Genomic DNA, 112,549 nt, shown 5'->3' with positions numbered 1-112,549 from the left:
CTTTGCTTTTAACACTCAAGCCCGCCGGGAGGCCGCTGTGCTCTTGCTTTTGATTTTGATCTGACTGCCCCAATAAGTCCGAGGCCGAACGCAGGTATTGCGGAGCGGCGGCCCGCGGAGCAATGCCGTTTGGTGGACTTTGCCGCTTTTGCAAAGTGACTCGCTGTAAGAGCGAAACCATACGCCGCCGTTACCCAAATAACGGATATGTACCCAATCACTGAGCTGGCTTGCAGGCCATGGCATCAGGTTTTTGCAGCCAACTCCCGCAGCACCTTGAGCAATGTGGTCTCACCCTTAACCACGTCCGCCTGCTCAAAGCAGATCCAACCTTCGTTAAACCCATCAATCATGCGCATGCGCGGCATTGGATTCTGCGCGCCTTGCTCACGAAACATCGGCTCCCACGCATCGCGAGGCACCACCTGTGCTGTCACACCACGACCAAGCACTTCGGTCAACGTGCGAGCGATGTCGTTCGGGCTGACCCATTGGCCTTCCAGCTCAACTACCCGACGCCCGCTCCAGTGTTGCTGCAACAATTGCGCAGCGAGGCGGCCGACGTCGGCGGTGGCGATCATCGGTACGGTCTTATCCAGCGGTTGCAGGAAGCTGTGGATCACTCCGTGTTCACGGGCCGTGATTACGTCGTAGGCGGTATTTTCCATGAACCAGCCCGGACGCAAAAAGGTCACCGGCACGTTCAACGCGCTCAGCGCCTGTTCCATCAAGGTGCGTTGGGTCAGCAGGTTCAGGTGTTCGGCCTGGGCGCCGATGGTCGACAGGCAAACAACTTTCTGCGGGGCCGCAGCTTCAATGGCCTGAGCGACGGCGGCAATCACCTTGCGCGCCTCGGGAAAACCCGGCTCCGGGTCGAAATCCGAAGGCGGCAGGATGAACACGCCGGTGGCGCCCTTGAATGCTTCGGTGAGGGCCGCAGCGTCGTCCATATTGGCGATGGCGACCTCGCAACCAAGGGCGGCCCATACGGCGCCTTTGCCGGCATCGCGAATGACTGCGCGCACGGGTTGACGATCGTTGAGGAGAAAGCGCGCGAGGGCGCCGCCGACTTTGCCTGTGATTCCGGTGATGACATACATGGTGTTTACGCCTGTTGTTCCAATGTGTGGATCAAGCATAAACACCGCCCTGGATTGACAGAATAGCGATCCCGTCACTGCATCAGTGACTCAGAATCATGAATCACTCAGTGGTGGCAATCGGCGTTTTACCGGGGTTTTCTTGACGATGGCGGTGTTGGTTTCGGCGTAAGCGTTGAGCTTATCCAGCAGTGTGTCGAGTTGGTCCATGGTGCGCACATGCAGGCGTGCGATGAAGCAGTCATCGCCGGTCACCTTGTCGCACTCGGTGAACTCGGGGATCGCCTGGATCTGGCGCTCCACCTCCTGCAGTTTCCCGGGCAAAGGGCGAATGCGCACGATGGCTTGCAGCAGATAGCCAAAATGCTTGGGGTCAATGTCCACGGTGTAGTTCTTCAACACGCCACGCTCTTCCAGCCGTCGCAACCGCTCGCCGACGCTGGGGGAGGACAGGCCGGTGATACCCGCCAAGGCCTTGAGGGACAGGCGCGAATCGTCCATCAATGCGGCGATCAGTTGCTGGTCAATGCTGTCAATCATGGTCGCTCCGAAAGCGATTGCTCAGGTTTGCCTAATAAGAATAGGCGAAATGCAAGGTTCGCCTTATTTAGAATCTGGAGTCGCTACAGGCCAGATTGCCATAATTGAGCCTCACTTGAGGAGCTCAATCATGGACAAATCCATACGTCGCGGTTCATGGGAAATGGTCGCCGCCATGCTCATATCCGGCACCATCGGCTGGTTCGTGCTGGTGTCGGGAGTGCCGGTGGTCGAAGTGGTGTTCTGGCGCTGCGTGATCGGCGCGCTGACGTTGCTGGTGGTGTGCTGGCTGCTCGGCTATCTGCGCCTGGACTTGCTGGACTACCGCAAACTCGGGCTGGCGATGCTCAGCGGCGTGGCGATCGTGGGCAATTGGTTGCTGCTGTTCGAGTCCTACGCCAGGGCATCCATTTCCATCAGTACAGCGGTGTATAACGTGCAGCCGTTCATGCTGGTTATGCTGGCGGCAGTGTTCCTGGGCGAGAAAATCACCGTGCAGAAGCTCGCCTGGCTGAGCGTGGCGTTCGTGGGAATGCTGGCGATTGTCACTGCCCATGGCGATCAGTCAAATACCGGGGACGACTATCTGGTGGGCGTGGCATTGGCGCTGGGCGCGGCGCTTTTGTACGCGATTGCCGCCCTGATCATCAAGCGCTTGAAAGAGGTGCCGCCGCATTTGATGGCTTTGATCCAGGTGACCACGGGCGCCTTGCTGCTGGCACCGCTGATGCAGTGGCACAGCCTGTCTGCATCGATGGATGCTTGGGCGGCATTGCTGACCCTGGGCGTTGTGCATACCGGCTTGATGTACGTGCTGCTGTATGGCGCGATCCAGAAGTTGCCGACGGCAATCACCGGGGCGCTGTCGTTTATCTACCCGATTGCGGCAATCTTTGTCGACTGGATTGCCTTTGGGCATCGCCTGGGCTGGTTGCAATGGCTGGGCGTGGCGGCGATTTTGCTCGCGGCGGCGGGGTTGCAGTGGGGTTGGTGGTGGCGCTCGAAAACAGCGGTGAACGTCACGCCGTAGCATGACGCTCACCCGCGACTCAATGTGCGCCGCGCGGGATGGTCTTGAGCAGGTCATCCGGGCTGATATAACCCACCACGCTGCCCGGTTGCGGCAGGCCGAGGATGTGGCCCTTGATCTTGCCGATCACGTGCATCTCGCAAGGCTTGCAGTCGAACTTCAGCGTCAGTACTTCGTCGCCGTGGATCAACTGCATCGGCGCAACCTTGGTCTTCACCCCCGTCACACCCTTGGCCTGTTTGGGGCAGAGGTTGAACGAGAACCGCAGGCAGTGCTTGGTGATCATCACCGGCACTTCGCCAGTTTCTTCGTGGGCTTCATACGCCGCATCGATCAGTTGCACACCATGGCGGTGATAGAAGTCGCGGGCCTTCTGGTTGTAGACGTTGGCCAGGAACGACAGGTGCGATTCCGGGTACACCGGCGGCGGCGTGGTTTCCGCCTTGCGGCCGCCCCGTGGATGAGCCTGGATACGCGCCTCGGTCAGCGCCTCGATCACTTCACGGCGCAGGGCCTTGAGCTGCGAATTCGGGATGAAGAACGCCTGCGGCGCATCCAGCTCGATCGCAGTGGCGTGGTACTGCGTGGTGCCCAGTTGGCCCAGCAGGTCGCGCAGGGTTTCCAGGGCCTGTTCCGGCTTGTTGGCCACGCCAAACGGGCCGGGCAGGGCAACGCTGGCGCTGATGCCTTCTTCGCTGGTGACGGTCAGTTCCAGGTGATCTTCCTGCAGGCGAGCCGCCCATGACACGCCGATCCGGCGTTCGGCGGAAGTCTTCAGCAAAGCCTGCTGCCAGTTATGGTCCAGGTTGCGGTTCAACGGATGGTTCGGGCGCAGTTGGTGCAAGCCTGCCGGCATTTCATTGGGTTCGACGCGGTAGCGATAGCGCTTCTCGCCGTCTTCTTCGAACTCGCCTTTTGGCTCGGCAATGTTGGCGCGGAAACCCACCACTTCACGCTTGATCAGCACATTGAGGCCGTCGCCGTTGGACAGCGGCTCATGGGTGACCACTTGCAAGTCACGCTTGCCGGCTTTTTCCACCACCCCCACCGGCAGGCCGGTAAAGGTTGGGGTGTCGAAGGCGCCAATGTCGACCTTGCGGTCGGTGACGAAGTAGTCGGTGCTGCCACGGTGGAAGGTCTTTTCCGGGTCCGGCAGGAAGAAATGCGCGGTGCGGCCGCTGGAGGCGCGAGCCAGGTCCGGGCGGTCTTCAAGAATCTCGTCCAGGCGCTGGCGGTAATAGGCGGTGATGTTCTTCACATAACCCATGTCCTTGTAGCGGCCTTCGATCTTGAACGAACGCACGCCGGCATCCACCAGGGCGCGCAGGTTGGCGCTCTGGTTGTTGTCTTTCATCGACAACAGGTGCTTTTCAAAGGCAACCACACGGCCCTGGTCATCCTTCAGGGTGTAGGGCAGGCGGCAGGCCTGGGAGCAATCGCCACGGTTGGCGCTGCGGCCATTCTGGGCGTGGGAGATGTTGCACTGGCCGGAGAAGGCCACGCACAAGGCACCGTGGATAAAGAACTCGATGGCGGCATCGGTTTCATCGGCAATCGCACGGATTTCCTGCAGGTTCAGCTCACGGGCCAACACCAGCTGCGAAAAACCGGCCTGGTCGAGGAACTTGGCCCGGCCCAGGGTGCGGATGTCGGTCTGGGTGCTGGCATGCAGTTCGATGGGCGGGATATCCAGCTCCATCACCCCCAGGTCCTGGACGATCAGCGCGTCGACGCCGGCATCGTAGAGCTGGTGGATCAGCTTGCGCGCCGGCTCCAGCTCGTTGTCGTGCAGGATCGTGTTGATGGTGGTGAACACCCGCGCGTGGTAGCGCCGGGCGAACTCCACCAACTGCGCGATATCGCTCACGTCGTTGCAGGCGTTATGGCGCGCGCCGAAACTCGGGCCGCCGATGTACACGGCGTCGGCGCCATGCAGGATGGCCTCGCGGGCGATGGCAACATCGCGCGCAGGGCTGAGCAATTCCAGGTGATGCTTGGGCAAGGACATAGTTTTTTTAGTCAGGCTTGTCACGGAGGCGGGCATTGTAGCTGCGAAATGCGCTATCGACATCTATCAAGCCCCAGGTGTGCTCCCAAATTGGAATGCACTCAACGGTGGGAGCCGGGCTTGCCCGCGATGCAGACACCGCGGTGTATCAGTGACACCGCGGCGATCCCATCGCAGCCTCGCTGGGGCTCGACAGCTCCCACATCTGATCATCGTTGGTTGATATAGAGCGTTTGGCTCAGCCCTTGGCGGCCATCGCCGTGACTTCAACCCGCATGCCTTCGACGGCCAGGGCGGCAACACCAACCGCCGCACGCACCGGCCAAGGCTTGGCGAAGTAGCGCTTGTAGACTTCATTGAAAGCGGCGCGGTCGGCCATGTCGGTCAGGTAGATGGTCAGGTGCATGACCCGGTCAATCGAACTGCCGGCACGTTCGAGCGCAACCTTGAGGGCTTGCAGGGTGCATTCGCTTTGCAGGGTGATGTCGCCAAGCTCCAGGCTGCCGTCGGCGCGGGTAGGGATTTGCGTGGAGACGAGGATGCCGTTGAAGCCGATAACGTCGGAAGAGATGGAGTCCGGGTCGAGATCGGGGGTGAAGGCGAGGTCGTGGTTGGCCATGGGATTCCCTTGGGTGACATCAGAAAGAAGGCCGATATGGTCCTCGAAAAAAAGGCCCGGGGCAAACCCGGGCCTTTTCGGCGAAGCAGCAAGGTAAAACGGAAGTCCACGATCAACCGTGTTTGTTTAACTAGCCTGTTGTTTCGTGGATAGTTTAATTGCCAATAGTTGCGTGCGCAGGTGCACTGCCGATTAAACTCGATTAATTAAAATTCACTGTGCATATGCGCACGCTGCTGTAGTTTTAACCCTGTCTTAGCCGCTCTGCTTCGACAACATCCTTTGGTTTGCCGCCGCAGTCTCTGCGGCGGATTTTTTATGGGCGCTGATGTATATATATTTAACTTATTTATAAAGTGGCACTTTGATAGTTGGTTGAATCAAACTATCAGTACACCAAGAGAGGCTTGTGCCTGCCCCATTTCGCACAACTGCTATGCAAGATGAGGGATTAATCCACCGCCGCTGAATGCCTATAGTTCTTTCACCGCCGCAGCGCCCCACGGGGCATGCGAAATCCAGCCGTAGATTGAGGTGATCATAATGAATAGCGAATTCAAGCCTGACGTGGCCGATACCCAACCGCAGCACCTGCTCGATGCCGAATACTTTGAATACAGCAAGGCCGCCAATCCCATCAGCGCCAACCTGATCACGCGCATTCCCTATCACAGCTTCCCGGCCTCGCTGTACGACAGTGGGCCCTCTCGGGTAGTGCCGCTGGACCTCAGCGATGCCTTGGGTTGCGAAGGTCCGGCCACCGGTCCGGGGCTGTGTGCGAACTTCATTCGCCTGAACGCCGGCGATACGCTGGAACTGCACCCCAACGCCACCTCACAGGTGTTTTATGTCATCGCAGGGCAGGGCAGTGTGGTTCAGGGCGCGCACCGCATCGACTGGACCAAAGGCTGCTTCATTGCGCTGCCAGGTCTGCAGCAAGCGCAGTTCAGCGCATCAGAGGATGCGCGCCTGTATTACGTCCACGATGAGCCGCTGTTGCGTTACCTGGGCGTGACCCGCAGTGCCGATCGCTTCGTGCCGACGCTGTATCCCGCGGAGCTGGCCAACGCAAAACTGCGGGAAGCGGCCGATGATCCCCGCGCCCAGGACCGTAGCCGTATCAGCATCCTGCTGGGCAATCGCAACTTCCCGCAGACCCGTACCGTGACCCATGTGCTGTGGGCGATGTACGGCATCCTGCCGCCAGGGTCGATTCAGAAGCCCCACCGACACCAGTCGATTGCGCTGGATTTCATCATTGATTGCCCCAAGGGCTGCTATTCGCTCGTGGGCACCGAACTGGACGCCGATGGGCAGATCCGCAACCCGGTGCGGGTCGACTGGTCGCCGGGCCTGGCGTTCGTGACGCCGCCAGGTTACTGGCATGCCCACTTCAACGAGTCCGACACGGAAGCCTTCCTGATTCCGATCCAGGATGCGGGGCTGCAAACCTATCTGCGGTCGCTGGATATCCGCTTCAGCTGAGACGTTTCCAGTGCGGTGTTTCGCCCAGTTGCTCGACGATAAAGTCGATGAAGCACCGCACTTTGGAAGACACGATGCGCTTGGGTGGATACACGAACCACACCGCCGATTCACGGCCTGCGATGCGGATATCCCACTCAGGCAACCACACCAGCAACTCGCCGGTTTCAATGGGTTTGGCTACCAGCCAGTCGGGGAGCAAGGCAAATCCCAGCCCTTGTTGTGCGGCGATCAATTGTGCGTCCAGGTCGTTGATCCGGATGCTGTCTTTATGCACCAGCGGTGGCACCTCATGCCCGTTGGCAAATGCGCTGTCAGCCGCCCCCAGAATCGCCGGCATGGCAGCCAGGTCGGCAGCGTTGACCGGCGCCGGATACTCCCGGCAAAACCCCGGGCTGGCCACCAGCCGGTAGCGCTCATCGCAGATCTTGCGTGCCTTCAACGTGGAATCCGCCAGGGTTCCAATACGGATCGCCAAGTCCGCACCGGCATGAATCAGATTGACGTGGCTGTCGTCCAGCACCAGTTCCAGCTTGATCTGCGGGTAGCGGGCCAGGAAGGCATTCAAGGTGGGAAGGACATGGTGGCGGGCAAAGGCGGGCGGCAGGTTGAGCTTGAGCACGCCCCGTGGCTGTTCGTTCAGTGCGGAGGTGGCGGCCTTGGCTTGTTCGAGTTCATCCAGTACCCGGCGTGCGTGCATCAGAAACGTCTGGCCACCCTCAGTCAGGTGCAGCGTGCGCGTAGAGCGGTTGAACAAGGCGATGCCGAGGTCCTGTTCAAGGTCCTTCACGTAGCGGGAAACCGTGGAGGCCTTGATGCCAAGCCGGTCGGCGGCGCGGGAGAAATTATTGCCCTCGGCGGCTTCGACAAAGGCGGTTAACGCAGCGAAGTAATCCAAGGGCGGCCTCGATCTTGACGGTGGGTTGCCTGGCCTACAGCGGCGTCAGCACATTCATCACGGTGTCCAGCGCCACCCGGGTATCGTCCAGTTGCACCAGGGAGGCATGCCGCGCGCCGAGGGCGTCACGGTTCTTGATCGCGGTGAGGATCGCTTTGTGCCGGGGCAGGCTGAGGCCCTGGATGTCGGGGCGGCGGTTGGTGATGTTGATGGACTCGCGAAGTGGCAGCGACAGCATGTTGCACATGTAGGCCAGCAAGTCGTTGCGGGTCGCATCGGCAATCGCCCGGTGGAAGTCCAGGTCGGCCTGCAGCAACGTTTCGTGGGTATTGGCGGTTTCCATGCCGAGGTAGGCTTTTTCGATGGTGGCGATGTCGGCGTCGGTGGCGGTGGTCGCGGCCATCGCGGCGATTTCCGGCTCGAGGATCCGGCGTACACCGGCCAGGGTGTTGAAAAACTCGCTGTGGGGTGTCGACTGCATCAGCCAGGTCAGCACGTCCGGGTCCAGCAAGTGCCACTGCACCCGAGGGCGCACCACAGCGCCGACCTTGGGCTTGGAAATCACCAGGCCCTTGGCGCTCAGCACCCGAGTCGCCTCACGCAATACCGAGCGGCTGACCTTGTACTCCTCGCACAAGGTGGCCTCCATGGGCAACCGTTCTTCCGGCTTGAAGCGCCCGGAAACGATGTGCATGCCCAAGTCCTGGACGATTTGGGCGTGCATGCTCTTGCGCGGCTTGGTCGGCTGCTGATCCATAACAGGGAGGCTACTCTGGCGAAATACGCGGCATCATAACATTGCTCCCGTCCCAATTAGTGGGAATGACGCGGCACTTCGGCGCCACGGCAGCCCACCAGGAAGTCGAAGTCGCAGCCCTGGTCTGCCTGTAATACGTGGTCGATGTACAGCTGCCGGTAGCCTCCGACAATCAGTTGCTCGGGCGGTGCAAGGTCGGCCATGCGGGCCGCCAGTTCGGCGTCCGGGATGTCCAGGTGCAGGCGGCCATTGGCGCAATCGAGTTCGATCCAGTCGCCTTCCTTGACCGTGGCCAACGGGCCGCCGGCCGCCGCTTCCGGCGCCACGTGCAACACCACGGTGCCGTAGGCCGTGCCGCTCATGCGCGCATCGGAAATCCGCACCATGTCGGTCACGCCCTGGGCCAGCAGTTTGGCCGGCAAGCCCATGTTGCCGACTTCCGCCATGCCCGGATAACCCTTGGGCCCGCAGTTTTTCATCACCAGGATCGAGTTGGCATCCACGTCCAGTTCCGGGTCGTTGATCCGTGCCTTGTAGATGTCGAAGTTCTCGAACACCACGGCACGCCCGCGATGCTGCATCAGTTCGGCACTGGCAGCCGAGGGCTTGAGGACTGCACCCAGTGGTGCGAGGTTGCCCCGCAGCACACAAATGCCGCCGTCGGCGCGGATCGGGTTGTCGAGGGTGCGGATCACTTCGTCCTGGCCGTAGATCGGCGCTTCCCGTGTGTTTTCGCCGAGGGACTTGCCGTTGACGGTCAAGGCATTCGGGTGCGGGATCAGGTTGGCCTCACCGAGGCGGCGCAGCACCGCCGGCAGGCCGCCAGCGTAGTAGAACTCCTCCATCAGGAAGCGCCCGGACGGCTGCAGGTCGACGATGGTCGGCATGCCACGGCCCATGCGGGTCCAGTCGTCCAGGTCGAGCTCGACGCCGATGCGTCCGGCGATGGCTTTCAGGTGAATCACCGCGTTGGTCGAGCCGCCGATGGCTGCGTTGACGCGAATCGCGTTTTCGAAAGCCTCCTTGGTCAGGATCTTCGACAGCTTCAGGTCTTCACGCACCATCTCCACCGCACGCATGCCGGACATGTGCGCCAGTACATAACGCCGCGCATCCACCGCGGGAATCGCCGCGTTGTGGGGCAGGGAAGTGCCGAGTGCTTCGGCCATGCAGGCCATGGTCGAGGCGGTGCCCATGGTGTTGCAGGTGCCCGCCGAGCGGGACATGCCGCCTTCGGCCGCGAGGAAATCGTCGAGGGTAATGGTGCCCGCCTTGACCTGTTCGCTGAGCTGCCACACCACGGTGCCCGAGCCGATGTCCTGGCCCTTGTGCTTGCCGTTGAGCATCGGCCCGCCGGTGACGACGATCGCCGGCACGTCGCAACTGGCGGCGCCCATCAGCAGCGCCGGGGTGGTCTTGTCACAGCCGGTCAGCAGCACCACGCCGTCGATGGGGTTGCCGCGAATGGCTTCCTCCACGTCCATGCTGGCCAGGTTACGGGTGAGCATCGCGGTGGGGCGCAGGTTCGATTCGCCGTTGGAGAACACCGGAAATTCCACCGGAAAGCCACCGGCTTCGATCACGCCGCGTTTCACATGCTCGGCAATCTGGCGGAAGTGCGCGTTGCAGGGCGTCAGCTCCGACCAGGTATTGCAGATCCCGATGATCGGTTTGCCGTGGAACTGATGATCGGCAATCCCCTGATTTTTCATCCAGCTGCGGTACATGAAGCCGTTTTTATCGGCGGTACCAAACCAGCTGGCGGAGCGCAGGACGGGCTTTTTCTCGGACATGGCTGACTCTCTTATTGTAAGACTATATTGATCCATTCTCGGCTTAACATAGGCGTAAATTCGGGTGTTTGGAAGTGTTGTTGATTAAATAGTATTACTATATAGTCCGATTTAACGAGGCCTGGCCCTGGCGGTTTTCCGCGAGAGGCGACCCGAAACGCTCTATAAAAATAACAATCGGAGACCGCTCACATGAGCCAGGAACAGCGGCTGATACGTCGCATCACGCTGAAACTGATTCCCTTCCTGATCTTGCTGTACCTGATTGCCTACGTGGATCGCTCGGCCGTGGGCTTCGCCAAATTGCACATGGGCGCGGATGTCGGCATCGGCGATGCGGCGTATGGACTGGGAGCAGGGCTGTTCTTTATTGGCTACTTCCTGCTGGAAATCCCCAGCAACCTGATGCTCGACCGTTTCGGCGCGCGGCGCTGGTTCGCACGAATCATGGTGACCTGGGGCGCGATTACCATCGGCATGGCATTCGTCCAGGGCCCCCACAGTTTCTATGTGATGCGCTTTCTGCTGGGCGCCGCCGAAGCCGGGTTCTTCCCGGGTGTCCTCTACTACATCACCCAATGGTTCCCGGTGAGGCACCGCGGCAAGATCCTCGGGCTGTTCATCCTGTCCCAACCCATCGCCATGATGATCACCGGCCCCGTGGCGGGCGGCTTGCTCGGCATGGACGGGATACTCGGCCTGCACGGCTGGCAGTGGTTGTTCATCGTCATCGGCACCCCGGCGATCCTGCTGACCTGGCCGGTGCTGCGCTACCTGCCGGATGGGCCGCAACAGGTGAAATGGATGGACCAGGCGGAGAAGGCCTGGCTCACCGGCGAGCTGGCCAAAGACCTGCAAGCCTACGGCCAGACCCGGCACGGCAACCCGCTGCATGCGCTGAAGGACAAACGCGTGCTGCTGCTGGCGCTGTTCTACTTGCCGGTGACCTTGAGCATTTATGGGCTGGGCCTGTGGCTGCCGACCTTGATCAAGCAGTTTGGCGGCAGCGACCTGACCACCGGGTTTGTGTCGGCAGTGCCCTACATCTTCGGGATCATCGGTTTGCTGATCGTCCCGCGCAGTTCCGATCGCCTGAATGATCGCTACGGTCATCTTGCCGTGCTCTACGTGTTGGGCGCCATCGGCCTGTTCCTCAGCGCCTGGCTGACAGTGCCGCTGTGGCAACTGGCAGCGCTGTGCCTGGTGGCGTTTGCGCTGTTCTCTTGCACGGCGGTGTTCTGGACCTTGCCGGGACGTTTCTTTGCCGGCGCGAGTGCAGCGGCGGGCATCGCCTTGATCAACTCGGTGGGCAACCTCGGCGGCTACATCGGGCCGTTCGTGATCGGCGCCCTCAAGGAGTACACCGGCAACCTTGCGTCGGGCTTGTACTTCCTGGCGTGCGTGATGCTGTTCGGGGTGGTGTTGACCGGGGTGGTCTATCGGTTGCTGGAGCGCAGGCACGTGCTGCCGCCCGACCAGTTCGCCGCCAGCGCCCGTGGCGCCACGCGTACTTAATTGGCAATCAGGAGAACACTCATGGGGTTAGTGCAGTTTGAATTGAACAACGGCGAACGCCGAGTGGGCGTGGTCGACGGCGATCAGGTACGCGAGGTGCGGGCCGCCCGCACGGTACGCGACCTGGCACTCGCCGCCATCGAGGCTGGCGTCACCTTGCAACAGCACATAGACCACCTCGGCCTGGCCGAGAGCCACGACTACGCCAGACTGCTGGCCGCGCAGAAGATCTTGCCACCGCTGGATCACCCGGACCCGGCCCACACGCTGGTCAGCGGTACCGGCCTGACCCACCTGGGCAGTGCGTCGGCGCGGGACAAGATGCACCAGAACGCCAGTGACGAAAGCGCGATGACCGACAGCATGCGCATCTTCAAATGGGGCGTGGAGGGCGGCAAACCGGCTGCTGGCCAGGCCGGTGTGCAGCCCGAATGGTTCTACAAGGGCGACGGCAGCATCGTGGTGCGTCCGGGCCAGCCATTCCCGTGGCCAGCGTTTGCCGAAGACGCCGGCGAAGAGCCGGAAATCGCCGGGCTGTATGTGATTGGTCACGACGGCAAGCCGTATCGCCTGGGCTACGCGGTGGGCAACGAGTTTTCCGACCACGTGATGGAGCGCAAGAATTACCTGTACCTGGCCCACTCCAAGCTGCGCAGTTGCAGCTACGGTCCCGAGTTGCGCCTGGGTGAACTGCCCCGGCACCTGGCGGGCACCAGCCGTATCGTGCGCAATGGCGAGGTGTTGTGGCAGCACGAATTCCTCAGTGGCGAAGCCAACATGTGCCACAGCCTCGAAAACCTTGAATACCACCATTTCAAATACACCCAGTTCCTGCGCCCGGGTGACGTGCATATCCATTTCTTCGGCACCGCCACCTTGTCGTTTGCCGACGGCATTCGTACCCAGCCAGGCGATGTGTTTGAAATCAGCCAAGCCGAATTCGGCGCGCCATTGATCAACGGCATTGCCGTGGCCAACAGCGGCGTGGCACCTGGCGGCATAGGCACCCTTTGAAGGAGACAGGCATGACCCGGATTTGTGGCCACAACTACATCGGCGACCAGCGCAGCGCTGCCGGCAGCATCACCCTGCAGAGCATCGACGCCACCAGTGGCGAGGCATTGCCCTTTGATTTCTACCAGGCCACCGCGCAGGAGGTCGACGCCGCGGCCAACGCCGCCGCTCAGGCTTACCCGGCTTATCGCAGCCTGAGCGCGCAGCATCGTGCGTCGTTCCTGGAGGCGATAGCCGATGAACTGGACGCCCTGGGCGATGACTTTGTCGCCCTGGTCTGCCGCGAAACGGCGTTGCCCGCCGGGCGTATCCAGGGTGAGCGCGGTCGTACCAGCGGCCAGATGCGGTTGTTCGCCAAGGTACTGCGGCGCGGTAATTTCTACGGGGCGCGGATCGACCAGGCGCTGCCGGATCGTCAGCCCTTGCCGCGCCCGGATCTGCGCCAATACCGCATCGGCCTGGGGCCGGTCGCGGTGTTTGGGGCGAGCAATTTCCCCCTGGCCTTTTCCACTGCCGGTGGCGACACCGCCGCCGCGCTGGCGGCCGGTTGCCCGGTGGTGTTCAAGGCCCACAGCGGCCACATGGCCACCGCCGAGCGGGTCGCCGATGCGATCATGCGGGCGGCCGAGCGCACAGGTATGCCCGGCGGCGTGTTCAACATGATCTTTGGCGGCGGTGTGGGGGAAGCGCTGGTCAAGCACCCAGCGATCCAGGCCGTGGGTTTCACCGGCTCGCTCAAGGGCGGCCGGGCGTTGTGCGATATGGCGGCGGCACGCCCGCAACCGATCCCGGTGTTCGCCGAGATGTCCAGCATCAACCCGGTGATCGTCTTGCCCCAGGCCCTGCAAACCCGGGCAGACACCATCGCCCGCGACCTGGTCGCCTCGGTGGTGCAGGGGTGCGGCCAGTTCTGCACGAACCCGGGCCTGGTGATCGGGATTGCCTCGCCAGCGTTCACAGGCTTCACCCAACAGGTCGCCCAACTGATCGGCGGCCAGCCCGCGCAAACCATGCTCAATGCCGGCACCTTGAACAGCTACGGCAAAGGCCTGCACACGCTGCTGGCCCATCCTGGCATCGAGCACCTGGCGGGCCAGACGCAAACCGGCAATCAGGCGCAGCCACAGCTGTTCAAAGCGGACGCCAGCCTGCTGATCAACGGCGATGAAGTGCTGCAGGAGGAAGTGTTCGGCCCCACCACGGTGTTCGTGGAAGTCGCCGACCAGGTCCAACTCACTGCGGCGTTGCACGGCCTGCACGGCCAATTGACCGCGACGATCATCGGCGAGCCGGCGGATTTCACCCAGTTCGGCGAGTTGACGCCGCTGCTGGAGCAAAAGGTTGGCCGCATCCTGCTCAACGGCTACCCCACGGGCGTCGAGGTGTGTGACGCGATGGTCCATGGCGGGCCGTATCCGGCGACTTCGGATGCCCGTGGCACTTCCGTGGGCACCCTGGCGATCGAGCGTTTCCTGCGACCTGTGTGCTTTCAGAATTACCCTGATAGCCTGCTCCCCGACGCGCTGAAGAATGCCAACCCATTGCGCATTCAGCGTCTGGTAGATGGGCAGCCGTCGCGCGACGCGCTGTAACCGGTACCACCTGAAAACAACAAGAAAGCAGGAGGTTTCATGTCGTGGACCGCAGTCACACCGCACCGGGCTCGGCTGGGCGAAGGGCCGTTCTGGGATGTACCGGGCCAGGCCTTGTATTGGGTGGACATCATCGGCCAGCAGGCCTTGCGCCTGCAGGGCGGGCAATTGCACACCTGGCAATTGCCTGAGCCGGTCTCGGCGTTTATCCCGTGCGCCAGCGGCGATGCACTGGTGACCCTGAGCAGCGGCGTGTATCGCCTCGACCTCGATTCGACGCCGAGCGATCCACGCCTGACCTTGCTTTGCGTCGCCGATCCGCAACCGGGCAACCGTGCCAACGAAGCCCGCTGCGATGCCCAGGGCCGGCTGTGGCTGGGCACCATGCAGAACAACATCGGCGAGCACGGTGAAGACTTGCCGGTGCTGCGACGTTCCGGCGGCCTGTTCCGGGTCGATACCGACGGGCAGGTCACGCCGTTGCTGCAAGGCCTAGGGATTCCCAACACCTTGCTGTGGAACGACGCCGCCACCCACGTGCATTTCGGCGACAGCCTGGACGGCACGCTCTATCGATACCCGATGACTGAACAGGGCCAGCTCGCACCTGCGCAAGTCTGGTTCGGGCCTCACTCCCGGGGTGGCCCGGACGGCTCCGCCATGGACGCCGAAGGCTATATCTGGAACGCGCGCTGGGACGGCAGCTGCCTGCTGCGGCTGACGCCGGACGGTGAAGTTGACCGGGTCATCGAATTGCCGGTCAGCCGTCCCACCAGTTGCGTGTTCGCAGGCCCCGACCTCAAGACCTTGTACATCACCAGTGCCGCCAGCCCGCTGGATCACCCGCTGGACGGTGCGGTGCTGGCCATTGAGGTCGATGTGCCGGGGAAAGTCTGCCACCGCTTTGCAGGATAACCAACAGGCTGTTTAACGCACTCAAAAACAACAACAAGGAGTCACCCTATGAATCGTCGTCGTGGTATCCGTTCCCTGTGCTGCGCCGCTGTGGCGGTGTCCGCCGTCGGCCTGAGCAGCCTGTTGCTGGCGGCCGAGCCGGTGAAGATCGGCTTTCTGGTCAAGCAGGCGGAAGAGCCCTGGTTCCAGACCGAATGGGCCTTCGCCGAAAAGGCCGGCAAGGACAAGGGCTTCGAGGTGATCAAGATCGCCGTGCCCGACGGCGAGAAAACCCTCTCGGCCATCGACAGCCTGGCGGCCAACGGTGCCAAGGGTTTTGTGATTTGCCCGCCGGACGTGTCCCTCGGCCCGGCGATCATGGCCAAGGCCAAAGCCAACGGCTTGAAAGTGATCGCCGTGGATGACCGTTTTGTGGACGCCAAGGGCAACTTCATGGAAGACGTGCCTTACCTGGGCATGGCCGCGTTTGAAGTGGGCGAGAAGCAGGGCAGTGCCATGGCCACTGAAGCGAAAAAACGTGGCTGGGACTGGAAGGACACCTATGCGGTGATCAACACCTACAACGAACTCGATACCGGTAAAAAGCGCACTGATGGCTCGGTCAAATCCCTGAAGGCTGCGGGTATTCCGGATGACCACATCCTGTACGCAGCCCTCAAGACCCTCGACGTCCCCGGCAGCATGGACGCCACCAACTCGGCGCTGGTCAAGCTGCCCGGCGGCGCGAAAAACCTGATCATCGGCGGCATGAATGACAACACCGTGCTTGGCGGCGTGCGCGCCACCGAAAGCGCCGGGTTTGCGGCGGCGAATGTCATCGGCATCGGCATCAACGGCACCGATGCCATTGGCGAATTGAAGAAAGCCAACAGCGGCTTCTTCGGCTCGATGCTGCCCAGCCCGCACATCGAGGGCTACAACACCGCGAGCATGATGTTCGAGTGGGTCACTACGGGTAAGGAGCCGCCGAAGTACACGGCCATGGATGAGGTGACGCTGATCACCCGCGAGAACTTCAAGCAGGAGCTGGAAAAGATCGGTTTGTGGAACTGATGGCCGCTGACGTTTCCCGGCAGCCCTGCTAACACCGGTACTGTGGGAGCTGTCGAGCTTCAGCGAGGCTGCGATAGCGGTGGGTCAGGCACCTTGGATATTGATAGTGCCGACGTCATCGCAGCCTCGCCAAAGCTCGACAGCTCCCACAGGTTTAGTCAGCAGAGAATTTCAGCACGGTATTCTGCGTGTAGGTCTGGCCAGGATCGAGACGGGTAGAGGGGAAGCTCGGCTGGTTGGGGCCGTCGGGAAAATGCTGGGTTTCCAGGGTGAACGCACTCCAGTGGGCGTAAGGCTTGCCACCCTTGCCCTTGATCGTCCCGTCGAGGAAGTTGCCGGTATAGAACTGCACGCCAGGCTCGCTGGTATACAGCTGCAAGCGGCGACCGGACTGCGGGTCACGAACGTCGGCGGCCAGTTTGCCGATATCACCCTTGGCATCCAGCACCCAGTTGAAGTCAAAGCCACCTTGTTTAGGTTCGGCGAATTTCAGCTGGGGATGATCGTCCTTGATGTGCTGGCCGATGGCAGTGGGCTTGAGAAAGTCCATCGGCGTACCGGCGACCGGGGCCAGTTCGCCGATGGGAATCAGGGTGCTGTTGACCGGGGTGTAATGGCTGGCATGCAGGGTGGCGACTTGCTTGAGCACATCACCGCTGCCGGCGCCGGCGAGGTTGAAGTAACTGTGGTTGGTGAGGTTGAGCACCGTGGGTTTGTCGGTGGTGGCCTTGTAGTCGATGTGCAGTTCGTTCTTGTCGTTGAGGCTATAGGTGACATCGACTTTCAGGTTGCCGGGGAAACCCATCTCGCCGTCCTTGGACAGGTAGCTCAGGGTCACGCCCACCGAATCGTCCTGCTTGACCGGCTGGGCTTTCCACACATGCTTGTCGAAACCTTGCGGGCCGCCGTGCAGCGAGTTCGGCCCGTCGTTGAGGGGCACTTGATAGCGTTTGCCGTCCAGTTCAAAGCTGCCCTTGTCCAGGCGGTTGCCAAAACGGCCGATGGTCGCGCCGAAGAACGCAGTACCGGCCTGGTAGCCCTGGACGTCATCGAAGCCCAGCACCACGTCGGCGAACTGGCCGTGTTTGTCGGGTACTTTCAGCGACTGCAAGACCGCGCCATAGGTGATGACCGTGGCTTGTACGCCATGACTGTTACGCAATACATACTGCTCGACGGCGGTGCCGTCATTGGTTTTGCCGAAGGGTTTGTGTTCGCTGGACAAGCCAGCCGCCTGAGCGCCCAGGCTGGCCACCGCCAGGGAGAGGCCAAGGCCGGTAAGCAGGAATCGGGATTGCCGCATGACTGAGCTACCTTTATTGTTGTTAATTAAATAGTTCTACTATTTATTCGGCTGCAGGGCTGATTTATAGCCAATATCGCAAAACATGCAATATAAAATAAGACTAAATACAGCGGAGTGACTGCCCCATGAACACTGAAAAACAGCCCGGCGCGCAGGCGATGTACCCGGACCTGCGGGATAAAACCGTGCTGATCTCCGGCGGTGCTTCCGGGATAGGCGAGGCCATGGTGCGTGCCTTCGCACGCCAGGGGGCCAAGGTAGCCTTCGTGGACCGGGCGCAAGGGCAGGGCGACCGATTGGCGGCGATATTGTCGGCCGAGGGCCATGCCGTCGAATTCGCCCATTGCGATATCACCGACGAGATCGCGTACAAGGCCGCGATAGCGTGCCTGGCGCAGAGCCTTGGACCGATCGACGTGCTGGTGAACAATGCCGCCAACGACGTTCGGCACACCCTGGATGAAATCGACTCGGAGCGGTTCGACCAACTGATTTCGGTCAACCTGAAGCACGGGTTTTTCGCGGCCCGGGCCGTGGTGCCGATGATGAAGGCCGCAGGCGGCGGGTCGATCATCAACCTGGGTTCCATCGGCTGGATGATGGCTTCCAGCGGCTACCCGGTATACGCCGCCAGCAAAGCCGCCGCCCACGGCATGACCCGGGCCCTGGCGCGGGAGCTTGGGCCCAGCCGTATCAGGGTCAATACGCTGGTGCCGGGCTGGGTGATGACCGAGAAACAACTGGCGATGTGGGTGGATGACGCGGCCCGGGAATTGATCGCCCGCAGCCAGTGCCTGCCGGGCAGTGTGGAGCCGGAACATATCGCCAATATGGCGCTGTTCCTGGCCTCTGATGTATCGGCGATGTGTACCGCACAGAACTTCATTGTGGACGGCGGCTGGGTCTAGGCCGGGGAAGGGTCGCCATCCCGGATGCAACGAATCGCCGCCCGGGGCCTCATACAGTAACGAACGGTGGTTCATATGCAGCCACCGCAACCGACTACTTCATGGGTGCAGGTGATTGATTTATGACGGACGCCGATAAGAAACATGTGGCCTGGCTGGTGGAACAATCGATGCTGCATGCCGCCAAGCAGCGCGCCAGGCTTTATTCGGGGCAAGGCCGGTTGTGGCAACAGCCATATGCCCATACACGGCCCCGTGATGCTTCAGCCCTGGCATCGGTGTGGTTCACGGCCTATCCGGCGTCCATCGTCACCCGCGAGAACGGCAGCGTACTGGAGGCCCTGGGGGATGAAACCTTGTGGCACGCGCTGTCAAAAATCGGCATCCAGGGCATTCACAACGGTCCATTGAAACGCTCGGGCGGTCTTTCCGGCACCGAGCACACCCCCACCATTGACGGCAATTTTGACCGCATCAGCTTCGACATCGACCCGCAACTGGGCACCGAAGCCCAGCTTCAGGCGCTGGCTCGCATGGCCGCCGCGCACAACGCAGTGATCATCGACGATGTGATCCCGTCCCACACCGGCAAGGGCGCGGACTTCCGCCTGGCCGAGATGGCCTACGAAGACTATCCCGGGCTCTACCACATGGTGGAGATCCGCGAAGAAGACTGGCCGCTGCTGCCCGACATCAGCGAGGGCCGCGATGCGCAGAACCTCAGCCCGCAGCAGGTCGACGTGCTCAGGGACAAGCACTACATCGTCGGCCAGTTGCAACGGGTGATCTTCTTCGAACCCGGGGTCAAGGAAACCGACTGGAGCGCGACCGATGTGGTCATCGGCGTGGACGGCAAGCCCCGCCGCTGGGTGTACCTGCATTACTTCAAGGAAGGGCAGCCGTCGCTGAACTGGCTGGACCCGACCTTCGCCGCGCAGCAGATGATCATCGGCGACGCCCTGCACGCCATCGACGTGATGGGGGCGAAGATCCTGCGCCTTGACGCCAACGGTTTCCTTGGCGTGGAACGAAAACTGGAAGGTAACGCCTGGTCTGAAAGCCATCCGCTGTCCATCACCGGCAACCAGATCCTGGGCGGCGCAATTCGCAAGGCGGGCGGTTTCAGCTTCCAGGAACTGAACCTGACGGTGGACGACATCGCCGCCATGTCCCACGGCGGCGCAGACCTGTCCTACGACTTCATCACGCGCCCGGCTTACCAGCACGCGTTATTGATGGGCGACACCGAATTCCTGCGCCTGATGCTGCGGGAGATGCACACCCTGGGCATCGACCCCGGCTCGCTGATCCACGCCTTGCAGAACCATGACGAGCTGACCCTGGAACTGGTGCACTTCTGGACGTTGCACGCCCATGACACCTACCTCTATCAGGGGCAGACCTTTCCCGGCGGCATCCTGCGCGAGCATATCCGTGAGCAGATGTACGAACGCCTGGCTGGCGAACACGCGCCGTATAACCTGAAGTTCGTGACCAACGGCGTGTCCTGCACCACCGCCAGCATCATTACGGCGGCGCTGGGCATTCGCGACCTTGAGGCGATTACCCCGGCGGATATCCAGCAGATCCGCCAGATTCACCTGCTGCTGGTGATGTACAACGCGATGCAACCGGGGGTGTTTGCACTGTCCGGCTGGGACCTGGTGGGCGCATTGCCGTTGCCGGCGCAGGAGGTGGCCCACTTGATGCTGGATGGCGACACACGCTGGATCCATCGCGGCGCCTATGACCTGGTGGACCTGAATCCGGATGCGGAGCAATCCGCCGGGCAGATGCCGCGCCCGAAAACCTTGTATGGCAGCCTGATCAGCCAGTTGGCCGACCCGGATTCATTTGCCTCGCAACTGCAAAGAATCCTCGCGGTGCGCCGAGCCTACGACATCGCCGCCAGCCGCCAGATCCTGGTGCCGGATGTGCAGCACCCGGGGCTGTTGATCATGGTGCACGAGCTGCCGGCGGGCAAAGGTACCCAGATCACGGCGCTGAACTTCGGCTCGACGCCGATTACTGAAACCCTGCACCTGCCCGATATTGCGCCCGGGCCGGTGGTGGACATCATCAATGAGCGGGTGGAGGGCGACCTGACACCCGAGGGTGATTTCACCATCACCTTGGATGCGTATGAAGGCTTGGCGCTGCGGGTAGTGATCTGACCCACTGATCCACTGCAGGAGCGAGCCAGCTCGCTCCTAAACGGGGACCGGCTGTTCCGCCTCCTGATGGTGCGTGGAGCCAATGAACATATACATCGCCGGCACCATGAACAGCGTCAGCACGGTACCGATCGACAACCCGGCAAAGATCACCAGGCCCATGTCATGCCGTCCCGCAGCCCCGGCACCGGAGGCCCACACCAGCGGCACCACGCCCAGCACCATGGCGGCGGTGGTCATCAGGATCGGCCGCAGACGCACGCCGGCGGCTTCTTCTATGGCCTCGCGCTTGCTGTGACCGGCGCGCTGCAACTCGTTGGCAAACTGCACGATCAGGATCCCGTGCTTGGTGATCAACCCCAGCAACGTCACCAGGCCCACCTGGGTGTACACGTTGATCGAGGCAAACCCCATGGTGATAAACGCCAGCGCGCCGAAGAGTGCAGGGGGCACCGAGAACAGGATCACCACCGGGTCGCGGAAACTCTCGAACTGAAACGCCAGGGCCAGGTACACGATCAGGATCGAGAACATCAGCAAGCCGAAGAACCCGCCGGATTCCTGCATGAACTGGCGAGATTCGCCGGAGAAGTCCGAGGTGTAACCCGACGGCGCAATATTGGTCAGAATGGTGTTCAGTTTCGCCAGCAGCTCGCCCTGGGCCACGCCGCTGACGCCCGACAGGGTCGCCGAGTTGAGTTGCTGGAAGTGGTTGATGGATTCCGGCTGGGTCGAGGTTTCGATATGCGCCACGGTGCGCGCCTGGATCATGCTGCCGGATGGCGTGCGGATGTAGTAATCGAGAATCTGGTCCGGGTTGAGGCGATCAACCTGCAACACCTGGGGAATCACTTTGTACGAGCGCCCGGCAGTGGAGAAGTAGTTCACGTAGTTGCCGCCCAGTGCCGCGGACAGCGCCGCACCGACGTCGGCCTGGGTCATGCCCAGTGCGGCGATTTTTTCCCGGTCCACCACCAGCTTGGCTTGTGGCTTGTCGAGTTTCAGGTCCATGTCGGAGAAATAGAACAGCTGTTGTTTTTGGGCCTCGGCCACCACGGCCTGGGCGACTTCATTGAGGTTTTCCACCGAGTCGGTGGTGGTGATCACGAACTGCACCGGCAAGCCCTGGGCGCCCGGCAGCGACGGCAGGGGGAAGGCGGCGATGGTGGCGCCCGGCACCTGGTTCCATTTCTGCTGGAGTTCCAATATCAGTTGGGCTTGGGAGCGCGTGCGGTCGCCCCAGTTTTTCAGCAGTACACCGCCCAGGCCCTGGTTGAGGATAGGCAACCCGGTCAGCTGGAACATCTGCGCGTATTCCGGCTCTTTGTTGGCGATCTGGAAGGCCTGGTCGGCGATGCGCTCCATCTGCTGCGGCGAGGCGGTGGGCGGGCCCTTGATCTGCATGAACACCAGCCCCTGGTCCTCGGTGGGCGACAGTTCGCTTTTGGCGGTCATGCCGCTGGCGGCCACCAGCAGGAACAGCACAAAACCAAACGTCACCAGCACCGGCCATACGTTCAGGCCGCCCGAGAGTACGCGGTGGTAACGGCCCCGCAACCAGTCGAAGTACTGATCGAGCTTGCGGGCAAACCGGCCTTCTTCCTGCCCGGACTTGAACAGCCGGGAGGTCATCATCGGCGAGAGCGTCAACGCCACCACGGCCGACACGGTCACGGCACCCGCCAGTGAGAAGCAGAACTCCTTGAACAGCGCACCGGTAAGGCCGCTGCGCAGCCCGATGGGCACGTAGGCGGCGATCAGCACCACGGTCATCGCGATGATCGGCCCACCCAGTTCCCGCGCGGCAACCAGCGCAGCTTCCAGCACGCCTTTGCCTTCTTCCTTGATATGCCGGTCGACGTTCTCCACCACGATAATCGCGTCGTCCACCACCAGGCCGATCGCCAATACCAGGGCAAGCAGGGTCAGCAGGTTTATCGAGTACCCCAGCAGGTACATGATGAAGAAGGTCCCGACCAGCGACAGCGGGATCGCCACCAGCGGCACGATCACCGCGCGGAACGAGCCGAGGAACAGGTAGATCACCACCGACACAATGATCATCGCCTCGACCAGGGTCTTCACCACCTCATAGATCGAGGTGTTGATGAACTCCGTGGAGTCATACACGATCTCGCCGCGTACCCCGGTGGGCAACTGGGATTGCAGCTCGGGGAAGGCCTCGCGCACGCTGTCGGCCACCGTCAGGATATTGGCAGTCGGCGCCGTCTTGATGCCGATGAACACCGAACGCTTGCCGGAAAACGCCACGCTGCTGTCGTAGCTTTCGGCGCCGAGGGTGACGGTGGCCACGTCCTCCAGGTACACCAGGGCATCGCCTTTCTGCTTGACCACCAGCCGCTTGAATTCATCCACCGTGTGCAAGTCGGTCCCGGCCGTCAGGTCGACTGTCACCGTTTGCCCGCGGGTGGAACCGACGGCAGACAGGTAGTTGTTGTTGGCCAGGGCGGTGGACACGTCCTGGGCGGTCACGTTATGCGCCGCCAGTTTGTTCGGGTCCATCCAGGCGCGCAGGGCGAACTGGCGCCCGCCGAGGATTTCTGCGGTTTGCACGCCCTGGATCGAGTCCAGCTTGGGCTTGACCACCCGCACCAGGTAGTCGGTGATGTTGTTGGTGGGCAGGGTGTCGCTGTAGAAACCCAGGTACATGGCGTCTGTGGTCTGCCCGACCGCCACCGTCAGCACCGGTTCCTGGGACTGCGCCGGCAGTTGGTTCTTGACCGAGTTGACCTGGGTGTTGATCTCGGTGAGGGCCTTGCTCGCGTCGTAATTCAGCCGCAGCGTGGCGGTAATCGTCGAGACACCGGTGATGCTCGTTGATGACAGGTAGTCGATGCCCTGGGCCTGGGCGATGGCCGATTCAAGCGGCTGGGTGATAAAGCCGGCAACGGTGGAGGCGTCCGCGCCGTAGTAGGCGGTGGTGATGGTGACCACGGTATTTTCGGTGCGTGGCCATTGGTTCACCGGCAATTCGAAGATCGAGCGCAGCCCCAGGATCAGGATGAACAGCGAGACGACAATCGCCCAGACCGGCCGCTGAATAAAGGTATCGGTAAGCTTCATGGGACACCTTTAGTGTTCTTGGGGAGTCGGCGCAGGATCGTTCAGCGGCGCGGCGCTGTTATCGACCTTCACCGGCGAGCCATTCTTGAGCTTCATCTGGCCGCTGGTGATCAGCAGGTCGCCTTCCTTCACGCCCGACAGGATCGCCACCTGATCGCCCCGGGTCGGTCCGGTCTTGATAAAGGTCTGTTGCGCGGTGAGGACTTCCTCACCCTTGTCGTTCTTGCTCGATGTGGCAATGAATACTGTGGTGCCGTAAGGGTTGTAGGTCACCGATGTCTGCGGAACGGTGAGGTAGCGCTGCGTCGCACCGGAGTTGACCACGGCGCGGGCAAACATCCCGGGCACCAGGTTCTGTTTGGGGTTGTCGACGGTGGCTTCCACGGTGACATTGCGCGTGGTGGCGTCGAACTGGGTGTCGATGGTGCTGATCTTGCCGGTGAAGGTTTGATTCGACAGTCCGTCGGCCGTTACCGAAACCCCTTGGCCGATGGCGATGGCCTCCATTTGAGTCTGGGGCACCGTGAAGTCGATGTAGATCGGATCGAAGGTTTGCAGCGTGGCGATCTTGTCGCCGGGGTTGAGGTATTGGCCAGGGTTGACGCTGGTGATGCCGATGCGCCCGGCAAACGGTGCGCGGATGGTTTTTTTCGCCACCAGCGCGCGCTGTTGTTCGGCGGCGGCGAGCTTGGCTTTGAGGTCGGCGGTGTCAGTGTCCACTTGTGCCTGGGAGATGGCGTTAACCGCCAGTTGCGCCTTGTCACGCTTGAGGACGATCACCGCCAGGTCAGCCGTGGCCTCAAGGGAATGCAGTTGCGCGATGTCCGAGTCGGCATTCAGTTGGACGAGCAGCGCCTGGGCCGCCACTTCTTGCCCGGGCGTGAAGCCGATGGTGCGCACGATGCCGCCCACTTCAGTGGTCACATCCACCCCCCTGACCGCTTTCATTGAGCCCACGGCGCTGACATTCGGTTGCCAGTCGCTGAACGGCACCTTCATGGCCGTGACCACGGAGGCGGGCAGGGGCATTTTCGACTGGGCGATCAGCGCCGAAATCTGCACGAACTTCACCCCGGCAATGATCGCCACAATCACCAGCACCACCACGATCATGATGATCATCGGCCGCCACAGTCGGCGCTTGCGCGGTGCGCCGGGCTCGGTGGACAGGGGAGAGGCGGTTATGACGTCAGCCATGGATGTTCTCGCTGTTTCAAGAGTTCAGTTCAGTTGAACCGTGCCGAATCGGCAGGCGCTGCCTCGTTCCTGGCCGGCATGATCTCGTTCCACGAAGGCAGGCCGAACCGATCAGGCCGGCCCTTGGTGGCAGGGTCCACATCGGTACGGTTCCACCATCCGCCACCCAATGCCTGGAAGAGCGCGGTGGTGTCGCTGTAGCGGGAGGCCTGCGCCCTGACCCGGGCCAGCACGGTGTTCTGGTAGGTTTGCTGGGCCGTGAGCAGGTTGATGTACGCCACGGCACCGAGTTTGAACTGCGCCTGCACCAGGTCCAGGTTGGCTTGGGCAGAGCGCTCGGCCACCACCTGCTGGTTGAGCGCATCGGCATCCGCCTCCAGCGCCCGCAGTGCGTTGGCCACGTCCTGGAACGCGCCGATCACCGTGCCACGGTAGCGGGCTGCCGACTCGTCATAGGCGGCCACGGCAGCGCGTTTGCGATGTTCGAGTGCGCCGGCATCGAAGATCGGTTGGGTGATCGACCCGGCTAGGCTCCAGACCCCACTGCCCGCCGAAAACAATTTGGTCCCGCTGGCCACCGTGGAGCCAACCGACCCGGTAATGCTGAACTGGGGCAACTGATTGGCGACGGCCACGCCGATATTGGCACTGGCCTGATGCAGTTGCGCCTGCGCGGAACGCACATCGGGCCGCTGGCCAACGATGGCCGAAGGCAGGCTGAGCGGCAGTTCTTCGGGCAGGTGCAGGGAGGCGAGGTTGAAGCGCTCGTCCCGGTCCTGGTTGGGAAACCGGCCGAGGTAGGCCATCAACTGGTTGCGGGTCTGGGCGAACTGCTTTTGCAGGGGCGGCAAGGTGGCACGGGTTTGCGCCAGCGCGGTCTGCTGTGTGAGCACGTCGGAGTCGCCGATAGCACCCAGCCGGCGCTGCGCCTGCAGGACGTCGAGCTGATCACTCTGTAGCCGAATGATGGTTTCGGTGGCGGCGATCTGGTCGCGTATAGAGGCCAGGCTGACTGCGGTGTTCACCACATTGGAGGTCAAGGTGAGGTAGGTCGCCTCCAGCTGGAAGCGTTCGTACTCGGCCTGGGCCGAGGTGGATTCAATTTGCCGGCGCGTGCCGCCGAACACATCCGGGGCGTAGGACACGCTCAGCGACGCCGAACTCACCGTGAGAATCGGCGACTCCGGCAGGCCCGAGGTGACGCCCGATACTTTCTCGCGGGCCTTCTGCACGTTGGCGCTCACCGAGGGAAACAGCGACGCCTGGTCGGCATAGACCAGCTCGTTGGCCTGGCGCAATGCCGCCTGCGCGGCGGTGACATCCGGGTTGGCGCGCAAGGCTTCCTCCACCAGCGCGTTCAGTTCCGGTGAGCGGAACAGCGTCCACCATTGCCCGGGAATATCCATCCCGGCGATCAACCGCTGCGCCGCACCGCCGGTGTCGATATCGGCCTTGGTGGTGGAGGTGAGTTTTTCTCGTGAATAATCGGCGTTCGCCGGCACCTCAGGGCGCGCGAAATCGGGCCCGACGGTACATCCGGCGAGGGCGATGCACAGCAGGCTCAAGGGAGCCAGAAGGTGTGGTGGTCGAAAAAGGGCGCGGCTGTGCGCCACTGGTTGCGGTGCCGATGCAAGCTGCCGAGGCTGCTCTTTCATATTTACTCTGATTAATCAGTTGGTTAACTGCTTTATTTGTTGAGCAATGAGTGCGCGGGCATCGGGCCATACGGCTGAAAAAATGGCGCGAGAGTCGCCGAATTCAAATCAGTGTAGGTGGTGCAGGCGGGTACGCAATGTCCGTGCGCGCCGACCACCCACAAAAATGCATTTAACGCATTAATATCGAATTAGGTTATGCGTTATAAGTATTTTACATGCAGCCGTCAGCCCCTCATCGTAGCCCTCCCTACGAACACTGCCGAGACCGCACGCGCGGATCGACTTTCAATGCTTGAGAAGGCATCTGGAGACGAACGTGCGTTACCTGACAAAACTGGCGGCCGGGTTGGCCGCCACGCTGCTGTGCCTGACCGCGAACGCGCAAACGCTGGTGGTCGGAGACCAAAGCTACAACGCCCAGGCCGTGATGGAAGCGGCGGGGGTGCTGGATGATCTGCCCTACACCCTTGAATGGAAGCAATTCACCGCCGGGTCTCCGGTGGCGGAAGCCCTCAATACCAACAGCCTCGACATCGGCCTGCTCGGCGATGCGCCCGTGCTGTTCCTCGGTGCACTCGGCGCACCGATCAAGGTGATTGCCATCAGCCGGCAAAACCTCGAGGGCGTGGCCATCCTGGTGAAAAAGGATTCCTCGATCCACAGCCTTGCGGACCTCAAAGGCAAGCGCGCCGCCATCTGGAAAGGCTCCTGGAGCCAGCAACTGCTGCTGACCGCACTGGATAAGGCCGGCGTGCCGAAAGACGCCCTGGAGTTGCGTTACCTCAGTGCACTGGATGCTTCCCACGCACTGGAAGGCGGTTCGGTCGACGTCATCGCCACCTGGGAACCCTACGTCACCCAACAGGAACGCCAGGGTGCACGGGTATTGGCGACCGCAGACGGGCTGATCCCGGCCCAGAGCTTCGTTGCCGCCAGCACCAGAGCCGTCGATAACAAGCGTGCGCAAATCAGCGATTTTCTCCAGCGCCTGAAGAAAGCCCGTGACTGGACGCGCCAAAGCCCGGCCAACGCCGACGCGTATGCAGATGCCTGGGCCAAGCGCACCCGCGCAGATGCCGACATTGCCCGCGCCTGGTTTGCCCGGGCACGCACGACGGTCGAACCGGTGACAGCCCAGTCGCCTGTAGAAGCACAAAAGACCGTGGACTTTTTCGCAAGCCAGGGACTGGTCAAGTCTTACCCGGCAGCCAAGCTGTTCGACGACTCCTTCGCGGCGTCCTTGCAACCAGCCGTCGCCAGAACCCAGCCCTGAACGTTTCCAGGAATACGTTGGACATGACTAAAAGACAGCTCAAACTCGGTGCCCTGACCATGGGCTGCGGCGGGCCCGGCCGCCACAATCTATGGCTCGACCCGCAATTGCCGGCCGATGCCAGCGTCAACGTCGACTGGTACATCGACATTGCACGCCAGGCCGAGGCGGCATTGTTCGACTTGATGTTCATCGTCGACAGCCAATTCATCACACCGGGTTCGCCATCCCACTACCTGAACCGGCTGGAGCCGCTGACGCTGTTATCGGCACTTGCCGTAAGCACCCGGCACCTGGGCCTGGTCGGTACGCTGACGACCTCTTACAACTCGCCCTATAACGTCGCGCGGCGCCTGGCCTCACTCGACCTGATCAGCAAAGGCCGCGCCGGCTGGAACGTGGTCACCAGCGGCGACGCCGGTACCGCCGGCAACTACAGCCGCGACGAACATTATGACTACGACACCCGCTATGGCCGGGCGGCCGAACACGTCCAGGTCGTGCAGGGCCTGTGGAACTCCTATGAGGAAGATGCCTTCGTGCGTGACCGCGCCACCGGCCGGTTTCTCGACCCCGACAAACTCCACAGCCTGAATCACAAGGGCGAGCACTTTTCCGTGGTCGGGCCGCTGAATATCCAGCGCTCCCCCCAGGGCCAACCGGTGATCTTCCAGGCTGGCGATTCGGAACAAGGCCGCGACCTCGGCGCGGCCACGGCCGATGTGATCTTTACCCATGCGGCCAGCATCGAGCAGGGCCAGGCTTTTTATCGGGATATCAAGGGCAGGGCGCTGCAGCATGGCCGTGACCCGGAGCAATTGCTGGTGATGCCCGGCGCCGAGATTTATGTGGGCGATACCGATGAACAGGCGCGTGAAATCGAGCGGCACTACCATCAGGCCGACCACAGTTTCGAGCTGGCGCTGAAGGAGTTCGGACGCAATTTCGGCTGGCATGATTTCAGCCAGTACGACCTTGATGCGCCGTTCCCGCAGGAAAGCCTGGAGGCGGCACGCAGCAGCTTTTTTACCGCGGCCAAACGCATTGCCGATCAGGCACGGGAGAAAGGTTTTACATTGCGCCAGGCGGTGGAGTTTGGGCGGCAACTGCGCCCGGGGGCGTTTGTCGGATCGGCGGATACCGTCGCTCGGAAAATGGCTGACTGGCTTGAAGCCCGCGCGGTGGACGGTTTCAATATCTACATCGGCCATCCGGAGCAGTTCAAGCGCTTCACGCACGAGGTCATCCCGTTGTTGCAGGAGCGCGGCGTGTATCGCACGGCTTATGAAGGTACGACCTTGCGGGAAAGCCTGGGATTGAAGATTCCACGGTTTGCGCGCAACGGCGGCGATTGACTCAAAAAACTGTTCAGATGAATAAATTGGTGGGCCGGGGATTTTTTTAGACATACTGAGGGCTCAAGCCACTCATTTGTCCCGAGACTTTCCTGATGCCATCCCCACCTGCACAAGGGCCTTTCAATCAGGACGACCGGTATCGACTGCTCGTCGACGCAGTGGTCGACTATGCCATCTATATGCTTGATACGAACGGGTTGATTCGCAGTTGGAACTCCGGGGCGAGGAAGATCAAGCAGTACGAACAGAGTGAAGTGCTGGGCAGGCATTTTTCGCTGTTCTACACCCCGGAAGACCTGGCCTCGGACTTGCCGGGCCGGGCACTCAAGAGCGCCGAGCAGTCAGGGCGCTTCGAGGGCGAAGGTTGGCGCATCCGCAAGGATGGGACTCGTCTCTGGGCACTGGTGATCATCGACCCGATACGCGCCGACGACGGCACGTTGATTGGCTTCGCCAAGGTCACACGGGACCTGACCGAGCGTAAGGCCGCGGAGCAGGCGTTGCGCCAGAGCGAGCAGCAATTCAGCCTGCTGGTGCAAGGCGTCACCGACTACGCGCTGTATATGCTGGCCCCCAACGGCGTGATCACCACCTGGAACGCCGGCGCCCAGCGCATCAAGGGTTATCAGCCGGCAGAAGTCATCGGCAGGCATTACTCCATGTTCTTCCAGCGTGAGGACGTAGACCACAACGTCCCGCAGCGCGCCCTTGAAACGGTGCTCAGGGAAGGTCGTTACGAAGGGCAGGGCTGGCGCCTGCGCAAGGACGGCACGGGATTCCTCGCCCATGTGGTTATCGACCCGATCAAGAATGAACTGGGTGAGCTGGTGGGGTTTGCGAAGATCACCCGGGACGTTACCGAAAGCGTCCAGGCTCAACAGGAGATCAAGGAAACCCGAGAGGCGTTATTCCAATCCCAGAAAATGGAGTCCCTGGGCCAGCTCACCGGCGGCATCGCCCATGACTTCAACAACCTCCTGATGGTGATTCTGGGGAGTCTTGAACTCGCCAAGAAGCGTGTCCCGCAGGACTCGAGAACCTGCGCCTTACTGAATAATGCCATCGCGGGCGCCCAGCGGGGCGCAACGCTGACTCAGCGCATGCTGGCCTTTGCCCGTCGCCAGGAGCTTGATCCTCAGCCTGTGGATGTGGGCGATCTGATCCGCAACATGTCAGACCTGCTGTCCCGCATGTTGGGCGCAGGCATCAACGTCGACACACAGTTCCCCTTGATCCTGCGGCCGGTATTGGTCGACATGAGCCAACTGGAAATGGCTGTGATGAACCTGGTGATCAACGCTCGGGACGCAATGGAAGGTCGGGGCAGGATCCTGATTTCAGCGCGGGAGGATGCGTTTCCCGACGGGGCGAATGACTCGCAAAGGCTGATTTGCATCTCTGTCATCGACACCGGCCCCGGGATGAATGACGCGACCTTGCAACGGGCCATGGAGCCGTTCTTCACCACCAAGGGAGCGGGAAAAGGCACCGGGCTTGGGCTTTCGATGGTGCATGGCCTGGCGGCACAGTCACAGGGCCACTTTGTGCTGAAGAGCCGGGTAGGAGAGGGCACAACCGCAGAGCTCTGGTTACCGGTGGCGGTGACCGACACCACACAGTCTGCGGCGCTGGCATCAACTGCAGATACACCCGATGCAGCCCATCAGCAAAGCCTCGAGATTCTGCTGGTAGATGACGACCCGCTGGTGCTGATCAGCACCGGGGCGATGCTTGAAGACCTGGGCCATCATGTTGTGTCGGCAGGAGACGGGCATGCTGCGTTGGCGTTCCTGGCGCAAGGCGCGTGCTTTGACCTGGTCGTGACAGACATGGCAATGCCGGACATGACCGGGATCGAGCTTGCCGGCAACATCGAGTCGTTGTATCCCAACCTTCCCATCATTCTTTCCTCGGGCTTTGCGGAAATCTCCCTGGACCTCAAGACCACATTGACGCGCTTACCCAAGCCATTTGATCAATCTGCACTGGCCAGGGTGATCGCCGAAACCATGCGCAGCCGGATCGACAAGCCGTGTTGAGCCAGGCGGCTGGCCGTCCGTTGTTTGTTTCCATGGATGGGCCCAAGGGCACCGGCAAAACCACATTGCTGGAGGCCGTTACAAAAGCACTGAGGGCTGACAACAGAATGGTGATCCGGCTTTGCGAGAGAAAAAGCGATCCCTTCAGAAGTGAAACAATGACCCTCGTTAACAGACTCGCCAGGCATCCCGGCCTGGATCTGGAGTGGGAGGTTTGTGAACGCTTCGCTGATAGCCGCGCGTGGATTTCCCGGCACGTGCTGGCTAGACAGCCACCAGGCAGCATCGTCCTGATCGACCGCTGGTACCCGTCTGATGCCGCGTTTCGCCGGGAAGTCCCGCTGGCAGAAATCCTGCAGTTGAACATTGATCGAAACGTGCAAGTGCCGGACCTGCATGTCGGGGTCGTCACTGACCCTGATATTTCATGGGCACGGGCCGCGGCACGCCGGCGTGGGCTGAGCAGTACCGTGATCCACACGCTGGCAGAACATGTCGCCTGTACCCGGGCGTTCGAGCGAGCGGTTGCGGATCACGGCTGGGTGTTATGCCGGAATGAAGGAACCATTGAGGGCGCGACACGGCAGGTGGTTGCCGAAATTTATAACGTCCTTGAGTCCTTCCAGTGTGATTGACCCCGCCGATACGGTCGGCTATCGAGCCCTGTTCAGGCACTTGCCCCGTTGAACATGCTGACCAGGCTATAGGGTGCATCGTCACCAAACAGCAACTCGTGCAGTTCATTCCCCTCGGCAGCCATTTGCGCGCTGCGCGGGAACATGGCCTGTTCGTATTCGCCCAGGGCGGCTTCGACGTCATCAGGGTATGAGGCGATGGCCTTGCCGAGTTCGGCACCATCGTACATGGCCAGGTTGGCACCTTCGCCATTCGGGGCCGCAAGGTGTGCGGCATCACCGATCAGCGTTACGCCCGGCACCCGGTCCCAGCGGTGCTCAACCGGCAGCATAAAGAGCGGGCGCCATACCAGTTCGGTGTCGCTGTCGGTGATCAATGCCGTGAGGGCAGGGGACCAGCCAGCGAATTCCTGCGCGATCCGTGCCGCCGCCGTTGGCGTGTCGGTGAAATCGATGGCGGCAAACCAGCTTTGGGATTCGGTGAGCACTACGTAGGTGTGCAGCGTGGCGCCCGTCTCACGGTGCGCCTGGATCCCTTTTCCCGGTTGAAGTGCGAACATCGCACCGCCACCTACCGCCCTGGAGGTGGCCGGGTGCCGGGCGTCGCTGTCATACAGGTAGGTTTCGATCAACGAGCGGCCCATGTACTCGGGGGCAGCGTCGCTGACCAGCGGCCGGACCTTTGACCAGGCTCCGTCCGCGCCAACCAGCAGGTGGGTGGCAACGCAAGTACCGTCGGCGAAGGTCACTTCGTGGCGACCCTCGCCGAGGGCGCGCACGCTCTTGACCTTGTGGCCCCAGCGCACAGTACCGGCGGGCAGTGAATCGAGGAGCATCTTGCGCAGTTCGCCACGCATGACCTCGGGACGGCCGCCTGTGCCGTCGTCGGTTTGGTCCAACAGAGTGGCACCCTGCCAATCAAGCACCCGAGTCGCCTCGCGACCTTTCAGGATAAGCGCGCGGAACTCGTCCGTCAGGCCCGCTGCCTGCAAGGCCAGTTGGCCGTTGTAGTCGTGGATATCGAGCATCCCGCCTTGGGCGCGTGCGGTTGCCGACGGCTCTGCTTCATAGACGGTGGCGGCAATACCGTGGACGTACAGCACGCGGGCCAGGGTGAGACCGGCCAGGCCAGCACCGATGATTGTGACGGGGGTGTGCATAGGTTACCTGTTGAATGTGAGAAATCTTCCGGACTGTTTTTACGCTATTTTGTGGAAAAAATGGCCTGGTTCAAGGGCTTTACTTTCCGCAGACGATTGAATATAAAGTTTGCTTCGGCGCACAACCGTTGTTGCGCCCCATGATGTTGACAGGAGGAAGCTATGTCACCGTTAAACGTGATGAAGTTCTAAACGATCAAACCGTCACCCCCTCGCTTGAAAACCTCGAAACACGCTGGTCTCAGCATTGGCAGCTCGAAGGCACGTATGCCTTTGACCACAGCGCCCAACGCGACGCTGTATTCTCCATCGACACGCCGCCACCGACAGCCTCAGGTTCGTTGCATGTTGGCCATGTCTTCAGCTACACCCACACCGATATCATCGCCCGGTTCCAGCGGATGCGCGGCAAGGCTGTGTTCTACCCCATGGGTTGGGACGACAATGGCTTGCCGACCGAACGCAGGGTCGAGAATTTCTACGGCGTACGTTGCGACTCGTTGGCCGCTTACCAGCCTGGCTTCAAACCCTCCGAGTCAATTCCATTAAAACGGGCTGACTTTGCCGTCATCAGTCGGCGCAACTTTATCGAGTTGTGCCATGAGCTGACGGCCATCGATGAGCAAGCGTTCCGTGCACTGTTCGTGCAACTGGGCTTGTCCGTTGATTGGAGTCTTTCATACGCCACCATTGATGAACGCTCCCAACGAGCCAGTCAGCGCGCGTTACTGCGTAACTACCAGCGTGGCGAACTGTATAGCCAGGAGGCTCCGTGCCTCTGGGATGTGACGTTCCAGACGGCCGTAGCCCAGGCAGAGCTTGAGGAGCGCGAGGTTGCGGGTGCGTATCACGAACTCGGCTTCGACGCGGCTGATGGTGCCGAACTGAAGATTGCTACGACTCGACCTGAGTTGCTGATGGCATGCGTGGCGCTGGTGGCTCACCCGGACGACGCTCGTTATCAGGCGAGGTTCGGGCAGACCGTGCGTGCGCCGATTTTTGACCTGGACGTTCCGCTGCTGGCCCACCCTTTGGGTGACCCCGGCAAGGGCACCGGGTTGGCGATGGTCTGCACCTTTGGCGATCTAACCGATGTGATTTGGTGGCGGGAGTTGCAGCTGCCCACACGGTCAGTCCTGGGAAAGGACGGGCGCCTGTTACTTGAGACGCCCTCCTGGTTGACGACTCCGCGCAGCCAACAGGCCTACGCAGGCCTGGCCGGCCGTACCCTGTCCCAGGTTCGTACGCAGCTCGTTTCGATGTTGCGTGACTGCGGCGCCATGCGAGATGAACCACGACCGATTACCCACGCGGTAAAGTTCTTCGAGAAAGGCGACCGGCCTTTGGAAATTCTCGCGACGCGGCAATGGTACTTGCGCAATGGCGGACGCGACGCGAACCTGAGGGACGTGTTGCTCGACGCTGGCCAGGCGTTGGACTGGCATCCGCCGCACATGCTCAGGCGTTACGAGCATTGGGTAGGGGGGTTGAATGGAGACTGGCTAATCAGTCGCCAACGTACGTTCGGCGTGCCGATTCCGTTCTGGTATCGCCTGGACGCGCAAGGCGAAGCCGAGCATGGCGCTCCGATTATCGCCAGTGAGGCAAGCCTGCCTGTTGATCCGGGCCTGGATACACCGCCTGGGTATCGACCCGAACAACGTGGTCAACCCAACGGGTTTATCGGCGAACAAGACATCATGGACACCTGGGCCACCAGTTCCCTGACGCCTCAGATTGCCGGCGGCTGGGGAGAGGACGATGGGTTGTTTGCCAAAATATACCCGATGGACCTCAGGCCCCAAGGTCACGACATAATCCGAACCTGGCTGTTCTCGACACTGGTACGCAGCCATTTTGAACACGGTTGCGCGCCATGGCGCAACGTCGCGCTTTCCGGGTGGATCCTTGATCCTGATCGCAAGAAAATGTCCAAGTCCAAGGGGAATGTGGTCACCCCTCAAGCCTTGCTCGACCAGTATGGAAGTGACGGCGTGCGCTATTGGGCTGCCTCGGCGCGGCTCGGCAGTGACACAGCCTTTGAAGAGCAGCAGATGAAAATCGGCCGCCGCCTGGCCGTCAAGCTGTTCAATCTTTCGAGGTTGGTTCAAGGCTTTGCGAAGGATGACACCGGGGATATCGACCAACCGCTGGATCAAGCCATGCTTGAACGCTTGGGTGGCGTAGTCCAGGACGCTACCGTCGCGCTGGAGGCCTATGACTACAGCGGGGCGTTGTCGCGTATCGAAGGATTCTTCTGGTGGTTTTGCGATGACTACGTCGAATTGGTCAAGCGTCGTGCCTATCGACCCGACGGCTACTCGGCGCGTAATGCATTGGCACATGCGCTGAGCGTGCAGCAGCGACTGTTTGCGCCATTTCTGCCCTTTGTGTGTGAGGAGGTCTGGCAATCCTGGAATTGCGGCTCAGTGCACAAGGCGCCCTGGCCGCAAGGGGGCGCTTGCCCTGACGCGGCTGTTGAACAGTTATTGATGAGCCTGAGCAGCGTGCTGTCTGCGATTCGCAAAGCAAAGTCTGACGCCAGCCAATCCATGAAGGCTCCGGTAGCACGTGTTGAGCTGGTCGATAGCGCCGCGCAGCTTGAATTGATAAAAGGCGTCAGCCAAGACCTGATAGAGGCGGGGCAGGTCGAGGCCTTGGTGTTTATAGAGGGCGCGGAGCGGCAGGTGGATGTCTGGCTGACGTAACGTGGAGTGGTGCCGACCGCCTCAGTGACACCCACTGTGGCGGGCCGGACCACGCATCAGCCTGCGTCAATCGAGCCACATCGGGACAATTGAGCGTATGAGCAGAAGCGAATAGGAATAGGCAAGCCTCATAGATGATCCGGCATAGGTCGCGAGCGGTTGCTTGGCTACCATTAGCACTCAGTAACCGAGAGGAATTTCCATGAGCACTCGCAAAACCCTGTTCATCACCGGCATCAGCAGCGGCTTTGGCAAGGCCCTCGCGACCGTGGCACTGGCTGCAGGCCACCGTGTCATTGGTACCGTTCGCAACGAAGCCGCGCTGCAAACGTTCGAGGCATTATCAGCGGAGCGTGCTCATGGCGTGATCCTGGATGTCACCGACTTTGAGCGGATCGACAGCGTCGTTGCCGAGATCGAGACCCGCTACGGCCCGGTGGATGTCCTGGTGAACAACGCAGGTTACGGCCATGAGGGCATTTTCGAAGAGTCGCCGCTGGAAGAAATGCGTCGTCAGTTCGACGTCAACGTGTTCGGCGCCGTTGCCGTGACCAAGGCGTTCGTGCCGTACTTCCGCCAGCGCCGCAGCGGACACATCATCAACATCACGTCCATGGGCGGCACCATCACGATGCCGGGTATCGCCTACTACTGCGCCAGCAAGTTCGCGCTGGAAGGCATCTCCGACACCCTGAGCAAAGAACTCAAGCCATTCAACATTTTTGTCACCGCTGTGGCGCCAGGCTCATTTCGCACCGATTGGGCCGGCCGCTCGATGCAGCGTACGCCCCGCAGCATCGCCGACTACGATGCCAGCTTTGATCCGGTACGCCAGGCGCGCGAAGCGAAAAGCGGCCACCAGTTGGGGGACCCGCAAAAAGCTGCGCAAGCCATGCTGCAGTTGATCGCCAGCGACAACCCACCGGCCCACCTGCTGCTCGGCAGCGATGCGATAGGCTTTGTGCGCGAAAAGCTGACGCAATCCCTGCGTGACATCGACCAATGGGAAGCACTGACACGCTCTACGGATGGTCACGCTTCGTGAAACCGCAAGAGGGGCCTATGAATCATTTTGCCGCGCGAACCCGGCGCATGGTCCAACTGATGGAGCAGTTGGCCCCCCTGGAGGGCTACAACCTGAGCGCACTGGAAGACATACGCTTCCTGCGCTCCAATCGCCCGCTGACCAGCACGCCAGTGCTCTACGAGCCTGGCATCGTCATCCTGTGCCAGGGGCGCAAGCTCGGCTATCTGGGCGACGAGGTCTACCTTTACGACGCCCAGCACTACCTGGTGGTGTCTGTGCCAGTGCCTTTCACCATGGAAACCGACGCCAGCGAAGAGGAACCGATGCTGGCGGTATACATGCGCCTGGATTTCAAACTCGCTGGCGAACTGATCCTGGAAATTGACGAAACATCCGGTCCGGCCCACGAACGTCCCAAAGGCATGTATTCCTCGCCGATGGACGAGATGTTGCGCGAGTCCACACTGCGCTTTCTCGAAGCGATGAGCCATCCGGTCGATGGCCCGATCCTCGGCCCCTCGCTGGTGCGCGAGATTTACTACCGGATCATCGCAGGTGAACAAGGAGGGTCCATGCGGGCGGCCCTTGGCAAGCAAGGCCATTTCGCAAAGGTGACCCGCGCCATTCGCAAGATACACAGCTGTTACCAGGAGCGGCTGGACGTCGAGTGCCTGGCCCAGGAGGCAAGTATGAGCGTACCCAGCTTTCATCTGCACTTTCGAACAGTCACCGACTCCTCACCCATGCAGTACCTGAAATCGACTCGTCTGCACCAGGCAAGGTTGTTGATGCTCCGCGACGACATGTCGGCCTCATCTGCGGCTTTTAACGTGGGCTATGAAAGCGCATCGCAGTTCAGCCGAGAGTTCAAGCGCTACTTCGGCCGCACACCCCATGCTGAAGTCGAATGGATGAAAGCAACCTATTCGCTGCCCGCGCCGGCGCAGCCTTCTGTCTATGTGTCTTCGCACTGACCTGACAGCCAGGGCGCTGGCCCGTATCTGATTTTTCTGCATATGCCAATTTGACAGGCTGCTGTTATTTTTTATTCTTTCCTAACCTATGCTCCCCTCATGCAAAGTCCGCCTCCAGCGATGGCTTTCCATTGCTCATCAACCGCCAGGCTGAATGGCCTTTATTCGCATGGAGCATGCAATGGGTGTAAATCAGAACCCACATTTCGGTCTGATTGGGCAGATGTTCAAAAGTGACTACAGTTGGCTTTGCACGCGGGTAAGCCGGGCCATGGGGTGCGCCCATGGGGCTCAGGACATTGCATCGGAGACCTTCCTGCGGGTACTGGCATTGCCCGACCCTTCGCAAATCCGCGAGCCGCGGGCGTTGCTGACCACCATCGCGCGGCGCCTGATGTATGAGGGCTGGCGTCGCCAGGACCTGGAACGTGCCTACCTGGAAGCATTGGCCCAGGCGCCGATGATGGTGCACCCGTCGCCCGAGGAGCGTTTGCTGTTGATCGAGACGCTGCTGGAAGTCGACCGCTTGCTCGACGGTTTGTCGGCCAAGGCCAAGGCGGCGTTTTTGTATCACCAGCTGGACGGTTTGACCTATGCGCAGATTGCCGAGCGCCTGCAGGTCTCGGTCAGCCGGGTTCAGCAATACATGGCCGATGCGTTCAAGCGCTGTTACCTGGCGATGACACAGCCATGAGCCACAGCGCGCCGGATGAGGCGATCATCGACGAGGCGGCGCAGTGGATGGCGTTGCTGCAATCCGGGCACGCCAGCGCTCAGGAGCACCAGGCGTTCCGTCGCTGGAGTGAGGGCGACCCACGGCGTGCCGAAATCTTCAACATGATGGGCGGCGTTCCGGCCGTGCTGAACAATGACGAACTGCGCCGCATGCCCCGCGACAGCCTGTTGCACACCCTCAACGCACCGTCGGGCCGCCGGCGCTTTTTGCGCAATACCCTGGCGCTGGTTGGCGTTGTGTCGTTTGGAAGTCTGATCACGCGGCTGTCCGACAGCTGGTTGCCGTTGGGCGCTTTGCGCACCGGTACGGGCGAGCGCCTGAATCTCACGCTGGAGGATGGCAGTGCATTGACCCTGGATGCGCGCAGCAAGGTGCTGACGTATTTCGATGCTCGGCAACGGCTGTTGCAGTTGCTCGACGGCAAGCTGTTGGTCGACGTTTTCAAAGACAGTCTCAGACCGTTTATCGTCGAGACCGAACACGGCCGCATGCGCGCCTTGGGTACGCGGTTTCTGGTACAGCAGGGCGAGGATCGAACCCAAATCACGATGCTGCATTCCCAAGTGGAAATCACCACGCGCGACGGCGCTGTGCAGGTGATCAGTGCCGGCCAGAAAGCCACGTTCAATGCCCACGGCATCCTCGCCCTGGAAACCGCCAGCGGCGGCGAGGCCTCGTGGACTCAAGGCTTGCTGGAAGTGCGTGACCGCTCATTGGGTGAAGTGGTGCAAGCCCTGCGTGACTACCGGCGCGGCATCATCCGCGTCAGCCCTGAGGCGGCCAGCCTCAGGCTGAGCGGGATTTTCCCGTTGGACGACAGCCAGGGCGCCCTGCAATTGCTGGCCAAATCCTTGCCGGTGCAGATCGATTATCACAGCCCTTATTGGGTCAGTATCGAGCGCCGATAAAAATAATTTTCCCAGCCCTATAAAACCCCCGCCACTGTTGCACAACCCAATACAGGCCAGGGTGTATCTGCCCGGGAGTGTTGTTTCGGACCGTTATAAACCCATGCTTTTTTAGCCTAACGACCGCCTATAAAAACCCCCGATCTGTTGTTCAACCCATCAACGGCATATCAATGATGGGAACCTCAACCATGCAACTCAAACCTCTCAGTCGCGCATCTCTGGCGGCACTGTCTCTGACGATTGGCCTGACTTTGGCGGGACATGGCACGGCGGTGCTGGCACAGCCGCTGTCTGCGATATCGACCGCCCAGACTTTTGATTTTGATATCGCCAGCGGCCCCCTCGACCAAGCGCTGTTGACCCTGTCGCGCAGCAGCGGGCAGATCATTTCCTTCCAGCAAGACCTTGTGCAAGGCCTGACCAGCGCGCCGGTGCGGGGCACCTTCACCACCGAGCAAGCGCTGCGACAGGCACTGCGCGGTGCAGCCCTTGACGCCGTGCCGAGTGGCGACGGCGGTTGGACCCTGCGCCGGGCGGCCAAGCCACCTGCAGCGGCGGTCAAGGCTGCGCCCACGGCGGCGAAAGTCCCGGGTGATGTAGCGTTGGAAAAGGTCGTGGTCACGGGGTCACGCATTGCCCGTGCCCAGGTTGAAGGGCCGTCGCCGGTCACGGTCATCACCGCTGACGAAGTCACCCGCAGGGGCTACAAAAACGTCTACGACGCCATCGCCTCGCAAACCCAGAACACCGGCATGACCCAGGGCGAAGACTACGGCAACACCTTCCAGCCGGCCGCCAGTGCCCTCAACCTGCGAGGGCTGGGGCCGAACCACACGCTGGTGCTGATCAACGGCAGGCGCGTGGCCGACTACCCCACGGCGTATGACGGCGCGGTCAACTTCACCAACCTTGCGAACATCCCGGCGGTGATGATCGAGCGTATCGAGATCCTCAGCAGCGGCGCCTCGGCGGTGTATGGCTCCGACGCGATTGCCGGGGTGGTGAACATCATCCTCAAAGACAAAATCAGCGGCGTGGACGTCAATCTGCGTGGTGGCGCCGCCGAGCGTGGCGGCGGCGACAACCAGCGCCTGCAGATCAGCGGTGGCGACACCTGGGGCGATTTTGACGGGGTATTCGGCCTGGAGCTGACCCAGCGCCAACCGATCTGGGCCAACCAGCGCGGCTTTATGAGCGACGGCCCGGCCAAGGATGTGGGCTACCGCCGTAACCTCGACAGCGGCGCCTACCTCGGCCCCGGCTGCGGTGCCTACGGCGGTATCTACAACGGCAAGCTCGGTGGCAGCAGCACCCGCTGCACCACCAACCAGTACTACAACGACTACTGGACCTTGCAGGCGCAAAAGGAAAACTATGACGGCTACACGCGCGGCACTTGGCACTTCAGCGACACCGGCAAAGTGTTCGCCGACTTGATGTTTGGCTTTGATCACACGCAGAACAACACGCGCGGCCCAAGCTTCACCTCGCCGGACTTTATCAACCGCAACACCGGTAACCTGGAGCGCTGGTCACGCAACTTTTCCAGCGAGGAAATCGGTGGCAAGACCAGCAACAACAGCAAATGGCGCGAAGTGTCCTGGACCGGCACCCTGGGCCTGGAAGACAAGTTCACCAACAGTGATTGGGGTTATCAGATTGCGGCGAACCGCTCCGAGTACACCAGCGACCGCACCACCCGCTACACGCCTTTGAGCGGCATCCGCGATTACTACCTCGGGCCGCAACTGGGCACACAGGACGGGCACCCGGTCTTCGCGCCAGACCCTTCGCGGCTGGACCAGCCGCTGACTCCGGAGCAGTGGGATCAGTTTCGCGGCAACCTGGTGCAGAAGAGTAAATCGGTTTCCCAAACCTTCAGCGCCAACATCAACGGCGACCTGTTCGAGCTGCCCGCCGGGCCGGTGGGCTTTGCCGGTGTGACCGAAGTGGGGCGGCAATCCTACAGCGTCGATGTCGACGACCAACTCAATGACGGCACGTTTTACAACACCACGCCGGCCTCCAATTCAGGCGGTTCGCGTGACCGCTACGCCGCGGGTGGCGAGCTGAGCATTCCCGTTACCGACACCTTGCTCGCCTCGGCGGCCGGGCGCTGGGACCAATACAAATTCAGTGGCCGCACCGAGCAACAAAAAACCTACAACCTGGGCCTGGAATGGCGCCCGGTGACCAGCCTGCTGTTTCGTGGTAGCTACGGCACCAGCTTTCGCGCACCCGACCTCAACTACCTCTACCAGGCCGCGACCAATGGCTACACGCCTGACCAGATCGACTATTACGGTTGCAGCAAGGGCGTAGAGGGGGCGTGTGACCGAGGCCGCGTGGATTACACCCAGACCGGTAATTCGGACCTCGCCTCCGAGCGTGGCAAGTCCTGGACGTATGGCTTTGTCTGGTCGCCCTCGCATCAGTTTGATTTCTCCGCCGACTTCTGGCGCGTCGAAATCAAGGACCTGTTGACCACCGTCGACATCAACCGCTTGCTGCAACAGGAAAACCAGTGCCGCAACGGCCAGCTTGATGCGACCACTTGCGCCGACGTCCTGGCACGCATCCAGCGCAATGCCAGCACGGCGGCAGTGGACCCGAACGTGCTGCAACGGGTGCAGGTCAATGCGATCAACGCCGCCAGCGAGCGGGTCAGCGGCCTGGACCTCAAGAGTAATATTCGCTGGGGCGCAGGCCAGTACGGCGCGTTCAGTTCGGCGATTGGCTACAGCCTGGTGCTGTCCCACTACCTCAAGGAATCGGACGATGCGCAAACCCAGAACCTGCGCTCCAGCACCGACAACCACGACTGGCGCAGCAAGGTCAACGCGAGCCTGACCTGGGACTACCAGCACCTCACCACCACGCTGACCGGCATTCGCTACGGCAGCGTGACCAATGGCGCCGGCGATGGGCGCCTGTCGCCCTGGACCACCTTCAACGCCAGCGCCCGTTACCAGGTGAACGAGCAGGCGAGTGTCGGCCTGACCGTCAACAACCTGCTCAATCAGGTCAAGCACGATGACTCCGCCGGCTGGCCGTATTACCCCAGCGGCAACTACGACCCCTATGGCCGCCAGGTCTGGCTGGACGTGAGTTACCACTTCGGCAAGTAGCGCATAAGCACATGCGCTAACGGTCTAACCGGTGCTCTATAAAAACCCTGGCGTCGACGCACAACCCTGCATAAGTGAGCCTTCAGTGTTTTTGGAAAAGGAGTTGAGTTTGTGAGCCTGTTTCGCTTCATGGTGTGGGCACTGCTGACGGGCCTTTGGGCGCCGTCACTGCTCGCTCAACCGACGCACGCTTTGACGGTATACGGCGAAGCGCCCAAGTACCCGGCCAACTTCAAACACCTGGATTACGTCAACCCGAACGCGCCCAAGGGCGGCAGTTTTCGTCGCTCGTCCATGGAAGGCGGGGCGTTTGATCACCTGATCCCGTATGTCGACAAAGGCACCGGCATCACCCAGATCCAGGGTTGGCTCTACAGCCCGTTGGCGTACCGTTCGCAGGATGAGCCGTACACCGTGTACGGGTTGGTCGCGCAAGGCATGGAGCTGGCAGATGACCATTCATGGCTGCGTTTCTACCTCAATCCCAAGGCGCGTTTTGCCGATGGCACGCCCATCACCGCGCAGGACGTGGCCTACACCTTCAAGCTGTTCACCACCGAAGGCAGCCTGGCGTATCGCCAAAGCTTTGCCGATGTGGACCAGGTGCTGGTGGAATCGCCGACCCAAGTGCGGTTCACCTTCAAAAGCGCCGACAATCGCACCTTGCCCCTGGACCTCGCTTCACTGCCGGTGCTGCCGGAACATTGGTGGCAGGGGCGCAATTTCGCCAACGGTGGCGGCTTTGAACCGCCGGTGGGCAGCGGCCCGTACCGTATCAGCAGCGTGGACAACGGCCGCAGTGTCACCTTCGAGCGGGTCAAGGACTGGTGGGGGCGAGACCTGCCGGTGACGCAGGGGCAGTACAACTTCGACACCCTGCGGCTTGAATTTTTTGCCGACGGCGACGTGTCGCGCCAGATCCTGCAAGCCCAGGGTTACGACTTCAATCGCGAATTTTCCGCCACCAGTTATTCGGTGGGCTACGACGGCGAGGCTTTGCGCGACGGTCGTCTGCAACGTGAACAACTGGCGCCGAATGCCGTGCAGGGCACCCAGGGTTTTGTGTTCAACCTGCAAAAACCGCAGTTCCAGGACCGCCGCGTGCGCGAGGCGCTGAGCCTGTTGTGGGATTTCGACTGGAGCAACCGGCAGATGATGCACAGCCTGTACCTGCGCCAGCGCAGCTTCTTTTCCCGCAGCGCATTGGCGGCCACCCAGCTGCCGGATGCCCAGGAGCTGGCCATTCTGGAACCCTGGCGCGGGCAAGTGCCGGAGGAGGTGTTCACCCAGGTCTACCAGCCGCCGCGCACCGATGGCAGCGGGCGCATTCGGCCGCAGCAGGCGCAAGCGCTGAAGTTACTGGCCGAGGCGGGCTGGACCCCGCGCGGAGACCAGTTGGTTAACGCCGAGGGCACGCCGTTGCAGTTCACCTTCCTGAATGCCCAGAAAGGCTTCGAGCGTTTGCTGCTGCCCTACAAACGCAACCTGGCGCAGATCGGCATCGGCTTCACGATCCGCATGATCGACTCGGCCCAATACGCCAACCGCGTGCGCGCACGGGACTACGACATGATCGTCAACGGCTACCCAGTCAGCCCATCGCCGGGCCGCGAGCTGACCAACTACTTCGGTTCCGAGAGTGCCGATGACCCTGGCTCCAACAATTACATGGCACTGCGCAACCCGGCGGTGGACGCCTTGATCGATGGCCTTGTCCGCGCCAACGACCGCCCGAACATGGTGCGCTACGCCCATGCCCTCGACCGCGTGTTGCAGTGGGGCTTCTACTGGATTCCCAACTATTACCCGCCGGGCTCGTCCTCGCTGTGGTGGAACCGTTTTGGTCGGCCCCGCACAGCGCCGCTCAATGACGTGGGCATCGACACCTGGTGGGAAGTGAGCCCGACACCGCTGACCACCGCACAGATGCGTCAACTGACTGAGGCTTCCCAACATGCTGGCCTATAGCGCGCGCCGTTTATTGCTGATCGTGCCGACGCTGGTGTGCATCCTGCTGGTCAACTTTTTTATCGTGCAAGCCGCCCCGGGTGGCCCGGTTGAGCAAGCCATCGCGCGCTTGCAAGGCATCGGCAGCCAAGCGTCGGTGGCCGGCACACGGGTGGAAACCGGCAGCAATGAATCGCGCACAACTCGTGGCCTGGACCCCGCGCTGGTGGCCGATATCGAGCGCCAATACGGCTTCGACAAGCCCCTTGGCGCGCGGCTGTGGTTGATGCTCAGCAGCTACGCGCGGCTGGATTTTGGCGATAGCTTCTTTCGCGGCGCCAAGGTCACCGACCTGATCCTGCAAAAACTGCCGGTGACTTTGTCCCTGGGCTTCTGGGCCACGCTGATCAGTTACCTGGTGTCGATCCCGCTGGGCATCCGCAAGGCCGTGCGCCATGGCAGCCGCTTCGATGTGTGGAGCAGTGCGGCGGTCATTATCGGCCACGCCATGCCGGCGTTCCTGTTCGCCTTGCTGCTGATCGTGGTATTCGGCGGCGGTAGCCTGTTGAACTGGTTTCCGGTGCGCGGCCTGGTCTCGGAGAACTTTGCCAGCCTGTCATGGGCGGGCAAGGTCGTGGACTACTTCTGGCACCTTGTCTTGCCGGTATCGGCGCTGGTGATTGGCGGCTTTGCCACACTGACCATCCTCACCAAAAACAGCTTCCTCGACGAGATCAGCCGCCAGTACGTAGTGACCGCGCGGGCCAAGGGTTTCAGCGAAAAACAGGTGCTGTACAAACACGTGTTTCGCAACGCCATGCTGCTGATCGTGGTTGGCCTACCCCAGGCGCTCACCGCGATGTTGTTCGGCGGCTCGTTGCTGATTGAAGTGATTTTCTCCCTCGACGGCCTCGGTCGCCTGAGCTACGAAGCGGCAGTGGCACGGGACTATCCCGTGGTCTTCGGCACGCTGTTTATCTTTACCCTGGTCGGGTTGGTCATCAAGTTGCTGGGCGACCTGTGCTACCGCCTGCTGGACCCCCGGCTGGATTTTTCCGCGAGGTCGCATTGATGCCGGTTTTTACTCCGATCACTCGTCGCCGCTGGCTGCACTTCAAGCGCAATCGCCGCGGCTGGTGGTCGCTGTGGATGTTCCTGGCGCTGTTCGCCGTATGTCTGGGTGCCGAACTGCTGGCCAACGACAAGCCACTGGTGATGGCGTACCAGGGCTCACTGTATTTCCCGGCCTTCGAGCGCTACACCGAGCAGGATTTCGGCGGCACGTTGCCGTTTCAGCCGGATTACCGTGACCCTTACGTGCATGAACTGATTGAAGGGCAGGGCGGCTGGATGCTGTTTGCGCCTATTCCGTTCAGCTACGACACGGTCAACTACGACCTCACGACCCCTTCGCCGGCGCCGCCCAGCGCGAGCAACTGGCTGGGCACCGATGATCAAGCCCGGGATGTATTGGCGCGGGTGATTTTCGGCACCCGGGTATCGCTGTTATTTGCCTTGGCGCTGTCCGTGGTGAGCACTTTGATCGGGGTCGCCGCCGGCGCGCTGCAAGGCTATTACGCCGGTTGGGTCGACCTGTTGGGGCAGCGCCTGATCGAGATCTGGTCGGGGCTACCGGTCCTGTACTTGCTGATCATCTTGTCCGGGTTTGTCGAACCGGGTTTCTGGTGGCTGCTGGGGATCATGGCGCTGTTTTCCTGGCTGACCCTGGTGGATGTGGTGCGCGCCGAGTTCCTGCGCGGGCGCAACCTGGAGTACGTGAAGGCCGCGCGAGCCCTGGGTGTGGGCGATGTTCAGGTGATGTTGCGGCACATTCTGCCCAACGCGCTGACTGCCACCTTGACCTACTTGCCGTTCATTTTGACCGGGGCCATTTCGACCCTCACCGCCCTGGATTTTCTTGGCTTCGGCATGCCCACGGGCAGTGCGTCCCTGGGTGAGTTGATCGGCCAGGGAAAAAACAACCTGCAAGCCCCGTGGCTGGCGCTGACCGCGTTTTTTACGTTGGCGTTGATCCTGTCCCTGTTGGTGTTTATCGGCGAAGCCTGCCGCGACGCCTTCGACCCCCGATCCTGATAAGCGAGCTGTGCCGTGACTGACGCGTTGATTGAAATTCGTAACCTGAAAGTGGCGTTCGACGGGCACAAAGCGGTGCGTGGCATCGACCTGGATATTCACCCGGGCGAGTGCCTGGCGCTGGTGGGCGAGTCGGGCTCCGGCAAATCGGTGACCGCCCACTCGATCCTGCAATTGCTGCCGCCCCACACCACGCGTACCCAGGGCAGTATTCGCTACCAGGGCGAAGAGCTGCTCGGCGCGCGGCCGGAGCGTTTAAGGCAGATTCGCGGCGATCGCATCGCGATGATCTTTCAGGAGCCGATGACCTCGCTCAACCCGCTGTACAGCGTGGAACGGCAGCTGTCCGAAACCCTGCTGCTGCACAAAGGCCTGGGCGGTGCGGCGGCGCGTGAGCGCGTGTTGGAGTTGCTCGAACTGGTGGGCATCCAGCAGCCGCGCCAGCGCCTGGCAGCGTACCCGCATCAGCTCTCCGGCGGGCAGCGCCAGCGGGTGATGATCGCCATGGCGCTGGCTTGCGAACCGCTGCTGTTGATTGCCGACGAGCCCACCACGGCCCTGGACGTGACCGTGCAGCGACGCATTCTTGCGCTGCTAAAAGACCTGCAGCAACGCCTGGGCATGGCGCTGCTGTTGATCAGCCACGACCTCAACGTGGTGCGCAGCATCGCCCAGCGCGTGGCGGTGATGCGCGCCGGCCAGATCGTCGAACAGGCCGACTGCCAGGCACTGTTTGCCGCGCCGCAGCACGCCTACAGCCGGCAGTTGCTCGAAGCCGAGCCAGAGGGCAGGGCGGTGGTGCGTGAAACGGCGGACAACCTGCTGGAGGTGGACAACCTCAAGGTCTGGTTCCCGCAAGGCGGCCTGCTGCGGCGCAAACCGCCGATCAAGGCGGTGGACGGCATCGACCTGCGCCTGCAACGTGGCAAAACCTTGGGCATTGTTGGCGAATCCGGCTCGGGCAAATCCACCCTTGGCCAGGCGATCCTGCGGTTGATCGACGCCCAAGGCAGCATTCGCTTCCAGGGCCAGGCCCTCGACGCACTCAAAGGCAAGGCCCTGCGTCCGTGGCGGCGCAAACTACAGGTGGTGTTTCAAGACCCGTTCGGCAGCCTCAGTCCGCGCATGAGCGTGCAGCAAATCATCGAAGAAGGCCTGCGCGTACACACGGACCTCAATGCTTGCGCGCGCGAAGCTCAAGTGATTGCCGTGTTGCGCGACGTCGGACTCGGCCCCGATACGCGCCATCGCTTCCCCCACGAATTCTCCGGCGGCCAGCGCCAACGAATCGCGATCGCCCGCGCACTGGTGATCAAGCCGGATTTGATATTGCTCGACGAACCCACCTCAGCTCTCGACCGCACTGTGCAAAAGCAGGTGGTGAGTTTGCTGCGCAGGTTGCAGGAGGAGCATGGGCTGACCTACTTGTTTATCAGCCACGACCTGGCGGTGGTAAGGGCGTTGGCTCACGACTTGATCGTGGTGAAGGATGGCGTGGTCGTGGAGGCGGGGAGTACCGAGCAATTGTTCGACGCACCGGAGCATGCCTATACGCGGGATTTGCTGGTAGCGTCGTCGTTGAGGAATCGCGAGTAGTACAGCCTAGTGGGCGCTCATCTCACGCTTTACCGTCTGCAGTGCTTCTGCCAACAACCAGTCCCGGAACGTCGTCAGTTTGGGCAGGCTGGCGCACTCAGGCCGATAAATGACGTAGTAGGCCAGATCCGAGTGTTCGGCGTAATGGCGGTCGGGTCTTTTTCGTCGGGTGGGCTGCTGTCGGCTTATGGCTGGAATACAGTGCTGTGGGTTTCGCTTTTACCGCTGGTGTTGGCTGTCGTCGCGCTGGCACTGACTGTCCCCAAGTACATGGCCGGTCGGTTTGATCTGAAAGGGCAAGGTGCGTTAGCCACTCGAGCGCATTTCCTGCTCAAGCAAATCCCGGGCGCTATACGTCATTTAACATAATATACATTATGCGTAATCATATGATCCGTTATTAGGGTCAGTGTCAGCCAGATTTCAACCAGTGCACCACGCTCCTCATCGACCAAACCCAGCCTGTCTCGATTTGGTCGATGAGCCTGGATCACACCTGAGCGAAACCGCCATCCACGAACATCTCGCTGCCCGTCATGAAGCTGCTCTCATCCGATGCCAGGAACAATGCCGCATTCGCCACTTCATCTGGCTGCCCCATACGACCCAGCGGTACACGCGTAACCATCGAATCGACAATCGCATCCTTCTGGCCGGTACCTGATAGCGCTCTGTCCAAACCTGGTGTCGTTGTCGGCCCAGGTGAAAGCACGTTCACGCGAATACCTGTGCCTTGCAGATCCAGCGCCCAGCTTCTCGCGAAGTTTCGCAGTGCGCCTTTCGACGCGCTGTAGACGCTGAACGCTGCGGTGCCCATCGAGGCCGTCGTCGAACCTGTCAGCACAATCGAGCCACCGGCGCTCATCAATGGCAACGCGTTCTGTACGGTGAACAACGTGCCTTTCACGTTCACGCCAAAGGTGCGATCAAACGATTCCTCCGTGATCGCACCAATGGGCTCCAGATCCCCAAGGCCCGCATTGGCGAACAACACATCAACACGACCTTTGTCAGCCTTGATCTGCGCGAATACCCGCTCAAGATCACGCAGGTTTGAAATGTCGCCCTGGATCGCGATCGCGTCATGCCCGATCAGGACCAAGGCTTTGTCCAGTTCATCCTGGCGGCGTCCCACGATAACGACCTGTGCACCTTCGGCCGCAAAGCGTATGGCGCTGGCCAAGCCGATCCCGCTGTTGCCACCGGTGACGACGGCGATTTTCCCGTTGAGCCTGCTCATGAGTGTTTCCCTCAAATGTTGAGGCCCAAGCGTAGATCTGCGCTATTGTTTTGAATAGTATGCACCTTTTGGTAAGTACCCAGCCTGAGGGCAAAAACATGTCAAACAGCACCTTTAACTGCGGGCTCGACGCCGCCCTGGCGGTGATTGGCGGGAAATGGAAACCGTTGGTCCTGTATCACCTGGCCCATGAAGTTCACCGTTATGGCGAACTGCGGCGCGCCGTTGGCGGCGTGACGGACAAGGTGCTGATCCAGCAATTGAAGGAGCTGGAACGCGATGAGATCATCAAGCGTATTGACTACAAGGAGATACCGCCAAAGGTCGAATACTCCCTGACTCCCTTCGGACGCTCGCTGGCCCAGGCATTGGGGCCGCTTTGCCAATGGGGCACCGACCATATGCTGGCGGTTGAACGCATCAGTGAGCGCCGAACGACCGCCCTCGCCCAGCCTTAAATTCGCGAAATATCCAACTCGACTAAATGGATATTTAGTTGAGTTAAATCAGTACGTTACGTCTATCTCCCGTATCCATTGCCTATTCACGACACCCTGCCGTTGGTGACTCTGTAGCGAGTCTGTAAACACCGGCTTGTATGCGCCGAGGGCGATCACTAAGCTGGCCCCTCTTTTTTACCGCCGCCCGGAACCACCATGTCTCGAAGTATCGCCCACCTCGCCCTGCTGCTGGGGTTGATCACCGCCGTCGGCCCGTTTGCCATCGACAGCTACCTGCCGGCGTTGCCGACACTCGGCGCCAGCCTGCATGCCTCGCCTGCCGCGGTGCAGATGAGCCTGACGGTGTTCTTCATGATCATCGGTGTGTGCCAGCTGTTCTACGGCCCGATCAGCGATGTGTTCGGGCGTAAGCCGCCGATCTATGCCGGCCTGGCGATTTTCATCGTGGCCAGCATTGGTTGCGCCCTCGCCCCCTCCATCGAGGTGCTGATCGGCTTCCGGGCGTTGCAGGCCTTTGGCGCCTGCGCCGGGATGGTGATTCCGCGGGCGATTGTGCGTGACTTGTACACCGGCCATGAAGCCGCGCGCCTGATGGCGTTGCTGATGCTGGTGGTGAGCATTTCACCGATTCTCGCACCGCTGGCCGGCAGCGTGATCATTGCCGTGTGGAGCTGGCGCGAAGTGTTTTGGGTACTGGGTGTGGCCGCAGTGCTGTGCCTGATCATGACCGCCGTGCAATTGCCGGAAACCCACCCCGCCGAACGCCGCCTGGGCAAGACCCTGGGCAATGCGTTCGGCAGCTACGGCGCGTTGCTGCGTGATCCGGTGTTTACCGGGTTGTCGGTGGTGGGCGGTTTTGGCCTGGCGACGTTCTTCGTGTTCATCGGCAGCGCGCCATTCGTTTACATCGAGTACTACGGGCTCACGCCAACGCAATTCAGCCTGTGCTTTGCCCTCAACGCGGCGTCGTTTTTTGCCCTGAGCCAGTTGACCGCGCGCTTGAGTGCACGCTTCGGCCTCGCGCCGTTGATTCGCTGGTCGGTGGCGGGCGTGGCGACCGTCATGACCTTGCTGGCACTTACCACACTGTGGGGCAACAGCCTGCCGTTAATGATGGCACTGCTGTTTATTGGCTTTGGTTTTCTCGGCTTGCTGTTGCCGGCGGCCGGCGTGTTGTCCCTGGAAGATCACGGTGCCGTGGCCGGTTCGGCCTCGGCGCTGTTGGGCGCGATCCAGATGATCACCGCCGCCGTAGCCATGTCCCTGGCCGGCCTGTTCGCAGACCACACACCGGCGCCGATGTTGATCGGCATCGCCCTCAGCGCCGTGGCAGCGATGCTGACGGTGTGGTGGACGCTGCGCCGCCTGCCGGCACACCTGCAACCTCAGTCGCGCACCTGACCAGCGGAGATTGGCGCCCCGGTCTGGAGCCCCATTGCTGCCAAATAAGCCCACGGGTAAATCCCCCGCTGGTGCCCATCGCTGAAAATCAACTGCACGCCATACCCCTGGGGATGGACCTCCAGCACCCGGACACGGTCCGACACCAGCGGCGGCGTGCCTCTCAACCGAAAGGCCCGGCACTGCGAGCACGGGCATTCACGGCGCAGGCGAGCGTGGTCGATCCATTGCACGCCGTCGCGCCATTCCAGCCTCAAGCGCCCATCATCATCGCGGCCAATGCCGTTCGGTGCACTCTGTTCATTGCAGTTGTGCCAGGGCAATGCGCACCGCCTTGCGTACTTCCGGGTCGCCATCGTCGGCCGCGTCACGCAGCGGGCCAAGGGCCTGTCGGTCGCCCAACTCGCCCAGCGCCAGGGCGGCTTCCTTGCGCAGGTTGCTGATGCTGTGGCCCAACGTCAGGAGCAGCGCCGGCAACGCCGGTGCATACCGCAGGCGCCCAAGGCTGCGGGTGGCGCGCAGGCGGACTTGCCAGTAGTCATCGGCCAGCGCCGTGATCAAGGCGTCGCCCGCGCGGGTGCTACCGACTTTGCCCAAGGTGGTCGTGGCCTCTTCCCGTACTTGCCAGGTGGCGTCCTGCAACGCTTCATACAGCGCCGGCAGTACCCGCTCATCACTGGCCAAACCGAGGGCGCCGGTGGCGGCACGCCGGACTTCGGTGTCCGGATCGCTGCTGGCCAACCTCGCCAGGGCGTCCAATGCCGGCAGGTGCTTGAGCCAGCCGAGCACACCGACCGCTTCGCGGCGCACCCCCGCATCGGTATCGCTCAGCGCCAGCATTGCCGACGGCGCCGCCGCTTCAAGGCGCAACTCGCGCAGGGCACGGAAGATTGCCGTGCGCACGCTGACGTCGGCGTGGGTGGCCCATGGCAATAACAGCCGGCCCGCCTGCGTCGACTTGAGTACGCTCAAGCTCTGGGCGGCGGCATCACGTACCGACGCTTCAGTGTCGGTCAGCGCCTGGCACAGCGCCTCGACCACTGCGTCTTCTTCCCACGCCTCCAGCAGGCTGGCAGCCTGGGCGCGCACGTCGGTGGCCGGGTCGTGGCGCAGGCTGTCCACCAGCCACACCAGGCCGTCGGGGTCTTCCAGGTCAGCCAGGTCAATCAGGGCGATCCGGCGCATGCCGGCATCCGGCGCTTGCAGCCGCGGGCGCAGGGCTTGGATGTCGGAGTTTTCGGTTTCATAGGTCATATGGCAAATCGCGGTCTTGGGTGATCGTTGGGTAGCCCGAGCGGGTTCAGCCGTGGTAACTGGCGACCATCTTCGTGGTGCAGCAGCTCCAGGCAATGGCGCTTGAGGTGGGTAAATTCCGGCGAGGTCATCAGTTCGGTGCTGCGCGGCCTTGGAAAAGTCAGCTGGAAATCCTCGATGATGCGCCCGGGGCGCGTGCTCATCACCAGGATGCGGTCGGCCAGGAACAGCGCTTCGTCGATGTCATGGGTGACAAACACCACGGTGGTGCGGATGCGCGTCCAGATGTCCAGCAGCAAGGCCTGCATCTTCATGCGGGTCAGGGCATCCAGCGCGCCGAACGGTTCATCCATCAACAGCAGGCCGGGACGATTGATCAACACCCGGGCAATTTCCACCCGCTGCTGCATGCCACCCGACAGCTGGTTGGGCCAGCGCTCGGCAAAACCTTCCAGGCCCACCAGGTGAAGGATCTCATCGGCGGCGGCCAGGCGCTCGGCCTTGCCTACGCCGCGCATCTTCAGGCCGAAGGCGACGTTTTCGCGTACCGAACGCCAAGGGAACAGTGTGTGTTGCTGAAACACCATGCCCCGTTGCTGGGACGGGCCGGCAATCGGCCGGCCATCCATTTCCAGCGTGCCCTGGCTTGGCGTGAGATGCCCGGCCAGCGCGCCGAGCAAGGTTGACTTGCCACACCCGGACGGGCCGAGGATGCATACGAACTGCCCCGGCTCGATCCTGCAATCCAGGGCTTTCACCGCCTCGAATGCCTGCTGCTGTTCGCCCAATACAATGGATAAGCCGCGTATGTCGACACGGCCCTCAAGATGACTCATCAGGCTTTACCTCGTGGTCGATGCCAGGGAGTGAACAGTGCGCCGAGACGCTTTACCAACAGGCTGCTGCCCATGCCCAGCACGCCGATCAACAGCATGCCAACGACAATGTCGGCATAGTTCTGGATGGTGTAGGACTCCCAGGTGTAATAGCCGATACCGTACTGGCCGGAGATCATTTCCGCCGTCACCAGGCAGAACCACGAAGTGCCCATGCCAATCGCCAGGCCGGTGATGATGCTCGGCGCGGCGCCCGGCAGAATCACCTCCAGCAGGATCGCCCGGCGCCCTGCCCCCAGGCTGCGCGCCGAGGCGATCAGCCGAGGATCGACGCCTTCCACGCCATGCACCGTATTGAGCAGCACCGGAAACAGCGCGCCGGTGAAGGTGATGAAGATCATCGACAGCTCCGACGACGGGAACATCAGGATCGCCAGCGGGATCCAGGCTACCGCCGGGATCGGCCGGATCACCTCCAGCAGCGGCAACAGCAGGTCTTCCGCCCACTTCCAGCGGCCAATCGCGATGCCCAGGCCGATCCCCACCAGCGCGGCCGCCAGGTAGCCCTCGAACACCCGGGTCAGGCTTGCGCTCAAGTGCCGCACAAGCTTGCCCGAGTCCGCCAGCCCCAGGGCCGCCTGCAGCACGGAGCCCGGCGTGGGCACATTGGCAAACGTCACCAGCCACAGGTTCCAGTGCTGGCTGGCCGCCAACTGCCAGAACAGCAGGCACAACAGCAAGGAAGCGGCCTTGGGCAGCCAGCGCCATGGGGTGCTTGTCATGAACACGCTCCCTCAGCGACCGGCAACGGCCTGCGCGCCGGCGTCGGTGAAATTGAACACCTTGCCGCCCTGGGCCTGGGCAAATTGCTGCGCCTGGCCCTTGAGCAGGAATGCACTGAGTTGGCCGTGCTGATTGGTGGCAAACCAGGCCTGGCTCGCCAGCAGCTTGATGCCGCTGTCTTCGGCCTGGGCATACACGGCGCGCACCGCCTTGCCTTGTTTGTTCAGGCTGTCCAGCGCGGTGAACGCCGCCTCGGCCGACGCGTAATCGCGCACCTTGGGCTCACCCTTGACCCAGATTTGCGCGACGTGCTTCCAGTCGGTGATCGGCGCGCCGCTCAGGGCGTCGTTGGCCTTCAGCGGGGCCTGGGCGTAGTTGCCCAATTGCGCCGCATAGTCCAGGCCCGAGGCCTTGAACGCGGCACGGATGTACTGGTCATCGATAAAGGTATTGAGGTCCAGGCCACGGTCGGCCTTTTTCAGCAGCTTGAGGGTGTCGATCGCGGTGCCCACGGCCTGGCGGTATTCGGGTTTCCAGCTCAAGTCGCGGGTCTGCACGCCCAGCGGGCCATGGAACAGGTAGTTGACCTCGGCTTCGACGCCGGTGACTTTTTCGATCAGCTCGCTGTACTTCTCCGGCTCTGCGGCCAGCAACTGATTGGCCTCGATACTCGCGCGCAGGTAGGCGACGACCACTTCCGGGTACTGTTTGGCATAACTTTCGTCCACCAGCGCGCCGTGGAACGTCGGGGTGTTGGATTGCGAGCCGTCGTAGATCTTGCGGGCGAAACCACGGTTGGGGAACAGTTCGCCGAACGGCACAAAGTCGGCATGGGCGTCGATCTTGTTGGCCTGCAACGCCGAGCCTGCCACTTCGGGCGCCTGGGCAATGATGTTGACGTCCTTGAGCGGGTCCCAGCCCTGGGCCGCAACAGCGCGCAGCAACATTCCATGGGCCGTGGAGGCGAACGGCACGGAAATCGTCTTGCCTTTGAGGTCCGCCAGGGACTGGGCGCTGGAAGCGACCGGCACCACAATGCCGTTGCCGCTGCCCTTGATGTTGCCCGACAACACGCTGATGAACAGGCTGTGCTTGCCCGCCGCCTCGAACGCTACGCCGTTGAAGGCACCGGGGAAGTCGGCCATTGCGCCAAAGTCCAGTTTGCCGGCGACCATTTCATTGGTCAGCGGCGCGCCACTGGTGAAGTTTTTCCACTGCACGTCGTAGGTCGCGTCCTTGTACTTGCCGTCGTGCGGCAGGTATTTGTCCAGCAGCCCCAGCTCGCGGATCAGCAAGCCGCCCGCGGCACAGTTGATGGTGGTGTCCTGGGTGCCGATGGCCACCCGGATCGTTTGTGCCTGGGCCGACAGGCTCAAGCAAGCCAGCACCAGGCCGGCCAGGGTTGCGCGCAATAACATTGGGTAGTTCCCCTCGAATCATGGTTGAAGGAATCGTCTCCGCCACGGTCTGGCGCGGTGGGAAACGAGGGGGTGTGGCTAGGGCTGCGTCCGGGGTTGGCGGATGGCGTTTGCGGCAGGTCTCAGCGCAACAGGTACGGAATCTCGACCTTGACTGCGCCGGTGGGGCAATCTTTTTCACAGGGCATGCAATACCAGCATTCATCAAACGCCATGTACGCCTTCTGCGTTGCCGGGTTGATCGCCAACAGGTCCATCGGGCACACGTCGACGCAGACCGTGCAGCCTTTTTCGGCGATGCACTTGTCCTCGTCCACCGTTACCGGGGCGTTGGAGCGAAAGAATATTTCCTGGGGCTGATAGGCCATTTCACGGTGTCCTGTGGTGAGCGAGCTTGGGGGGCACATTCAGGCGGCGTCAGCCCCTACGCGCAGGCGGTCGTAAGCCTGCATCTCTTCGGCATCCAGCGGGATCACATAGGGCTCGACGGGTTTCTTGAAGCTGACCATCTGCCCGTCCTCGCCCTTTTTCAGGTGGCAATGGCAGAACCAGTCGGCGTCGTTGCGTTGCGGGTGATCGACCCGGTAGTGGTACAGGCCCCAGCGGCTTTCGGCGCGGTACAGCGAGGCGCGGGCAGCCATTTCGGCGCAGTCGCGGATCACGCTGGTTTCCATGGCGCGCATCAATTCATGGGGGTTGTGCGCCTTCATCTGGTCCAGGTCGCGCTCGATATCGGCGAAGCGTTGCAAGCCGATTTCCATCTTGCGGGTGACCTTGGGCGGCTGCAGGTAATCGTTGACGAAGCGCCGCAGCTTGTACTCGACCTGGGCCGGCGGCAGACCGGTTTCGCGGTCCAGTGGCGCATAGACCCGAGCCTGCTCGGCGGCCACTTGCCGGGCATCCACCGCGCTGAATTCGCGCCCGGCCACAAAGCTTGCCGCGTTAGTGCCGGCAAACCAGCCATAGGTGAACGCGCCGAGCATGTAGTTATGTGGCACCGCCGCCATGTCGCCCGCTGAATACAGGCCCTTGACCGAGGTTTCCGCGCGCTCGTTAACCCACACGCCCGACGCCGAATGCCCGCTGCAAAAGCCGATCTCGGAGATATGCATCTCGACCATCTGGCTGCGGTAGTCGGTGCCCCGGTTGGCGTGGAACTGGCCACGGCTGGGGCGCTCGTTGCTGTGCAGGATCTGCTCGATGTTCTGGATGGTTTCCTCCGCCAGGTGATCGAGCTTGAGGAACACCGGGCCGTTGCCGCTTTCCAGTTCCTGGTGGAACTCCCACATCATCTGCCCGCTCCAGTAGTCGCACTCGATGAAGCGTTCACCCTTGTTGTTGGCGGTATAGCCGCCCAAGGGGCCGGTGACATAGGCGCACGCCGGGCCGTTGTAATCCTTGATCAGCGGGTTGATCTGGAAGCACTCCAGGTTCGCCAGTTCGGCTCCGGCGTGGTAGGCCATGGCGTAGCCGTCGCCGGCATTGGTCGGGTTTTCATAGGTGCCCATCAGGTAACCCGAGGACGGCAAGCCCAGGCGGCCGGCCGCGCCGCAGCAGAGGATCACCGCCTTGGCCTTGATCACCTGGAAGTCCGCAGTGCGGCAGTCAAAACCCATCACGCCATTCACCGCGCCTTCGCTGTCGGTCAGCAAGCGGGTGCACACCAGGCGGTTGGTGATACTGACCCGGGCGCGCTTGAGCTGGCGATACAGCACCTTCTTGATGTCGTGCCCTTCAGGCATCGGCAACACGTAGGCGCCCATGTGATGGACTTTTTTCACCGCGTAATCGCCGGTTTCGTCCTTCTCGAACTTCACGCCCCAGCGGTCCAACTGCTCGATGGTTTCAAAACTGTGGGTCGCGTAGGCGTACACCGCCGCCTGATTGACGATGCCGTCGTTGGCAATCGTGATTTCCTTGGTGTACTGCTCCGGCGTGGAGTGGCCGGGAATGATCGCGTTGTTGAGGCCGTCCATGCCCATGCTGATGGCGCCGCTGCGCTTGACGTTGGCCTTGTCGATCAGCAATACGCGCAGATCGCGGTTGGCCTCCTTGGCCTTGATCGCCGCCATGGGGCCGGCTGTACCGCCGCCGATCACCACGATGTCGTATTCCAGTTCCAGGGTTTGGCGGCTCACGGGCGGCTACCTCGCTGACGGTCGATGCGCAGGCGATACTGAAACGCGTCGCCACGGTAATACAGGTGTTCGAAGTCCACGGGCTGACCGTCTGCGGTGTGGGTCAGGCGTTCGATGCGCATGATCGGCGAGCCGGCCTCGACGTTCAGCGCCTGGGTCAGCTCGCTGTCGGCGAGTACCGCGTCAATCGCCACGTCGGCGTGACCCAGTTGCAAGCCGCAGTCGTTCTCCAGGATCAGGAAGATGTCGCGGGTCACCAGGTCGGCGTTTTCCAGGCGTTCGCCCAGGGCCTGGCTGAGGTAGGTGATTTCCAGCGACACCGGTTCGCGGTTGATCAGCCGTACCCGCTTGATCTGCGCGACAGTGCTGCCCTCCTCCACGCCCAGGCGCTCGGCCACCAGCTTGTCGGCGGGCACGAAGCGGTAGCTGCGCAGGCGGTTGATCACTTCATAGCCGCGCTCGGTCATGGACTCGCCCAACCCCTGCAGGGTGCTGACGTTCTGATAAGCCTTGGGTTTGGAAACAAAGGTGCCTTTGCCGTGGATCTTGTAGATCAGGCCTTCCTTTTGCAGATCACCCAGGGCCTGGCGCACGGTGATGCGGCTGACTTTGAAGCGCGTGCCCAGTTCGCTCTCGGAAGGCATCTGGGTGTTCGGCGCGTACTCACCATCAAGGATGCGGCTGCGCAGCAGGTCCCGCAGTTGGGCATGCAGCGGAACGCTGGACAGAGGGGATAAGGCGACGGTTGATTCGTTCATCAGGGCCACTTGTCATAACGAGTTATGACGTGATCATAAGGAGTCTTATGAAAAGCCTGGAAATACCGTTTTGGAATAAGGTTATGGACCGGCGAATCCCGCTGCACCTACGGGATGGGTGCAGTGGATCCGCCTGTTTTTATAGAGCAGTGTCTGGACCTGATGAACAATCAGAAGTTATAGCTGACCCGGGTATAGAGGATGCGGCCAAACGGGTCGGCGTATTTCGGGTCGTACCCGCTCTGGAACGCATAGGTCTGGTTGCTGAACGGCGGCGCGCGGTCAAACAGGTTTTTCGCGCCCAGCGTGACGGCCAGGGACTTGCTCCAGTTGTAGGTACCCGCCAGGTCCCAGACGTTGTAGGAGCCTACGGAGTCGTGGGTGTCGGGGTCCGAGTCGTGATAGCCACTGGTGTAGCGGTTGGTCAGGCTGACGCCCAGCGGTCCGCGGGCCCAGGTGCCGGTCAGGCTGTGGCGCCAGCGTGCAACGGCGCCCGCGGTGGAGAACTCGCCGCCACGAAAATCACCGAGTTTGTCGATGTAGTCGCCCTTGAGCTCCTGCTGGTATTTGTATTCGTTGACGTAGGTGCCTTGCAGGCCGATGCCGAAGTCACCGATGGCGGTGCTCGGGAAGCGGTAGTCGAAACTCACATCCACGCCGTTGGTCTTGGTCTTACCCAGGTTGGCAAGGCCGGTAACGATGTGATCGATGGAGCCATCCGCCTTGCGGATCAAGCGGTCGCCGTAGGCATCCGGGTCATCGAATACCGACGACTCAGGAAACTCGGCAATCTGGTTGGCGATGGTGATCCACCAGAAATCCAGGCCGGCACTGAGGCGCTCAATCGGTTGGAACACGAAACCAAAGGTCACGTTACGTGCGGTTTCCGGGCTCAAGCTGCCGTTGCCCCCGCTTTGCCGGCGGAACTGCTGGGCGCAGTCGCGGTTGCCGATCCCGCCATTGGCCGGGGTGCCGCCCGGGCACAGGCGCGGGTCGTTGTAGTTGGCCACGGTGTAGCTGGTGTAGGTCGGGTTGTACAACTCGTACAGCGACGGCGCACGGAAGCCTTCACTGTAGGCACCGCGCACCACCAGTTCCTTGAACGGCTGGAAGCGGAACGAGTATTTCGGGTTGGTGGTGCTGCCAAAGTCGCTGTATTTGTCATGACGCACGGCGGCAGACAGTTCCAGGCTTTCGAGCACCGGCACGTTGACCTCGGCGTACTCGGCCGACACGCTGCGATTGCCGCGCACCGCGCCATTGGGGTCTACGCCCAGGCTCTGCACGGTCTCGGCAAACTGGGCGAAATCCTGGTGGAAATCCTCCTTGCGATATTCACCGCCCAGCGCCAGGCCCGTCGGCCCCGCACCGAACCAGTCGCCGATTTCACGGCTTACGCGCCCGTCGATACTTTTCACTCGGCCCACGGCGGTGGCGTAATCGCCATCCACGCGGCTGGAGGCGAGCAACGCCCTGCCCGCTTCACTCTGCGGCCCGAACGGGTTGATCACACCGTTGGCAATCCCCTGGCTGATGGTCTGGTCGTTTACGTAGCCGTCAAGAATGGTTTGCACCACTTTGTTCTGGTTGTAGGACGCGCCGACGTTGTAGTCCCAGTTCGCCACATTGCCTTCGAAACTCAGCAGCAGCCGCTGGCTGGTGTTGTCATCTTCGTGCTTGCGCGCGCCGGCATCGGTTTCACGCCAGTTCACGTCTACCGGCTGTGTCGGGTCCAGGGCGAAACCCGTGGGGCCCGGGGTGATGCCGTTGCCCGGATAGAAAGGCGTACCCGGATTGACCTGGGCGCCCATCAGGGTGCCTGGGCCAATCTGCGTACGGTTTTCGTTGCGCGCCCAGAAGTATTCGAGGCTGACGGTATGGTCATCGGCCAGCTTGCCGGTGGCTTTGGCAAAGGCCGAGGTTTTTTCGGTTTCCGGCACCAGGTCCAGGTAACTCCACAGGCTTTGACGGCAGATGCCATTGCGTGACAGCAGCCCGGGGGAATTGCAACCGGAGCCGGCCAGCGGGTTGGTCGCGTTGCTGCCCTGGCTCCAGTTGGCCGGCGCGGCGGTGCCGGAGGTGAAATCCAGGCCGCGACCGGGCTGGTAGTTGTAGGTGAAGTCACGGTCCTTGGCCGCCAGGCGCGTCTGCTTGTCGTAGCTGACCACGCCGAACACGTTGAAGCGGTCCTCTTCAAGGTCGCCGAAACCGTAGCTGCCACTGAAGTTATGGCTGTCGCCACCCCCGGAGCGCGTCGGTGAATCGTAGTTGGTGGAAAGTTGCCCACCGGTGAGGCTGGTCTTGGTAATGAAGTTGATCACCCCGCCAATCGCGTCGGTGCCATACAGCGCCGAGGCGCCATCGCGCAGGACTTCCACGCGGTCGATGGCGGCAAACGGGATGGTGTTCAAGTCCACCCCGGAACCGTTGGTGGTGTTGACGGCGTTGTTGCTCAGGCGCCGGCCATTGAGCAGCACCAGGGTTTTGTTCGCGCCAATCCCGCGCAAGTCGGCATACGCCGCACCGCCGCTGCTGGAACCCACCGAACGCCCGGAGCCAACGGCAGACTGGTTGGCCGAAATGCGGTTGATCAACTCCTCGGTGGTGCTCACACCCTGCTCGCGCAATTGCTCGACCCGCAGGATGGTTACCGGCACTGCCGTTTCCGCGTCCACCCGGCGAATCGCCGAGCCGGTCACCGTGACTTTTTCCAGGCGGTAATCAGTACTTTTGCCCTCGGCCGGTGCGCCGCTGGTGGACGTCACGGGTGCTGGATGCACCGTCAGCCCCTGTTCGCTGTCGCTCACTTGCAGGCCACTGCCCTGCAATGCCTTGTCCACCGCTTGCAGGCTGCCCAAATCGCCGCGGATGGCGGCACTGCGCTTGCCCTGCACCCACTGTTGATTGAACGAAATCATCACCCCGGTCTGCCGGGAGATATCCAGCAGCACCGTATCAAGCGGGCCGCCAGCGATATCGAAGGTGAACACCTGGCCGGCCACTTCCTGGGCCATCACCGATGTCGTGCACACTCCCATCGCCAGCGCCGCCGCCAGCGTCAGCCTTGGTAGTTGTTGTTTGAATAAAAACATCGAGGAGCTCCCTGTTGTATGTGTCTACAGGGATGAGCAGCGGCAGACGGATATTTATAGGGCTGCGTTTAGGCGAAGATGCTATGAGTTTATAACCGGTTATAAGAGGCTTGCTGCATCGATTTGGCTGATGTCTTCTATTGGCCCGCAAGCGTTCATCCCCGCGCCAGGCGCTTTGTAGAATGAACCCCACAGTCAAGCCACCACCTTCGTGGTGTCGGAGGTTCTCATGCGTTATCTGCTTATCGCCGTGCTGGGCCTGTTCAGCACACTTGCCTTCGCCCAGGGCGAAACCCCGGCACCCACTGTGAGTGCCAACGCCCCCGCCAGCGAGGCGTACGACTATTCCCAGGACCTGGACATCGCCAAGGTGGTGCGCGTCAGTACCGAATCCTCCACCGAATGCGGGCCGGTCAAGGGTCACATGGTCTACATCGACAGCCACGGCGTGCGTCATGAACTGGACTACATGCGCCTGGGCGATGCCTGCCAGCACGGTTGAGCGCAAACCATTCGTCGGGCTCGGCCGGCATCGATTACAACTATCCGGCAGCTGAAAATCACTAATCCATAGAACCCGTTGTGATCTATGGAGATTGAGATGACTGACTACCCACGCCCACCTTTCGCCAGCCAGGCCCAATCCGTTCCCGGTTCGCAGAAGAAGATGGACCCCTATCCCGACTGCGGCGAGAAGAGCTACACCGGCTCCGGCCGCCTGGCCAACAAGATCGCCCTGATCACCGGCGCCGACAGCGGTATCGGCCGCGCCGTGGCGATTGCCTTTGCCCGCGAAGGTGCCGATGTGGCTATCGCCTATCTGGACGAACACGAGGACGCGAAGGAAACCGCACGCTGGGTGGAAGAAGCCGGCCGCCAATGCCTGTTGCTGCCCGGCGACCTCGCGCAAAAAGCCAACTGCCAGGCGATTGTCGACCAGACCGTCGAGCAGTTCGGGCGGATCGACGTGCTGGTCAATAACGCCGCATTCCAGATGACCCACGAGACCCTCGAAGAGATACCCGACGAGGAATGGGTCAAGACCTTCGATATCAACATCACCGCGATGTTTCGCATCTGCAAGGCGGCGCTGCCGCATATGAAGGCCGGCGGGTCGATCATCAATACCAGCTCGGTGAATTCCGATATGCCCAAGCCAACGTTGCTGGCATACGCCGCCACCAAGGGCGCGATTGCGAACTTTACCGGTGGCCTGGCACAACTGCTGGGCAGCAAGGGCATCCGCGTGAACAGCGTGGCGCCGGGGCCGATCTGGACGCCGTTGATTGTCTCGACGATGCCGGACGAAGACGTGAACAGCTTTGGCAGCGAAACACCGCTGGGCCGCCCCGGCCAGCCGGTGGAAGTGGCGCCGATCTATGTGTTGCTGGCGTCGGATGAGGCGAGTTACATCTCGGGCTCGCGGTATGCGGTGACGGGTGGCAAGCCGATTCTCTAGGGTCGAATGCAAATCCAGTGTGGGAGCGGGCTTGCTCGCGAAGGCGGAGTGTCAGGCAATGCATGTGTAACTGAACCACCGCCTTCGCGAGCAAGCCCGCTCCCACATTGGGTGCTCGGTCAGCCCGGAGATCGTGTCGGGTCAGCCTTGCGCGGATAGGTTCTTTCCTCCTGAATACGCCCATCCATGCTGTGAATCCTCAGCGACGCCGTCTTGTCGCTGAGAAACTCTTTCGCCAACTCAACGATCGCCTCCTTGGTCTCTGCCGTTTTCGACGGCCGTGCCGAGCCCTGCTTGGTCAACGCCCAACCGGTGCCGGTCTTGTTGATGTTGTAGGTATCCATGGTCTGCTCCTTCGACTGAATAAACACGGCACGCGGCAAAACCCGCGCCCTACTATTGCGAGCGCGGCTGCCGGGCAGAGTTCAAGGCAGTTGGCGGGCCAGGTTACGGGCGGCCCTACAGGTCAAACCGATCCACGGCCCTGCGCCGCTCATTGTCGTCGCGCACATCGTAGGTGGCGGTGGTCTGGATATTGGTGTGGTGCGCCAGCTTCTGGGCGATCGACAGGTCGTACTCTTCAATGACCCGCGTGATGAACGAACGGCGGAAATCATGGGGCATGATTTTCACGCCGACCTGCTCCCCACGCTGGCGGGCGATGTAGTAAATCGCGTGTTTGGTGATGCGCTCGCGGGTAATATGGCTGCCCCGGCGAATCCGGTTGAACAGGAAACCATCGTCCTGCTCACCCGGTTTCAACTGGCTGCGGCGAAACGCCAGCCACGCCTCCAGCTTGGCAAAGGCCCAGGCCGGTGCGTACTTGATCAATTGCTTGTTGCCCTTGCCGGTAACCTGCAGGCTGCGCTCGTCAAAATTGACCTGGCCCAGCTCGATGTTCACCGATTCCGACTTGCGCATGCCCGAGCCATACAGGATCCCGATCACCGCCGCATCCCGCAGGCCCTGCGGGCGCGGATCGGCGGCGCAGACTTCCATCAACTCACGAATCAGCGTACGCCGCAGGTTGCGGCCCTGGCTCAGGCGGGTGCCGGCCATGGCCTTGACCGAGCGCATCTTCAGCAGGTGGTCCTGGCTGATCAGGCTCATGCGCCAGGCTTCGTTCATCACCCCGCGCACGGCGTTGACGTACAGCGATGAGGTATTCGGCGCATACCCGTCTTCCCGCAGCACCGCCACCAGGGCCATGACGTGTTCGGGCTGCAGCAGGTGCCAGTCGATGTCTTCGAGGTTGATGTCTTCAAAACCCAGGCGGTCGGCGGCGTCCTGCAGCACGTAGCGCATGGTCAGCTGGCTGGAGGGCGCCAGGCGGGTGAGATAGAGGGTCAGCGGGTTGCGGGTAGACTCAGTCAAGGTAGATCAGCCTTTGGATTAAATATATCGACTAACCATCTGTTTAATCGACATATTTAGTGAATTGGCGAGCGCCGAGTCTAGCGCAGGTCAATCCCCGGGGCTATTCCTGATCGTCTTCCGCCGGGGCTGGCGTCTGCTGCTGGCTCCAGTCGGTGTCCTGCTTCTGCATCAAGGCAAACCAGTGCTGGCGCATGAACTCCAGGTACGGTTTGGGCGCCTTGGCAAAATCTTCTTCGTCGCCGTAACAGCCAGGAAGCGGCAGCTCGGTACCCTGCTCCTTGTACTGGCTGACCAGCGCCTGTTGGGCGGCGATGCTGCAATCCTTGGGCAACGGCATGCCTTGCAGGGCGCCGGCGTCTTCATCCCACCAGCTGGCGCCATAGCGGTCGATGCCACGCAGGCGGTACTTCTGCGACTTGCCGATGTGCATGATCAGCTTGAAATCATTGGGGCTGACGTCACTGGTGCAGGTGCGGCTATACCCCACGGTGACCTGGCTGATGCCATCGCCCAGCAGGTCGGTGACCCGGGTGGCGTCGCTGTTGAAGTGCGCGCCGGCATCGAACTCGCAATGCTGCACGTCGTCGTAGAGCATCCACAGGCGCTTGGGCCGGTCACCGTCGAGCAGGTACTGGGCGGCGTAGACAAAGGCCGACTGCGCACCGTCGTCGTCGCGTTCGCTGACTTGCTCTGCGAGTACCAACAGGTTCTTGCCCTGTTTGTCGCTCCAGACGAAGGCGCCGACCTGTTTACCCCGCACTTCTACGCCATCGGGCACCTGGTCGATGGACGTCAGTGCCACGCCGTCATCGGCCCGCACACTCGTGGCCCAGGCCACCGTCATCAACAACACCATCAACATTGGCCGTAAACGCTGCACGCTATTCATCCGACTGCCCTGGCAAGAGATGGCTTACTTTACCGGCACTTGCGCGGCATTGCAGAGAAGATTCTTCAGGAACCAGCCCGCGCGCGGAAAAAGCCTACCGGCCCTTCTCCCCTCATCGGCACGGCGTTGTCCGTGCTTCTGCTGTTTACCTGAACCCTAGCTGTCTACCTGCCAAAAAAACGACTTTTTCATCTGCGTTTCATATTCGTTGAACATTTTTGCGCTTAATCTTGGCGGCACGACTTGAGAACGAACCGTACTTTGCAGGTTAACTCGTTGATTCCGCTTTACCTTTGAGCATTTTAGTCTTTACTCACGTAAGCCATGGAAGAACCACTGTGACCTGTCAGGACTGTCGAATGAATGCCACAAATCAACGCTATCTTTGATCGGATGCCCGGCATCCGAGGCTGACGATAACTGCTGTCTTTACGCTCCAAGTTGCTCTAACCCCCGAGGTAATGAATCTTTGAAACCCTATCCAATTCATTGCGTGTCGATCGTTATCCCGGTCTACAACGAACAAGAAAGCCTGCCTGAACTGCTGCGCCGCACCATGGCGGCCTGCAAACAACTGGCTTACGAATACGAAATCATCCTGGTGGACGACGGCAGCCGCGACAACTCCGCGCAATTGCTGGAAGACGCCGCCGCGCTCGAAGGCAGCAATGTGGTGGCGGTGATCCTCAACCGCAACTACGGCCAGCACGCCGCGATCATGGCCGGCTTCGAGCATTGCCGGGGCGACGTGGTGATCACCCTGGACGCCGACCTGCAAAACCCGCCGGAAGAAATCCCGCGTTTGGTCGAACAGGCCGCCCTGGGCTATGACGTGGTTGCCACCGTGCGCAACAACCGCCAGGACTCGGCCTTCCGCCGCTGGCCGTCGCGCCTGATCAACCTCGCCGTGCAACGCTCCACCGGCGTGGCCATGAGCGACTACGGCTGCATGCTGCGTGCTTATCGCCGCACCATCGTCGACGCCATGCTGGCCTGCCGCGAGCGCAGCACCTTTATCCCGATCCTGGCCAACAGCTTTGCGCGCCACACCACGGAAATCCTGGTGCATCACGCCGAGCGTGAACACGGCGAGTCCAAATACAGCCCGATGCGCCTGATCAGCCTGATGTTCGACCTGCTGACCTGCATGACCACCACGCCATTGCGCCTGTTGAGCATCGTCGGTTTCAGCCTGGCGGCCCTGGGCATGCTCTTCGCCTTTGCACTGATCGTGCTGCGTCTCGCTTTCGGCTCCGGCTGGGCTGGCGACGGCATGTTCGTGCTGTTCGCCGTATTGTTCGTGTTCACCGGTGGCCAGTTCATCGGCATGGGCCTCCTGGGTGAATACCTGGGCCGCATGTACAGCGATGTGCGGGCCCGCCCACGGTTCTTTATCGAAAAAGTGCTGCGCAACCAACCGGCAGCACCGGCCGAGACCTTTACGGTCGACGGCCTGACGTCCTCCCACACCTCTACTTCTCCTTCCGATCAGGTTTCGTCATGAATTCAAAAGCTGTTGTCTTCGCTTACCACGATATTGGCTGTGCTGGCATTGAAGCCCTGCTCAATGCGGGTTACGAAATTGCTGCCGTGTTCACCCATGCCGATGATCCCAAGGAAAACAATTTCTACGGTTCCGTCGCCCAGCTGTGCGCCCGCAATGGCATCCCGGTACACGCCCCGGAAGACGCCAACCACCCGCTGTGGATCGAGCGCATCGCCAAGCTGAACCCGGACTACATCTTCTCGTTCTACTATCGCAACCTGCTGAGCGAAGCCCTGCTGGCCACCGCCAAGAAAGGCGCGTTCAACCTGCACGGCTCCCTGCTGCCTAAGTACCGTGGCCGCGCACCGGCCAACTGGGTGCTGGTGAACGGCGAAACCGAAACCGGCGTGACCCTGCACCGCATGGTCAAGCGTGCCGATGCCGGCGCGATCCTGGCCCAGCAGAAAGTCGTGATCGAGCGCACCGACACCGGCCTGACCCTGCACGCCAAACTGCGTGACGCCGCCACCAACCTGCTGCGCGATGCCCTGCCGCAACTGGCTCAAGGCAAGCTGACCGAAACCGCCCAGGACGAAAGCAAGGCCACCTACTTCGGTCGTCGCACCGCCGCAGACGGCAAACTGGACTGGAAAAAACCGGCTGAAGAGCTGTTCAACCTGGTTCGCGCCGTTACCCAACCATACCCGGGTGCCTTCTGCGCCGTGGGCGAGCACAAGCTGATCGTCTGGAACGCCGAAGTCGTCAAGGGCAACGAAGGCCTGGCGCCAGGCCGCGTGATCAGCGTCAACCCGCTGCGCATCGCCTGCGGTGAAGACTCCCTGGTGGTCAAGTCCGGCCAGCGCAACGAGAACGGCCTGTACCTGGCCGGCCCATCCCTGGCTGATGAACTGGGCCTGGTGGACGGTTCCGTACTGCGCGGCGCCGAGTCCGGCCGCAAGCCGCGTCGTACCCGCGTGCTGATCCTGGGTGTGAACGGTTTCATCGGTAACCACCTGTCCGAGCGTCTACTGCGTGACGACCGTTACGAAATCTACGGCCTGGACATCGGCTCCGACGCCATCGAGCGCCTGCGCAGCCACCCGAATTTCCACTATGTGGAAGGTGACATCAGCATCCACTCCGAGTGGATCGAGTACCACATCAAGAAGTGCGACGTGGTCCTGCCGCTGGTGGCCATCGCCACCCCGATCGAATACACCCGCAACCCGCTGCGCGTATTTGAACTGGATTTCGAAGAGAACCTGAAACTGGTTCGCTACTGCGTGAAGTACAACAAGCGCGTGATCTTCCCGTCGACCTCCGAAGTGTATGGCATGTGCCAGGACCAGTACTTCGACGAAGACACCTCCAACCTGGTGGTGGGCCCGGTCAACAAGCAGCGCTGGATCTACTCGGTCTCCAAGCAACTGCTGGACCGCGTGATCTGGGCCTACGGCGACAAAGGCCTGAAGTTCACCCTGTTCCGTCCATTCAACTGGATGGGCCCGCGCCTCGACCGCCTGGACTCGGCCCGCATCGGCAGCTCCCGCGCCATCACCCAGCTGATCCTGAACCTGGTGGAAGGCACGCCGATCCGTCTGTTCGACGGTGGCGAGCAGAAGCGTTGCTTCACTGACATCGCCGACGGTATCGAAGCCCTGGCGCGCATCATCGATAACGACAACGATAACTGCAACGGCCAGATCATCAACATCGGCAACCCGGAAAACGAAGCCAGCATCCGTCAGCTGGGCGAAGAACTGCTGCGTCAGTTCGAAGCTCACCCGCTGCGCAGCAACTTCCCTCCGTTTGCCGGTTTCCGCGACGTGGAAAGCAAGGCGTTCTACGGCACCGGTTACCAGGACGTGGCGCACCGCAAGCCAAGCATCGACAACGCCAAGCGCCTGCTGAACTGGGAGCCTACCGTGGAGATGAGCGAAACCATCGGCAACACCCTGGATTTCTTCCTGCGTGAAGCCATGCTCGAAATCGCGGACAAGCGCTGATGCAAGCGGGTCTACGCATCGACGTCGACACTTACCGAGGCACCCGTGAAGGGGTGCCAAGGTTGTTGGAGTCGCTTGATGAAGCCGGGGTCAAGGCGACCTTCTTCTTCAGCGTCGGGCCGGACAACATGGGGCGCCACTTGTGGCGCCTGATCCGCCCGCAGTTCCTGTGGAAGATGCTGCGCTCCAACGCTGCCGGTTTGTACGGCTGGGACATTTTGCTGGCCGGCACCGCCTGGCCGGGCAAACCCATTGGCCGCGACCTGGGGCACCTGATGCGCCAGGCCAAGGCCGCCGGGCATGAAGTCGGGCTGCACGCCTGGGATCATCACGGCTGGCAAGCCAACACCGGGCGCTGGAGCGATGCACAGCTGATCGAGCAGATTCGCCGTGGCGTCGACACCTTGAGCGACATCCTCGGTGAACCCATCGACTGCTCAGCCGCCGCCGGCTGGCGTGCCGATGAGCGCGTGGTGCAAGCCAAGCAACAGTTCAATTTCCGCTACAACAGCGATTGCCGTGGTACCAGCCTGTTCCGGCCAACCCTGGCGGATGGCAGTGCCGGCACGCCACAAATTCCGGTGGACATGCCGACCTTCGACGAAGTCGTGGGCCCGGTGGTGGCCGCCAAGGATTTCAATAGCTACATCCTCGACCGCTTCAAGCCGTCGAAGCTCAACGTCTATACGATCCACGCAGAAGTAGAAGGGATTCTGATGGCCAATGATTTTCGCCAGTTGCTCGCCCAGGCAGGGCAGCGCGGCATCGCGTTCAAACCGTTGGGCGACCTGTTGCCCGCCGACCTCACCACCCTGCCCCAGCAACAGCTGGTGCGTGGTGCGTTGAGCGGCCGTGAAGGCTGGCTCGGAGTGCAAAAGGCATGATCCGGCGCTGGGCCTTGCCCCTGCTCCTGCTGGCCTTCGGGGTGTTCTACCTGATCCCGTTGGCCACCCACGGGCTGTGGATTCCCGACGAAACCCGCTATGCGCAGATCAGCCAGGAAATGCTGCTGACCGGCAAATGGGCCTCGCCACACTTCATGGGGATTCGCTATTTCGAGAAACCGGCGGCCGGTTACTGGATGATCGCGCTGGGCCAGGCGATTTTCGGGCAGAACCTGTTCGGCGTGCGTTTTGCCTCGGCCTTGAGCACCGGCTTGAGCATCCTGCTGGTGTATTTCGTGGCCCGGCGTTTGTGGAACGACCCGCGCAAGAGCCTGGTCAGCGCCGTGCTGTACATGAGTTTTGTCAGCGTCGCGTTCCTGGCGGGCTATGCCAACCTCGACCCGCAGTTCACCTTCTGGGTCAACCTGACCGGGGCGGCGCTGTGGTTCTGCTTCGACAGCACCACCACCCGCGGCCGCCTGTGGTCGTGGGCCTTGCTCGGGTTCGCCTGCGGCATGGGGTTCATGACCAAGGGTTTCCTTGCCTGGTTGCTGCCGGTGCTGATCGCCCTGCCCTACGTGCTCTGGCAAAAACGCATTCGTGAACTGCTCACCTATGGCCTGGTGGCCGTGGTGGTGGCGATTGTCGTGAGCCTGCCCTGGGCGCTGATGGTGCATGCCCAGGAACCGGACTACTGGAATTTCTTCTTCTGGCACGAGCACATCCAGCGCTTTGCCGGCGACGACGCCCAGCACTCCGAGCCCTTCTGGTATTACCTGCCGCTGATGGTTGCGTTCACCCTGCCGTGGATGGCGTTGCTGCCGTCCACCGTGAAGCAGGCATGGCTGGAAAAACGCAACAGCAAGGTCGCCTTCCTGCTGCTGTGGCTGCTGATGCCGCTGGCGTTCTTCAGCCTGGCCAAGGGCAAGCTGCCGTCGTACATCATGCCCTGCCTGCTGCCACTGGCGCTGCTGATGGGGCATACCCTCGCCGACAAACTGGCCCAGGCCCGTGGCCGCGTACTGCGCATCAACGGCTGGGTGAATCTGGTCATTGGCGTATTGGCGTTGCTGACCCTGACCTGGTTCCAGCTGAAAAAACCGGTGTACGAGCACGGCCAGGAAACACTCAGCCTGGTGCTGGTGTTCGTCTTCCTGTTCGGCTGGATCATCGCCAACCTGCTGCAAGCCGCCCGCCCGTTGCACATGTGGGCCGCACCGGTGATCGGCAGCTGGTTGCTGGTGGCGCTGGTGCCGGCCGCGTTGCCGCACTCGGTGGTTTATAACAAGACCCCCGACCAGTTCATCATCGACCACCTCCAGGAGCTGCAGCCGACCACTGCGTTGCTGAGCAACGACCTCGGCGCCGCATCGGCCTTGTCATGGCGCCTGCAGCGTCCTGAAGTGATGCTCTACAACACCGTTGGCGAAGTGAAATACGGCATCGCCTTCCCGGACACCGCTTATCGCAAGATCGATGCCGCCAGCGTCCAGCAATGGATGAGCGAGGCGCGCAAGCAAGGCTCGGTGGGCGTGGTGATGCGGGTCAAGGGTGACGACGAACGCCAGGAAGTGGACCTGCTGCCCAAAGACGGCAAGCGTTACGAGCAGGGCAATATCGTGATTCTGATCTTCCCGCAGAGCGCGCCATGACCACTCTGTTGCTGTTGTTAGGTGCCTGCCTGCTGACCTGCATGGGCCAGGTGTCCCAGAAGTTTGCCGTGGAAGGCTGGCGTGACCAGCCCGACGGTTGGGCCCTGAAGCTGCGCTCGCCGTGGCTGTGGTCGGCGCTGGTGTGCCTGGGCCTGGGTTTGCTGGTGTGGCTGCTGGTGCTGCAACGCCTGGAAGTCGGCATCGCCTACCCGATGCTGAGCCTCAACTTTGTATTGGTCACCCTGGTGGCGCGCTTTGTGTTCCATGAACACATCGATGGTCGCCACTGGTTCGGCGTGCTGCTGGTGATTGCCGGTGTGGTGCTGCTGGGGCGTCAGGTATGAGTCGCGCTCGCGGTTTTGCCCTGGCCCTGGGCAGCGTGGCACTGGTCAGCGGTGCCCAGTTGGGCATGCGCTGGAGCATGACGCGCCTGCCATTGCCCACCGAATGGCTGACAGCACTCAACACGGGTGCCATCGACCTCGGCGCACTGGGCGTGGTGATCCTGGCGATCATCGCCTATGCCCTGTCGATGCTCTGCTGGCTTGGCGCACTGAAAGACCTGCCGCTGGGCCGTGCCTACTCGCTGCTCAGCATCAGCTACGCATTGGTCTACCTGCTGGCCGCCAGCCTGCCGGTGTTCAACGAACATTTTTCGCTTTCAAAAACTGCGGGAGTGGCCTTGGTCATCCTCGGAGTCCTGACTATCAACTCTCGTCGTGCTAGCACCACAAGTCCCAGGAATGCCCCATGAAAATCAGTGTATTTGGTAGTGGTTACGTCGGTCTGGTGCAGGCCACCGTATTGGCCGAAGTCGGTCACGATGTCATCTGCATGGACGTTGACGAGAACAAGGTCAAGCTGCTGCAACAGGGCCACGTGAGCATCTTCGAGCCGGGGCTGGCGGCCATGGTCAAGGAAAACCTCGAAGGCGGACGCCTGACGTTTACCTATGATGAAAAACTCGCCGTCGAACATGGCGAAGTGCTGTTCATCGCCGTGGGTACCCCTTCGGACGAAGACGGTTCGGCCGACCTGAAATACGTGCTGTCCGTGGGCGATGCAGTGGCTCGCCACCGTATCGACCCGGTGATCCTCGTGGAAAAATCCACCGTACCCGTAGGCACCGGCGACACCTTGCGTGCGCACATGGAAAAAGCCCTGCGCATTGCCGGCCGCCACCTGGAGTTCGATATCGTCTCCAACCCGGAATTCCTCAAGGAAGGCTCGGCCGTTGCCGACTGCCGCCGCCCGGACCGGATCGTCATCGGCTGCGAACGTGAAGAAGTGCGCGAGGTGATGCGTGAGTTGTATGCACCGTTCAACCGCAACCACGACCGCATCATCTTCATGGACCTGCGCAGCGCCGAACTGACCAAGTACGCCGCCAACTGCATGCTGGCCACCAAGATCAGCTTTATCAACCAGATCGCCGAACTGGCCGAACACCTGGGCGCCGACATCGAAGCCGTGCGCCTGGGCATTGGTGCCGACTCGCGTATCGGCTACCACTTCATCTACCCAGGCTGCGGTTATGGCGGCTCGTGTTTCCCCAAGGACATGCGCGCCCTGATCCACAGCGCCAAGGCCGCCAACTGCTCCAGCGACCTGCTGGAAGCCGTGGAAGCCATCAACCAGCGCCAGAAGAGCAAGCTGTTCGAACGCGCCAATGCATTCTTCAAGGGCGACCTGCGCGGCAAGACCTTCGCCTTGTGGGGCCTGGCGTTCAAGCCCAACACCGACGACATGCGCGATGCGCCAAGCCGGGTGCTGATGGAAGCCTTGTGGGCCGCCGGCGCCAATGTACGTGCGTTTGACCCGGAAGCCATGCAGGAAACCCAGCGCATCTACGGTGATGACCCGCGCCTGATGCTGATGGGCACCCCGGAATCCACCCTGAGTGGCTCTGACGCCTTGATCATCTGCACCGAATGGCAACAGTTCAAGGCACCGGACTTCGACCTGATCCAGCAACGCCTGAAAACCCCGGTGATCTTCGACGGCCGCAACCTGTACGACGGCGAACGCCTGGCACGCAAAGGCATCCAGTACTTCCCGATGGGCCGCGGCGATTCCTGCAACTTGCCGATCCCCCAGCAAAACTGGGCGCCTCAGGCCGAGGAAGCCTGAGACGTGGACAAAGCTCATCGGCCCCTGCTCAGCCCGACGATCCGCCGACACTCATGGATCCTGGGGCTGCTGGCCCTGATCCTGTTTGTCGCGGGCAACTGGAACCAGGCAATCATCGGCTTTGACTCGCGCTTCGTGCTGTTCGCCCAGGAGATGCTGCGCCACGGGCCGGGGTTCTTCCCGACCACGTACGGGCAACCTTATGCCGATTACCTGGCCACCTCGACGCTGCTGACCTGGCTGCTGTCGGTGCCCCTGGGGCAGGTCACCAGCCTGACGGCCTGGCTGCCCACGGCCATCGCTTCGGCACTGATCGTGGTGCTGCTCTACCGGCTGACCGCGCCCTACTCCCGGCGCTGGGCACTGCTGAGCATCGCGGTGATGCTGCTCAGCAGTACCTTCATCAGCGAAACCCGCGCGGTGTCCCTCGACCAGATGCTGGCGGCAGTGGCCCTGACAGTCTTCTACCTGGGTTACGCCCACGACCACTTCGGCGCCGGCAAGCGCCTGCACTGGCTGTTTGCGCTGCTGATCGTGGGGTTCGCGATCCGTGGGCCGATCGGCCTGGTGATCCCCACCGGCATGCTGTGCAGCTATTACCTGATCAACCGGCAATGGCGCCAGCTCTTCAGTTTCGGCCTGCTGGCGTTGGCGTTACTGGCGGCGTGCGTGGGCCTGCTGTTGCTGCTGGCCAAGCTCAGTGGCGGTGAAACGTTCATGCAGGACGTGATCCGCATGCAGTTCCTGGGTCGCATGGACGGCACCGAAGGCTCCGGCAGCGCGCTGTATTACTTCAGCAGTTCGCTGGGTAACTACGCGCCGGCGTATCCGTTGGCAATACTCGCGCTGATTGCGATTGTCGCCGGTGGCCGCGAGGACAAGGGCCCGGCGCTGAAACTGGTGCTGTACTGCCTCGCCGCCGGCTTGATCGTGATGATCGGCTTGTCGGTGCCCCAGGCGAAAAAAGCGCGCTATGTGCTGCCGATGCTGCCCCTGGCCGCGATCATCGCCGCGTATCCGTTCCAGGTGTCGCGGGGCAGACTGTTCGCCGGGCTGCGCTGGCTGATGCTGGGGTTGTGGACGGTCATTCCGGGGCTGCTGATCGCAGGCTTGTTCGTGGCGCGTCACCGCTTCCCCGAGCAGATTGGCAGCCTCAATCCGGTGTTCGGGATCCTGATCGCGATCCAGGTACTGGTGCTGGGCTTGCTGTTCAACCGGCGGCTTCGCTACGTGGGCCCGGCCTTCGCCGCGGTATTGGCGGTGTGGCTGGCGTATATCGTGATGGTCGAGCCGCTGGAGCGCCGGCTGTATGACACGCGCACCTTTACCCTCCAGGCCCATGCGCTGACCCAGCAACAACCGGCGCCGCTGGTATTGCACGCACTGGGCAAGGACGCAAAAGCCATCAAGTTCATGGTCAACCTCGATTGCGACCGGGTGCCGTTGTTTACCCAGTTGCCTGCCGATCTGGCGCCGATCCAGGCTCCTGCATGGCTGATCATGAGCCAGTCGGACTATGAAGCGTTGAGCGACCCGCGTTTTCGTTCACTGCAGCCGATACTGACCGGCCAGTTCGACAAGAACCCTTACGTACTGCTGCATTTGATCAAACCCGCACAACCTTGATACAGGGCGCGGGATAAGCGGAACCAACCGCTTATCCCGCGCCAGTACATTCAGTAGTTATAAATCCAAGTGTATGTAAGAAACTTCTTTGCCCATTCAACTTCGAAACTTTTAGCGTAGCAACTATCGAGAAACATCCTACGCATCTATACGCTGCTACCGATAAGACGCCCTCTTCCCGCCCCTAGCCCTCGACTGTAGACTCGCCTGCCAAGCGAGTTAATTATTTAATACCTTTTAACTATTTTCAGAAGTTCCAAAGGTGCGGTGTAAGGCATTCCTGTTACTTTCGAAAGAAACTCGACGAACGTAGCAGCAAGCCATCAATCAAGACATGCCCCGCTTAAACGAACAGTCGAAATAACAATAAAGACCTTTTAAACAGCATTCAGCGCTGCCGTTTATTTCATTTAGAGGAATGTTTTGTGTCCGACCGTCGATTGCCCGACCCCTCAACCTCTGACGCTGTCGCGCCTTTGTCCCGCGACAGAGTCAATGCGGGTTACATCCCGCTGCCAAAACTGGATCGGCTGATGGAACTGCGTGATGCACTGGTGGTGCTCAAGGGGCCATTGGCCAACAATCCATCGCTGCGGGAAAATGTACAAAACCTGCTGATCAACGAGGAAACCGACGACCGTGTGCTGGGCAAGATCAGCAACCCCATGCCACCGCCAACCCGCCTGATACCGTTTGGCTGACACGTTTTACTGCAAAAATACTGCACTTGACCTGCATTAATATGCATTGGCAGCAGTCTTCATCGATTGGCACACTGCGCAGGTTCCTCCCCCAAATGCAGGAACTTCTTTAAAGGGCTTTTCCGGGAAACCAGGCAAGCCTTTTTTTTCGCCCGCTTTTCACGGATCGTCTGTCAATGCTCGCTCGCTGGTTACCCGCTGCCATCAATACCCGCCCTGCCGAATGGAGTCGTGCCGCCATCGGCATGGCCCTAGGCACACTGTTCAGCGTCTGGGTGTGCGCCCAGGTGTTCGGCACCGAGGTGGCCCTGCACCTGATAGGCCCGCTGGGAGCCTCGGCGGTGCTGCTGTTTGCCGTATCCTCCGGCGCGCTGGCCCAGCCCTGGTCGATCATCGGCAGCTACCTGTGTGCCGGGATCGTTGCGCTGCTGGTGGCCCGGGTATTGGGCCGAACGCTGGGCAGCGCATGCCTGGCTGCCGGGATGACCGTGATCCTGATCTGCTGGCTGCGCTGCCTGCATCCACCGGCGGGCGGCCTGGCCATGAGCCTGGTGCTGGCTGACCCCGCCTCGATTGCCATGGGCTGGCACGAACTTGCCGCAGTCATGCTGGGCGCCACGGCCTTGTTGGCCTGCGCGCTGGCCTACAACAACGCCACGCGCACGCGTTACCCCAAGGGCACCCGCGAACCGGCTGCGCCGATCTTTATGCCAATGGCCACCGAAAACCCCGGGATCAGCGCCGAGGACCTCAAGCAGGCCCTCGCCGAGCGCGAGCAGTTCCTGGACGTTACCCCGCAGGAGCTGGAAGAGCTGATCCAGGCCAGCGAGCGGTATGCCCGGCGGCGCACCATCGGCGCGGTTTTCCAGCGCCAGGGCCAGCCTCCTCCATAAGGCAAAAATGCAAAAACGACCTGCATGATTCCGACTTGTACTGGGCAAATTTGCACTGGTACGATCGCGAGATGGTTCGCCCGCGAACATCTTGATAAAGAACAATAAAAGCAGGGAGTTAGAGATGACTGCTCAGGTTTCATCCGAGGCAAGCAGCGCCGGGATTGTGCAAGACGAGGTCCTGGCGCACGTACGCAACCATATTGGCCACCTGACCCTCAATCGCCCCGCAGGCCTTAACGCCCTCACCCTGGACATGGTCCGCAGCCTCAGCCGGCATTTGCAGGCGTGGGCGGACGATCCCCAGGTGCATGCCGTGGTGTTGCGCGGTGCCGGTGAAAAAGCCTTCTGCGCCGGCGGCGACATTCGCTCGCTGTACGACAGCTTCAAGAGCGGCGATACCCTCCACGAAGACTTCTTCGTCGAGGAATACGCCCTCGACCTCGCCATTCACAACTATCGCAAACCGGTCCTGGCACTGATGGACGGCTTCGTCCTTGGCGGTGGCATGGGCCTGGTGCAAGGCGCCGACCTGCGGGTGGTCACCGACCGCAGCCGCCTGGCAATGCCCGAGGTGGCCATCGGGTATTTCCCTGACGTGGGCGGCAGCTATTTCCTGCCGCGCATTTCCGGGGAACTGGGGATCTACCTCGGGGTGACCGGCGTGCAGATTCGTGCCGCCGACGCCCTGTATTGCGGCCTGGCGGACTGGTACCTCGACAGCGCCCGGCTCGCCGACCTCGACCAGCGCCTGGACCGCCTGGAATGGCACGATTCTCCCCTCAAGGACCTGCAAGGCCTGCTGGCCAGCCTCGCGGTGCAACAATTGCCCGACGCCCCCCTGGCGGCGCTACGCCCAGCCATCGATCACTTCTTTGCCTTGCCGGACGTGCCGAGCATCGTCGAGCAATTGCAGCAAGTCACCGTCGCCGACAGCCATGACTGGGCATTGACCACCGCCAGCCTGATGCAGACGCGCTCCCCCCTGGCCATGGCCGTGACCCTGCAGATGCTGCGTCGCGGGCGCCACCTGCCGCTGGAGCAATGCTTTGCCCTGGAACTGCACCTGGACCGCCAATGGTTTGCCCGTGGCGACCTGATCGAAGGCGTCCGCGCCCTGCTGATCGACAAGGACAAAACCCCTCGCTGGAACCCTCCAACCCTGCAGGCGTTGGAGGCTGATCATGTCGAAAGCTTCTTCCGCGACTTCGATAAGAACGGGAACTAAGTCATGCAAGATATTGAATTTACAGAAGAACAAGTGATGATCCGCGACATGGCGCGGGACTTTGCCCGTGGCGAAATCGCCCCCCACGCCCAGGCTTGGGAAAAGGCCGGCTGGATCGACGATGCTTTGGTCGCCAAGATGGGCGAGTTGGGTTTGCTGGGCATGGTGGTGCCTGAAGAATGGGGCGGCACCTACGTCGACTACGTGGCCTACGCCCTGGCAGTGGAAGAGATTTCCGCTGGCGACGGCGCTACCGGCGCACTGATGAGTATCCATAATTCAGTGGGTTGCGGGCCAATCCTCAACTACGGCTCACAAGCACAAAAGGAAACCTGGTTGGCGGAACTGGCCAGCGGCCAGGCCATCGGTTGCTTCTGCCTTACCGAACCCCAGGCCGGTTCCGAAGCGCACAACCTGCGCACCCGCGCCGAACTGCGGGACGGCCAGTGGGTGATCAACGGCGCCAAGCAGTTTGTCAGCAACGGCAAGCGCGCCAAGCTGGCGATCGTGTTTGCAGTGACCGACCCGGAGCTGGGCAAGAAAGGCATCTCGGCGTTCCTGGTGCCGACCAACACCCCGGGCTTCGTGGTGGACCGTACCGAACACAAGATGGGCATTCGTGCCTCGGACACCTGTGCCGTCACCCTCAACCAGTGCACCGTGCCGGAAGCCAACCTGCTGGGTGAACGCGGCAAGGGCCTGGCCATCGCCCTGTCCAACCTCGAAGGCGGACGCATCGGGATTGCCGCCCAGGCGCTGGGTATTGCGCGTGCCGCCTTTGAGGCCGCGCTGGCCTATGCCCGTGACCGGGTGCAGTTCGACAAGGCGATCATCGAGCACCAGAGCGTGGCCAACTTGCTGGCCGACATGCAAACCCGCCTGAATGCGGCGCGCTTGCTGATCCTGCATGCCGCCCGATTGCGCAGTGCGGGCAAGCCATGCCTGTCGGAGGCCTCCCAGGCCAAGCTGTTTGCCTCGGAAATGGCCGAGAAGGTGTGCTCTTCAGCCATGCAGATTCACGGGGGTTATGGCTATCTGGAGGACTACCCGGTGGAGCGTTACTACCGGGATGCGCGGATTACCCAGATTTACGAGGGCACCAGCGAGATTCAGCGGATGGTGATTGCCAGAGAATTGAAAAACTACCCGCTGTAACAGGTATTTCGCATAACCCATGTGGGAGCGGGCTTGCTCGCGAAGGCGGTGGATCAGTCGATACATCGGGTGACTGTAATACCGCCTTCGCGAGCAAGCTCGCTCCCACATTTTTTGATCTTCAGCGTTTCAGGACAGTGTTTACTTGTCCTTGAACTCCGGCGCACGCTTGGCCACAAACGCCGCCATGCCTTCCTTCTGATCCAGTGTGGCAAACGCCGCGTGGAACACCCGGCGCTCAAAGCGCACGCCTTCGGAAAGGCTCACTTCAAACGCACGGTTCACGCTTTCCTTGACCATCATGCTGATGGGCACCGACTTGCCGGCGATCAGGGTCGCGACCTTCAATGCTTCGTCCAACAGCTCATCCGCCGGCACGATGCGCGCGACGATCCCGCAGCGTTCGGCTTCCACCGCATCGATAAAGCGCCCGGTCAGGCACATTTCCATGGCCTTGGCCTTGCCCACGGCGCGGGTCAGGCGCTGGGTGCCGCCCATGCCCGGCAGCACGCCGAGGTTGATTTCCGGCTGGCCAAACTTGGCGTTGTCACCCGCCAGGATGAAGTCGCACATCAAGGCCAGTTCACAGCCGCCACCCAGGGCAAACCCGTTGACCGCCGCAATGATCGGCTTGCGGCGGTTGGCCACGCGATCGCTATCGCTGAACAGGTCGTCGAGGTAGATCTGCGGGTAGGTCAGCTCGGCCATTTCCTTGATGTCGGCACCGGCGGCAAAGGCTTTTTTCGAGCCGGTTAGCACGATGCAGCCGATTTCCGGGTTGGCTTCCAGGCTGTCCAGCGCCTGGTTCAGCTCGCTGACCAGTTGCGCGTTCAGGGCGTTCAGCGCTTGCGGGCGATTGAGGGTGATCAGCCCGACCCGGCCCTGCACGTCCAGCAAAATGCTTTCGTAACTCATAGAGACTCCTCAGAGATTGCGTGAAATGACCATGCGTTGAATATCGCTGGTGCCTTCGTAAATCTGGCAGACCCGCACATCGCGGTAGATCCGCTCCAGGGGAAAGTCGCTCAGGTAACCGTAACCGCCGAGGGTTTGCAAGGCTGCCGAGCAGACCTTTTCGGCCATTTCCGAAGCAAACAGCTTGGCCATGGACGCTTCCACCAGCGCCGGCTTGCCACTGTCACGCAGGGCGGCGGCGTAATGCACCATCTGCCGCGCCACGGCGATTTGCGTCGCCATGTCCGCCAGGCGGAAGGCCACGGCCTGGTGCTCGATGATCGGCTTGCCAAAGCTTTCCCGCTCGCGGGCGTAGTCCCGGGCCGCTTCAAATGCCGCCCGCGCCATGCCCACCGCTTGCGAAGCAATGCCGACACGCCCGCCTTCGAGGTTGGCCAGGGCGATCCGGTAGCCTTCGCCCTCCTCGCCCAAACGATTGGCCACCGGCACCTGCACATCCTCAAACAGGATCTGGCAGGTGTCGGAAGCATGCTGGCCGAGCTTGTCCTCGACCCGCGCGACGCTGTAGCCCGGCGAGTCGGTGGGCACGATAAAGGCGCTGATGCCGCGTTTGCCGGCAGCCGGATCGGTGACTGCAAACACAATCACGATCCCGGCGTTTTGCCCGGAGGTGATGAACTGCTTGCAGCCATTCAAGACGTAGTGATCGCCCTCCAGCCGGGCACGGGTTTTCAGGCCGCTGGCGTCGGAACCGGCCTGGGGCTCGGTCAAGGCAAACGCACCGAGCATCGCACCACTGGCCAGGGGCTTGAGGAACTGCTCGCGCTGTTGATCATTGCCGAACTTGAGGATCGGCACGCAGCCCACGGAGTTGTGCACGCTCATGATGGTCGAGCAGGCGCCGTCACCGGCAGCGATCTCTTCCAGGGCCATGGCGTAGGCCAGGTAGCCGGTATCACAGCCGCCCCATTGCTCCGGGACCAGCATGCCGAAAAAGCCCAGCTCGGCCATTTCACCAATGGCTTCCTTGGGAAAGCGATGCTCGCGGTCCCACTCGGCAGCGAACGGTTTAAGGCGTTCCTGGGCAAATTGCCGGGCGGCTTCGCTGATTTGCAGTTGTTCGTCATTCGGCAGCATAGGTGTTCCTTAGTACAGGCATTCAACGGCCATGGCCGTGGCTTCACCGCCGCCGATGCAGATCGCTGCAACGCCGCGCTTGAGGCCTTTCTGGCGCAGGGCCGAAAGCAGGGTCACCAGGATCCGCGCGCCGGACGCGCCAATCGGATGGCCCAGGGCACAGGCACCGCCGTGGATGTTGACCTTGCTGTGGGGAATCTCCAGCTTGCTCATGGTCACCAGGCTGACCACGGCAAAGGCTTCGTTGATTTCAAACAGGTCGACTTCGTCGAGGTTCCAGCCGGTCTTGCTCATCAGCTTGCGGATCGCCCCCACCGGCGCTACCGGGAACAGGCCAGGCTCATCGGCAAACGCCGCGTGACCATGGATCACCGCCAGAGGCTTGAGCCCGCGCTTGTGCGCTTCGGACTGGCGCATCAGCAGCAGCGCCGCCGCACCGTCGGAAATCGAACTGGAGTTGGCTGCCGTCACCGTGCCGCCCTCCCGGAAGGCCGGCTTCAGGGTGGCGATCTTGTCCAGCTTGGCTTTCGGCGGCTGTTCGTCATGGATGATGGTTTTCTGTTCCTTGCCCACGGTGACCTGCACCGGGACGATTTCGGCGATGAAGTTGCCGTCGGTGATCGCCTGTTGCGCACGGGTCAGGGACGCAATCGCGAACGCGTCCTGGGCCTCGCGGGAAAAGCCGTTGTGCTCGGCGCAGTCCTCGGCAAAGGTGCCCATCAGGCGGCCCTTGTCGTAGGCGTCTTCAAGGCCGTCGAGGAACATGTGGTCGAGCACCCGGCCGTGGCCCATGCGATAGCCGCTGCGGGCACGGTCCAGCAGGTACGGCGCGTTGGACATGCTCTCCATGCCACCGGCGATGACCACCTCCACGCTGCCTGCCAGCAACGCGTCATGGGCCAGGATCGTGGCTTCCATGCCCGAGCCGCACATCTTGTTGAGGGTGGTGCAGCGCGTGGACTTGTCCAGGCCAGCACCCAGCGCCGCCTGGCGTGCCGGCGCCTGGCCGAGGCCGGCGGGCAGCACGCAACCGAACAGCACTTCATCCACGGCATCGGAAGCGATACCGGCGCGTTCGACCGCTGCACGAATCGCCGCAGCGCCCAGTTGCGGAGCGGTGAGGCCTTTGAGATCGCCCTGGAACCCGCCCATCGGGGTGCGTACCGCGCTGACAATAACGATTGGATCAGTCATGAAAATCTCCTTATTTGGCTGCCATGCGCAAGGCGCCGTCGAGACGGATCACCTCGCCGTTGAGCATGCTGTTTTCAATGATATGCCGCACCAGCGCGGCGTACTCGCCCGGTTTGCCCAGGCGCGGCGGGAATGGCACGCCGGCGGCGAGGGATTCGCGCACTTGCGGCGTCATGCCCGCCATCATCGGAGTTTCGAAAATACCGGGGGCGATGGTCATCACCCGAATCCCGTAGCGCGCCAGTTCGCGGGCCGCCGGCAGGGTCAGGCTGGCAATCGCGCCCTTGGAAGCGGCATAGGCCGCCTGGCCGATCTGGCCGTCAAACGCTGCCACTGAAGCGGTATTGATGATCACACCGCGCTCGCCATCGGCATTCGCCTCGGTTTCAGCGATAGCCGCTGCAGCCAGGCGCAGCAGGTTGAAACTGCCGATCAGGTTGACGTTGATCACCTGGGCGAAGTTGGCCAGCACGTGCGGGCCATTTTTGCCGAGGATTTTCTCGCCCCGCACCACACCGGCACAGTTGACCAACCCATGCAAACCGCCAAAGGCGGCGACGGTGGCCTGTACCGCCGCTTCGGCAGCGGCTTCCTGGCTGATATCGGCGACTACGCTGCGGGCCTGCGCGCCGAGCTTTTGCGCCTGGGCGGCCACTGCGTCGGCGTTCAGGTCCACCAGCATCACCTTGGCACCGGCCGCCACGAGCATCTCGGCGGTTGCCGCGCCGAGGCCTGAAGCGCCACCGCTGACCAGAAAAACCTTGTTCTCAATCTGCATCATTGTTTCCTTGAAGAATGGGTCACGCCGTGGCCGCCTGGGCCTTGGCAATTTCCTGATTACGCAAAATGAAGCGTTGCAGCTTGCCGCTCGGGGTCTTGGGCAGCTCGCTGACAAATTCGATTTCCCGCGGGTACGAGTGAGCGGCCAGGCGCTTGCGCACGTGCTGGCGCAGCTCTTCGGCCAGGGCCGGCTCGGCGCGGTACTGCTCGCTGAGCACCACAAACGCCTTGACGATCTCGGTGCGTTCCGGACATGGCTTGCCCACTACGGCGGCCTCCACCACGGCCGGATGCTCGATCAAGGCGCTCTCTACGTCGAACGGCCCCACGCGATAGCCGGAGGTGGTGATCACATCGTCGCTGCGCCCGACAAAGCTGATGCTGCCATCGGGGTTCAGCTCCACCGTATCGCCGCTGAGGTAGTACTTGCCGACGAAGGCCTTGGTCTTGACGCCGTCATAACCGGCAAACCAGCACATCGGCGATTGCTCGCGGTCGATGGCGAGGATGCCCGGTTGGCCGGCGGGCAACTCCTGATGGTTGTCGTCCAGCACCACGATGCGATGGCCCGGCGAGGCAAAGCCCGCGGAGCCGACGTGCACCGGATGCTCCAGGCCATGGTGATTGCACAGCACCATGCCCAACTCGGTCTGGCCGTAGTGGTCGTGGATGGTCACGCCGAGGTTATCGGCGAACCAGCGGATCACTTCCGGGTTCAGCGGCTCGCCGGCACTGCTGACAATACGCAGCTTGCCCTTGATCGACTTGGCGAACTGCTCACCCCCGGCGATCAGCAGGCGGTAGGCGGTGGGCGAACCGGTGAGGTTGGTAATCCCGTATTTGTTGATGACACGGCACGTGCTTTCGAGGGTGAACGGGCCATCGTAGAAGGTGATCGGGTGGCCCATGGACAAGGGGCCGGTCACGCCGAAATAGATGCCGTAGGCCCAGCCCGGGTCGGCGACGTTCCAGAATGCGTCTTCGGGGCGCAGGTCGACGGCGTCGCGGGTGTAGCTCTGGAACGCAACGATTGCCTTGAGCGGCACGGCCAGGGCTTTCGACGGGCCGGTGGTGCCTGAGGTGAACATCAGCAGGAACGGGTCGTCGGCGCCCAGCAATACGGGTTCGCAGAGGTTGACATAGTTGGGCAACTCGGCCCAGAAGCTGAAATCGCCGCGCACGATGCCTTCGCCGTTGGGGCCGGCGACGGTGACGATGGTCGGGCAGTCGGCCACTTCCGTCAGTTTGGGACGGTTTACTGCATCGGTCACCACCAGCGCGGCGCCGGAGCTGTTCAGGCGGTGTTCGATGGCCTTGGGGCCGAAGGCGGTGAACAGCGGCTGATAGACCGCGCCGATGCGCCAGGTGGCGAGGACGACCACCAGCAGCTCGGCGGTGCGTGGCAGGAGGCCTGCCACCTTGTCGCCGCGATTGACGCCCTGGGCCAGGAGGAAGTTGGCGAAGCGTGCGGCCTGGTCTTGCAGTTGGGTGAAGGTGGACGTGGCGCTGCGGCCGTCTTTGCCCTCCCAGAACAGTGCGATGCGACCGGGCAAGGCGTGGCGGTCGCAGCATTCGACGCAGGCGTTGAGGGCCTGCAGGTTGCCCGACAAGGCAGCGTCGACGGTGTGTTGGTAGTTGAACTGGGTGGTGGCAGCCGAGTAATCACGCATCGCTTCAAATCCCTGTGTGTTTTTTATTTTCAGGATGGGTACGTAGACCGGTGAAATAGTCGCTCTAGAGCGGTGGGGGGGCAATGGTCAAAGCTTTCAACTTGGTTGACTGGTTTGGCCAATGGGGGGCGCTGTTTGGTGTGTGTGTATATCCGTTTTTTGGGTGATGGCTTGTATTGGTTCCGCTCTTACAGCGGCTCACTTTTGAACAGCGCAAAAGAGTGTTGAAGAGCAAAATCAAAAGCTAAAGCGGGCACGGTCCAAATGTGGGAGCGGGCTTGCTCGCGAAGGTCGTTAACGATGACGCGGGCATTCTGGATGAACGCGGCGCCCTCAGGTTTTTCGCGAGCAAGCCCGCTCCCACAGAAAAGCAGATCTGTTTTCGCTCTGGTCACCGAAAAAACGGATATGTACTCAATCCCGATAGACCCCACCAATCACCCAGTCAGCCCAAGCAATTGGACGCAACGCAAACATGCTTCTAACCTGACAGCCTGCGCCACCCAAGAAGCCCGCCCATGATCGTCCGTCCCAAACCCAACCTGCTCGGCATCCTGTTCTCCCTCAAGGGCTCGATCGCCAAACGCATTGCGCTGCGCAGCCTGCTGGTCACCCTCCTGGCCTCAGTCATCGTGCTGGTAGAAACCCTGCACCCGGCCTACTTTTCCAAGGTCAACGCCACACCCTTCACACTGCTGGGGCTGTCACTGTCCATCTTCATGAGCTTTCGCAACAACGCCTGCTACGACCGCTGGTGGGAAGGCCGCAAACAACTGGGCCAGATGATCATCGAGATCCGCTCACTGATCCGCGAAACCCAGGTCCTCAACCCTGCCGAACGCAAACACGTCCTGCGCAGCCTGTGCGGTTTCGCCCATGGCCTGATCGCCCGCCTGCGCCTGGAAGACGAAAGCCAGGCGATCAAACCGTGGGCCAACCCAGAACCCGGCCACCCGAACCTGCCCGACAGCATCCTGCAAGACCTCGGCGCCCGCTGCTCGAACCTCGCCGAACAGGGCCACATCAGCGACTGGCGCTACACCCAACTGGAAACCCGGCTGTACGGCCTGAGCCAGGTCCAGGCCTCCTGTGAGCGGATCAAACACACCCCGCTGCCCTTCCCCTACACCTTGCTGCTGCACCGCACCATCTACCTGTTCTGTATCCTGCTGCCCTTCGCCATGGCCGAGCCGCTGGGCTGGCTGACCCCGGTGTTCACCGCCATCGTCAGCTACACCTTCTTCGGCCTGGACGAAATCGGCGACGACCTCGAAGACCCGTTCGGCTTCGACGAAAACGACCTGCCCTGCAACGCCATCGTGCGCACCCTGGAGCGCGAGATTCTCGCCGCCCTCGGCGAAACCACGCTGCCGCCGGCCCTTGAGCCGATTGAGTTCGTGCTGACGTGATGCGGGTTTGACACTCGCGATAACCTGACCGAAGCTGATGGCTTTGCACTAGCTGCCCAGCTTTCGGACGCCTGCATGTCAAAGTCACGCCGTTACTCCATCGTCGGCCTGTGCGCCCTGTTGTTTATTGTGCTGATCACCTGGTATTTCACCCGCACCACGCCGGTGGTGGTGCCCCCGGCCATCGCCCATGGTTACGCCAAGGCCTTGAAACAGGCGCATAACGGTGAACCCGGCGCTGCCCGGGTGCTGTATCAACAGTTGGGCCGCCCGGACCTCTCCGATGTGCGCCGCGCCGCCCTGCATGCCGAACTGCCCAACTACCCCAGCCCCCAGGCCCTTAAGCTGGCGGACAAGGACCTGGCCAACGACGCGCCAATGGTGCGCGAGGCGGCGATTCACAGCATTGTCGGCCTGGTGCCCAGCGGCCAGCGCACGCTGTTGCTCGGGCCACTGCTGGATGACCCCGAGCAAAGCGTCAGGTTTGCCGCGGCCAATGCCTTGCTCGGGCTGTCCCCGGATACCCTGGGCCTGTACTTCGGCCCGTTGCAGCAAGTGCTCGACGAATACGTAAAGCTGCTCAAGGGCCAACCCGAAAGCCCCGAAGGCTGGATCCAGCTGGCACGCCTGTACATTCACAGCGCGCTGCTGCCCGACGCACAAAACGCCCTGGAGCAGGCGATGCGCCTGCAACCGGACAACCTGCAAGCCGTGGTCGCGCAAATTGAACTGCTGGACAAACAGGGCAAGGTCGACGAGTCCCGCCAACTCCTGGCCAAACAGTTGCAGGCCCACCCCGATTCGGCCTACCTGCAACATGCCCTGGGCATGTGGCTGCTGCACCATGGCGAGCGCGCCTTTGCCCTGCTCAGCCTGTCCCGGGCGGTGGAGCTCGAACCGAACAACCAGGATTACCGCTACGACCTGGCCACCACCCTGCACGCCCAGCAGGAACTGGAGGCCGCCCAGCGCCAGCTGGAAGAAATCATCCAGCGCAACCCGGCCAATCGCAAAGCCAGGGTGCTGCTGGTCAATTACTGGAAGGAAACCGGCCAGTTGCAGAATGTGCAGGTGCTGCTGGCACAGCTTGAACAGCAGAATCCGGATGACCCGGCGCTGCAACAGGGCCTGTAAAAGCGGTATTTGATACAAAACGTTGAACCGCCACACGGCGCCAAGGTCAAGTAAATATGGCGCGCCCCAGACGGCGCTGCCGACTACTTATTTGTGACCCGAGGGCACTTCTTGTCTACATCCAAAGAGCTGTTCACAGCAAAGGCGGCCACCGGTATTGAAGGTCTGGACGACATTCTTGCCGGAGGGCTTTCCCGTAGCCATTTGTTCCTGCTGGAAGGTGAACCCGGCACCGGTAAAACCACCGTGGCCCTGCATTTCCTCCAGGCCGGCGCAAAAAACGGCGAACGATCGCTGTACATCACCCTGTCGGAAACCGAGCGCGAGTTGCGCCAGGGTGCCAAGTCCCATGGTTGGGACCTGGACGAACACATTCACATCTTTGAACTGACCCCCCCCGAAAGCCTGCTCAACGCCGAGCACCAGCAAAGCCTCCTGTATTCCTCGGACCTTGAGCTGGGCGAAGCCACCCGGCAGATTTTCGAAGTGGTGGAACGGGTCAAGCCTACCCGCGTCGTGATCGACAGCCTTTCGGAAATCCGCCTGCTGGCGCAAAGCTCCCTGCGCTATCGCCGGCAGATCCTGGCGATCAAGCACTACTTCGTGCGTTACGACGCCACCGTGCTGCTGCTGGACGACCTGACCACCGAGTCCCTCGACAAGACCGTACACAGCGTGGCCCACGGCGTGATTCGTCTCGAAGAACTGACCCCCAACTACGGTGCCGAGCGCCGCCGCGTGCGGATCGTGAAGTACCGTGGCCAGAAATACCGCGGCGGTTTTCACGACTTCACCATCATGGAAGACGGCGTACATGTGTTCCCGCGCCTGGTGGCAGCCGAGCACCGTGGCGGCTACAACCGCCAGACCCTCACCAGCGGCATCCGCGAGATGGACGCCCTGTTGGGCGGCGGGATCGAGACCGGTTCCAGCACCTTGATCCTGGGCCCGGCCGGTACCGGCAAATCGCTGATCTCGATGATCTTTGCCGCGGCGGCCGTCTCCCGGGGCGAAAAAGCCGCGCTGTTCATTTTTGACGAAGAGCTGGGCCTGCTGTTCGAGCGCATGAAGAACATGGGCATCGACCTGGAGGCCCTGCAAGGCACCGGCAACCTGCTGATCGAACAGGTGGACGCCGCCGAGTTGTCCCCCGGCGAGTTCTCCCATCGGGTGCGCCGCTGTGTGGACGAACGCGGGATCAAGACCGTGGTGATCGACAGCGTCAATGGCTATCAGGCCGCGATGCCGGAAGAGAACGCGTTGATCCTGCACATGCACGAACTGCTGCTGTACCTCAACCGCCGTGGCGCCGCGACCTTCATGACCGTCGCCCAGCACGGGCTGGTGGGGGACATGCAGGCGCCGGTGGACATTACCTATCTGGCCGACACCGTGATCCTGCTGCGTTACTTCGAAGCGCTGGGCAAGGTGCGGCGCGCTATTTCGATCATCAAGAAACGCACCGGCAGCCACGAATCGACCATTCGCGAATACCGCATCGGCAGTCGGGGCATGACCATCGGCGAACCGCTTGATGCGTTCCAGGGTGTATTGCGCGGCGTACCGACCTACATGGGCACCGACAACCCGCTGCTCAAGGATGAAAGTTCATGAGTGGCCTGCCGGCCATTTTCGAACGGGCGATTATTCTGGCGCCCCTGGGTCGCGACAGCTCCCTGGCGTTGATGATGCTCAATGAGGCTGGTTTCAACGGCATCATCGCCAGCCATTTGCAGATGCTCTGCGAGGAGCTGGAGCACGGTGCCGGCTTGCTGGTCATTGCTGCCGAAGCCCTGCGCGGTATCGACCTGGAACCGCTGCTCACGTACCTGCATCAGCAACCGGCGTGGTCAGACCTGCCGATTGTGCTGATGACGCACCACGGCGGCAGCGAACAGAATGGCTCGTCGCACCTGAGCACCTTGCTGGGCAACGTGACGTTCCTGGAGCGTCCGTTCCACCCGATCACCATGATCAGCCTCGTGACCACGGCGCTGCGCGGACGTCGTCGGCAATACGAGGCCCGCGACCGGCTGATCGACCTGAGCCAGAGCGAACAGCGCCTGCAAAGCACCCTGGAAACCCTTGAGCAACAGGTGGAAGAACGCACGGCGCAGCTGCGCAATAACGAAGAAGCGTTGCGCCAATCGCAGAAAATGGAAGCCGTCGGCCAATTGACCGGCGGCATCGCCCATGACTTCAACAACATGCTGACCGGCATCATCGGCAGCCTGGAACTGCTGCGCAGGCGCGTGGCTCGGGGCCGCACCGAAGACCTCGACAGCCTGATCGACTTGGGTGTCACTTCAGCCAACCGCGCGGCCGCCCTGACCCACCGCTTGCTGGCGTTTTCCCGTCGCCAGTCGCTGGATTCGAAACCGGTGCAGATCAATCAACTGGTGAGCTCCATGGGTGAGCTGCTGCAACGCAGCCTGAATGAAAGCATTGCCCTGGATATCCGCCTGACCGAGCAACTCTGGACCGCCGAAGCCGACCCCAACCAGCTGGAAAGCGCCCTGCTCAACCTCGCCATCAATGCCCGGGATGCGATGCCCAACGGCGGCAAACTGGTGGTGGAAACCACCAACCGCCACTTGGACAGTGTGTTTACCGCAGCCTACGGCACCCTCACCCCTGGCGACTATGTGGAACTGAGCGTCAGCGACACCGGCTGCGGCATGCCCGAGAGCGTGATCAGCCGTGCATTTGACCCGTTCTTCACCACCAAACCCATCGGCCAGGGCACCGGGCTGGGGTTGTCGATGATCTACGGGTTTGCGCGCCAATCCCACGGGCATGTGTCGATCCACAGTGTGGTGGGCCAAGGCACCACCGTCAGCCTGTTCCTGCCGAGGTATGTCGGCGAGGTCATTGCAGATGAACCGCTCAACCCGGCATTGCTGCCGTTCGCCAATGCCGGCGAGACCGTGCTGATCGTCGAGGACGACCCGGCCGTGCGGGTGCTGGTCAGCGCCGTGCTGAGTGAACTGGGCTATGCCTTCGTCGAAGCCGGTGATGCCGACAGTGCCATGCCGATCATCGAGTCCAGCCAGCGCATTGACCTGCTGATCAGCGACGTTGGCCTGCCCGGCATGAACGGCCGGCAACTGGCGGAGATCGGCCGGCAGGTGCGGCCCGAGTTGAAGGTGTTGTTTATTACCGGCTATGCAGAGCATGCGGCTGTACGGGGCGGCTTTCTGGACCCGGGCATGCAGATGATCACCAAGCCGTTCACCTTTGATCTGTTGACGGCAAAGGTGAGGGAGATGATCAAGGCTTGAAGAGGGAGTGTGCTCCCTCTTCTCAAGACGTTAAGCCAACAGCCGCTGGATATGTTCCTGCAACGTATCCAGATCAAACGGTTTGGCCAGGATCGGCGCATTGCGCGTGATCGGGCTGTTGCAGTCGAGAATCTCCTGCGGGTAACCGCTGATGAAGATCACTTTCAATTCCGGTCGCAGCTTGATCGCAGGCTCGGCGATCTGCACCCCGGAAATGCCGCCAGGCAGGCGGTAGTCGGTCACCATCAGGTCCAGGTGCGGCTTGGTGGCCAGGATTTCAAACGCCTGCTCACCGTCAATCGCCTTCAACACCCGATACCCCAGGCCCGCCAGGTACTCGCCCAACACAAACATAATCGATTCGTCATCTTCGACGATCAGTACAACATCTTGTGCATCTTCACTCATGGGAAGCCTTTGTCCGGTCAATTGCTGCTGATACGACCATGGGGTCACGCAGAGGTTGCGTCGGATTTGCGATTGATTTCATGCCCCGGCCTCCAGGGGCAGGCAGACACGGAACAGCGCGCCCTCGCCTATCCGGCTTTCCACTTCAATGGTCCCGCCGTGGGCCGCGATAATCTGCTCGGAGATAAACAACCCCAGGCCCAGACCCGCCACGGCGTGGTTGGCCGACACGCGCTCGAACTGCTGGAAAATACGCTTCTGGTTGTCTTCGCTGATGCCGATCCCGTGGTCACGTACTTCTACCCGTGCTTCGCCATGCTCGGCGTACACCCGCACTTCCACCGGGCTCTTGGCCCCGTAGCGCAAGGCGTTGGTCAACAGGTTGGACACCACCTGTTCGATACGGAATTCATCCCAGTTGCCCACCACCGGCCCTTCCTGGACCCAGGCCACCGAAGACTCCGCCGCCGCCACCTGCGGCGCAAAATTTTCCAGCAGGTTGTGCACCAGTTGCGTGAGGTCAAAGCGACCGGGGCGAATTGACAGCTTGCCCGTGCGAATGCGCGACACGTCGAGCATGTCTTCGATCAGGCGAATCAGGCTCTGGATCTGCCGCTCATCGCGGTCGACCATGGCGTGCATCTTGTCCAGGGTAAACGCCGCGGCGTTGTCCCGGGCAAGGTGCATCTTGCGCAGCTGGGTTTCCAGGATCAGCCCGTTGAGGGGCGTGCGCACTTCGTGGGCGACGATCGACATGAAGTCATCGCGCATGCGCACGGCCTGCTCCAGTTCGGCCTGGGTGGCCTGCAAGCGCGTGAGCAAGGCTTCCTGCTCGCGCCGGCTTTGCTCCAGGGCTTCAACCTGCTGCTTCATCGCCTTGCTCTGGCGGTACAGGTCAACGAATACGTTGACCTTGCTCTTGACCGCGTGGATATCCAGCGGCTTGTGCAGGAAATCCACGGCGCCGCTTTCGTAGCCCTTGAACGCATAGTTGAGCTCACGGCCGGCAGCACTGACAAACACGATGGGAATGTTCTTGGTCTTTTCGGTGCCGCGCATCAGCTCGGCCAGCTCGAAGCCGTTCATGCCCGGCATCTGCACGTCGAGAATGGCCATGGCGAACTCGTGCTCCAGCAGCAGCGACAAGGCCTCGTCGGCGCTCAATGCCTTATAGACCTGGCGGTCCTCGCGCTTGATCAGCGCTTCAAGGGCCAGCAGGTTTTCCGGCAGATCGTCGACGATCAGCAGTTTGGCCTGGACAGTACTTAACATGGGGAGGATTCCAGGGAAGCCAGCAAGGTGCCGATGCGGCTCAAGGTGAGGATATGGTCAGGTTCATGCAGCGCCAGGGCGGCCCGGGGCATCACAGCGACGCGGGCCTCCAAAGGGTCCTGCACCACCGTGGTACCGCCGCTCTGCTTGACGTGGGCCAGGCCCCGGGCGCCGTCCTGGTTGGCCCCCGTCAGCAAAATCGCCAGCAAGCCCTTGCCGTAGACATCGGCGGCTGAATCAAACAGGTAGTCGATTGCCGGGCGGGAATGGTGCACGCGGTCCTCCTGGCTCAGTGACAGGCTGCGGTCGTGCTCCACCGACAGGTGATAACCGGGGCCGGCAAAATACAGGGTACCGGGCTGGATCACTTCCTTGTCCCGCGCTTCCACCACCTTCATCGATACGCGTCGGTCAAACACTTCCGCCAACTGGCTGCGGCGCTCGTCCGGCAAATGCAGCACGGTAATGATCGGCAGGCCGAAGCTCGCCGGCAGCTCGCCAAAAATGCTCAGCAATGCCTCGACACCGCCCGCGGAAGCGCCGATCACAATGGCCTCGATCCCGGATACCGGGCTGGCAGTAGCTTCATTCATAATTTTCGGTAGATCCGTTCTTGCTTGACCAGGGGTTCGAACTGTTTGCTGTAGGCGGAAAAATCCAGGGTTTCCTTGCTGCCCAGCACCAGGAAGCCGCGGTGACACAGCGATTCATGGAACAATCCAAACGCCCGATCCTGCAACTTTTTATTGAAGTAAATCAATACGTTGCGACAGGAAATTAATTGAGTTTCAGAAAACACGCTATCGGTCGCCAGGCTGTGATCGGCAAACGTCACGTTCTCCCGCAGGGTCTTGTCGAAGATCGCATGATCGTAAGCCGCGGTGTAGTAATCGGCAAACGAACGCTGGCCACCGGCCTGCTGGTAGTTGTGGGTATAGGCGCGGATGTTCTCGAGGGAAAAAATCCCCTGCTTGGCTTTTTCCAGGGACCGGGGGTTGATGTCGGTGGCGTAGATGATGGTGCGTTCCAGCAGGCCTTCCTCACGCAACAGGATGGCCATCGAATACACCTCCTCCCCGGTACTGCAGCCCGCGATCCAGATCTTGATCGACGGGTAGGTCTTGAGCAGCGGCACCACTTCCTTGCGAATCGCCAGGAAGTGCGAGGGGTCGCGAAACATTTCGCTGACCGGAATCGTCAGGAACTGCAGCAACTGCATGAACGCCGTCGGGTCATGCAGCACCCGTTCCTGCAAGGCCGAGATGGTGGCGCAGTCGAACTGACGCAACGCATGGGCCACGCGGCGCTTGACCGAAGCGCCGGAGTAGTCGCGAAAGTCGTAGCTGTACTTGAGGTAAATCGCCTCAATCAACAAGCGCAGTTCGATGTCAGTGCTTCGTTCCAATTAAATCCGTTCCATCTTGGGTAGCCACACGCGAATCAATGAAAACAACCGGTCCAGGTCGATGGGCTTGGCCAGGTAATCGTTGGAGCCTGCCGCCAGGCAGCGCTCCTGATCGTCCTTCATGGCCTTGGCCGTCACCGCGATGATCGGCAGCTTGCGCCAGCGCGGGTCCTGGCGGATCAAGGCGGTGGCCTCGTACCCGTCCATCTCCGGCATCATCACGTCCATCAGTACCAGGTCGATGTCATCGACTTCATTGAGTTTCTCGATCGCCTCGCGGCCATTACGGCCGATCACGACAATCGCGCCCTTGTGCTCCAGGGCACTGGTCAGGGCGAAGATATTGCGTACATCGTCATCCACCAGCAGGATCTTGCGGCCCTCGAACACCTTGTCGCGGCTGCGGGCAGTCCTGAGCATTGTCTGGCGTTCATGGGACAACTGCGATTCGACTTTGTGCAGAAAGAGTGTCACCTCGTCCAGCAGGCGCTCGGGGGAACGCGCGCCCTTGATGATGATCGAGCGCGAATACTTGCGCAGTTCGGCCTCTTCATCGCGGGTCAGGTTGCGCCCGGTGTAGACGATCACCGGCGGGAACGAGCAGATGTCCTCGATGGACATGCGCTTGAGCAGCTCGTTGCCGAGCATGTCCGGCAGCTTGAGGTCGATGATCATGCAGTCGTAGATGTGGGTGCGCAGCAGGTCCAGGGCCTCCTGGGCGAAGCCTACGGCGGTGATCTCGATATCATCGTCGCCGATCAGGCGGGCAATGCTGTCTCGCTGAAGGTCATCGTCTTCCACCAGCAGCACACGCTTGACCTTCTGCGTCAGCTTGGCTTCCAGGCGGGCGAACACATCCTTGAGCTCTTCGCGGGTGGTCGGCTTGACTGCATAGCCCACGGCGCCCATGTGCATGGCGGCTTCGACGCGGTCCTCCACGGAAATCACGTGCACCGGGATATGGCGGGTCCCGGCATGTTCCTTGAGACGTTGCAGCACGGTCAGGCCGGAATGGTCCGGCAGGCGCATGTCCAGCAGGATCGCGTCGGGAATGTACTGTTCCGCCAGGGCGTAGCCTTCGTCTGCGCCATGGGCCACCAGGCAGTGGTAACCCAGTTCATGGGCGAGGTCGAAGAGGATGCGGGCAAAGTTGGGCTCATCTTCCACCACCAGGATGCAACGCGTGGCGAACGGAGCCTTGTCGCGGTCATCGATAAAGCGCGGGATCTGCGCTTCGTGGGCGATCGGCATCGGCGACACCTTGATCGGCGCCGGTGCAGGCACAGGGACTACCGCGCGCGGCTGTTCCAGCGCGGGGGTGTCTTCGTCACGCTCTACATAGTGCTCGGGCACCACCAGGGTAAAGATACTGCCCTGGCCAGGTTCGCTGGTGACGCTGATATAGCCGCCCAGCAGGTTCGCCAGGTCCCGGGAAATCGACAGGCCCAGGCCGGTGCCGCCGTAACGACGGTTGGTGGTGCCATCGGCCTGGCGGAAGGCCTCGAAGATGCTTTCCTGCTGGTCCGGGGCGATGCCAATCCCCGAGTCGCGTACGGTAAAGGCGATGCCCTCCCCCGGTGCCCGGGATACCGACAGGCTGACCTCACCTTTCTCGGTGAACTTGATGGCGTTGGACAGCAGGTTCTTCAGAATCTGCTCCAGGCGCTGGCGGTCGGTGAACAGCATGTGTGGCGAGCCTTCCTGCACCTCCACCTGGAACCCGAGCTTGCGGTCGGCCGCCAGCGGCTCGAACATGCCGCACAGCCCATCCACCAGGCGCGCAACGCTGGTGTTCTCCGGGCGCATTTCCAGCTTACCGGCTTCGACCTTGGAGATATCGAGGATGTCATTGATCAGGTTGAGCAAGTCGTTACCGGCCGAGTAGATCGACTCGGCGAACTTGACCTGTTCGGCGCTGAGGTTTTCCTGGGGGTTCTCCGCCAGCAACTTGGCCAGGATCAACGAGCTGTTCAGCGGCGTGCGCAGCTCGTGGGACATGTTGGCGAGGAATTCGGACTTGTACTTGCTGGAGCGCTGCAACTCGTCGGCACGCTCTTCCAGCTCGATCTGTACGCGGTTGAGCTGGACGTTCTTCTGGTCCATGGCATCGCGCTGCTCGGCCAGGGTCTGGGTCTGTTCGGCCAATTGTTCGTTGGTCTGCTCCAGCTCCGCCTGTTGGGTTTCCAGGTGGGCCTGGGACTCCTTGAGGATGCGCGACTGTTCTTCCAGCTCTTCGTTGGCCGTCTTGAGCTCTTCCTGCTGCACTTGCAGCTCTTCATTGAGCTGCTGGGTTTCGGCCAGCACTTCCTGCAGGCGCTGGCGATAACGCGCGGCTTCGATGGAGGTGCCGATGTTGTCGGCAATTAACTCCAGCAGTTCGACATCACGGTCATCGAGTGCACGCAGGAAACCCAGTTCGATCACCCCGTTGACCCGGCCATCATCGCTGGTCGGTACCACCAGCACGCTGCGGGTCGCACCTTCGCCGAGGCCGGAACTGACCTTGAAGTAATCCACCGGCACATCGTCCAGGCGAATCAGGCGGTCCTGCCGGGCCGATTGGCCGACGATGCCTTCGTCGTTGTAGATCGACTGTTCCTGCTGCTCCTGCTCGCGGGAGAAGCCATAGGTCGCCACGCGTGTGAGGCCGCCGTGCTCTTCACGCACGTACAACGCCGCCACCGCCGAGCCCATGTACTGGGCAAAGAACTGCAAAATGTTGCGCCCCAGCAGGTTCAGCGTCAGTTGGCCAAGGACCTGCTCGGCCAGCTCGGTCTGGCCGTTGCGCAACCAGGCTTGCTGCTCGAGGCGCTTGGCGATCCTCTGCTGCGACATCAGGTTTTCGCTGTAACTATTTGAAAGTTCTAGAAGATTCTTTCGGCCGACATACGCCAGGAAGCCACTCAGGCCGAGCACAAACACCAGGTACAAGGTGACGCTGATGATCGTGGTGCGGGTAACGTCTTCATTGCGGGTGATGCGGAACTGTTGCTCCATCGCCACCGCCCGGTCGTACTCCTTGCGGATCTCGTCCGTCAGGCTCTTGCCACGCCCGGCTTTCACGGCGGTGCGGTAATCGCCGTTTTGCCGCTGCATGTCAATCATCGACTGGGCGTAGGTGTTCCACGCCTGTTGCAACGACTCCAGACGCTTGAGCCGGTCCACCTGCTCCGGATTGTCCGCCACCAGTGCCTGCAAGTTGCGCAAGTCGGAAATGATCCGCGGCTTGGCCACTTCGTACGGGTCGAGGAAATGCTCGTCACCGGTAATCAGGAAGCCGCGCATGCCGGTTTCCAGGTCCACGGTCAGTTTCGAGGTTTCGTTGAGATTGTTGATTACCCGGTCGGTGTGTTCGACCCACTGGATCACCGACAACAGGTAGGTGATCAGAACGACGAAAAACACCGCGCTGAGCACGCCAACGCCCAACGGCAGTGCCACGTTGCGGCCCAGCAATTTACGGAAGCTTTTCTCATCGACAGACGACGCGGGAGTCATGGGCATGCCTTGGCCAATACGGAAAAACGAGGAGTTTGCCCCAAAGTTGCGCCTGAGCGCTATTTTTCTGCTACCCGTAGCGACATGGATTACATAACCCATTGATAAATAGACGAATGGATGTGTTTTTAACACTCGGCAATTGACTTTCCTTCTTACATGGGAACCGAAGTGAGCCTGGAACGTTGTGTGTGGGCCGCCCCACCCAAAGGGGTGCCGTGGGGAACAGGGAACCTCCCCGGAAAAGGCGCGTATCTCCTAATAAAACAGGTACCCACCGATGCAAAATGTCAGCAACCTCTCCGTGCAACAGCCTGCGCCCCAATTCTTTTCCTCCCCTGCTTCCGGGGCATCGTCCCTGAGCCCCCTGCCAGCCACGCCCCCTGCCGTTGCAGCAGCGCCAGCATCAGCCGCCAGCCGCTCCGATGTGCTGAAACAGCCCATGGCCGACCGGCAGAACTGGCAGAACCTGCTGGACGCCATCAACCTCGCAGCCCCAGCCCTGCAAGACTACGACACCGCCCCCTATGTACAGTCCGTCCTGAAGCTCACACAAATGGCCATTCATCCTGACTCGTCCCATCACAACACCCTGGACATGGGGACCAGGGTCAACCAAAGCCTGGAGGCATTCCTGAATGCCAACGGGGTGCCTCTGCCAACCTCCAAGGCCGAGTTGCTCAAGCTGAAACTGGAAGCGATCGTCAGGATCGCCGCCCACCCTTTCGGTGACCTGGGCGGTGCCTTGTCCTGGCCTGCACCGCTGGACCAGAACCAGCAAACTCAGTTGCGCCTGCTTGCGATGAACCACGCCCACCACCTCGGCGATCAGCCGCAAGTCACGCAGACAAAGAGCGTCCTGGACTTTCTCGCGTACCAGAATCCCATTCCTGTGGCCGCCTTGAACGACCCGGCGAAGATCCTCGAGTTTCTTTTAAGCTCGCCCGAAGGCCAACTGATGGGCCAGGCCCTGCAGCGCGGGCTCAATGGTATCGAGACCAAGAACAGCCATTACGACTACCTGCTGGCCGCCATCAGTGCACAGATGGATCCCGAGTCAGTCCAGGCGCCTCAACGGAACAAACTGGCCGGTTTCGACGTGGCCAGTGAAGAACATTGGGGCAAGCCGGCCTCTGCCATCGTCAACGGGCTGAGCGCACACCTGTCGAGCGAGGGCAGAACGAGCCCCGAGATGGCCCAGGCGGGTGCTTACGTATTGCTGGCAAGAACAGCCCCGGAGTTCCTGATCAAAGACATCCCGGCCAGCGTGACCTATGGCAGCCCGGCCTGGGTCAACCTGGCGGTTGCGGCGGCGTCGATTGAAGCGCAGTCGCCGGGCTCGATACCGAACATGACTTTCGCCCAAGTGATGCTCAAGGCCGAAAGCGCTGCACTCGCCGAGCCCGCCGTGACCCAAAGCGCACAGAGGGCAGCGCTGATTGATTGGGCCGTGGCCAACGGCGTTATCAGCAAACAACCCAACGATGCCTACAGCCCCGACCAGCTGGAAGCGATACGCGTCGAGTTCACTCAGCAGGTGGATGAACGCATGAAGGCCTCCACCCTGCTGGAGACCGATATCCCGAGCCGCAAGGCCATTGCACTGGCCCAGCTCAAGGAGCGATTTGGCGAAGATGTGCCGTTTGAAAAAAAGGCCCTGACGGTGAAGGACACCCGCCAACAACAGTTTGGCGTACCGCTTTACGACCCAAACCGCGCACCTGCGGGCCTGCATTCGTTGCTGGACATCGCCATGAGTGGCTTGGGCGATTACACCTGGGAATCCAAGGATCCAGACATCACCCAGGCACTGGAAGGCCAGTCGCTCAAGTTCGACGTAAACGCGACATTTCAAAAGCAGTTTGAAGCGTCGATCAAGTCGCTGAATGACGGGGTTGCCACCACCGTAAAGCACCTGATCGCCAGCCTGCCGCTGGAAGATCGAAAAAACATCGAGCAGGGCAACCTCACTTTTTACCAGCCCTCTGTTTATCAATTGGGCCCAAACCTGGTCACCTCGCTTTTCAAACCGATTAAAAATGAGCTGCTGATACAGGTAGAGGGTGGCACGGAACCTGTTACCTATAGGCTGGACATAAAAAACGGCAGCATCAAAAAAGTAACGCCCCAGGATTTCTCTGCGAGTACCTGGGAACTGGCGATCGAGGAAAACAGAATAAAAAAATTCGACGCTTCAGAGGCCAGTGAGCCCGAGCGCTCAGCCAGTACAGACACGAACCCACTGCCTCCCAACAGCTTTGCCACCGCCCGTACCCAGTACATCGCGGAGGCATTTGTCGAAAACCTCGACCTGGGCAACGAGGATGTCGTCAAGCAAGCCAAAGGCGCCACGACCTACGACAAGCAAATGGAAACCGAGTTGAAGGTGACCCATTTCTTCCTCGACCTCATTCCCTTCAAGTCAGCGATTGCCAACTTTACCAAGGGTAATTACCTGGAGGGGGCGATTGACCTCCAGCTGGACCTGCTGGGCTTTGTCAGCCTGGGTTCGTCCAAAGCGGCACAGGCGGGCACAAAAGCCCTCAGTGCAGGCGCCAAGGCGCTGAATGTTGCCAAAAAGATCGGTGTCGCCACCATCGGCGCCTTGAACCCGGTGGGCGGCTTGGGCGATTTGCTTCTGGGAGGCGCAGGACTGATTAACCGGGGCGGCAAGTTTGTAGTCGAAAAAAGCATTAACGGGCTAAACAAACTCAAGGGGGCAGCCGGCAGCCATGACCTGTTGAAAGCCGCCGGCAAGGGGCATGGCGTCGCGGCAATCGGCACCATCAAGCTGGCGGATCAAACCGTCGAAGCCTCCGCTGTATTGAACAAGGGCGAATGGTACGCGTACGACGCCCTCAAGAAACAACCCTATGGCCCACCGTTGAAGGGGTTCACGCCACAGACCGTGTCGGTCCAGGACAACGTTGAAAGCTTCTGGGAGTACTTTGTCGGAGGGCCGGCCACCAAGGCGCAAAACACACCCTCCAAGCAATTATCCAACTCATTCAAGGCTACGCAGGAACACGCCAGAACAACGAGCCACGATGCGTATATGCGTGGCTATAACAACGGGGTAGTGGATGACATCCCGGGCTACTCGGGCTCCATGGATATCGCAGAGCTCATGGAACTGGCACTTAAGCCGAATCGAAGCCCCGAAGAAATCGGCGCCCTGGCACAGTCAATAGGCAAAAAGCGATCAGAAGTCGGCCTTAAAAACTATGAGTTCTACAAAGCCGAAATTGAGCGCATCCCCGGCATCAAGCTCAGGGGCATGCCCCAGAATTTCTATTTGAGCCATGTGGACACGGTGACCGGAGGCGAATGTGGCGTGTTAGCCAACGCAATGGCCTACGCCGTGTCCGTTGGAAAACAGGACGAGTACATCGACAAGCTTTTCATTGCGGCGGCAACCAAGGAAACCAACCCAAAATCGGCGAGGTTCATCAAGGACATGAGCGAAGCCCAGGATCACTTCAGAAAGCGACCGCACTCGGCTGAAGTCGTCACGCAAAAGTCCTATCAGGCCATCATCGATGACCTGGCCAACGCGACGACGTCCAAGACACTCATCATCGCCACGCCCGTCCACGCGATGACAGCGGGAGTGATCGTGGAAGGCGGCACGCGAAAATGGTTCTATTTCGACCCCAATTTCGGATTGGTCAATTTTCCGACCGAGGACGCCATGAAAAAAGGAATGAAGGAATCGCTGGCCAACAGTAAGACGCCGCTCATCCCGGGAGCGTTTGGGACGCCGACAAACCCGGAATATACGGTCAGCACATTCAAGGCAAGCGAGAACCAGAGCCGGGTCCATGGGTTGGTGTACGGATCCCTTTAACCGATAAAACCGGCAGCTTGAGACCATGGCCGGGGCTTGCTGGTTGTTCCAGCAAGCCCCTGGCAAGTGAGTGGCGGTGATACGCGACATTTGTAGCCGTTACCGGCACAATGTTTTGCTTATCTGGGGAACTTGCCGGGACCGACAATACTCAGGATGAAAACGGTCTTCCCATCGCCCAAGACCTGCCCCTTCCACTGTTCGGGAACCTCCACTATGTCAGCCGCCCCCTCCACCATCCTTGTAGTCGAAGACGACGCCATCGTGCGCATGTTGATCGTCGATGTCCTCGAAGAGCTGGAGTACCAAGTGCTTGAAGCGGCCGATGCCGAAGAAGCCTTGAAAATAGTTCAAGACACCGACCAGACCATCGACCTGATGATGACCGACGTCGGCCTGCCGGACATGGACGGCAAGCAACTGGCCCTCAAGGCCCGTGAAATACGCCCCGCCCTGCCCATCCTGTTCGCCAGCGGTTATGCCGAAAATATCGATTCGCCAGCCGACATGCAGGTGATCGGCAAGCCGTTCTCGATTGATCAGTTGCGTGACAAGGTCAAGTCCATACTGCCTTGACTGCCCCCCGATGCCGCCTTTCACAGGCGGCACTTGATCTCGTTGATGTCAACTGATCGATAGATCTTTGCGTTGAACCTCACGTGCCAAAAGACTTCCCGAGCAACTGAGTGCAAACTCTGCCTGACACGCAAAGGTTCAGCTAGTTGCGACTGTACGTGCCCACCGGAGCCTGCTTTTATAACAGCTGAAAAACTCGACGACATCCGACTGACTCAGTAAGGACGCAACAACATGATTCGAACACCGACGCGCCTGCTGTTGGCGAGCCTCTCGATTTTCATGAGTACCGGCGCCTGGGCCGATTTCACCGCCACGCCGAGTGAAGCCCGGGCCATCGCCAAGGAAGCCTATCTTTATGGCTTCCCGGTGGTGGAGATGTACAAGACTCTCTACACCCAGGCTGTCGACAAGACCGGGGCGAACTTCAAGGCGCCGTTCAACCACATCGGGAACACCGCGCAGGCGATAACCCCTAAAGATACAGCGATCCCCACCCCCAACCCGGACACGCCCAACTCCTTTGTCTGGCTCGATCTGCGGGCCGAGCCCGTGGTGTTGACCCTGCCCAGGATCGAAGACAACCGCTACTACGCCGTGCAGTTGGTCGACCTCTATACGCAGAACTTCGGCTATCTGGGCACCCGCAGCACCGGTAACAACGGTGGCCACTACATGATTGCCGGCCCGGGCTGGAAAGGCCAGCAGCCAACCGATATCGACCGCGTCGTGTACAGCGAAAGCAACATCGCCTACGCCCTGTACCGCACTCAATTGTTCGATGAAAAGGACTTGGGCAAAGTCAGACAGATCCAGGGCGGCTATAAGGTCCAGACCCTGAGCAGCTACGTGAAGCAGCCCAAACCCATCAAGCCGCCGAAAATTGCCTGGCCCAAGCCTACGCCGAACATGAGCGACAGCGTGCATCTGTTCCGCTATCTGAACTTCATGCTGGCCTACGCAGCACCGCAGGACAGTGAGAAAGACGTGCTCGCGCGTTTTGCCAGGATCGGCGTCGAGGCGGGTAAACCGTTCGACCTCAAGGCCCTGACGGTTGAGCAACGCAAAGCGCTGGATGACGGCATCGCCGACGGCAAAGCCGAGTATGCAGCCTTCAAAAAAGACAAGATCGATACCCATCAAGTATCCAGTGCAGACCTGTTCGGCAATCGCGACCACCTTCAAAACAACTACCTGTACCGCTACGCTGGCGCCAACCTGCACCTGTTTGGCAACTCCGGCGATGAAACGGCCTACCTGCGCTACTCCGTGGACAGCGAGGGCAAACCCGCCAACGGCGCACGCCACAGCTACACCCTGCACTTCGCCAAGGACCAGTTGCCACCGACCGACGCATTCTGGTCACTGACCATGTACAACGCCAAGACCAATCTGCTGACCCCCAACCTGAAGAAGCGCTACGTGCTCACGTCGGGGATGTTGCCCAACTTCAAGCTCGACGCCGATGGCGGCCTGACGTTGTTGGTCGCGCACCACGAGCCACCGAAGGCGGAACAAAGCAACTGGCTGCCAGCACCACCCGGCCCGTTCTATGCCCTATTGCGCATTTACCTGCCCAAGCCTGAAGTGGGTAACGGGCAATGGAAGCAGCCACCGCTCACACCGATCAAATAGCACCCGCTCAAGTCGCGCACCGTTTGAGGCTTAGCCCTTTTTAAGCTTCAAAAACGATTGATGCAGGTCCGACGCCCAGCCGTCGATGACGTTTTTCACGTCATCGGCTTTCATCACCTGGGAGTCGTTTGCCAACGGTTTACCGGTGCCTTTGCGCACGACTTGGGCGACCACCTTGCCACTGGCACCGTCGAGGAATTGGGCTTCGGTGCCCAAGGTGGTTTCCTGGTCACGAATCCCGGCGCCCGTGCTGACCGTGGCGACCACCAGGGCGACAGGAATGTACTCATAGGGCTTGAGACTTTCGGTCTTGCTGCTGACGGCAGTGATCGCCGCGCGCACCACGATCACGCCCGGGCCTGGTCCGTCGGCCAGCGGCAAGGACTTTTCCAGTTCGCGCTTGAGCGCCTGGCTGTAGTAGGTGCTGATGCCCTGCAAGGTGCTTTCAGGGATCCTGGTGCTGGCTTGCGGCTTGGGGTAGAACTGGGTGGGCTCGATGTACACCGCGTTATAGCGGCTCAGACTCAGGTTGGGGTCCACCCAACGCATCACCTGCGCGCCCGATGGCGACTTGGCTTCCTTGAGGTTGCTGTAGTCTGAGAGAAACCCGGAGTATTCGTCCGGCTGCGTCACCTTGCTGGAACACCCCATCACCCCGATCGTGGCAATACACACGGTGCTGATCATTATTCCCAGTTTCATCGCGAGACTCCTTGGCTGACGTTGAGGAAGCGTTGAGCATTAGGTATAGCTGATGCTGGAGCTGCGGCAATGGAGCAAACCCGCTAGGGGCGGCCTGTATTAACAGTCTTTGACAGTTTCCCGACAAAGCTCACAAAGACTCATCGACGGCCCGCCCCTAGCATTCGAGCATCCAAACCACCCCTCGGGTGCTCATCATGTTTCGCACATTGCGCAGTATTCCGCTGCTGGGTTGCCTGCTGGGCAGCCTCGGCTGCCACGGCCAGCCGCCGGCCCCGCCGCCCGTTCCCAAGGGCGACTACAGCGCAATCATCCGCTACCTGCAAAAACGCATTCCCAGCGAAATGGCCAGGCAAAACATACCCGGCCTGTCCATCGCCCTGGTCAACGGCCAGGAACTGATCTGGGCCCAGGGCTTTGGCCTGGCCGACAAGGCCCTGGGCAAACCCGTCACCCCCAACACCGCGTTCCGCGCCGGCGCCCTCTCCAAACTGCTGACCGCCACCGCCGCCCTGCAACTGGTGGAGCAACAGCGCCTGGCCCTCGACGCCCCGATCCAGGACACCCTGCGGGAGTTCTACGTACGCTCGCGCTTTCATTCCGACCAGGCTGCCGCCGACCGCGACATCACCCTGCGCCGCCTGCTCAGCCACCAGTCCGGCCTGCCCAGCGAACACCTGCGGGACGTGCGCAACACCTTCGCCATGGGCCAGATGCCAATGCGTATTTCAGGGGTTTGGCTGAGCACGCCACCGGGGACCCAGGTGGCCTATTCCAACCTCGGCTACGCCCTGGTCGGCGCCGCCATCGAACGCAGCAGTCGGCAGGATTTCGAAACCCGACTGCAAAGCAGCCTGCTCAAGCCCCTGGAGATGAACCAGTCGAGCTTCGTCGGCACCGGCGCGCAACCGGGCTTTCGCGCCCGGGGTTATGCAGACGGCACCGTCAGCGCCGACGCCCAGGTGCGCGACCTTGCGGCCGGTGGCTTGTGGAGCAGCCCCAAGGACCTCAGCCACTACGTGCGCATGCTCTTCGCCCGGGGCCTCTATAAAGACAGACAGCTACTGGGCAGCCAGTCGATTGATGAGATGTTCACCCAGCAAAACACCGGCAACGCCCTGGACTTCGACTGCCAGATGGGCCTGGGGTGGTTTCTCGCCCCTTGCGGCGATGAGCCGGTGGGCCCCGGCATTCGCACCTTCCAGCACAGCGGTGGCGGAGATGATTTCGCGGCGCAACTGACGATGCTGCCGGACCAGCAACTGGCCGTGATCGTGATGGCCAACGACAGCAACGCCGAAGAGATGGTGGTGTCCCTGACCACCGACACTCTGCGCCTGATGCTCCAGGCCCAGACCGGCGACCCGGTGTGTGCCGACAACTGCCAGGCGCCCGCCCACGGCCTGAAAATCCGCCAGGTGCCCGCCGCGATCGACCGCAGGCGCCTGGCGGGTTTCTACGCCACGGCCTGGGGTGTCTTCCGTATCAAGGACGAAAACGGCCAGCTGTATGGCGAGTTGGCCGACACCCGTTTCGAACTGCTGCGCGACGGCCAGGGCTGGCTGCGGGCACAACAGAAATTCCTCGGCTTCTGGCTCAAGGACCTCGGCGAACTGGGCCGTGTGCAGCTGGATGTGGTAACGGTGCAAGGGCGCCAGATGCTCACCGCCCGCAGCCACGGCCAACGCGTCCCGGTGGGCGAACGCATCGAACCGACCCCGCTGAGCAATGCCTGGGCCGACACCATCGGTACCTATCAAGTGCTCAACACCCATGAGCCCGACGCGCCCCTGAGCGGCATCAGCGTGAGCCTGGAGAACGGCTTCCTGGTGATCCGCGGCCAACTGCACGACGAGCCGCTGACCGACTACATCCTGCTGCCCGTGGACAACGCCCACGCGGTGCTGGCCGGCAACGGCTATGGCCTGGGCGATACCGTGAGTCGCCAGGTCAATGGCCTGAGCGCCTCCGGCTACCACTTCAAACGTACCGATTCTCCCCACAACCCCTTGAGTCTCTGACCTCACATGAAGACCATCATGCGTTCAAAACACCTGTGCCTGTCCCTGACGTCGCTGTGCCTGCTGGCCAGCGCCGACACCCTGCTGGCCGACGACTGGGAATACACCCTCAAGGCCGGCGTGGCCAACCTGCCCCGCTACAGCGGCAGCGACGAGCGAGTCACCGCGCCGGTGCTGGGGGTGGCCATCGTCAGCCCGTGGGGGATTTTCCTCGACACCGACAAGGGCCTGGGCTGGGGTTATGACGGCGGCGGCGCGAGCTTCAGCGCCTACGTCGGCGCCAGCGGCTCACGCAAGGACGAAAGCAAGACCGGGCGCCCGGGCTCGAAGAAACTCAAGGGTATGGGCGAGATCAAGACTCGCGCCCAGGTGGGTGTCAGTGGCAGCTATAACCTGGGCGGGGTGATTCTCGGCGCAACCCTGGAGCATGCGCTTGAGGAAGATGATCACAAGGATTCCGGCAAGGCGTTCACCCATCTGGAACTGAGCCTGGGCACCAACCTGTACGACGGCGACTACGGTTCGCTGGATGCCAGCCTCAGCAGCCATTTTGGCGACAGCAACTACCTGCAGACCTGGTACGGCGTGACCACCGGCCAGGCCGCACAGAGTCGCTTCAAGGCCTACAAGGCCAGCGGCGGCAACATCAGCAACGGGATGAATCTGGTGTGGAGCTTGCCGATCAGCGAGCACACACAGTTTTCGACGCTGTTGGATGTGCAGTACCTGGCAGACAAGGCCGGGCAAAGCCCGATTGTGGAGAGACGCTTGCAGACGTCGGTGATGGGGATGGTCGAGTACACGTTCTAACTTTGGTAACCCAATCAAAATGTGGGAGCGGGCTTGCTCGCGAAGGCGGTGTTTCAGTCAATGTATCCGGCGACTGATTCACCGCCTTCGCGAGCAAGCCCGCTCCCACATTTGATCTCCATGGCTCCTGGATGATTACTCGGCATACGCCCAGGTCATCCGAAACGATGCCCCGCCCCACTCCGAATCCAGCACTTCAACCTGCCCGCCATGCCATTGGCACACGCGCCGCACCAGCGCCAGGCCGAGGCCGAAGCCACCGGTGCGGCGGTCACGGCTGGCGTCCAGGCGCAGGAACGGCTCGAAAATCTTCCCTCGCCCTTCCACCGGCACACCGGGCCCGTCGTCATTGACCCGTACTTCATAGCCGGTGCCAAACTTCACCAGCGACACTTCCACACGCCGGTCGGCGTAGCGAATTGCATTGCGCAACAGGTTGATCACCGCCCGTGCCATAAAGCGCGGCTCGATACGGATGTAATCGACTTCACAGGTGCGCAGCAGCAACTGCACGCCTGCCGCCTCGGCCTCCAGGGCGACGCTGCCGATCACACTGTCGAGCCAGCTGTGGGCCTCGATGCTTTCCCGGGTGATCTGCGTGGCGCCGCGCTCCAGGCTGGCGTAGGTCAACAGTTCCGAGACCATTTCTTCCAGCTCGCCGAGGTCGGCATACATGTCGGCGATCAGTGCGCGGCTCTCCCGTGGATCGGCCTGTTGCTTGAGCTGGTCGAGCTCAAACGACAGCCGCGCAATCGGCGTACGCAGCTCGTGAGACACGGCGTTGGTCAACTCGCGCTGGTTGGCGATCAGGCTTTCAATGCGCTCGGCCATCTGGTTGAAGTGCCCCGCCAGCTCGCGCACGGTAGAACGGCGCGGCAGCAGGATGCGCGAGCCGAGATCGTTGTCACCGAAACGTTGCGCGGCCAGGCGGATATGCTCCAGGTCACGCCAATGGGGCCGAACCCAGAAGTACAGGACAATCGCCAGGCACAGGCCGAGAAAGCCATAGGCCCACATGTACAGCCACTTGGGCTCTTCCGGCAGTTTGATTTCCAGCAGTTGGTGGCCGCCGTCGATGTTGGAGATGAACTCCATGAAATCCCCACGCACCACCAACTCGCCACTGGCCAGCAGTTGCTGTTCACGCTCGGTGAGTTTCAGCCTGTCCCGCTGCACCAGCGCCAGGCGCAGCCCATAGTGCGGTTGCAACTCGGCCAGGCGGGCGGCGCGCGCTTCCCCCGTCACCGGCCGCAATTGTTCCACCACCCCATACGCCGGGCCGCGCAGGGCTTCGCGGTTGTAGGTTTCGTTGGCTTCCGGCAACAGCTCATCGAAGGTGTAGTTCACCAGCCAGATCGCCCCGGCCAAGCCAATGGCCAGGATGATATACAGACGCAGAAACAGCCTTAACATCTAGACCTCCCAGGCGAACGGATTGAACAGGTAGCCCTTGCCCCAGATGGTCTTGATGCACACCGGTTCCCGGGGGTTGTCATTGAGCTTGCCGCGCAGCTTGCTGATGTACACGTCGACGCTGCGGTTGAGCCCGTCAAAGGCAATACCGCGCATGCGGTTGAGAATGTCATCGCGGGAGAGGATTTTCCCGGCGGCGCTGGCCAGCAACCACAGCAGTTCGAATTCCATGGTGGTCAGGTCGATCTTCTCCCCGCCCAGGCTCACCACCCGGCAACTGCGGTCGATGGCCAGGCGGCCGAACTCAAGGGCGCCGCGCACCGTGGGTTCCGGCGCCTGGCGACGTTGCAGGGCGCGCAGGCGAGCCAGCAGCACAGGCGGCTTGATCGGCTTGATCACATAATCATCGGCGCCGGACTCCAGACCGAGGATGTGGTCGAGGTCGTCTTCCTTGGCGGTGAGGATCACGATGGGCGTGTCGGACACGTTGCGAATTTCACGGCACACATGCAGGCCGCTCTGGCCGGGCAGCATCAGGTCGAGCACGACGATCTTCGGCTTGAACTCCAGGAACGCCGCCAGCGCCAGGTCGCCGCGGTGCACGGCCAGCACCTCGAAGCCATGCTGGGACAGGAAATGGGCGATCAGCCCTGCCAGCTTCTCATCGTCCTCCACGAGCAAGACCTTGCCGAGACCCAAGTTATCCATAAATTTCCAGTGCACGCGCGGATTGAAGTGTGCGCATTATAGGTGGCAAGCCGGCAGACTAAAGCAGCTGGCCATCACTGGCCGACGAAGCTTCATGCTTTTAAGAGTTTTTAACAGTTTCACCGCAGTCTTTAACTCGGTACCGTCCGCCAGATGCGCCCCACACGCTTTTCGGAAGTGTCGCTGATGACAACACCACAAACACAAGAGAATCATGGCCCTCTACCTACATAGCGGGAGAAAACCATGTTCGTTCGTCACAAATCAGACATTGAAAACACCGCGCACTTTGTCGAATGGGGCGCTGGCACCAGCCATCGGTTGCTGACGGAAAAGGACGGGATGGGTTATACCGTCTGCCACACCGTCGTGCGTGCCGGCACCGAGTCACTGCTGCAATACCGCAATCACCTGGAGGCTTGCTACTGCATCGCCGGTGAGGGTGAAGTCGAAGATATGGACGGTAACGTCTACCCGATCCGCCCCGGTGATATTTATGCGCTGGACCAACACGACTGCCATTATCTAAGAGGCGGAAAGGAGCAGGACCTGGTGCTGGTCAGCGTATTCAACCCGCCGCTCAAGGGCGACGAGCGCCACAATCTCACGGATAAATCCGGCTCCGGCTACTGACGACAATTTGACTCACGGACACGAGCACACCATGCGCAAGGATTACCTGGCCTTCTTCATTTCGTTGTTTCTGTCACGCCTGGCCGACCAGATTCTGTTGTTCATCGTGCCGCTGATCGTGTTCCAGACCACCAACAGTGTGTCCTGGGCGGGCCTGGCGTTTTTTGTCGAATCCTTGCCGCGGTACCTGTCGTTCCCGGTGTGCGGGGCGTTGTGCGACAAATATCCCGCCGTGCGCGTCCTGCATATCAGCCAGGTGTACCGGGCGCTGGCGTGTGGGGCGGCGGTGCTGCTGTATGGAATGTTCGACGGGATTTACTGGATTGTCATGCTTTCGGCGCTGTGCGGCGTGTTGACCACCCAGGGCATCATGGCCCGGGAAGTGCTGCTGCCGCATATCTTCAAGCATTACACCTACGCCAAGACCTTGTCCTACTCGCAGATTGCCGACCAGACCGGGCTGGTGCTGGGCCCGCTGGTGGCCGCGCTGATGTTGGGCGTCTGGGCCTGGCACTGGGTCGTGCTGGGGGTTGCCGGGCTGTTCCTGCTGGCGGACCTGGCGATGCGCATCTGGCAACGCCACACCACGGTCAATCTTGAAACTTTCGAGCAGCACAACGACATCTGGCTGCAACCGTTGCGCGTTGCCTTCGGGCATATCCGCGACCTGCCGGAGCTGAAAAGGATTATCGCCCTGGCGGTGGGTGTGAACCTGATCATCGGCGTCACCCTCGCCACTTCCGCCGCGATGGTCATTGGCCAATACGCCGCAGGCAAGGACACCTACGCCGGGTTGCAGGCGGCCGGCGCGCTGGTGACCATCGCCATCCTGTTTTTCCTGGCGCGCGCTTCCCTGCCGCTCAAGGTGCTGGGCGGTTTGTCGTATTCGATGATTGCCGTGGGAGCGTTGATCACGGCCATCAGCCCGAATGTGTGGGCTTATGCCGTGGGTTTCCTGCTGCTGACCGGTTTCGACAAGATGTTCAACGTGTACATCCGCAGTGTCCGACAACGGGTAATCCCGGCCCGGGACTTTGGCAAGACGGTGGGCGTGCTGACCTTGCTCAACAACCTCTCGCAGCCGCTGGCCGGGTTGCTGATCGCACTGCTGGCGGCGCCGCTGGGGACGCAGACGGTGATCCTGATACTGGCCGGGATCACCGCGTTGCTCGGTGCAGCGGTTGCGTCAGGCTGGCACGCCGCTGTGAAAGCGGAACTCGACGTCCGGTGACTCGATCAGTTCCTGCTCGGCGGCGCGTACACGGTCGATGACCTGGGCGATGTCCTTGGCGTCGCCGTACTGGTAAGCCAGTTTCAGGTAACCCTGGAAATGCCGGGCCTCGCTTTTCAGCAGGCCGAAATAGAACTTGCCGAGTTCTTCGTCCAAATGCGGCACCAGTGCTTCGAAACGCTCGCAACTGCGGGCTTCGATAAACGCGCCGACCACCAGGGTATCCACCAGTTTGACCGGTTCATGGCTGCGCACCACCTTGCGCAAACCCGAGGCGTAGCGGCCGGCGGACAGTTGGCGCAGCTCGATCTTGCGCTTCTTCATCAGGCGCATGACTTGCTCGTGGTGCACCAGTTCTTCCCGGGCCAGGCGTGACATCAGGTTGATCAGGTCGACGTGGGAATGGTACTTGGCGATCAGGCTCAAGGCGGTGCTGGCGGCCTTGAACTCACAGTTCTTGTGGTCGATCAGCAGGGTTTCCTGGTCGGCCAACGCGGCCTGGACCCAGCCGTCGGGGGTGCGGCAACCGAGGAATTCGTGGATTTCTGGCAGGTTCATCGGGCTCACGGGCAAAGATTCACAAAAGGCCGGGGATTATACCGACCGCGCCGCAGACCGCCAGCTACCGGGCTTGATGTGCATCAACATGACGTGTGCCGGGCAGCAACTATAGTTGTTCCACGCCCACCCTTTTTTGGAGAACCCGACCATGCAAGCCATACGCAGCATCCTGGTGGTCATCGAGCCTGAGCATTCGGAAAGCCTGGCCCTCAAGCGCGCCAAGCTGATTGCCGGCGTCACCGGGGCACATTTGCATTTGTTGGTGTGTGACAAGAAGCACGAGCATTCTGCGATGTTGAGCCTGCTGAAGGCCGGTTTGCAGGAGGATGGTTATAGCGTCACCACTGAACAGGCGTGGAATGACAGCCTGCATGAAACCATCATCGACGTGCAGCAGGCAGAGGGGTGTGGGTTGGTGGTCAAGCAGCATTTCGCTGACAGCCCGCTGAAAAAGGCGCTGTTGACGCCTGCCGACTGGAAGTTGATGCGCTACTGCCCGACTCCGGTGCTGCTGGTGAAGACGTCCAGGCCTTGGGCTGGCGGGGTGATTCTGGCGGCCATCGATGTGGGCAATTCTGATGCCGAGCATCAGGCGTTGCATAACGCGATCATTGATCATGGGTTTGATATCGCGAGTTTGGCCAAGGCGCAGTTGCATGTGATCAGTGCGCATCCGTCGCCGATGCTCTCGGCGGCGGATCCGGTGTTTCAGCTCAAGGAGACGATCGAGGCACGCTATCGTGAGCAGTGCAAGGCGTTCCAGGCGGAGTTTGATATTGACGACACTCATCTGCATATCGAGGAAGGGCCGGCGGATGTGTTGATTCCTCACGCGGCGCACAAGTGGCAGGCGGCGGTGACCATCATTGGTACGGTGGCGCGCACCGGGATTTCCGGGGCGTTGATCGGGAATACGGCGGAGGTGGTGCTGGATGCGGTGGACAGTGATGTGTTGGTGCTTAAGCCGCAGGAGTTGATGGATCATCTGGAAGAGCTGGCTAATGGGTGATGCTTCTTTTTGGGGGCATATCCGTTTTTGGGTGATGGCTTGTATTGGTTCCGCTCTTACAGCGGGTCACTTTTGAAAGGAGCCCAAAAGTAACCAAAAGGCTCTTGCCCCACCACTCGGCACCTCGCCTAGGCTCGGTGTGCCCTCACTCCGGCTTTGGACCGTGGGCCGCCGCGATGGGCCATCCTTGGCCCAGCGCGG

Annotated in this window: 90 protein-coding genes; 51 read left to right on the top strand and 39 right to left on the bottom strand. The window is 61.4% G+C overall.

Annotated elements, in window-relative coordinates; genetic code table 11:
• Window positions 1-245 precede the first annotated feature (245 nt).
• Both HX824_RS10130 and HX824_RS10125 read right to left on the bottom strand, forming a co-directional pair.
• Window positions 246-1,100, bottom strand: coding sequence for an NmrA family NAD(P)-binding protein (locus HX824_RS10130; protein WP_003217807.1), 855 nt, complete (start codon window positions 1,098-1,100; stop codon window positions 246-248).
• Between the two features lie 96 nt (window positions 1,101-1,196).
• On the bottom strand, window positions 1,197-1,640 hold the full coding sequence (locus HX824_RS10125; RefSeq protein ID WP_003217805.1) for an Lrp/AsnC family transcriptional regulator: 444 nt from the start codon (window positions 1,638-1,640) through the stop codon (window positions 1,197-1,199).
• A 130-nt stretch (window positions 1,641-1,770) separates the two neighbouring features.
• Here HX824_RS10125 and HX824_RS10120 point away from each other — a divergent pair, with 130 nt between their 5' ends.
• Window positions 1,771-2,670, top strand: coding sequence for a DMT family transporter (locus HX824_RS10120; protein WP_177054502.1), 900 nt, complete (start codon window positions 1,771-1,773; stop codon window positions 2,668-2,670).
• Between the two features lie 19 nt (window positions 2,671-2,689).
• On the opposite strand, the gene HX824_RS10115 is transcribed toward HX824_RS10120, so the two are convergent.
• Both HX824_RS10115 and HX824_RS10110 read right to left on the bottom strand, forming a co-directional pair.
• Complete coding sequence (locus HX824_RS10115; protein ID WP_177054501.1) at window positions 2,690-4,678, bottom strand: U32 family peptidase; 1,989 nt, start codon at window positions 4,676-4,678, stop codon at window positions 2,690-2,692.
• A 238-nt stretch (window positions 4,679-4,916) separates the two neighbouring features.
• The gene (locus HX824_RS10110; protein ID WP_003217799.1) at window positions 4,917-5,297 is read right to left on the bottom strand and encodes a RidA family protein; all 381 of its coding nucleotides are present in this window, start codon (window positions 5,295-5,297) and stop codon (window positions 4,917-4,919) included.
• Between the two features lie 543 nt (window positions 5,298-5,840).
• On the opposite strand from HX824_RS10110, the gene HX824_RS10105 reads away from it, so the two are divergent.
• Entirely contained in the window at window positions 5,841-6,782 is a 942-nt protein-coding gene (locus HX824_RS10105) for a cupin (protein WP_102604313.1), read from the top strand.
• Here HX824_RS10105 and HX824_RS10100 read toward each other — a convergent pair.
• Genes HX824_RS10100 through HX824_RS10090 form a run of 3 tightly spaced genes read right to left on the bottom strand, consistent with a single transcriptional unit; the run spans window position 6,775 to window position 10,230 of the window.
• Window positions 6,775-7,680, bottom strand: coding sequence for a LysR family transcriptional regulator (locus HX824_RS10100; RefSeq protein ID WP_177054500.1), 906 nt, complete (start codon window positions 7,678-7,680; stop codon window positions 6,775-6,777). The genes HX824_RS10105 and HX824_RS10100 overlap by 8 nt on opposite strands.
• 34 nt (window positions 7,681-7,714) lie before the next feature.
• Window positions 7,715-8,437, bottom strand: a complete 723-nt coding sequence (locus tag HX824_RS10095) for a FadR/GntR family transcriptional regulator (protein ID WP_003217775.1) — start codon at window positions 8,435-8,437, stop codon at window positions 7,715-7,717.
• 56 nt (window positions 8,438-8,493) lie between these two features.
• A complete protein-coding gene (locus HX824_RS10090; protein ID WP_177054499.1) occupies window positions 8,494-10,230 on the bottom strand; it encodes an IlvD/Edd family dehydratase in 1,737 nt (578 codons plus the stop codon).
• A 192-nt stretch (window positions 10,231-10,422) separates the two neighbouring features.
• Here HX824_RS10090 and HX824_RS10085 point away from each other — a divergent pair, with 192 nt between their 5' ends.
• The 5 genes from HX824_RS10085 to HX824_RS10065 are packed head-to-tail and all read left to right on the top strand — an operon-like array spanning window position 10,423 to window position 16,319.
• Window positions 10,423-11,745, top strand: coding sequence for an MFS transporter (locus tag HX824_RS10085; RefSeq protein WP_087693837.1), 1,323 nt, complete (start codon window positions 10,423-10,425; stop codon window positions 11,743-11,745).
• 21 nt (window positions 11,746-11,766) lie between these two features.
• Entirely contained in the window at window positions 11,767-12,759 is a 993-nt protein-coding gene (araD1, locus tag HX824_RS10080; RefSeq protein ID WP_134326635.1) for an AraD1 family protein, read from the top strand.
• An 11-nt stretch (window positions 12,760-12,770) separates the two neighbouring features.
• Window positions 12,771-14,351 carry an aldehyde dehydrogenase (NADP(+)) gene (locus HX824_RS10075; protein ID WP_177054498.1) on the top strand — a complete coding sequence of 527 codons (1,581 nt, stop codon included), beginning with the start codon at window positions 12,771-12,773 and terminating at the stop codon, window positions 14,349-14,351.
• 39 nt (window positions 14,352-14,390) lie between these two features.
• Complete coding sequence (locus tag HX824_RS10070) at window positions 14,391-15,266, top strand: SMP-30/gluconolactonase/LRE family protein (RefSeq protein WP_177054497.1); 876 nt, start codon at window positions 14,391-14,393, stop codon at window positions 15,264-15,266.
• Window positions 15,267-15,314: 48 nt separating this feature from the next.
• The gene (locus HX824_RS10065) at window positions 15,315-16,319 is read left to right on the top strand and encodes a substrate-binding domain-containing protein (protein WP_003217769.1); all 1,005 of its coding nucleotides are present in this window, start codon (window positions 15,315-15,317) and stop codon (window positions 16,317-16,319) included.
• A 154-nt stretch (window positions 16,320-16,473) separates the two neighbouring features.
• On the opposite strand, the gene HX824_RS10060 is transcribed toward HX824_RS10065, so the two are convergent.
• Window positions 16,474-17,622: an aldose epimerase family protein gene (locus tag HX824_RS10060; RefSeq protein ID WP_008433348.1), complete on the bottom strand. Its 1,149-nt coding sequence runs from the start codon at window positions 17,620-17,622 to the stop codon at window positions 16,474-16,476.
• 128 nt (window positions 17,623-17,750) lie between these two features.
• On the opposite strand from HX824_RS10060, the gene HX824_RS10055 reads away from it, so the two are divergent.
• Together HX824_RS10055 and treS are read left to right on the top strand one after the other, a co-directional pair.
• Window positions 17,751-18,533: an SDR family NAD(P)-dependent oxidoreductase gene (locus tag HX824_RS10055; protein ID WP_003217767.1), complete on the top strand. Its 783-nt coding sequence runs from the start codon at window positions 17,751-17,753 to the stop codon at window positions 18,531-18,533.
• Between the two features lie 122 nt (window positions 18,534-18,655).
• On the top strand, window positions 18,656-20,707 hold the full coding sequence (treS, locus tag HX824_RS10050; RefSeq protein WP_008433350.1) for a maltose alpha-D-glucosyltransferase: 2,052 nt from the start codon (window positions 18,656-18,658) through the stop codon (window positions 20,705-20,707).
• A gap of 36 nt (window positions 20,708-20,743) precedes the next feature.
• On the opposite strand, the gene HX824_RS10045 is transcribed toward treS, so the two are convergent.
• From HX824_RS10045 to HX824_RS10035, 3 genes are all read right to left on the bottom strand, one after another.
• A complete protein-coding gene (locus tag HX824_RS10045; RefSeq protein ID WP_177054496.1) occupies window positions 20,744-23,791 on the bottom strand; it encodes an efflux RND transporter permease subunit in 3,048 nt (1,015 codons plus the stop codon).
• A 9-nt stretch (window positions 23,792-23,800) separates the two neighbouring features.
• Window positions 23,801-24,913: an efflux RND transporter periplasmic adaptor subunit gene (locus HX824_RS10040; protein WP_008433355.1), complete on the bottom strand. Its 1,113-nt coding sequence runs from the start codon at window positions 24,911-24,913 to the stop codon at window positions 23,801-23,803.
• A 104-nt stretch (window positions 24,914-25,017) separates the two neighbouring features.
• Window positions 25,018-26,553 (bottom strand): efflux transporter outer membrane subunit, encoded by a 1,536-nt coding sequence (locus HX824_RS10035; protein ID WP_256346961.1) that lies wholly within the window; start codon window positions 26,551-26,553, stop codon window positions 25,018-25,020.
• Window positions 26,554-26,962: 409 nt separating this feature from the next.
• Between HX824_RS10035 and HX824_RS10030 the strand changes: the two genes are divergently transcribed.
• The 4 genes from HX824_RS10030 to HX824_RS10015 all read left to right on the top strand — a co-directional run bounded on the left by HX824_RS10030 (window position 26,963) and on the right by HX824_RS10015 (window position 31,951).
• The gene (locus HX824_RS10030) at window positions 26,963-27,919 is read left to right on the top strand and encodes an ABC transporter substrate-binding protein (protein WP_008433361.1); all 957 of its coding nucleotides are present in this window, start codon (window positions 26,963-26,965) and stop codon (window positions 27,917-27,919) included.
• A 23-nt stretch (window positions 27,920-27,942) separates the two neighbouring features.
• On the top strand, window positions 27,943-29,274 hold the full coding sequence (locus HX824_RS10025; protein WP_177054495.1) for an LLM class flavin-dependent oxidoreductase: 1,332 nt from the start codon (window positions 27,943-27,945) through the stop codon (window positions 29,272-29,274).
• 95 nt (window positions 29,275-29,369) lie between these two features.
• Window positions 29,370-31,316 carry a PAS domain-containing sensor histidine kinase gene (locus HX824_RS10020; protein WP_177054494.1) on the top strand — a complete coding sequence of 649 codons (1,947 nt, stop codon included), beginning with the start codon at window positions 29,370-29,372 and terminating at the stop codon, window positions 31,314-31,316.
• A gap of 32 nt (window positions 31,317-31,348) precedes the next feature.
• On the top strand, window positions 31,349-31,951 hold the full coding sequence (locus HX824_RS10015) for a dTMP kinase (RefSeq protein ID WP_177052052.1): 603 nt from the start codon (window positions 31,349-31,351) through the stop codon (window positions 31,949-31,951).
• 32 nt (window positions 31,952-31,983) lie between these two features.
• Here HX824_RS10015 and HX824_RS10010 read toward each other — a convergent pair whose 3' ends face one another.
• Window positions 31,984-33,111 carry an NAD(P)/FAD-dependent oxidoreductase gene (locus tag HX824_RS10010; protein ID WP_177054493.1) on the bottom strand — a complete coding sequence of 376 codons (1,128 nt, stop codon included), beginning with the start codon at window positions 33,109-33,111 and terminating at the stop codon, window positions 31,984-31,986.
• Between the two features lie 140 nt (window positions 33,112-33,251).
• On the opposite strand from HX824_RS10010, the gene valS reads away from it, so the two are divergent.
• From valS to HX824_RS09960, 10 genes are all read left to right on the top strand, one after another.
• The gene (gene valS / locus HX824_RS10005) at window positions 33,252-35,819 is read left to right on the top strand and encodes a valine--tRNA ligase (protein ID WP_177052026.1); all 2,568 of its coding nucleotides are present in this window, start codon (window positions 33,252-33,254) and stop codon (window positions 35,817-35,819) included.
• A gap of 202 nt (window positions 35,820-36,021) precedes the next feature.
• Window positions 36,022-36,864, top strand: coding sequence for an oxidoreductase (locus HX824_RS10000; RefSeq protein WP_177052027.1), 843 nt, complete (start codon window positions 36,022-36,024; stop codon window positions 36,862-36,864).
• 17 nt (window positions 36,865-36,881) lie between these two features.
• Window positions 36,882-37,820 carry an AraC family transcriptional regulator gene (locus HX824_RS09995; protein ID WP_177054492.1) on the top strand — a complete coding sequence of 313 codons (939 nt, stop codon included), beginning with the start codon at window positions 36,882-36,884 and terminating at the stop codon, window positions 37,818-37,820.
• A gap of 181 nt (window positions 37,821-38,001) precedes the next feature.
• Window positions 38,002-38,514, top strand: a complete 513-nt coding sequence (locus HX824_RS09990; RefSeq protein ID WP_003217684.1) for a sigma-70 family RNA polymerase sigma factor — start codon at window positions 38,002-38,004, stop codon at window positions 38,512-38,514.
• Window positions 38,511-39,464: a FecR domain-containing protein gene (locus HX824_RS09985; RefSeq protein ID WP_177054491.1), complete on the top strand. Its 954-nt coding sequence runs from the start codon at window positions 38,511-38,513 to the stop codon at window positions 39,462-39,464. The genes HX824_RS09990 and HX824_RS09985 overlap by 4 nt, the downstream gene beginning before the upstream one ends.
• 191 nt (window positions 39,465-39,655) lie before the next feature.
• Window positions 39,656-42,595 carry a TonB-dependent receptor gene (locus HX824_RS09980; protein WP_102604327.1) on the top strand — a complete coding sequence of 980 codons (2,940 nt, stop codon included), beginning with the start codon at window positions 39,656-39,658 and terminating at the stop codon, window positions 42,593-42,595.
• A gap of 129 nt (window positions 42,596-42,724) precedes the next feature.
• On the top strand, window positions 42,725-44,563 hold the full coding sequence (locus HX824_RS09975; protein ID WP_177054505.1) for an extracellular solute-binding protein: 1,839 nt from the start codon (window positions 42,725-42,727) through the stop codon (window positions 44,561-44,563).
• The gene (locus HX824_RS09970; RefSeq protein WP_008433386.1) at window positions 44,550-45,614 is read left to right on the top strand and encodes a microcin C ABC transporter permease YejB; all 1,065 of its coding nucleotides are present in this window, start codon (window positions 44,550-44,552) and stop codon (window positions 45,612-45,614) included. Before HX824_RS09975 ends, HX824_RS09970 begins: the two co-directional genes overlap by 14 nt.
• Window positions 45,614-46,636, top strand: coding sequence for an ABC transporter permease (locus HX824_RS09965; RefSeq protein WP_177054490.1), 1,023 nt, complete (start codon window positions 45,614-45,616; stop codon window positions 46,634-46,636). The genes HX824_RS09970 and HX824_RS09965 overlap by 1 nt, the downstream gene beginning before the upstream one ends.
• A gap of 15 nt (window positions 46,637-46,651) precedes the next feature.
• Window positions 46,652-48,232, top strand: coding sequence for an ABC transporter ATP-binding protein (locus HX824_RS09960; RefSeq protein WP_177054489.1), 1,581 nt, complete (start codon window positions 46,652-46,654; stop codon window positions 48,230-48,232).
• Window positions 48,233-48,722: 490 nt separating this feature from the next.
• Here the strand turns inward: HX824_RS09960 and HX824_RS09955 are convergent, their stop codons facing one another.
• A complete protein-coding gene (locus tag HX824_RS09955) occupies window positions 48,723-49,472 on the bottom strand; it encodes an SDR family NAD(P)-dependent oxidoreductase (protein WP_177054488.1) in 750 nt (249 codons plus the stop codon).
• Window positions 49,473-49,570: 98 nt separating this feature from the next.
• On the opposite strand from HX824_RS09955, the gene HX824_RS09950 reads away from it, so the two are divergent.
• Window positions 49,571-49,930, top strand: coding sequence for a helix-turn-helix domain-containing protein (locus HX824_RS09950; RefSeq protein WP_134326628.1), 360 nt, complete (start codon window positions 49,571-49,573; stop codon window positions 49,928-49,930).
• Between the two features lie 198 nt (window positions 49,931-50,128).
• Window positions 50,129-51,334: a multidrug effflux MFS transporter gene (locus HX824_RS09945; RefSeq protein WP_008433402.1), complete on the top strand. Its 1,206-nt coding sequence runs from the start codon at window positions 50,129-50,131 to the stop codon at window positions 51,332-51,334.
• Here the strand turns inward: HX824_RS09945 and HX824_RS09940 are convergent.
• From HX824_RS09940 to HX824_RS09900, 9 genes are all read right to left on the bottom strand, one after another.
• Window positions 51,319-51,657 (bottom strand): DUF971 domain-containing protein, encoded by a 339-nt coding sequence (locus tag HX824_RS09940; protein WP_256346960.1) that lies wholly within the window; start codon window positions 51,655-51,657, stop codon window positions 51,319-51,321. The genes HX824_RS09945 and HX824_RS09940 overlap by 16 nt on opposite strands.
• Complete coding sequence (locus HX824_RS09935; RefSeq protein WP_177054487.1) at window positions 51,635-52,588, bottom strand: HEAT repeat domain-containing protein; 954 nt, start codon at window positions 52,586-52,588, stop codon at window positions 51,635-51,637. Before HX824_RS09935 ends, HX824_RS09940 begins: the two co-directional genes overlap by 23 nt.
• On the bottom strand, window positions 52,585-53,424 hold the full coding sequence (locus HX824_RS09930) for an ABC transporter ATP-binding protein (protein WP_177054486.1): 840 nt from the start codon (window positions 53,422-53,424) through the stop codon (window positions 52,585-52,587). Before HX824_RS09930 ends, HX824_RS09935 begins: the two co-directional genes overlap by 4 nt.
• On the bottom strand, window positions 53,424-54,206 hold the full coding sequence (locus HX824_RS09925) for an ABC transporter permease (RefSeq protein ID WP_177054485.1): 783 nt from the start codon (window positions 54,204-54,206) through the stop codon (window positions 53,424-53,426). Before HX824_RS09925 ends, HX824_RS09930 begins: the two co-directional genes overlap by 1 nt.
• A gap of 12 nt (window positions 54,207-54,218) precedes the next feature.
• On the bottom strand, window positions 54,219-55,625 hold the full coding sequence (locus HX824_RS09920) for an ABC transporter substrate-binding protein (RefSeq protein WP_087692993.1): 1,407 nt from the start codon (window positions 55,623-55,625) through the stop codon (window positions 54,219-54,221).
• Window positions 55,626-55,747: 122 nt separating this feature from the next.
• Entirely contained in the window at window positions 55,748-55,993 is a 246-nt protein-coding gene (locus HX824_RS09915; protein WP_003217650.1) for a ferredoxin family protein, read from the bottom strand.
• Between the two features lie 39 nt (window positions 55,994-56,032).
• Window positions 56,033-57,763: a fumarate reductase/succinate dehydrogenase flavoprotein subunit gene (locus tag HX824_RS09910; protein WP_003217648.1), complete on the bottom strand. Its 1,731-nt coding sequence runs from the start codon at window positions 57,761-57,763 to the stop codon at window positions 56,033-56,035.
• Window positions 57,760-58,521 (bottom strand): GntR family transcriptional regulator, encoded by a 762-nt coding sequence (locus HX824_RS09905; RefSeq protein ID WP_008433419.1) that lies wholly within the window; start codon window positions 58,519-58,521, stop codon window positions 57,760-57,762. The genes HX824_RS09910 and HX824_RS09905 overlap by 4 nt, the downstream gene beginning before the upstream one ends.
• A gap of 170 nt (window positions 58,522-58,691) precedes the next feature.
• Window positions 58,692-61,613: a TonB-dependent receptor gene (locus HX824_RS09900; protein ID WP_177054484.1), complete on the bottom strand. Its 2,922-nt coding sequence runs from the start codon at window positions 61,611-61,613 to the stop codon at window positions 58,692-58,694.
• Window positions 61,614-61,842: 229 nt separating this feature from the next.
• On the opposite strand from HX824_RS09900, the gene HX824_RS09895 reads away from it, so the two are divergent.
• Together HX824_RS09895 and HX824_RS09890 are read left to right on the top strand one after the other, a co-directional pair.
• Window positions 61,843-62,115 carry a DUF2790 domain-containing protein gene (locus HX824_RS09895; protein WP_008433423.1) on the top strand — a complete coding sequence of 91 codons (273 nt, stop codon included), beginning with the start codon at window positions 61,843-61,845 and terminating at the stop codon, window positions 62,113-62,115.
• 99 nt (window positions 62,116-62,214) lie between these two features.
• Window positions 62,215-63,072, top strand: coding sequence for an SDR family oxidoreductase (locus tag HX824_RS09890; RefSeq protein ID WP_003217640.1), 858 nt, complete (start codon window positions 62,215-62,217; stop codon window positions 63,070-63,072).
• A 119-nt stretch (window positions 63,073-63,191) separates the two neighbouring features.
• On the opposite strand, the gene HX824_RS09885 is transcribed toward HX824_RS09890, so the two are convergent.
• The 3 genes from HX824_RS09885 to HX824_RS09875 form a co-directional block, all read right to left on the bottom strand.
• Window positions 63,192-63,416 (bottom strand): DUF2188 domain-containing protein, encoded by a 225-nt coding sequence (locus tag HX824_RS09885; protein WP_003217639.1) that lies wholly within the window; start codon window positions 63,414-63,416, stop codon window positions 63,192-63,194.
• 115 nt (window positions 63,417-63,531) lie between these two features.
• A complete protein-coding gene (xerC, locus tag HX824_RS09880; protein WP_087692998.1) occupies window positions 63,532-64,446 on the bottom strand; it encodes a tyrosine recombinase XerC in 915 nt (304 codons plus the stop codon).
• A gap of 103 nt (window positions 64,447-64,549) precedes the next feature.
• The gene (locus tag HX824_RS09875; protein WP_023658829.1) at window positions 64,550-65,338 is read right to left on the bottom strand and encodes a M949_RS01915 family surface polysaccharide biosynthesis protein; all 789 of its coding nucleotides are present in this window, start codon (window positions 65,336-65,338) and stop codon (window positions 64,550-64,552) included.
• A 469-nt stretch (window positions 65,339-65,807) separates the two neighbouring features.
• Here HX824_RS09875 and arnC point away from each other — a divergent pair, with 469 nt between their 5' ends.
• The 12 genes from arnC (at window position 65,808) to HX824_RS09815 (ending at window position 79,099) form a co-directional block, all read left to right on the top strand.
• Window positions 65,808-66,842, top strand: coding sequence for an undecaprenyl-phosphate 4-deoxy-4-formamido-L-arabinose transferase (gene arnC / locus HX824_RS09870; RefSeq protein ID WP_008433430.1), 1,035 nt, complete (start codon window positions 65,808-65,810; stop codon window positions 66,840-66,842).
• Window positions 66,839-68,830, top strand: coding sequence for a bifunctional UDP-4-amino-4-deoxy-L-arabinose formyltransferase/UDP-glucuronic acid oxidase ArnA (gene arnA, locus HX824_RS09865; protein WP_177054483.1), 1,992 nt, complete (start codon window positions 66,839-66,841; stop codon window positions 68,828-68,830). The genes arnC and arnA overlap by 4 nt, the downstream gene beginning before the upstream one ends.
• Window positions 68,830-69,714, top strand: a complete 885-nt coding sequence (gene arnD / locus HX824_RS09860) for a 4-deoxy-4-formamido-L-arabinose-phosphoundecaprenol deformylase (RefSeq protein ID WP_023658828.1) — start codon at window positions 68,830-68,832, stop codon at window positions 69,712-69,714. Before arnA ends, arnD begins: the two co-directional genes overlap by 1 nt.
• Entirely contained in the window at window positions 69,711-71,366 is a 1,656-nt protein-coding gene (gene arnT, locus HX824_RS09855) for a lipid IV(A) 4-amino-4-deoxy-L-arabinosyltransferase (protein WP_177021106.1), read from the top strand. Before arnD ends, arnT begins: the two co-directional genes overlap by 4 nt.
• A complete protein-coding gene (gene arnE, locus HX824_RS09850; protein ID WP_003217625.1) occupies window positions 71,363-71,710 on the top strand; it encodes a 4-amino-4-deoxy-L-arabinose-phosphoundecaprenol flippase subunit ArnE in 348 nt (115 codons plus the stop codon). The genes arnT and arnE overlap by 4 nt, the downstream gene beginning before the upstream one ends.
• Entirely contained in the window at window positions 71,707-72,120 is a 414-nt protein-coding gene (arnF, locus tag HX824_RS09845) for a 4-amino-4-deoxy-L-arabinose-phosphoundecaprenol flippase subunit ArnF (protein WP_177021107.1), read from the top strand. The genes arnE and arnF overlap by 4 nt, the downstream gene beginning before the upstream one ends.
• Complete coding sequence (locus tag HX824_RS09840) at window positions 72,117-73,496, top strand: UDP-glucose/GDP-mannose dehydrogenase family protein (protein WP_102369058.1); 1,380 nt, start codon at window positions 72,117-72,119, stop codon at window positions 73,494-73,496. Before arnF ends, HX824_RS09840 begins: the two co-directional genes overlap by 4 nt.
• Before the next feature lie 3 nt (window positions 73,497-73,499).
• Entirely contained in the window at window positions 73,500-75,122 is a 1,623-nt protein-coding gene (locus tag HX824_RS09835) for a phospholipid carrier-dependent glycosyltransferase (RefSeq protein WP_177054482.1), read from the top strand.
• Between the two features lie 521 nt (window positions 75,123-75,643).
• On the top strand, window positions 75,644-75,823 hold the full coding sequence (locus tag HX824_RS09830; protein WP_256344058.1) for a type VI secretion system contractile sheath small subunit: 180 nt from the start codon (window positions 75,644-75,646) through the stop codon (window positions 75,821-75,823).
• 176 nt (window positions 75,824-75,999) lie between these two features.
• Window positions 76,000-76,716 (top strand): HPP family protein, encoded by a 717-nt coding sequence (locus HX824_RS09825; protein WP_177054481.1) that lies wholly within the window; start codon window positions 76,000-76,002, stop codon window positions 76,714-76,716.
• A gap of 124 nt (window positions 76,717-76,840) precedes the next feature.
• Window positions 76,841-77,944: an enoyl-CoA hydratase/isomerase family protein gene (locus HX824_RS09820; protein WP_087693005.1), complete on the top strand. Its 1,104-nt coding sequence runs from the start codon at window positions 76,841-76,843 to the stop codon at window positions 77,942-77,944.
• 3 nt (window positions 77,945-77,947) lie between these two features.
• Window positions 77,948-79,099 carry an acyl-CoA dehydrogenase family protein gene (locus tag HX824_RS09815; RefSeq protein WP_177054480.1) on the top strand — a complete coding sequence of 384 codons (1,152 nt, stop codon included), beginning with the start codon at window positions 77,948-77,950 and terminating at the stop codon, window positions 79,097-79,099.
• A 141-nt stretch (window positions 79,100-79,240) separates the two neighbouring features.
• Here HX824_RS09815 and HX824_RS09810 read toward each other — a convergent pair whose 3' ends face one another.
• Genes HX824_RS09810 through HX824_RS09790 form a run of 5 tightly spaced genes read right to left on the bottom strand, consistent with a single transcriptional unit; the run spans window position 79,241 to window position 84,795 of the window.
• Complete coding sequence (locus tag HX824_RS09810) at window positions 79,241-80,014, bottom strand: enoyl-CoA hydratase (RefSeq protein ID WP_003217608.1); 774 nt, start codon at window positions 80,012-80,014, stop codon at window positions 79,241-79,243.
• A gap of 9 nt (window positions 80,015-80,023) precedes the next feature.
• Entirely contained in the window at window positions 80,024-81,151 is a 1,128-nt protein-coding gene (locus HX824_RS09805; RefSeq protein WP_102604354.1) for an acyl-CoA dehydrogenase, read from the bottom strand.
• Between the two features lie 9 nt (window positions 81,152-81,160).
• The gene (locus HX824_RS09800) at window positions 81,161-82,345 is read right to left on the bottom strand and encodes an acetyl-CoA C-acyltransferase (protein WP_087693007.1); all 1,185 of its coding nucleotides are present in this window, start codon (window positions 82,343-82,345) and stop codon (window positions 81,161-81,163) included.
• Window positions 82,346-82,355: 10 nt separating this feature from the next.
• Window positions 82,356-83,123, bottom strand: coding sequence for an SDR family NAD(P)-dependent oxidoreductase (locus tag HX824_RS09795; RefSeq protein ID WP_008433459.1), 768 nt, complete (start codon window positions 83,121-83,123; stop codon window positions 82,356-82,358).
• A 22-nt stretch (window positions 83,124-83,145) separates the two neighbouring features.
• Complete coding sequence (locus HX824_RS09790) at window positions 83,146-84,795, bottom strand: AMP-binding protein (RefSeq protein ID WP_177054479.1); 1,650 nt, start codon at window positions 84,793-84,795, stop codon at window positions 83,146-83,148.
• Window positions 84,796-85,313: 518 nt separating this feature from the next.
• Here HX824_RS09790 and HX824_RS09785 point away from each other — a divergent pair.
• The 4 genes from HX824_RS09785 to HX824_RS09770 all read left to right on the top strand — a co-directional run bounded on the left by HX824_RS09785 (window position 85,314) and on the right by HX824_RS09770 (window position 90,619).
• Window positions 85,314-86,204: a bestrophin family protein gene (locus HX824_RS09785; protein WP_087693011.1), complete on the top strand. Its 891-nt coding sequence runs from the start codon at window positions 85,314-85,316 to the stop codon at window positions 86,202-86,204.
• 75 nt (window positions 86,205-86,279) lie between these two features.
• Window positions 86,280-87,338, top strand: coding sequence for a lipopolysaccharide assembly protein LapB (locus tag HX824_RS09780; protein ID WP_102369052.1), 1,059 nt, complete (start codon window positions 86,280-86,282; stop codon window positions 87,336-87,338).
• A gap of 111 nt (window positions 87,339-87,449) precedes the next feature.
• Window positions 87,450-88,952: an ATPase domain-containing protein gene (locus HX824_RS09775; RefSeq protein ID WP_023658825.1), complete on the top strand. Its 1,503-nt coding sequence runs from the start codon at window positions 87,450-87,452 to the stop codon at window positions 88,950-88,952.
• Window positions 88,949-90,619, top strand: a complete 1,671-nt coding sequence (locus HX824_RS09770; RefSeq protein ID WP_177054478.1) for an ATP-binding protein — start codon at window positions 88,949-88,951, stop codon at window positions 90,617-90,619. Before HX824_RS09775 ends, HX824_RS09770 begins: the two co-directional genes overlap by 4 nt.
• Window positions 90,620-90,649: 30 nt before the next feature.
• On the opposite strand, the gene HX824_RS09765 is transcribed toward HX824_RS09770, so the two are convergent.
• The 5 genes from HX824_RS09765 to HX824_RS09745 all read right to left on the bottom strand — a co-directional run bounded on the left by HX824_RS09765 (window position 90,650) and on the right by HX824_RS09745 (window position 97,202).
• Window positions 90,650-91,027 (bottom strand): response regulator, encoded by a 378-nt coding sequence (locus HX824_RS09765; RefSeq protein ID WP_003217591.1) that lies wholly within the window; start codon window positions 91,025-91,027, stop codon window positions 90,650-90,652.
• Window positions 91,028-91,105: 78 nt separating this feature from the next.
• Window positions 91,106-92,299, bottom strand: a complete 1,194-nt coding sequence (locus tag HX824_RS09760) for a hybrid sensor histidine kinase/response regulator (RefSeq protein WP_003217587.1) — start codon at window positions 92,297-92,299, stop codon at window positions 91,106-91,108.
• A complete protein-coding gene (locus HX824_RS09755) occupies window positions 92,293-92,892 on the bottom strand; it encodes a chemotaxis protein CheB (protein WP_008431027.1) in 600 nt (199 codons plus the stop codon). The genes HX824_RS09760 and HX824_RS09755 overlap by 7 nt, the downstream gene beginning before the upstream one ends.
• Window positions 92,889-93,704 (bottom strand): protein-glutamate O-methyltransferase CheR, encoded by an 816-nt coding sequence (locus HX824_RS09750; protein WP_003217583.1) that lies wholly within the window; start codon window positions 93,702-93,704, stop codon window positions 92,889-92,891. The genes HX824_RS09755 and HX824_RS09750 overlap by 4 nt, the downstream gene beginning before the upstream one ends.
• Window positions 93,705-97,202, bottom strand: a complete 3,498-nt coding sequence (locus HX824_RS09745; RefSeq protein WP_177054477.1) for a response regulator — start codon at window positions 97,200-97,202, stop codon at window positions 93,705-93,707.
• Window positions 97,203-97,482: 280 nt separating this feature from the next.
• On the opposite strand from HX824_RS09745, the gene HX824_RS09740 reads away from it, so the two are divergent.
• From HX824_RS09740 to HX824_RS09730, 3 genes are all read left to right on the top strand, one after another.
• Complete coding sequence (locus HX824_RS09740; RefSeq protein ID WP_256346959.1) at window positions 97,483-101,049, top strand: hypothetical protein; 3,567 nt, start codon at window positions 97,483-97,485, stop codon at window positions 101,047-101,049.
• A gap of 216 nt (window positions 101,050-101,265) precedes the next feature.
• Window positions 101,266-101,625 carry a response regulator gene (locus tag HX824_RS09735; RefSeq protein ID WP_003217574.1) on the top strand — a complete coding sequence of 120 codons (360 nt, stop codon included), beginning with the start codon at window positions 101,266-101,268 and terminating at the stop codon, window positions 101,623-101,625.
• 234 nt (window positions 101,626-101,859) lie between these two features.
• On the top strand, window positions 101,860-103,260 hold the full coding sequence (locus tag HX824_RS09730) for a DUF1254 domain-containing protein (protein ID WP_003217572.1): 1,401 nt from the start codon (window positions 101,860-101,862) through the stop codon (window positions 103,258-103,260).
• Between the two features lie 30 nt (window positions 103,261-103,290).
• Here the strand turns inward: HX824_RS09730 and HX824_RS09725 are convergent, their stop codons facing one another.
• Window positions 103,291-103,962: a DUF3313 domain-containing protein gene (locus HX824_RS09725; protein WP_087693015.1), complete on the bottom strand. Its 672-nt coding sequence runs from the start codon at window positions 103,960-103,962 to the stop codon at window positions 103,291-103,293.
• Window positions 103,963-104,159: 197 nt separating this feature from the next.
• Between HX824_RS09725 and HX824_RS09720 the strand changes: the two genes are divergently transcribed.
• Entirely contained in the window at window positions 104,160-105,983 is a 1,824-nt protein-coding gene (locus HX824_RS09720) for a serine hydrolase (protein WP_177054476.1), read from the top strand.
• A 6-nt stretch (window positions 105,984-105,989) separates the two neighbouring features.
• Entirely contained in the window at window positions 105,990-106,793 is an 804-nt protein-coding gene (locus HX824_RS09715) for a MipA/OmpV family protein (protein ID WP_102369046.1), read from the top strand.
• Window positions 106,794-106,928: 135 nt separating this feature from the next.
• On the opposite strand, the gene HX824_RS09710 is transcribed toward HX824_RS09715, so the two are convergent.
• Both HX824_RS09710 and HX824_RS09705 read right to left on the bottom strand, forming a co-directional pair.
• Window positions 106,929-108,206: an ATP-binding protein gene (locus HX824_RS09710; protein ID WP_087693018.1), complete on the bottom strand. Its 1,278-nt coding sequence runs from the start codon at window positions 108,204-108,206 to the stop codon at window positions 106,929-106,931.
• Window positions 108,207-108,914: a winged helix-turn-helix domain-containing protein gene (locus HX824_RS09705; protein WP_003217561.1), complete on the bottom strand. Its 708-nt coding sequence runs from the start codon at window positions 108,912-108,914 to the stop codon at window positions 108,207-108,209. It lies immediately after the preceding gene.
• Between the two features lie 246 nt (window positions 108,915-109,160).
• Here HX824_RS09705 and HX824_RS09700 point away from each other — a divergent pair, with 246 nt between their 5' ends.
• Window positions 109,161-109,547, top strand: a complete 387-nt coding sequence (locus tag HX824_RS09700; protein ID WP_003217559.1) for an ectoine synthase — start codon at window positions 109,161-109,163, stop codon at window positions 109,545-109,547.
• 31 nt (window positions 109,548-109,578) lie between these two features.
• Window positions 109,579-110,778 carry an MFS transporter gene (locus HX824_RS09695; RefSeq protein ID WP_177054475.1) on the top strand — a complete coding sequence of 400 codons (1,200 nt, stop codon included), beginning with the start codon at window positions 109,579-109,581 and terminating at the stop codon, window positions 110,776-110,778.
• Here the strand turns inward: HX824_RS09695 and HX824_RS09690 are convergent.
• Window positions 110,734-111,336 (bottom strand): tRNA-(ms[2]io[6]A)-hydroxylase, encoded by a 603-nt coding sequence (locus tag HX824_RS09690; protein ID WP_008431008.1) that lies wholly within the window; start codon window positions 111,334-111,336, stop codon window positions 110,734-110,736. The two genes, HX824_RS09695 and HX824_RS09690, sit on opposite strands and share 45 nt — an antisense overlap.
• A gap of 151 nt (window positions 111,337-111,487) precedes the next feature.
• Between HX824_RS09690 and HX824_RS09685 the strand changes: the two genes are divergently transcribed.
• Window positions 111,488-112,348: a universal stress protein gene (locus HX824_RS09685; protein WP_003217553.1), complete on the top strand. Its 861-nt coding sequence runs from the start codon at window positions 111,488-111,490 to the stop codon at window positions 112,346-112,348.
• Window positions 112,349-112,549: the final 201 nt, after the last annotated feature.

It is taken from the genome of Pseudomonas sp. D4002, assembly GCF_013385665.1.
GTDB lineage: Bacteria > Pseudomonadota > Gammaproteobacteria > Pseudomonadales > Pseudomonadaceae > Aquipseudomonas.
The sequence above is the reverse complement of the archived record's forward strand: the minus strand, read 5'-3'. Positions and strand labels throughout refer to the sequence as shown.

What these genes read in the sequence shown, in the direction of transcription:
- HX824_RS10040 (WP_008433355.1), bottom strand. Translation starts at nt 24,913, where the DNA reads ATGATCATCATGATCGTGGTGGTGCTGGTGATTGTGGCGATCATTGCC.
- HX824_RS09955 (WP_177054488.1), bottom strand. Translation starts at nt 49,472, where the DNA reads ATGAGCAGGCTCAACGGGAAAATCGCCGTCGTCACCGGTGGCAACAGC.
- HX824_RS09795 (WP_008433459.1), bottom strand. Translation starts at nt 83,123, where the DNA reads ATGCAGATTGAGAACAAGGTTTTTCTGGTCAGCGGTGGCGCTTCAGGC.
- HX824_RS09735 (WP_003217574.1), top strand. Translation starts at nt 101,266, where the DNA reads ATGTCAGCCGCCCCCTCCACCATCCTTGTAGTCGAAGACGACGCCATC.
- HX824_RS09730 (WP_003217572.1), top strand. Translation starts at nt 101,860, where the DNA reads ATGATTCGAACACCGACGCGCCTGCTGTTGGCGAGCCTCTCGATTTTC.
- HX824_RS10065 (WP_003217769.1), top strand. Translation starts at nt 15,315, where the DNA reads ATGAATCGTCGTCGTGGTATCCGTTCCCTGTGCTGCGCCGCTGTGGCG.
- arnE (WP_003217625.1), top strand. Translation starts at nt 71,363, where the DNA reads ATGACCACTCTGTTGCTGTTGTTAGGTGCCTGCCTGCTGACCTGCATG.
- HX824_RS09745 (WP_177054477.1), bottom strand. Translation starts at nt 97,202, where the DNA reads ATGACTCCCGCGTCGTCTGTCGATGAGAAAAGCTTCCGTAAATTGCTG.
- HX824_RS09970 (WP_008433386.1), top strand. Translation starts at nt 44,550, where the DNA reads ATGCTGGCCTATAGCGCGCGCCGTTTATTGCTGATCGTGCCGACGCTG.
- HX824_RS09805 (WP_102604354.1), bottom strand. Translation starts at nt 81,151, where the DNA reads ATGCTGCCGAATGACGAACAACTGCAAATCAGCGAAGCCGCCCGGCAA.
- arnA (WP_177054483.1), top strand. Translation starts at nt 66,839, where the DNA reads ATGAATTCAAAAGCTGTTGTCTTCGCTTACCACGATATTGGCTGTGCT.
- HX824_RS09740 (WP_256346959.1), top strand. Translation starts at nt 97,483, where the DNA reads ATGCAAAATGTCAGCAACCTCTCCGTGCAACAGCCTGCGCCCCAATTC.
- araD1 (WP_134326635.1), top strand. Translation starts at nt 11,767, where the DNA reads ATGGGGTTAGTGCAGTTTGAATTGAACAACGGCGAACGCCGAGTGGGC.
- arnF (WP_177021107.1), top strand. Translation starts at nt 71,707, where the DNA reads ATGAGTCGCGCTCGCGGTTTTGCCCTGGCCCTGGGCAGCGTGGCACTG.
- HX824_RS10110 (WP_003217799.1), bottom strand. Translation starts at nt 5,297, where the DNA reads ATGGCCAACCACGACCTCGCCTTCACCCCCGATCTCGACCCGGACTCC.
- HX824_RS09800 (WP_087693007.1), bottom strand. Translation starts at nt 82,345, where the DNA reads ATGACTGATCCAATCGTTATTGTCAGCGCGGTACGCACCCCGATGGGC.
- HX824_RS10115 (WP_177054501.1), bottom strand. Translation starts at nt 4,678, where the DNA reads ATGTCCTTGCCCAAGCATCACCTGGAATTGCTCAGCCCTGCGCGCGAT.
- HX824_RS09760 (WP_003217587.1), bottom strand. Translation starts at nt 92,299, where the DNA reads ATGTTAAGTACTGTCCAGGCCAAACTGCTGATCGTCGACGATCTGCCG.
- HX824_RS09925 (WP_177054485.1), bottom strand. Translation starts at nt 54,206, where the DNA reads ATGACAAGCACCCCATGGCGCTGGCTGCCCAAGGCCGCTTCCTTGCTG.
- HX824_RS09685 (WP_003217553.1), top strand. Translation starts at nt 111,488, where the DNA reads ATGCAAGCCATACGCAGCATCCTGGTGGTCATCGAGCCTGAGCATTCG.
- HX824_RS09790 (WP_177054479.1), bottom strand. Translation starts at nt 84,795, where the DNA reads ATGCGTGATTACTCGGCTGCCACCACCCAGTTCAACTACCAACACACC.
- HX824_RS10020 (WP_177054494.1), top strand. Translation starts at nt 29,370, where the DNA reads ATGCCATCCCCACCTGCACAAGGGCCTTTCAATCAGGACGACCGGTAT.
- HX824_RS09820 (WP_087693005.1), top strand. Translation starts at nt 76,841, where the DNA reads ATGACTGCTCAGGTTTCATCCGAGGCAAGCAGCGCCGGGATTGTGCAA.
- HX824_RS09785 (WP_087693011.1), top strand. Translation starts at nt 85,314, where the DNA reads ATGATCGTCCGTCCCAAACCCAACCTGCTCGGCATCCTGTTCTCCCTC.
- HX824_RS09840 (WP_102369058.1), top strand. Translation starts at nt 72,117, where the DNA reads ATGAAAATCAGTGTATTTGGTAGTGGTTACGTCGGTCTGGTGCAGGCC.
- treS (WP_008433350.1), top strand. Translation starts at nt 18,656, where the DNA reads ATGACGGACGCCGATAAGAAACATGTGGCCTGGCTGGTGGAACAATCG.
- HX824_RS09950 (WP_134326628.1), top strand. Translation starts at nt 49,571, where the DNA reads ATGTCAAACAGCACCTTTAACTGCGGGCTCGACGCCGCCCTGGCGGTG.
- HX824_RS09965 (WP_177054490.1), top strand. Translation starts at nt 45,614, where the DNA reads ATGCCGGTTTTTACTCCGATCACTCGTCGCCGCTGGCTGCACTTCAAG.
- HX824_RS09905 (WP_008433419.1), bottom strand. Translation starts at nt 58,521, where the DNA reads ATGAACGAATCAACCGTCGCCTTATCCCCTCTGTCCAGCGTTCCGCTG.
- HX824_RS10025 (WP_177054495.1), top strand. Translation starts at nt 27,943, where the DNA reads ATGACTAAAAGACAGCTCAAACTCGGTGCCCTGACCATGGGCTGCGGC.
- HX824_RS09725 (WP_087693015.1), bottom strand. Translation starts at nt 103,962, where the DNA reads ATGAAACTGGGAATAATGATCAGCACCGTGTGTATTGCCACGATCGGG.
- HX824_RS09705 (WP_003217561.1), bottom strand. Translation starts at nt 108,914, where the DNA reads ATGGATAACTTGGGTCTCGGCAAGGTCTTGCTCGTGGAGGACGATGAG.
- HX824_RS09720 (WP_177054476.1), top strand. Translation starts at nt 104,160, where the DNA reads ATGTTTCGCACATTGCGCAGTATTCCGCTGCTGGGTTGCCTGCTGGGC.
- HX824_RS10010 (WP_177054493.1), bottom strand. Translation starts at nt 33,111, where the DNA reads ATGCACACCCCCGTCACAATCATCGGTGCTGGCCTGGCCGGTCTCACC.
- HX824_RS10120 (WP_177054502.1), top strand. Translation starts at nt 1,771, where the DNA reads ATGGACAAATCCATACGTCGCGGTTCATGGGAAATGGTCGCCGCCATG.
- HX824_RS09895 (WP_008433423.1), top strand. Translation starts at nt 61,843, where the DNA reads ATGCGTTATCTGCTTATCGCCGTGCTGGGCCTGTTCAGCACACTTGCC.
- HX824_RS09985 (WP_177054491.1), top strand. Translation starts at nt 38,511, where the DNA reads ATGAGCCACAGCGCGCCGGATGAGGCGATCATCGACGAGGCGGCGCAG.
- arnT (WP_177021106.1), top strand. Translation starts at nt 69,711, where the DNA reads ATGATCCGGCGCTGGGCCTTGCCCCTGCTCCTGCTGGCCTTCGGGGTG.
- HX824_RS09815 (WP_177054480.1), top strand. Translation starts at nt 77,948, where the DNA reads ATGCAAGATATTGAATTTACAGAAGAACAAGTGATGATCCGCGACATG.
- HX824_RS10125 (WP_003217805.1), bottom strand. Translation starts at nt 1,640, where the DNA reads ATGATTGACAGCATTGACCAGCAACTGATCGCCGCATTGATGGACGAT.
- HX824_RS10055 (WP_003217767.1), top strand. Translation starts at nt 17,751, where the DNA reads ATGAACACTGAAAAACAGCCCGGCGCGCAGGCGATGTACCCGGACCTG.
- valS (WP_177052026.1), top strand. Translation starts at nt 33,252, where the DNA reads ATGATGTTGACAGGAGGAAGCTATGTCACCGTTAAACGTGATGAAGTT.
- HX824_RS10085 (WP_087693837.1), top strand. Translation starts at nt 10,423, where the DNA reads ATGAGCCAGGAACAGCGGCTGATACGTCGCATCACGCTGAAACTGATT.
- arnD (WP_023658828.1), top strand. Translation starts at nt 68,830, where the DNA reads ATGCAAGCGGGTCTACGCATCGACGTCGACACTTACCGAGGCACCCGT.
- HX824_RS09975 (WP_177054505.1), top strand. Translation starts at nt 42,725, where the DNA reads ATGGTGTGGGCACTGCTGACGGGCCTTTGGGCGCCGTCACTGCTCGCT.
- HX824_RS09875 (WP_023658829.1), bottom strand. Translation starts at nt 65,338, where the DNA reads ATGAATAGCGTGCAGCGTTTACGGCCAATGTTGATGGTGTTGTTGATG.
- HX824_RS09710 (WP_087693018.1), bottom strand. Translation starts at nt 108,206, where the DNA reads ATGTTAAGGCTGTTTCTGCGTCTGTATATCATCCTGGCCATTGGCTTG.
- HX824_RS10130 (WP_003217807.1), bottom strand. Translation starts at nt 1,100, where the DNA reads ATGTATGTCATCACCGGAATCACAGGCAAAGTCGGCGGCGCCCTCGCG.
- HX824_RS10000 (WP_177052027.1), top strand. Translation starts at nt 36,022, where the DNA reads ATGAGCACTCGCAAAACCCTGTTCATCACCGGCATCAGCAGCGGCTTT.
- HX824_RS09780 (WP_102369052.1), top strand. Translation starts at nt 86,280, where the DNA reads ATGTCAAAGTCACGCCGTTACTCCATCGTCGGCCTGTGCGCCCTGTTG.
- HX824_RS09900 (WP_177054484.1), bottom strand. Translation starts at nt 61,613, where the DNA reads ATGTTTTTATTCAAACAACAACTACCAAGGCTGACGCTGGCGGCGGCG.
- HX824_RS09915 (WP_003217650.1), bottom strand. Translation starts at nt 55,993, where the DNA reads ATGGCCTATCAGCCCCAGGAAATATTCTTTCGCTCCAACGCCCCGGTA.
- HX824_RS09980 (WP_102604327.1), top strand. Translation starts at nt 39,656, where the DNA reads ATGCAACTCAAACCTCTCAGTCGCGCATCTCTGGCGGCACTGTCTCTG.
- HX824_RS09765 (WP_003217591.1), bottom strand. Translation starts at nt 91,027, where the DNA reads ATGAGTGAAGATGCACAAGATGTTGTACTGATCGTCGAAGATGACGAA.
- HX824_RS09695 (WP_177054475.1), top strand. Translation starts at nt 109,579, where the DNA reads ATGCGCAAGGATTACCTGGCCTTCTTCATTTCGTTGTTTCTGTCACGC.
- HX824_RS10045 (WP_177054496.1), bottom strand. Translation starts at nt 23,791, where the DNA reads ATGAAGCTTACCGATACCTTTATTCAGCGGCCGGTCTGGGCGATTGTC.
- HX824_RS10095 (WP_003217775.1), bottom strand. Translation starts at nt 8,437, where the DNA reads ATGGATCAGCAGCCGACCAAGCCGCGCAAGAGCATGCACGCCCAAATC.
- HX824_RS09995 (WP_177054492.1), top strand. Translation starts at nt 36,882, where the DNA reads ATGAATCATTTTGCCGCGCGAACCCGGCGCATGGTCCAACTGATGGAG.
- HX824_RS09890 (WP_003217640.1), top strand. Translation starts at nt 62,215, where the DNA reads ATGACTGACTACCCACGCCCACCTTTCGCCAGCCAGGCCCAATCCGTT.
- HX824_RS09810 (WP_003217608.1), bottom strand. Translation starts at nt 80,014, where the DNA reads ATGAGTTACGAAAGCATTTTGCTGGACGTGCAGGGCCGGGTCGGGCTG.
- HX824_RS09770 (WP_177054478.1), top strand. Translation starts at nt 88,949, where the DNA reads ATGAGTGGCCTGCCGGCCATTTTCGAACGGGCGATTATTCTGGCGCCC.
- HX824_RS09715 (WP_102369046.1), top strand. Translation starts at nt 105,990, where the DNA reads ATGAAGACCATCATGCGTTCAAAACACCTGTGCCTGTCCCTGACGTCG.
- HX824_RS10090 (WP_177054499.1), bottom strand. Translation starts at nt 10,230, where the DNA reads ATGTCCGAGAAAAAGCCCGTCCTGCGCTCCGCCAGCTGGTTTGGTACC.
- HX824_RS09690 (WP_008431008.1), bottom strand. Translation starts at nt 111,336, where the DNA reads ATGAACCTGCCAGAAATCCACGAATTCCTCGGTTGCCGCACCCCCGAC.
- HX824_RS10105 (WP_102604313.1), top strand. Translation starts at nt 5,841, where the DNA reads ATGAATAGCGAATTCAAGCCTGACGTGGCCGATACCCAACCGCAGCAC.
- HX824_RS10075 (WP_177054498.1), top strand. Translation starts at nt 12,771, where the DNA reads ATGACCCGGATTTGTGGCCACAACTACATCGGCGACCAGCGCAGCGCT.
- HX824_RS10060 (WP_008433348.1), bottom strand. Translation starts at nt 17,622, where the DNA reads ATGCGGCAATCCCGATTCCTGCTTACCGGCCTTGGCCTCTCCCTGGCG.
- HX824_RS09990 (WP_003217684.1), top strand. Translation starts at nt 38,002, where the DNA reads ATGGGTGTAAATCAGAACCCACATTTCGGTCTGATTGGGCAGATGTTC.
- HX824_RS10070 (WP_177054497.1), top strand. Translation starts at nt 14,391, where the DNA reads ATGTCGTGGACCGCAGTCACACCGCACCGGGCTCGGCTGGGCGAAGGG.
- HX824_RS09700 (WP_003217559.1), top strand. Translation starts at nt 109,161, where the DNA reads ATGTTCGTTCGTCACAAATCAGACATTGAAAACACCGCGCACTTTGTC.
- HX824_RS09755 (WP_008431027.1), bottom strand. Translation starts at nt 92,892, where the DNA reads ATGAATGAAGCTACTGCCAGCCCGGTATCCGGGATCGAGGCCATTGTG.
- HX824_RS09930 (WP_177054486.1), bottom strand. Translation starts at nt 53,424, where the DNA reads ATGAGTCATCTTGAGGGCCGTGTCGACATACGCGGCTTATCCATTGTA.
- HX824_RS09885 (WP_003217639.1), bottom strand. Translation starts at nt 63,416, where the DNA reads ATGGATACCTACAACATCAACAAGACCGGCACCGGTTGGGCGTTGACC.
- HX824_RS10015 (WP_177052052.1), top strand. Translation starts at nt 31,349, where the DNA reads ATGGATGGGCCCAAGGGCACCGGCAAAACCACATTGCTGGAGGCCGTT.
- HX824_RS09920 (WP_087692993.1), bottom strand. Translation starts at nt 55,625, where the DNA reads ATGTTATTGCGCGCAACCCTGGCCGGCCTGGTGCTGGCTTGCTTGAGC.
- HX824_RS09935 (WP_177054487.1), bottom strand. Translation starts at nt 52,588, where the DNA reads ATGACCTATGAAACCGAAAACTCCGACATCCAAGCCCTGCGCCCGCGG.
- HX824_RS09825 (WP_177054481.1), top strand. Translation starts at nt 76,000, where the DNA reads ATGCTCGCTCGCTGGTTACCCGCTGCCATCAATACCCGCCCTGCCGAA.
- HX824_RS09945 (WP_008433402.1), top strand. Translation starts at nt 50,129, where the DNA reads ATGTCTCGAAGTATCGCCCACCTCGCCCTGCTGCTGGGGTTGATCACC.